The sequence below is a fragment of the Enterobacter asburiae genome (assembly GCF_024599655.1).
GTDB classification, from domain to species: Bacteria; Pseudomonadota; Gammaproteobacteria; order Enterobacterales; family Enterobacteriaceae; genus Enterobacter; species Enterobacter asburiae_D.
Genome location: NZ_CP102247.1, coordinates 3,831,540 through 3,946,882 on the forward strand (window position 1 = coordinate 3,831,540; position 115,343 = coordinate 3,946,882).

The following is a 115,343-nucleotide window of genomic DNA, read 5'->3' on the forward strand; positions in this document are numbered from 1 at the left end:
TCCGGTTCAACCTGAGACAGCAGTTCGCCTTCGTTCGGTTTTTCAGACGTCGATTTCACCGTTGCGCCAAAACCAATGCCGGAGCCGGTTTCAACACGGTGGGAGATAACTTTGTCCAGACCAGCAAACGCACCGCCACAGATGAACAGGATCTTGGAGGTATCAACCTGCAGGAACTCCTGCTGCGGATGTTTACGACCACCCTGTGGCGGAACGGCGGCAACCGTACCTTCAATCAGCTTCAGCAGTGCCTGCTGTACGCCTTCACCCGATACGTCACGGGTGATGGACGGGTTGTCTGATTTACGGGAGATCTTGTCGATCTCATCGATGTAAACAATCCCGCGCTGGGCTTTCTGTACGTCGTAATCGCACTTCTGCAGCAGTTTCTGGATGATGTTTTCGACGTCCTCACCCACATAACCGGCCTCGGTCAGGGTGGTGGCATCCGCCATCGTGAACGGAACATCAAGCAGGCGCGCCAGGGTTTCAGCCAGTAGCGTTTTACCGGAACCGGTTGGGCCGATCAGCAGAATGTTACTTTTACCCAGTTCTACGCCATTGCTGGTGTCGCCGTTACGCAGACGTTTGTAGTGGTTATAGACCGCTACCGCCAGCACTTTCTTGGCCTGCTCCTGTCCGATGACGTAGTCGTCAAGGTGATGACGAATTTCATGCGGCGTTGGCAGCGCGCTGCGCTCACGGTGCGGTGCGACTTCTTTAATCTCTTCGCGAATGATGTCGTTACATAAATCGACACATTCGTCGCAGATATACACGGACGGCCCGGCAATCAGTTTACGCACTTCATGCTGGCTTTTGCCGCAAAAAGAGCAGTACAGCAGTTTGCCCGAACCATCTTTGCGTTTATCTGTCATGAGTCCAAACCTCTTTTTAAGTTCTTTGTGCCGCACATGACGACGCAAATGCCATTCTAAGACGCAAGCTGCAATCAGCAGCGTGCCGCCCTACCTTAGTATAGCGGCACACTCGCGTCGCGGGCATCAATTACGATGGGTCAACACGGAGTCGACTAAGCCGTACTCAACTGCCTCTGGAGCAGAGAGGAAGCGATCGCGCTCGGTATCGCGCTCGATCTGCTCGAGTGGTTGACCCGTATGCTGCGCCATAAGTTCATTCATGCGCGCTTTTACTTTCAGAATTTCGCGGGCGTGGATTTCGATATCCGTCGCCTGCCCCTGGTAACCGCCCAGCGGCTGGTGAATCATCACGCGGGAATTTGGCAAGCAGAAACGCTTACCTTTCGCCCCTGCTGTTAACAGGAACGCGCCCATCGATGCAGCCTGACCCATACAGATAGTGCTTACATCAGGCTTGATGAATTGCATGGTGTCATAAATAGACATTCCTGCTGTAATCACGCCACCCGGGGAGTTGATGTACAGGTAAATGTCTTTTTCCGGGTTTTCCGCTTCCAGAAACAGCATCTGCGCCACGATCAGGTTAGCCATGTGGTCTTCCACCTGGCCGGTCAGAAAGATAACGCGTTCCTTGAGCAGACGGGAATAGATATCAAAAGAACGCTCACCACGTGAGGTCTGTTCAATAACCATTGGCACCAGAGCCATATGGGGTGCAAAGTTATCTCGTTCGCCACTGTATGACATTTCCGTCTCCTGGATCAAAATTGAAAACACCTGCTGTACTGATTGTAACCTTACGGACGGATTATCAGCCAGTCTCATTCATCGTGATTACGTACTTATGGGGTTCACAGTGCCCTATTTCAAGCATAACAACCTTTTGTTGTTACGCTAACACCGAAAGGGCGTTTTAGCACTCTTCCTGGGCTATCGCTGCGATAAAAAAAACCCGCTGCCGCAAGGCAACGGGTTTTCTGTTCAAACTTTAAACCTTTGGGGCGAAATTACGCCTGCTGGTTCATCAGTTCGTTGAAAGAGGTCGCTTTTTCGGTCACTTTCGCTTTCGCCAGTACCGCTTCAACAGCCTGCTCTTCCAGGGCAACGTTGCGCATGTTGTCCATCAGCTCTTTGTTCTTACCGTAGAACTCAACAACTTCTGATGGATCTTCATATGCAGAAGCCATCTCTTCGATCAGGCCCTTAACACGCTCTTCGTCAGCTTTCAGCTCGTGGGTACGAATCACTTCGCCCAGCAGCAGGCCAACAACAACGCGGCGTTTCGCTTGCTCTTCGAACAGCTCGCGTGGCAGTTCCATCGCTTGCTGCTGGTTGCCACCGAAACGCTGTGCAGCCTGACGGCGCAGAACGTCGATTTCGCTGTCGATCAGGGCAGCTGGAACGTCGATTTCGTTGGCTTTCACCAGACCTTCGATCGCCTGAGATTTCACACGGTTACGCACCGCGCCGTTCAGTTCGCGTTCCATGTTCTTACGCACTTCGGTACGCAGACCCGCTACGGAACCATCTTCCACGCCGAAACGCTTGATGAATTCTTCAGTCAGTTCTGGCAGTTCGCGCTCTTCAACTTTCTTCAGGTTGATAGCGAACTTCGCTGCTTTCCCTTTCAGGTTTTCAGCGTGGTACTCTTCCGGGAAGGTCACGTCGATGGTGAACTCTTCGCCAGCCTTGTGGCCTTTGATACCGTCTTCGAAGCCTGGGATCATACGACCCTGGCCCATCGCCAGTACGAAGTCAGACGCTTTACCGCCTTCGAACTCTTCGCCGTCTACAGAACCGGTGAAGTCGATGGTGACACGGTCTTCAGCGTCAACAGCGCCTTCTTTCTCTTTCCAGTTCGCCTGCTGCTTGCGCAGGGTATCCAGCATGCCGTCAACGTCTTCGTCAGTCACGGAAACAACTGGTTTTTCAACTTCGATAGATTCCAGACCTTTCAGCTCAACTTCCGGGTACACTTCGAAATCTACGGAGTAGGTGAAGTCTTCGCCCAGTTTGTATTCGCCTGGAACGTAGTTCGGCGCGCCGGCCGGATTGATTTTTTCTTTGATGATCGCATCAATAAAGTTACGGCTCATCAGTTCACCCAGCACATCCTGACGCACGGAAGCGCCATAACGCTGAGCAACAACATTCATTGGTACTTTGCCCTTGCGGAAGCCGTCAATACGTACTTTTTTTGCTACGTTGACCAGCTCGCTTTTCACAGCAGTTTCGATGCTGTCAGCAGCGATAGTAATCGTTACACGGCGGCCAAGGCCTTGAGTGGTTTCAACTGAAACTTGCATCTTGTTACCTCAAAAAAATCACAGTGCTCGGTCAACTCTGAATCTGTCTGTTATACCGGGATGCTCTCTTAGTGCAGATTCACATTCCCTGTCGCCAGAATCATCCCGAAGACATTCAATAAGACGCGGCATTATAGCGGCATCACTTAGGTGAGTCGAGAACGGTTGGGGCATGTTGCTGCGGCTTTTTTCACACTTTAAGGCTATTTTTAGCCTTAAAATCGCACCATCCGCTCAAAACTCAGACAAAACAAAACGGCCCGGAGGCCGTTTTGAGGAAATCTGTAAGCAACATACTGGAAAAGCTCCAGCCGTTGCAAATCCGATTTATCAGGCGATAGTGCCTGCACCGCGACAGGGCGGCGATGCGAAAACCGTATCCTGCAAGCCTTCCCATTCCTTAATGGTATAGGTATGCAGTGCCAGCGCATGCACGGTCGTGGAGAGCTCTTCCGTCAAGGTGCTGTAGATCAAGCGGTGTCGATTCAGGAAACGTTCTCCCGTGAAGCGATCGCTAACCAGAACCACTTTAAAGTGGCTTTCAGAACCTGCCGGTACGTTATGACGATAGCTTTCGTCGACGACTTCGAGGAACACAGGGTTGAACGCTGCCCTTAATTTATCTTCTATATGCTCACGTATCATCATGAAATTACTCCTCCGACAACGCCAGGATGTCACCCATCCCTTTAAATGTTAGCCGCTTTTACCGTTTCCATTACACCTTGACAACAAATATTTAGCTTTCGTCTGATTTTCTCATTCAAACGAATGAAGTTCACTGTGAGGCTCATACGTTTTGTCATACACGGATTGGGAAAAACGGTGAACTGGTCAGTTTTCGGACAAGGCGATGAATTTACATGCGTTGACCACTTCCCCTCGCCGTTGGCGATGTTATGATGGCGGCAATTTTTCTCTTTATATGCTTACGATTCGTTGAGAACCCGAAAATGTTAAAAAAACTCTTCTTTCCGTTGGTAGCCCTTTTTATGCTGGCAGGCTGTGCTACTCCGCCTACCACTATTGATGTCTCACCAAAAATCACCCTCCCTCAGCAGGACCCAAGCCTGATGGGCGTCACCGTGAGCATTAACGGTGCCGATCAGCGTCAGGACCAGGCGCTGGCAAAAGTGACCCGAGACAACCAGCAGGTTACCCTCACCGCGTCCCGCGACCTGCGCTTCCTGCTCCAGGAAGTGCTGGAGAAACAGATGACCGCTCGCGGCTACATGATTGGCCCAAGCGGCGCGGTCGATCTGCAGATCATCGTGAACAACCTGTACGCTGACGTGTCTCAGGGCAACGTGCGCTACAACATCGCGACCAAAGCGGATATCGCCATCATTGCCACCGCGAAGAATGGCAACAAGATGACCAAAAACTACCGCGCCAGCTACTCTGTTGAAGGTGCGTTCCAGGCCTCCAACCAGAACATTGCTAACGCCGTGAACAGCGTGCTGACCGACACCATCGCCGATATGGCGCAGGACACCAGCATTCACGACTTCATCAAGCAGAACGCGCGTTAATCCCGCTCGCTGACCCGGTGTATCACCGGGTCAGTTTTATAAGAACATGTCCAGCCATTACTTACGCATTTTCCAGCAACCGAAATCAGCTATCCTGCTGATCCTCGGCTTCGCCTCGGGTTTACCCCTCGCACTCACTTCCGGCACGCTTCAGGCATGGATGACGGTTGAGAACATCGATCTTAAAACGATTGGTTTCTTCTCGCTTGTGGGCCAGGCCTATGTCTTTAAGTTCCTGTGGTCCCCGGTCATGGATCGCTATACGCCGCCTTTCCTCGGGCGTCGACGCGGCTGGTTAGTGATGACGCAGATCCTGCTACTGCTGGCCATTGCGGCGATGGGTTTTCTTGAACCTACCACGCAGCTTCGCTGGATGGCGGCGCTTGCGGTAGTGATTGCCTTCTGCTCCGCCTCTCAGGATATCGTGTTCGATGCCTGGAAGACGGACGTGCTACCTGCGGAAGAGCGCGGCGCCGGTGCGGCAATCAGCGTGCTGGGCTATCGCCTCGGGATGCTGGTCTCCGGCGGGCTGGCGCTGTGGCTCGCCGACCGTTACCTCGGCTGGCAGGGCATGTACTGGCTGATGGCCGCCCTGCTGATCCCCTGCATTATCGCGACGCTGTTCGCGCCCGAACCGAGTGACGTCATCCCGGTTCCCCGCTCGCTTGAGCAGGCCGTCGCCGAACCGCTTCGCGACTTCTTTGGCCGCAACAACGCCTGGCTGATCCTGTTGCTTATCGTCCTTTATAAGCTGGGCGATGCCTTTGCCATGAGCCTGACCACCACCTTCCTGATCCGGGGCGTCGGTTTTGACGCGGGTGAAGTCGGCGTGGTGAATAAAACGCTGGGGCTGTTTGCGACCATCGTCGGCGCACTTTATGGCGGCGTACTGATGCAGCGCCTGACGCTGTTTCGCGCGCTGCTGATTTTTGGCATCCTTCAGGGCGCCTCTAACGCAGGCTACTGGCTGCTGTCGATTACCGACAAACATACGATCAGCATGGCCTCGGCGGTGTTCTTCGAAAACCTCTGCGGCGGTATGGGCACAGCGGCGTTTGTTGCCCTGCTGATGACCCTGTGCAACAAGTCGTTTTCCGCTACCCAGTTCGCGCTGCTCTCGGCGCTCTCCGCCGTTGGCCGGGTGTACGTTGGACCGATTGCCGGCTGGTTCGTGGAAGCCCACGGCTGGCCAACATTTTATCTCTTCTCGGTCGTGGCTGCCGTGCCGGGAATTTTATTGCTGCTGGTCTGCCGTCAGACGCTGGAATATACCCAGCGGACAGAACACTTTATGCCGCGCATCGAATATCACCGCGCCTACCGGTTTGCGTTACGTCTGTTAATGGTGGGCTGCGCGGCTCTCGCACTCTGGCTGGTGGTGCTCATTATTAATGCCATCACGTCACTGGCACTCCCCTTCGAAGCCCTTCTGCTGGATGCAGGCGCCCTGCTGGCTATCGCCGGGATCCTGACCGGGGGTCTGCTCGATTTCATGGCGTTGCGTAAAACGCAGATGACCTGAAGAAAAATGCGAAAGGTTATTTCCCGTTGTAATCACTAAGCGAAATTATAACGGCGAAATAGCCACCAGCCGCTAAAAAAAATATTTGTTGTTTTGTGCGGGATAGGATTTGGAAATTATTGGCTCCCATTCCAAAACGCTATTTTTCATTAAACGATTCAGCATGCGAGAGTTTGATTTTTCGTTTTTTAGATGTCTTTTTATTGATAATTAATTGTTAATTTTTTGTTTATTTTCAACAATGGTTATACCAATTGTCCCTTTTAGGGTATGCTTGGGGGTCCTTTCGTTATAAAGCCCACGCCATGCGGCTTCGGTCATAAAAACCGACATAATTTGCAACACTTGTGACATGTGCGGCAGAACCCAGTAACACCTTCCTGACACAGGCCTAATGATGTTTACAGTAATGTAACCTTCCCGTAAAATGCCCGCACACTTTAAACGCCACCAGACTCCGTGGAATTGAGGTCGTTAAATGAGACTCGGGAAATACAATAAAAGTTTGGGATGGTTGTCATTATTCGCGGGCACTGTATTACTCAGTGGCTGCGATTCTGCACTACTAGACCCCAAAGGACAGATTGGACTGGAACAACGTTCACTGATATTGACGGCTTTTGGCCTGATGTTGATTGTGGTTATTCCTGCCATTTTGATGGCTGTTGGTTTCGCCTGGAAGTACCGTGCGAGCAATAAAGATGCGAAGTATAGCCCTAACTGGTCACACTCCAATAAAGTGGAAGCTGTGGTCTGGACGGTACCTATTCTGATCATCCTGTTCCTTGCCGTACTGACCTGGAAAACCACTCACGCACTTGAGCCAAGCAAACCGCTGGTTCACGATGAGAAACCTATTACCATTGAAGTGGTCTCCATGGACTGGAAATGGTTCTTCATCTATCCAGAGCAGGGTATTGCTACCGTGAATGAAATCGCCTTCCCGGCGAACACTCCGGTTCAGTTCAAAGTGACCTCCAACTCCGTAATGAACTCCTTCTTCATCCCACGTCTGGGTAGCCAGATTTACGCGATGGCCGGTATGCAGACTAACCTGCACCTGATCGCGAATGAAGCAGGCACCTATGATGGTATCTCCGCCAGCTATAGCGGCCCGGGCTTCTCAGGTATGAAGTTCAAAGCTATTGCGACGCCGGACCGTGCCGCTTTCGACCAGTGGGTTGAAAAAGCGAAGCAGTCTCCAAACACCATGTCTGACATGGCGGCGTTCGAAAAAGTGGCTGCACCTAGCGAATACAACAAGGTGGAGTACTTCTCTAATGTGAAACCAGATTTGTTCAAAGACGTTATTGGCAAATTTATGGATCACGGCAAGAGCATGGACATGACCCAGCCTGAAGGCGAGCACAGCGCGCACGAAGGTATGGAAGGCATGGACATGAGCCACGCGGAAACCGCTCACTAAGGGGCCGAGGAAGAAAATGTTCGGAAAATTGACACTGGATGCAGTGCCCTACCATGAACCGATTATCGTGGTTACGGTGGCTGCAATTATCATTGGTGGCGCGGCCTTACTGGCCCTGATCACTTACTTCGGTAAGTGGAGCTACCTGTGGAACGAGTGGCTGACTTCGGTTGACCACAAAAAACTCGGTATCATGTACTGCATCGTCGGTATCGTCATGTTAATTCGTGGCTTTGCGGATGCGATCATGATGCGTAGCCAGCAGGCACTCGCTTCTGCGGGTGAAGCCGGCTTCCTGCCACCGCACCACTACGACCAGATCTTTACCGCCCACGGCGTTATCATGATCTTCTTCGTGGCGATGCCGCTGGTTATCGGTCTGATGAACGTTGTCGTTCCGCTGCAAATCGGCGCGCGCGACGTGGCGTTCCCGTTCCTGAACAACCTGAGCTTCTGGTTCACGGTTGTCGGCGTTATCCTGGTTAACCTGTCACTGGGTGTGGGCGAATTCGCGCAGACCGGCTGGCTGGCGTACCCGCCGCTGTCAGGAATTGAGTACAGTCCGGGCGTTGGCGTCGACTACTGGATTTGGGCGCTTCAGCTCTCCGGTGTCGGTACTACCCTGACCGGTATCAACTTCTTCGTGACCATTATCAAGATGCGTGCCCCTGGCATGACCATGTTCAAGATGCCGGTATTTACCTGGGCATCTCTGTGCGCCAACATCCTGATTATTGCCTCCTTCCCAATTCTGACCGTCACCATCGCGCTGCTGACCCTGGACCGCTACCTGGGCACCCATTTCTTCACGAATGATATGGGTGGCAACATGATGATGTACATCAACCTGATTTGGGCCTGGGGTCACCCGGAAGTGTACATTCTGGTTCTGCCTGTGTTCGGTGTGTTCTCCGAAATCGCGGCAACCTTCTCGCGTAAACGTCTGTTTGGTTACACCTCTCTGGTGTGGGCAACCGTGTGTATTACCGTTCTGTCGTTCATCGTTTGGCTGCACCACTTCTTCACCATGGGTGCGGGCGCGAACGTAAACGCCTTCTTCGGTATCACCACCATGATTATCGCCATCCCTACCGGGGTTAAGATCTTCAACTGGCTGTTCACCATGTACCAGGGCCGTATCGTGTTCCACTCAGCGATGCTGTGGACCATCGGCTTCATCGTGACCTTCTCCGTAGGTGGGATGACCGGCGTACTGCTGGCGGTACCAGGTGCTGACTTCGTTCTGCACAACAGCCTGTTCCTGATTGCGCACTTCCATAACGTTATCATCGGTGGCGTGGTCTTCGGCTGCTTCGCTGGCGTAACCTACTGGTGGCCAAAAGCGTTCGGCTTCACGCTGAACGAAAAATGGGGTAAACGCGCGTTCTGGTTCTGGATCATCGGCTTCTTCGTCGCATTTATGCCGCTGTACGTGCTGGGCTTCATGGGTATGACCCGTCGTCTGAGCCAGCAGATCGATCCGCAGTTCCACCCAATGCTGATGGTTGCAGCGGGCGGCGCCGTGCTGATTGCCTGTGGTATCGCGTCTCAGCTGATTCAGTTCTACGTGTCTATTCGCGACCGCGACCAGAACCGTGACCTGACCGGTGACCCGTGGGGTGGCCGTACGCTGGAGTGGGCAACCTCTTCTCCACCTCCTTTCTATAACTTTGCCATCGTGCCGCAGGTTCATGAGCGCGACGCATTCTGGGAAATGAAAGAGAAAGGTGAAGCGTACAAGCAACCAGCTCATTACGAAGAGATCCACATGCCGAAAAACAGCGGTGCGGGCATTGTCATTGCCGCCTTCGCAACGGTATTTGGTTTCGCAATGATCTGGCACATCTGGTGGATGGCGATTGTTGGCTTCGCCGGCATCGTAATCAGCTGGATTGTGAAGAGCTTTGACGAGGACGTGGACTACTACGTACCAGTCCGTGAAGTTGAGAAGCTGGAAAATCAGCATTTCGACGAGATTTCTAAAGCGGGGCTGAAAAATGGCAACTGATACTCTGGCGCACTCAACTGCCCACGCGCATGAACATGCGCACCACGATACAGGACCGACCAAAGTCTTCGGTTTCTGGATCTACCTGATGAGCGACTGCATTCTGTTCTGCTGTCTGTTCGCGACCTATGCCGTTCTGGTGAACGGCACGGCGGGTGGCCCGGCTGGCAAGGATATCTTTGAACTGCCGTTCGTTCTGGTTGAAACCGCACTGCTGTTATTCAGCTCCATCACCTACGGCATGGCGGCTATCGCCATGTACAAAAACAACAAGAGCCAGGTTGTTTCCTGGCTGGCGTTGACCTGGCTGTTTGGTGCTGGATTTATCGGGATGGAAATCTATGAATTCCATCACCTGATTCTGGAAGGTTTCGGTCCAGATCGCAGTGGCTTCCTGTCAGCGTTCTTCGCGCTGGTGGGTACCCACGGTCTGCACGTCACCTCTGGTCTGATCTGGATGGCGGTACTGATGTTCCAGGTATCCCGTCGCGGCCTGACCAGCACTAACCGTACCCGTATCATGTGCCTGAGCCTGTTCTGGCACTTCCTGGACGTGGTGTGGATCTGTGTGTTCTCTGTTGTATATCTGATGGGGGCGATGTAATGAGTCATTCAAACGATCATGGCGCTTCCCACGGTAGCGTAAAAACCTACATGACAGGTTTCATCCTGTCGATCATCCTGACGGTGATCCCGTTCTGGATGGTGATGAGCGGTTCTGCGTCTAAGCCGGTTATTCTGGGTGCAATCCTGGTAACCGCGGTGATTCAGATTCTGGTGCATCTGGTTTGCTTCCTGCACATGAACACCAAGTCCGATGAAGGCTGGAATATGACCGCCTTTATCTTTACCGTGATTATCATCGCTATCCTGGTAGTCGGTTCCATCTGGATTATGTGGAACCTCAACTACAACATGATGGTTCACTAAGAGCGGCGAGTATGTTTAAGCAATACCTGCAAGTAACGAAACCAGGCATCATCTTTGGCAACCTGATCTCCGTGATCGGAGGGTTCCTGCTGGCCTCTAAGGGCAGCATTGATTACACCCTCTTTATCTACACGCTGGTCGGTGTGTCACTGGTTGTTGCGTCCGGTTGTGTATTTAACAACTACATCGACATGGATATCGACAAGAAGATGGAAAGGACCAAAAATCGGGTGCTGGTGAAAGGCCTGATCGCCCCTTCCGTCTCGCTGGTGTACGCCACCTTGCTGGGTATTGCTGGCTTTATGCTGCTGTGGTTTGGTGCTAACCCGCTGGCCTGCTGGCTGGGGGTGATGGGGTTCGTGGTGTATGTGGGCGTCTACAGCCTGTATATGAAACGCCACTCCGTCTACGGCACGCTGATTGGTTCTCTCTCCGGCGCTGCGCCGCCGGTGATTGGCTACTGCGCGGTCACGAACGAGTTCGACAGCGGTGCGCTGATCCTGCTGGCTATCTTTAGCCTGTGGCAGATGCCGCACTCTTATGCCATCGCGATTTTCCGCTTTAAGGATTATCAGGCAGCGAACATCCCGGTTCTGCCGGTCGTGAAGGGCATTTCGGTTGCCAAGAACCACATCACGCTGTACATCATCGCCTTTGCTGTGGCAACGCTGATGCTCTCTCTGGGTGGTTACGCCGGATACAAATATCTGGCGGTAGCCGCTGCGGTGAGCGTCTGGTGGCTCGGTATGGCGCTGCGCGGTTACAAAGTGGAAGATGACAAAGTCTGGGCGCGCAAACTGTTTGTGTTCTCGATTGTGGCCATCACCTCGCTGTCCGTGATGATGTCCGTGGACTTTATGGTGCCAGATTCACACAACCTGCTGACTTACGTCTGGTAAGCGTGCTGAATTGAAAAAGCCAGGTTAATCACCTGGCTTTTTTTTTGCCCGGCGGCGCTACGCTTGCACGGGCCTACGGGATCGGTAGGTCGGGTAAGGCATCGCCGCCACCCGACGCGGTTTTGCACGATGGTAATATCTCTTAAACAAACACCTATTTACCGCAATTAACACCCCGCCTAAACTAGTGCCTGCTTTTGAACTGAGGTGGTAATGAACGATTATAAAATGACGCCGGGCGAGCTACGCGCGACCTGGGGCTTAGGGACTGTCTTCTCGCTACGGATGCTTGGCATGTTTATGGTCCTGCCTGTTCTGACCACGTACGGTATGGCGCTGCAGGGGGCCAGCGAGGCGCTGATTGGACTCGCGATCGGCATCTACGGCCTGGCGCAGGCGGTATTCCAGATCCCGTTTGGCCTGCTCTCTGACCGGGTGGGTCGAAAGCCGCTGATCGTCGGCGGGCTGCTGGTCTTTGTGCTCGGAAGCGTGATTGCCGCCCTCTCCCACTCCATCTGGGGGATTATTCTCGGTCGCGCTCTGCAGGGCTCCGGCGCGATTGCCGCCGCGGTGATGGCTCTGCTGTCAGACTTAACCCGCGAGCAGAACCGCACCAAAGCGATGGCGTTCATCGGCGTGAGCTTTGGCGTGACGTTTGCGATTGCGATGGTGCTGGGCCCCATCATTACCCACACATTGGGTCTGCACGCCCTGTTCTGGATGATTGCCGTGCTGGCGACCATCGGCATTGCCTTAACCCTGTGGGTCGTGCCGGACAGCAAGAACCACGTCCTGAACCGTGAGTCGGGGATGGTAAAAGGCTGCTTCAGCAAAGTGATTGTCGAGCCGCGCCTGCTGAAGCTGAATTTTGGCATTATGTGCCTGCATATCCTGCTGATGTCGACCTTTGTCGCCCTGCCCGGCCAGCTTGCCGCAGCGGGTTTCCCGGCGGCTGAGCACTGGAAAATCTATCTGGTCACGATGCTGATTTCGTTTGTCTCCGTCGTGCCGTTCATCATCTACGCCGAAGTGAAGCGCAAAATGAAGCGCGTCTTCGTGGGCTGCGTGGCGGTACTGCTGATTGCCGAAATTGTGCTCTGGGGTGCCGGACCGCACTTTTGGGAACTGATTGCTGGCGTACAGCTGTTCTTCCTGGCCTTTAACCTGATGGAAGCGCTGTTGCCGTCGCTGATCAGCAAAGAGTCCCCCGCCGGGTATAAAGGTACGGCGATGGGTATCTACTCCACCAGCCAGTTTCTCGGCGTGGCGATCGGCGGCTCGCTCGGCGGCTGGGTGGACGGCCTGTTTGATTCACAAACCGTATTTCTCGCCGGTGCGCTATTGGCGACAGTCTGGCTGCTGGTCGCCAGCACCATGAAAGAGCCGCGCTACGTCAGCAGCCTGCGGGTAGAAATCCCGGATGATGTGGAAATTAGCGATGCGCTGAAACAGCGTCTGGAAGCCAAAGAAGGCGTGACGGATGTGCTCATCGTCCCGGAAGAGCGCAGCGCTTACGTCAAAATAGACAGTAAAATGACCAACCGCTTCGAAGTCGAGCAGGCGCTCAAAGCGTGACAAAAAGCCCGGTTAAACCGGGCTTTTTATATTAATCGCGGAAGTTTTTAAACTGGAACGGTTGCCCCAGATCGCCGCCGCGCACCAGCGCCATTACGGACTGGAGGTCATCGCGGGACTTACCGGTCACGCGAATTTCTTCGCCCTGGATCTGCGCCTGCACCTTCAGCTTGCTGTCTTTAATAAGCTTAACGATCTTCTTCTGCACCGCGCTCTCGATGCCCTGCTTCAGCTTGGCTTCAACAAACCAGTTCTTACCGCTGTGGACGAACTCTTCCGGCACGTCCAGAGACGTCCCTTCGATGCCGCGCTTCAACAGCTTGGCGCGCAGAATGTCGAGCAGCTGATTCACCTGGAAATCAGACTCGCTCAGCACCTTAATGGTCTTATTTGCGTCGTTCAGCTCGAACGACGCCTCAACGCCACGAAAATCGAAACGTGACTCAACTTCGCGGGTTGCGTTCTCAACGCCGTTGCGAACTTCCTGGATATCAACTTCGGAAACAATATCGAAAGATGGCATCTTTTCTTCTCCCTTCACTTTTGTTGCGTTGCATAATACCCGCTACGAGGCATAACTCAACAGAAGCTTAGCTGTATAATTAAGCTGTAACACCTGGCGCAGTTACAGGTGAGGAGGAACAATGAAAATTACGGTGCTCGGATGCGGAGCGCTTGGTCAGCTGTGGCTGACCGCGCTGTGCAAGCACGGACATGAGGTTCAGGGCTGGCTGCGCGTGCCCCAGCCCTATTGCAGTGTAAACCTGATTGGTGAAGACGGAAGCATCTTTAACGAATCCCTCACCGCGAACGATCCTGACTTCCTGGCGCAAAGCGACCTTTTACTGGTGACGCTCAAAGCGTGGCAGGTCTCAGACGCGGTAAAAACGCTGGCCGCGCAGCTCCCCCCCACTTCGCCCATACTGCTGCTGCATAACGGCATGGGGACCCTTGATGAGCTGAAAAGCGTCCCGCAGCCCCTGCTGATGGCGACGACCACGCACGCTGCACGTCGCGACGGCAACATCATCGTGCATGTCGCCAGCGGCGTAACGCATATCGGCCCGGCCAGAACACAAGATGGCGACTACAGCTATCTGGCCGATGTGCTTCAAAAGGTGCTGCCGGACGTGGCCTGGCACAACAACATCCGCCCTCAGCTGTGGCGGAAGCTGGCGGTAAACTGCGTAATCAACCCGCTGACGGCACTGTGGAACTGCCCGAACGGGGAGCTGAAAAATCATCCGCAGGACGTTGCGATTTTGTGTGCGGAAGTCGCGGCGGTCGTTGAGCGGGAAGGCCTGCATACCTCGGCAGACGATTTGCGCTGCTACGTCGAGCAGGTCATTGAGAGCACGGCAGAAAATATCTCCTCAATGCTGCAGGACGTTCGGGCATTACGCCACACGGAGATCGACTACATCACCGGCTATCTGCTAAAACGCGCCCGCGCGCACGGCATCGCCGTGCCGGAAAACGCCCGTCTGTATGACCTGGTTAAACGTAAGGAGAGTGAATATGAGCGCGTCAGCCCTGATCTGCCTCGCCCCTGGTAGCGAAGAGATGGAAGCGGTCACCACCATTGATTTGATGGTGCGCGGCGGCATTAAGGTCACCACCGCCAGCGTCGCCAGCGACGGCAATCTGGAAATCACCTGTTCACGCGGGGTGAAAATCCTCGCGGATGCCCCCCTTGTTCAAGTGGCTGACGGCGATTACGACATCATCGTGCTGCCCGGCGGCTTAAAAGGCGCGGAATGTTTTCGCGACAGCCCGCTGCTGGTCGAGACCGTGCGTCAGTTCCATCTGTCCGGCCGCATCGTCGCAGCAATCTGTGCCGCCGCCGGCACGGTTCTGATTCCGCACGATATCTTCCCCATCGGCAACATGACCGGCTTCCCGGGGCTTAAGGATACAATCCCGGAAGAGCATTGGGTGGATAAACGCGTCGTCTGGGACCCGCGCGTCAACCTGCTGACCAGCCAGGGGCCCGGCACCGCGATCGATTTTGGCTTAAAGATTATTGACCTGCTGGTCGGGCGCGAGAAAGCGTACGAAGTGGCATCATCGCTGGTGATGCCGGCGGGGATTTATAATTACTATGAAGAGTAGTGGATAAAAAAAGCCGGGTGGCGCGAGGTAAAAGCAAAACGGCAACCTTTGGTTGCCGTTTTTTATGTTTGCGCCCTCTCCCTGTGGGAGAGGGTCGGGGTGAGGGCACCAGGCCGCACGCTACGGGCGATACACCTTCACATTCGCAAAGCCCTGCTCGCGCAGATACAGCGCCTGCAGGCGGCTCATCACCCCGCGCTCACACCAAAGCAGATAGGTTTTGCTCTTGTCGAGATCGCCAAATTTCGTGCTCAGCTTATAGAACGGCAGGGAAACCACCTCAACGCCTTCGACGTTCAGCGGGCTGGCATCCTGCTCATCAATCGAACGAATATCCACAATCACATCGCTGGCACCAAAACCGCTCACGGTTTCAACTTCAACGACTTCCTGCTCGGTCTGCTGGGCAATTTCGCGGATATCAATGTTGGAGGCTTCCTCCACCACTTTGTCCAGGATGGCAAAATCGAAGTTCTCTTCTTCCGCTTCGATCTTCGCCTTCACCGCTTTGACGGTCGGGCTTTTTGAGATCACGCCGCAGTATTCCGGCATGGTGCGGGCAAAATCTTCGGTGCCGATTTCGCGCGCCAGGTCGATGATGTGCTCTTTGTCGTGGGAGATCAGCGGACGCAGGATCAGCGTATCAGACACGTTGTCGATCAAACGCAGGTTGGTCAGCGTCTGGCTGGAGACCTGGCCCAGCGCTTCGCCGGTGACCAGCGCCTGCACGCCGTAGCGTTCCGCCACTTTGGACGCCGCGCGCACCATCATGCGCTTCAGCACCACGCCCATCTGGCCGTCGTCCACTTTCTCAAGGATTTCGCCGACCACAGGTTCGAAGTTGATCGCCACAAAACGCACGCGGTGGGAGCTGCCGAAGCGGTTCCACAGGTAATGCGCGACCTGACGAACGCCGATTTCGTGCGCCGCGCCGCCCAGGTTGAAGAAGCAGTAGTGCACACGGCAGCCGCGGCGCATCAGCATATAGCTGGAGACGCCGGAGTCGAAGCCGCCGGAGATCAGGGACAATACGTCTTCCTGGGTGCCAATCGGGAAGCCGCCGATACCTTCACAGCGCCCTTTCACCAGCAGCAGGCGATCGTTTTCGATCTCCAGGTTCACGGTCACGTCCGGGTTGGTCAGACGTACGCGCGCCGTCTCAACGTGCTGGTTCAAACCGCCGCCGACGTAACGTTCCACTTCAATGGAGCTGAACTCGTGCTTGCCGCGACGCTTCACGCGCACGCAGAAGGTTTTGCCTTCGATCTGATCGCGGTACTGGACCAGCGCTTTCTCGAAGATGTCGTGCATATCGCTGAACGGAACATCTTCCACCTCCAGGATATGGTGTATCCCCGGTATACGGGTCAGCGCGTCGCGAATATCCTGACGTTTGTTTTCGTCTTTCGCACGGACCTCAACGTGGTCCCAGTGGCGCACCACGGCGAGGGTTTCGTCGTAGTGCTTTAATACGTTACGAATGTTCCCGGTGAGAATTTTAATAAAGCGCAAACGCACAGATTGGCTTTTGATGGTGATTTCAGGGAACAATTTAATGATAAACTTCATGGCGGCAATGTTTCTTAGGCAAGCGTATTAAGGCTTGTAATGGAAAGAGTACAGCAGCCCACACCCGTGGCTGCATCCAGGCGCGCAAGTATACCACCATCGCGCCGCTCCTGTGCACATTGCGCGTTATTTGATAATTGCCCTGAGTCCGTTACCATGTCGGGGCTGAGAATATAAGAGTCAATTCACTATGCCGAAGAAGAACGACGCACCGGCCAGTTTCGAAACTGCGCTGAATGAACTGGAGCAAATCGTTACCCGTCTTGAGAGCGGCGATCTCCCGCTGGAAGAGGCGCTCAACGAATTCGAACGTGGCGTGCAGCTGGCGCGCCAGGGGCAGGTCAAACTGCAGCAGGCCGAGCAGCGCGTGCAGATCCTGCTTTCCGACAGCGAAGACGCGAAAACCACGCCTTTTACACCGGACGCCGAGTAAATGGATTTTTCCAACGAGCTTCAGGCGCGTGTCGTACGCGCCAACGACGCCCTGCGCCGTTTTATTGCGCCACAGCCTTTTCAGAACACTCCACTGGTTGAAGCCATGCACTATGGCGCACTCTTGGGTGGGAAGCGCCTGCGCCCGTTCCTGGTGTACGCCACGGGCAATATGTTTGGTATTAGCGATAACACGCTGGACGCCCCGGCAGCGGCCGTGGAGTGCATCCACGCCTACTCGCTGATCCACGACGATCTCCCTGCCATGGACGACGACGATTTGCGTCGGGGTCAACCCACCTGCCATATCAAGTTTGGCGAGGCGAATGCCATTCTGGCGGGTGATGCCCTGCAAACGCTGGCGTTCTCGATTCTGAGCGACGCGCCGATGGCGGAAGTGGCCGACCGCGACCGTCTGGCGATGATCTCCGAGCTGGCCATGGCCAGCGGCGTGGCCGGGATGTGCGGCGGACAGGCGCTGGATCTTGAAGCGGAAGGACGTCAGGTTAATCTGGAACAGCTGGAGCGTATTCATCGCCATAAAACAGGGGCGTTGATTCGTTCCGCCGTTCGCCTGGGCGCGCTGAGCGCGGGTGAACAAGGGCGCAAAGCCCTGCCAATTCTGGACAGATACGCAGAAAGTATCGGTCTGGCATTCCAGGTTCAGGATGACATTCTGGATGTGGTGGGCGATACTGCAACATTGGGTAAACGTCAGGGTGCGGACCAGCAGCTTGGCAAAAGTACCTACCCCGCCCTGCTGGGCCTTGAGCAAGCCCAACGTAAAGCCCGGGATCTGATTGACGATGCCCGCCAGTCGCTAAATGAACTGGCCGCGCAATCGCTGGATACCTCGGCACTGGAAGCGCTAGCGGACTACATAATCCAGCGTGATAAATAAACAATATATCTCGATGAGCCTTTGATGAGTTTTGATATTGCCAAATACCCGACACTGGCGTTAGTTGACTCCACCCAGGAGTTACGTCTGCTGCCGAAAGAGAGCCTGCCGAAGCTGTGCGACGAGCTGCGTCGCTACCTGCTCGACAGCGTTAGCCGCTCCAGCGGCCATTTCGCCTCCGGGCTTGGCACGGTTGAGCTGACCGTGGCGCTGCACTATGTCTATAACACGCCGTTCGATCAGCTCATCTGGGACGTGGGCCACCAGGCCTATCCGCACAAAATTCTGACCGGACGTCGCGATAAAATTGGCACCATTCGCCAGAAAGGCGGCCTGCACCCGTTCCCGTGGCGCGGTGAGAGCGAGTATGACGTGCTGAGCGTCGGCCACTCCTCTACCTCCATTTCGGCGGGCATCGGTATTGCCGTTGCCGCCGAAAAAGAGAACAAGCAGCGCCGCACCGTCTGCGTGATTGGCGACGGTGCCATTACCGCCGGTATGGCCTTCGAAGCCATGAACCACGCGGGCGACATCAAGCCGGACATGCTGGTTATCCTTAACGATAACGAAATGTCGATCTCCGAGAACGTCGGCGCGCTGAACAACCATCTGGCCCAGTTGCTCTCAGGCAAACTTTACTCCTCGCTGCGCGAAGGCGGCAAGAAAGTCTTCTCCGGCGTACCGCCGATTAAAGAGCTGCTCAAGCGTACCGAAGAACACATCAAAGGCATGGTCGTGCCGGGCACCCTGTTTGAAGAGCTGGGCTTTAACTATATTGGCCCGGTTGACGGCCATGACGTGCTGGGCCTGGTGACCACGCTCAAGAACATGCGCGACCTGAAAGGCCCGCAGTTCCTGCACATCATGACCAAAAAAGGACGTGGCTACGAACCGGCGGAAAAAGATCCGATCACCTTCCACGCGGTACCGAAATTTGATCCGTCCAGCGGCTGTCTGCCAAAAAGCAGCGGCGGCATGCCGAGCTATTCAAAAATCTTCGGCGACTGGCTGTGCGAAACCGCAGCGAAAGACAACAAGCTGATGGCGGTGACGCCTGCCATGCGTGAAGGCTCCGGCATGGTGGAGTTCTCCAGAAAATACCCTGACCAGTATTTTGATGTAGCCATTGCCGAGCAGCATGCTGTGACGTTTGCAGCGGGCCTGGCGATTGGCGGCTACAAGCCGGTTGTCGCTATCTACTCCACCTTCCTGCAGCGCGCCTACGATCAGGTGATCCACGACGTGGCGATTCAGAAGCTGCCGGTACTGTTTGCTATCGATCGTGCGGGCATCGTCGGTGCCGACGGCCAGACGCACCAGGGCGCGTTTGACCTGTCGTTCCTGCGCTGTATTCCGGATATGGTTGTCATGACGCCAAGCGACGAGAACGAATGTCGTCAGATGCTGTTTACCGGCTACCACTATCAGGATGGCCCAAGCGCCGTTCGCTACCCGCGCGGCAATGCGGTAGGCGTTGAGCTTCAGCCGCTGGAAAAACTGCCGATCGGTAAAGGTCTGGTGAAGCGCCGCGGTGAAAAAGTGGCGATCCTGAACTTCGGCACGCTGATGCCAGAGGCGGCGAAAGCGGCTGAAGCGCTGAATGCCACCCTGGTGGACATGCGCTTTGTGAAGCCGCTCGACGACGCTCTGATCCTGAGTATGGCTGAAACGCATGACGTGCTGGTCACGCTGGAAGAAAACGCCATCATGGGCGGCGCGGGCAGCGGCGTGAACGAGGTACTGATGGCAAATCGTAAAGCCGTGCCGGTGCTGAACCTCGGCCTGCCGGATCATTTCATTCCTCAGGGTACCCAGGATGAAGCCCGTGCGGCTATTGGCCTGGACGCCGCCGGTATCGAAGCCAAAATCCGCGCCTGGCTGGACTGACCCCTCCCCCTTTTCCGCTCCTGCTATGCTTAAACCTGGTGTTTAAACAGCAGGAGCGGAACCGTGCAATACACAACATTAGGAAAAACGGACCTTAAGGTTTCCCGACTTTGTCTGGGATGCATGACCTTTGGCGAGCCCGATCGGGGAAACCACGCCTGGACGCTGCCGGAAGAGAGCAGTCGTCCGATCATCAAACGCGCCATCGAGGGCGGCATTAACTTCTTTGACACCGCCAACAGTTACTCCGACGGCAGCAGCGAGGAGATTGTTGGCCGCGCCCTGCGCGATTTTGCCCGTCGTGATGACATCGTCGTCGCTACCAAGGTCTACTATCCGGTGGGCGACCTGGCTGAGGGCCTTTCGCGCGCGCAGATCCTGCGCTCCATTGATGACAGCCTCAGACGCCTGAACATGGATTACGTCGACCTGCTGCAAATTCACCGCTGGGATTACAACACGCCCATTGAAGAGACCCTTGAAGCGCTGAACGACGTGGTCAAAGCGGGGAAAGCACGCTACATCGGCGCATCGTCTATGCACGCGTCGCAGTTTGCCCAGGCGCTGGATCTCCAGGCGCAGCACGGCTGGGCGCGCTTTGTCACCATGCAGGATCACTACAATCTGATCTATCGTGAAGAAGAGCGCGAGATGCTGCCGCTGTGCCATCAGGAGGGCGTGGCGGTGATCCCGTGGAGCCCGCTGGCGCGCGGCCGCCTGACCCGCCCGTGGGGTGAAACCACGGCTCGCCTGGTATCGGATGAAGTGGGAAAAAATCTTTATTCCGGTACAGAAGCCAGCGATGCGCTGATTGCCGAACGTTTAGCCGGGATCGCTGACGATACCGGTGCAACCCGCGCCCAGGTGGCGCTGGCGTGGCTGCTGGGCAAGCGCGGGGTCGCGTCGCCGATTATTGGTACGTCGCGGGAAGAACAGCTGGATGAGCTGCTGAATGCGGTAGATATCACGCTGACGCCAGCGCAGGTTGCCGAGCTGGAGACGCCGTATCAGCAGCATCCGGTGGTGGGGTTTAAGTAAACAGTTGCCGGGTGGCGGCTTCGCCTTACCCGGCCTACGATCGCACCCTATTTGTAGGCCGGGTAAGCGCAGCGCCACCCGGCAATACAGAGCGCACAAACTCACGCGAAGTGATCGTACCCTTTCCAGTCCAGCGTAACGGGCGCACCGTCTTTCACAAACTTCAGCCCTTCGCTCTCCGGCATAATCTGACCGATGCAGGTAAATTTCGCGCCGAGATGCGCTAACGCCACGTCCAGCGTTCCACGGTTGAGCTCTGGCACCGTGAAGCACAGCTCGTAGTCTTCACCACCGGACAGCGCCCAGCGCAGGGCCTGCTCAGGCTCTACATGGCGAAGCAGTTGCTCAGACAGGGGGAACAGATCCAGGTCAACGCGCGCACCGACGCCGCTGGCCTTCAGGATATGGCCAAGATCGGAGATCAGCCCGTCAGAGAGATCGATAGCCGAGCTTGCCCGCTCGCGCAGCGCCTGGCCGTGCAAAATACGCGGTGTTGGCCGCAGATGGCGTTTCACCAAATACGCCGCATCATCAGCATCTACAACCGTTAAACGGTTCTGAAGGATCGCCAGCCCAGCCGCGCTGTCGCCCGGCGTACCGGTCACGTAGATCCAGTCGCCGGGTTTTGCGCCTGAGCGCTTCAGCGCGCGGCCAAGCGGTACGTAGCCGTGGATCGCCAGCGTCATCGACAGCGGCCCGGCAGTGGTATCACCGCCAATCAGCTGCATATCGTAATAATTCAGCTGCTCAAACAGCGCGTCGCTAAAGGCTTCCAGCCAGGTTTCATCCACCTCTGGCAGGGTCAGGGCCAGCGTCAGCCACGCGGGATCGGCGCCCATCGCAGCCAGATCGCTGACGTTCACCGCCAGCGCTTTATACGCCAGATCGGCAGGATCGATATCCGGTAAGAAATGACGTCCGCACACCAGGGTATCGGTGCTGATTGCCAGCGTCTGTTTTTCGGGAATATTGAGAAGTGCACAGTCATCGCCAATGCCGGTTTCAACATCAAGACGAGAGGTTCTGACACGGTCGAAATAACGGGCAATCAGGGAGAATTCGCCGCATGCCATACGTTATGCCTCAGCAAATAAAAGAAAAAACCGGAGCCGCACTGCCCGTCAGGCAATGCAGGACTCCGGTTTGCGGATCACTTTTTGTGGGGACGGATCGCAGGTGCTGCTTTATCAAGTACGCCGTTTACAAACTTGTGGCTGTCTTCAGCGCCGAAGGTTTTCGCCAGTTCGATCGCTTCGTTGATGGCCACTTTGTACGGCACATCATCACGTTTAGACAGCTCAAACAGCGCAATACGCAACACTGCTTTTTCTACCTGACCCAGCTCTTCGAGCAGACGGGACAGGTAAGGCTTCATCAGACCATCGAGATACGCGCTATTAGTCGCCACTCCCGACAGCAGTTCACGGAAGTACAGAACGTCAACGTCTTTCACGTCCTGTTCTGACAGGAACTGGTATTCAACATCAGCGATGTCGTTCTGGGACAACTGCCAGGAGTAAAGTGCCTGGACGGCACATTCACGGGCGCGGCGACGAGCAGCAGGTTTCACGGAATTCCCCTTACAAAAAAATCAGGCCTTGATGGCTTTCAATACATTGATCATTTCAAGCGCGGTCAGTGCAGCTTCTGCACCTTTGTTACCGGCTTTGGTGCCAGCACGTTCGATGGCTTGTTCAATACTTTCGGTAGTCAGCACGCCGAACGCGACAGGGATTTCAGCATCCTGCGCAACGTGTGCCAGACCGTTGCTTGCACCGCCCGCAACGTATTCGAAGTGCGCAGTGCCGCCACGAATAACGGTACCCAGCGCAATCACCGCGTCGTATTTACCGGTTTTCGCCAGCGCGCCTGCCGCCAGTGGCAGTTCGTAAGCGCCTGGAACCCAAACAACGGTAATGTTGTCATCTTTAACCTGACCGATACGTTTAAGGGCGTCAATCGCACCTTCCAGCAGGCTGTCGTTGATGAAGTTGTTGAAACGCGCAATGGTGATGGCGACGCGAGCGTCCGGGGTAGCTACAGCAGCTTCAATAATGTTCATACTCTTCCTTTACGGGTTCATTTGGCCCCGCAGGGGGGCGGATTTTATCATAATACTTTGCGCACTGCTTCCCTATTTCAGGAGCAATTACGCTGTCGTTAAGTGGAGGCAGACATCCGGACCCACCGGACGAATCTCGCTGAATTTGAGTTGTGGTGCGTCGACCAGTTTTTCAAGGCCAGGCAGCACAAACAGGCCGCGCGCATCGTGCCCTAACAGTTTAGGCGCAACGTAAACAATCAGTTCATCCACCAGCCCGGCCTGTAAGAGCGCACCGGCGAGCGTTGGCCCGGCTTCGACCCAGATGCTGTTCACCTGCTGCTTGCCGAGCAGCATCATCAGCACCACCAGATCCAGATGACCGTTATGCTCCGGCACCATAATGCTGCGCACGCCTTCCGGCCATTCACGCGTATCTTCTTTGGTGCGGGCAATCCAGGTTTCACCGGGCTGCTGGACGATGCGGTGCTCCGGCGTCACCCGGTTGTGGCTATCAATGACAATACGCAGCGGCTGACGCAGGTTTTCCTGCGGGTAAAGCGCCTGGGTATCGGCATTCAATTCGTCCCAGCGCACGGTCATGGCCGGGTCGTCAGCCAGAACGGTTTCACTGCTGGTGAGGATAGCATGGCTTTGCGCGCGCAGACGTTGCACATCGCGCCTTGCCTGCGGCGAGGTTACCCACTGGCTTTCGCCGTTTGCCATCGCCGTACGACCGTCCAGCGAGGCACCCAGCTTGAGCTGAATATACGGGAACCCCGTGCGCATGCGCTTCAGAAAGCCTTTGTTGATCGCTTCCGCGTCCTGCATCATCAGCCCATGGCTGACGTCAATGCCTTCCTGCTGCAGGCGGTACAGACCGCGTCCGGCCACCTGCGGATTCGGGTCCTGCATCGACGCGACCACGCGTGAAACGCCTGCTGCAATCAGCGCTTCGCAGCACGGCGGCGTCCGCCCGTGATGGCTGCAGGGCTCCAGCGTGACGTAGGCTGTGGCACCGCACGCCTTCTCACCGGCCATGCGCAGCGCATGAACCTCGGCATGCGGCTCGCCGGCACGATAGTGAAACCCCTCCCCCACGATCTCGCCATCTTTAACAATAACGCACCCGACGTTCGGGTTGGGATGGGTGGTAAAACGACCGCGCTGCGCCAGCTTCATGGCTCTCGCCATGTAAATCTCATCCTGCATGAGCTTAATCCTGTAAGCGGGCGATCTCTTCGCCAAACTCTTTGATGTCTTCGAAACTGCGGTAGACCGAGGCGAAGCGGATATAGGCGACCTTATCGAGCTTTTTCAGCTGCTCCATCACCAGGTTGCCGATCATTTTGCTCGGCACTTCACGCTCGCCCAAACCACGAAGGTAAGATTTTATGTGGTTTAACGCCATCTCAACGTCGTCCGCACTGACGGGACGTTTCTCGAGGGCCTTCAGCATCCCGCTGCGGAGTTTCTCTTCGTTAAACGGCTCGCGCACGTCGTTACTTTTTACCACGCGCGGCATTACCAGCTCTGCAACCTCAAAGGTCGTGAAACGCTCGTTGCACACCAGACACTGCCGACGACGGCGTACGGATGACCCTTCGCCCACAAGACGAGAGTCGATGACTTTGGTATCCACAGCGGAGCAGAATGGGCAATGCATACGGTATCCCTGTTATCCGGTTAACTGATTTTCATTTTACCCTGATCTGGCCTGACAACAAAGGAAGAGCTTTTTGAGACAAAGGATCTATGTCTGACACGACGATGCTGGCTACCATTAGGACGATCCGTTATTTCAAGGAAATAAACGCAATGACAAGACGTTACCTGAAAATTTTGCTGGTGGGGAGCCTCTTCACCCTTAGCGCCTGTGCACAGCAAACCGAAGTCCGTCAGATGAAACAGAGCGTGAATACGCTCAATACGGCGATGGACAAACTGAACAAAGAAACGGTGAAGATCACCCAGCAAAACGCGCTGAATGCCAAATCCAGCAGCGGGGTTTATCTCCTGCCGGGAGCGAATACGCCTGCGCGGCTCAATAGCCAGATTGGCACGTTAAAGATGTCTCTGGTGAACGTGGCGGCGAATGCAGATGGTACTCGCGCAACATTACGCATTCAGGGCGAGTCCAACGATCCGCTGCCAGCCTTCAGCGGCACCGTCGAATGGGGACAGATCCAGGGCACCACGGAGAGCTATCAGGAGGTGAATGTTAACAGTCAGCTGTTCACCGCACCGGCCAGCGTGCTGGCTCCAAGCGATGTTGACATTCCGCTGCAGCTTAACGGACTCACTCCGGAGCAGTTAGGTTTTATCCGAATTCACGATATCCAGCCCGCCGCGCAGTAACCCCCCTTTTAGCGGAGTGCAATGTCACTCCGCTAACATTTACATTTCGTATGGATTGGCAACATAAATGATTGCCGCTACAATCCCGGCCGTTTAAAGTACGCAAACGTGAACGCAATCGATTACGCATGTGAGAGATATGTGAAACAACACATATTTTTGTGAGCAAGGATTCCTATAATAGGCTCCGCAGAAACACGAAATATTTTGATACGCAAATCGCGCATTTTTCACTCCCGGAAGGGAATTTCAATCAGTGGCATGATTATGAAAAAAACATTACTCGCAGCTGGCGCTGTACTGGCACTCTCCTCTTCTTTCACTGTTAACGCAGCGGAAAACGATAAACCACAATACCTCTCCGACTGGTGGCACCAGAGCGTTAACGTGGTCGGCAGCTACCACACCCGTTTCGGACCTCAGATCCGCAACGATACCTACCTGGAGTACGAAGCATTCGCCAAGAAAGACTGGTTTGATTTCTATGGCTATATGGATGCCCCGGTCTTCTTTGGTGGTAACTCTCAGGCAAAAGGTATCTGGAACCACGGTTCTCCTCTGTTCATGGAGATCGAGCCGCGCTTCTCCATCGACAAGCTGACCGGTACCGACCTGAGCTTCGGTCCGTTCAAAGAGTGGTACTTCGCGAACAACTATATCTACGACATGGGCCGCAACGAGTCCGGTCGTCAGAGCACCTGGTATATGGGTCTGGGTACGGACATCGACACTGGCCTGCCAATGAGCCTGTCCATGAACGTCTATGCTAAATACCAGTGGCAGAACTATGGTGCCGAAAACCAGAATGAGTGGGATGGCTATCGTTTCAAAGTGAAATACTTTGTGCCAATCACTCAGCTGTGGGGCGGTAACCTGAGCTACATCGGCTTCACCAACTTCGACTGGGGTTCAGATCTGGGCGATAAGAGCGGTTACGCTGAAAACGGCATCAAGCAGCGCACCAACAATTCCATCGCTTCCAGCCACATTCTGGCGTTGAACTACGATCACTGGCACTACTCTGTCGTGGCACGTTACTGGCACAACGGCGGCCAGTGGAACGACGACGCGAAACTGGTGTGGATGAACGAAAACGTCCGCTCTACTGGCTGGGGTGGTTACCTGGTTGTGGGTTATAACTTCTAACCTTGTGGTTGATGCCGGGTGGCGGCTACGCCTTACCCGGCCTACAAAACCTGTAGGCCCGTGCAAGCGCAGCGAGGCCGGGCAAAAAAGTCAGCTCAAGAGCTGGCTTTTTACTGCTTAACCTTCCGCAAAAAATCTGCCAGAGACCTGTCCGCACTCTCGCTAAACCGCCTCTCCGTCTGCACAATATTGAGGCACCGGTCGAGCCGGAAACAGCGATAGTCATCACGCCGTTCGCACCACGCCGCCAGCAGCCAGCGCTCCCCCCAAAAGAACAGCCCCAGCGGCTGAACCTCACGCTTTGAGAGTTGCCCGGCTTCATCACGGTAATGCAGCGCCAGTACTCGCTGGGCGGAAATCGCCTGATGGATCCTGTCAAAATCGCTGCGGGAGTGGCTTTGCATGCAAAAATCCGGGGCGTAGATCCGCGTCTGCTCCGCCTTTCGACGACTCTCCTCGGGCAGGATAGCCAGCACCTTCTCCTGAGCCGACTCCAGCTCGCGCGATAGCGATTCCCCTCCCCAGGTTTTGAGCAGGCGAATCGCGACGATCAGCGCCTCTGACTCCTTATTTGTCAGCATCAGCGGCGGCAGGTCAAAACCCGACATTAGCCGATATCCGCTCCCCGCCTCACCTTCCACCGGCACGCCGGAAAGCGACAGGTCGCGGATATCGCGGTAGACCGTGCGCTCGGACACGCCAAGCCGGTCCGCCAGATGCGCTGCCGTTGTCAGACGCCTGCCCCGCAGGATCTGCACAATCTGAAACAAACGGTCAGCGCGTCGGGTCATATCTTATTCCGCTCTCAGGCAGGTTGATGGAGGCCGACGCGGTTACCCTCGCTGTCGGTAAACAATGCGATCGTGCCAATGCCATGCGGCAGTTCCAGCGGGCCAAACACGCACTCGCCGCCCGCAGAGGCGATGCGATCGAGCGTGGCCGCCAGATTGTCAGTATGCAGGTAAATAATAGCGCCCTGCAAAGACGGTGTAACGCCGTCAAATTTTGCCAGCGCCCCGCCGGTATACGGATCCTCATGCGGGAAAACGGCCAGCTCCGCGCAGTCCATTTTCTCGCGACGCAGCGCGAGCTGCATCACTGGCTCATAAAATTTGATAGCGCGATCCATATCCGCGACCGGAATTTCAAACCAGTTAATGACGCTTTTCATACATCCTCCTGACTGTTGTTTGGGTTCAGAAGGAGTCTACGACAGGGCTCCTGACAGCATACTGTCAGGAGTGTTTGTCAGGAGCAGATAAAAAAAATCCCGGTCAACCGACCGGGATTTCGATAACGCGCTAAACGTCGCCTTACGGCAGAATGGACGGCTGATCCGCCCCTTCTTTCTCGACTTTCTGCTGGAGCAGGTGCTCGCGCTTCATGCCGAGTTTCAGTGCCAGTGCGGACGCGACGTAGATAGAAGACGCCGTACCGATGGTGACACCAATCAGCATGGTCAGCGAGAAGCCTTCCAGTACCGGGCCACCGAAGAGATAGAGCATCAGGATAACCATTAAGGTCGTTCCGGATGTGATCAATGTACGGTGCAGCGTCTGGGTCAACGACACGTTAAAGATTTCATACGGCGTACCGCGACGGATCTTACGGAAGTTTTCACGAATACGGTCAGATACCACGATACTGTCGTTCAGTGAGTAACCGATAACGGACATCAGGGATGCCACAATCGTCAGGTCAATCTCAATGTGGAACAGCGACAGTACGCCCATGGTGATCACCACGTCGTGCGCAAGAGCGATAACCACACCTGCCGCCAGGCGCCACTCGAAGCGGAAGCCAACGTAGATCAGGATGGAGATCAGCGCCACCATCAGCGCCATCGCACCGGTTTGCGCCAGATCCGCGCCCACACTCGGGCCGACGAACTCAATACGCTTCACCGCCGCATTCTGGCTGGTCGATTCGTTGATGACGTTCAGAACCTTGCTACCCAGCTCCTGGCTGCCGTTGGCATCGTGTACCGGAGGCATACGCACCATGATGTCGCGGCTGCTGCCGAAGTTTTGCAGCAGCGGCTCTTCAAAGCCCGCTTTCTGCAGCGATTCGCGCATCTGGTCCATATCGATCGGTTTTTCCAGGGAGATTTCAATTACCGTACCACCGGTAAAATCGAGACCCCAGTTAAAGCCTTTCACGCCCATAATGACGATGGACAGAATCAGCAGAAAACCTGAAATGCCGAAGGCCCAGTAGTCCCAGCGCATAAAGTCCCAGACTTTACGGCCGTGGTTTAATTGTTCAACAGTATATTCCTGTGCCACAACGCACTCCTCAGATAGACAGCTTTTTGACGCGCTTGCCGCCGTACAGCAGGTTCACGATGGCACGGGTGCCGACAATAGCGGTAAACATCGACGTTGCAACACCGATACCGGTTGTAATCGCAAAGCCTTTGATCGCGCCAGTACCCACTGCATACAGGATAAGAACCTTAATCAGTGTTGTTACGTTCGCATCGAAGATGGAGCTGAACGCTCCTTTGTAGCCTTCTTCAATCGCCTGTTGCACAGAGCGACCGTTGCTCAACTCTTCTTTGATACGTTCGTTTATCAGTACGTTGGCGTCGACCGCCACCGCAAGAGTCAGAACGATACCCGCAATACCCGGCATGGTCAGCGTCGCGCCCGGCAGCAGGGACATGATGCCGATGATCAGCACCAGGTTAGCCAGCAGAGCGGACGTCGCAATCAGACCAAACTTCTTATAGAAGAAGATCATGAAGAGGATGGAGACAACCAGACCGGCCAGACACGCTTCCAGACCCTGCTGGATGTTTTGCATACCCAGAGTAGGACCAATGGTACGTTCTTCAACAATCTGAATTGGCGCAATCAGCGCACCGGCACGCAGCAGCAGAGAGAGCTGACGCGCTTCGTTCGGGTTGTTAATACCGGTAATACGGAAGCTGTTACCCAGACGAGACTGGATATTGGCGATGTTAATCACCTCTTCCTCTTTCACCAGTACCGCACGACCGTTTGCATCTTTCTTACCGCTGTCTTTGTACTCCACGAACAGGGTCGCCATCGGTTTGCCGATGTTGTCCTTGGTGAAGTTAGACATAATGTTACCACCCGCGCTATCGAGCGAGATGTTAACCTGCGGCTGGTTGTATTCGTCCTGGCTGGAAGTGGAGTCGGTGATATGGTCACCGGTCAGGATCACACGTTTGTACAGCACAACCGGCTGACCTTCGCGGGTCTGTTTCACTTCGGAGTCACCCGGAATACGGCCTGCGGCAGCAGCGGACTGATCGACATTAGAGTTAACCAGACGGAATTCCAGAGTCGCGGTTGCACCCAGAATCTCTTTCGCACGTGCGGTATCCTGGATACCCGGCAGTTCTACCACGATACGGTCAGCACCCTGACGCTGTACCAGCGGCTCAGCCACGCCCAGCTGGTTTACACGGTTACGCAGAATGTTGATGTTCTGCTGAACGGCGTATTCACGCGCTTCGCTCAGACGTGCATCCGTCATTACCGCACGCAGCTGGTTGCTGCCCTGAGAGGTAATCACCAGATCGCGGTGACGCTGAGACAGGTAAGTTACAGCCTGGTCGCGTGCCGCGCTGTCGCGGAACGTGATGCTCAAGCCGTAGTTATCTTCTTTACGCACGGTGGTATAGGCGATGCCTTTCTCACGCAGATCGCTGCGCAGGCTGTCGATATTCTGTTCCTGCAGCTTGCCGAGCGCGGTATCCATATCCACTTCCATCAGGAAGTGAACGCCGCCACGCAGGTCAAGACCCAGTTTCATTGGCTCTGCATTCAGAGCAGCCAGCCAACGCGGAGTTGCAGGAGCAAGGTTAAGCGCCACGACGTATTTATCACCCAGCACGCCCATCAGCGCTTCGCGAGCGCGGAGCTGCGTGTCGGTGGTGTCGAAGCGAGCAAGAATAGCGCCCTCTTCCAGTGCCACAGACTTAGCGGTAATTTTTTCTTCTTGTAACGTTTTCTGGACCTGGATCAGCGTTTGCTCACTGGCGGCGACACCGCGCGCGCCAGTGATTTGAACGGCCGGATCCTCACCATACAGGTTGGGAAGCGCGTACAGCAGGCCGACGATAATCACGACGACCAGCATGATGTACTTCCACAAAGGATAACGGTTTAACACGGCAGTTCCCTTTGGGAAAAGTTGGGATTACAGCGCCTTCATGGTGCCTTTCGGCAGAACGGCAGCTACGAAGTCACGTTTGATAACCACTTCAGTGGTGTCATTCAGGGCGATAGCAATGTAGCCGTTTTCAGCCACTTTGGTTACGCGACCCACCAGACCACCGTTAGTCAGCACTTCATCGCCTTTCGCGATGGAGTTCATCAGGTTTTTGTGCTCTTTGGTGCGCTTCTGCTGTGGACGCAGAATCATGAAGTAGAAGATCAGACCGAACACAACCAGCATCAGAATCAGAGACATCGGGCTGCCCTGCGCTGGAGCACCTGTTGCCGCTACCGCATCAGAAATAAAAAAGCTCATTCAAATTCCCTCATTATTAAAATTAATCAACGTTCAAAGGTGGGACATCCCGGCCCTGACGTTGGTAGAAATCGGTCACGAAGCTCTCTAATTTACCCTCTTCGATAGCCTTACGTAAACCAGCCATTAAGCGCTGATAATAACGAAGATTATGAATGGTATTGAGACGCGCGCCCAAAATCTCGTTGCAACGATCGAGATGATGCAGATACGCGCGAGAATAATTGCGACAGGTATAGCAATCGCACTCGGAATCGAGCGGGCTGGTGTCACTCTTATGCTTCGCGTTACGGATTTTCACCACGCCATCGGTAACGAACAAATGGCCGTTACGCGCGTTGCGGGTTGGCATGACGCAGTCGAACATATCAATGCCGCGGCGTACGCCTTCAACCAGATCTTCTGGTTTACCCACGCCCATCAGGTATCGTGGTTTATCCGCAGGGATTTGCGGGCAAACATGCTCCAGAATGCGGTGCATGTCTTCCTTCGGCTCACCCACAGCCAAACCGCCGACAGCGTAGCCATCAAAACCTATCTCTACCAGACCTTTAACAGAGATATCGCGTAAATCTTCGTAAACGCTGCCCTGGATAATGCCGAACAGCGCATTTTTGTTCTGCAGGGAGTCAAAACGGTCACGGCTACGCTTCGCCCAGCGCAGGGACATCTCCATAGAGCGTTTTGCGTAGTCCCAGTCCGCCGGGTACGGCGTACATTCGTCGAAGATCATCACGATGTCAGAGCCGAGGTCGTACTGGATCTCCATCGATTTTTCGGGATCGAGGAAAATCGGATCGCCGTTGATCGGGTTACGGAAGTGTACGCCCTGCTCGGTGATCTTGCGGATATCGCCCAGGCTGAAGACCTGGAAGCCGCCGGAGTCGGTCAGGATGGGGCCTTTCCACTGCATGAAATCGTGCAGGTCACCGTGGAGCTTCATGATCTCCTGACCCGGACGCAGCCACAGGTGGAAGGTGTTGCCGAGGATAATCTGTGCGCCAGTGGCTTCGACTTCTTCCGGCGTCATCCCTTTTACGGTGCCGTACGTGCCCACAGGCATAAACGCGGGGGTTTCCACCACGCCGCGATCAAACACCAGGCGACCGCGACGCGCGCGACCGTCGGTGGTATCGAGTTCAAATTTCATTTTTTCTCCGACGTCAGAAAAACAGTCCAACGTTGTAAAACGGTGCCGCGGACTTATTCCCCGACACGCTCATTCAAAGCCAGCGGATTGTACGTGATAAACATCGCGTCCCCGTAGCTAAAAAAGCGATATTTTTGTTCTACCGCAGACTTGTAGGCGTTCATCGTATGCTGATAACCGGCAAACGCGGAAACCAGCATAATCAGCGTTGATTCAGGCAGATGGAAGTTGGTCACCAGCGCGTCAATCACTTTGTACTGATAGCCCGGGTAGATAAAGATCTGCGTATCGCCAAAGAACGGCTCGATAAGATCGTTTTTCGCCGCCTGCGCGGCGCTCTCGAGTGAGCGCACGGACGTCGTACCGACCGCCACGACGCGGCTACCGCGCGCTTTCGCCGCCAGTACCGCGTCCACCACATCCTGAGGCACTTCAGCATACTCAGAGTGCATGATGTGATCTTCAATGCTGTCCACGCGCACCGGCTGGAAGGTCCCCGCGCCGACGTGCAGCGTCACGAACGCCATCTCCACGCCCTTCGCACGCAGTTTTTCCAGCAGCGGCTCATCAAAATGCAGGCCCGCGGTCGGCGCAGCGACGGCGCCAGGCTTCTGGCTGTAGACGGTCTGATACAGCTCGCGGTCGGCCTCTTCGTCCGGACGCTCAATATACGGGGGCAGCGGCATGTGGCCGATGGCGTTCAGGATATCGAGCACCGTGCGCTCGTCGTCGAACGCCACCTCAAACAGCGCGTCGTGGCGCGCGGTCATGGTCGCTTTGATGCTCTCGTCATCGCCCAGCAGCAGTTCAGCGCCCGGCTTCGGCGCCTTAGAAGCGCGAATATGTGCCAGAATACGTTTATCATCGAGCATACGTTCGACCAGCACTTCAATCTTGCCGCCGCTGGCTTTACGACCGAACAGGCGCGCCGGGATCACGCGGGTATTGTTAAAGACCAGCAGATCGCCAGGGTTGAGCTTGTCGAGCAAATCGGTGAAAGTACCGTGCGTCAGCTCGCCCGTTGGCCCATCCAGTGACAGTAAGCGACAGCTGCTGCGCTCAGGCATGGGATAGTGAGCAATCAGGGATTCAGGTAGTTCAAAGGAGAAATCGGCGACGCGCATGACGTATACTCGTGACTTAAAAACAGGCGGCATAGTCTAGTGCTCACACCCTTTTGCTGCAACAACTAGCCGCCCCGGACAAATAAAACGCATGAATTTTCTCGCTCACCTGCATCTCGCTCACCTCGCTGACAGCTCCCTGTCCGGCAATTTGCTGGCCGATTTCGTACGCGGCAACCCCGCTGAGGACTATTCCCCTGAGGTTGTCGACGGCATTTTCATGCACCGCCGCATCGACGTGCTGACGGATAAGCTGCCGGAAGTGACGGAAGCCAAAGCGTGGTTTCGCCCTGAAACGCGCCGCGTTGCGCCGATCACGCTCGACGTGATGTGGGACCACTTTCTGTCGCGCCACTGGGAACAGCTGTCGCCGGAGATGCCCTTGCCGGATTTTGTGCGCTATGCCCGCCAGCAGGTGTCGATCATTCTGCCCGACTCGCCGCCGCGCTTTGTGAACCTGAATAACTATCTGTGGTCAGAACGCTGGCTGGAGCGCTATCGCGAGATGGACTTCATCCAGAACGTGTTGAACGGGATGGCAAGCCGTCGCCCGCGGCTGGATGCGCTGCGCGACTCCTGGTATGACCTGGATGAACATTACGACGCGCTGGAGGCCCGATTCTGGCAATTCTATCCACGCATGATGGCGCAGGCGAAAAACAAACAGCTGTAACAGAATTCGCATTGATAGGTAAAAGCTGGCGGAACGATTGTCACCACCTCTTTGTCTTATCCCTGAACACTCTCTATACTGGCTCGCGTTGCGTTCCAAATAACCTTAGTATCTACAGGAGAATCATATGGTTCTGGTAACTCGTCCGGCTCCGGATTTTACAGCTGCAGCAGTTCTGGGCAACGGTGAAATCGTTGAAAACTTCAACTTCAAACAGCACACCAACGGTAAAGCGACCGTTCTGTTCTTCTGGCCAATGGACTTCACTTTCGTTTGCCCGTCTGAGCTGATCGCATTCGACAAACGTTATGAAGAATTCCAGAAGCGTGGCGTAGAAGTTGTTGGCGTCTCCTTCGACTCTGAATTTGTACACAACGCATGGCGTAACACCCCTGTCGACAAAGGCGGCATCGGTGCGGTGAAATACGCAATGGTTGCGGACATCAAACGCGAAATCCAGCAGGCTTACGGTATCGAACATCCGGACGCTGGCGTTGCGCTGCGTGGTTCCTTCCTGATCGACGCAAACGGCATCGTTCGTCACCAGGTTGTGAACGATCTGCCGCTGGGTCGTAACATCGACGAAATGCTGCGCATGGTCGACGCGCTGCAGTTCCACGAAGAGCACGGCGAAGTGTGCCCGGCTCAGTGGGAAAAAGGTAAAGAAGGCATGAACGCGTCTCCAGACGGCGTGGCGAAATACCTGTCTGAGAACGTATCCAGCCTGTAATCGGCACGGTTTACGAAAAAGGCCCGCTTATGCGGGCCTTTTTTTATGCCTTACGCTGCGTCTCTCGCCAGATGCGCCAGGCCATGCCCGCCAGCAGAATCACGCCCGCAATCAGCACGCCCCATACCAGCAGCGTGTTCATCCTGCTCTCCCGCTCGGCCGCAGAGGTAGCGGTCAGACGCCCCTCGCCGCCTAATGCGACATTATCCAGAATGTCGGCCTGAGGCAGGTTTGCCACATCATAGGTCTTGCGCAGGTCGGCCGGGATCAGCATGCCTGGCTCCACGCTGGCAGGCTTTGCGGCGCCGTTGCCCCAGGCGAGCACGTACGGCGCTTTCCCCTGCGCGTTGAACACCAGATCGTAGCGGTCGCGATGTCCCGTGACGCTCGGCAGGTATTCTGGCAGACGCGCATTCAGCGTCGTGATTTTCACTGCCTGCACCAGGCCGCCGTTAAGCGAAACCGGTGGCGACGTTTTACCCTCAAGACGGTAAAGAACCTCTTTCTTCAGGGGATGCCATGCGTCTTTTTCCGTACTCCGCCACGCTATCTCCACGGGGAGGACGCCATCGCCATTCAGTGAGAGGCTGACAGCACTCAGCGGCTGCGGGCGCGCCCAGTGCCACTGCGCTTCGCTTGCCGATAGCTGCTCCCCTTCCCCCTCAAGATCGACCGCTTCCGGGGCCGCCTGGGCAGGTGCGCTGATGGCGTTTACGCCGGTCAAGGTTATCCCCTGGCTCTGCGCGTTCAGCACCACCATGAGATAACGATTCGCATCGGGAGATAAAACCGTATCGGTATCGATCCGATCGAGCTTAAGACGATCCTGGCCGCTGACGACATCCAGCAAGGGCATATCCTCACGCAGGGTATACCAGCGCTTAAGATCCTCACTGTAATAGACCGACGCCGTTCCCTGCCACGGCGTCTGAGGGGAATTCCAGAGCAGCTGCAGCTGGGATATGGCCATCTCCCCCGTCGCCTGCTCCGGCAGGGTCAGCAGATAATGTTGCCCGGCTGCGGCGGCTTTTTGCCCCTCCAGCACAATCTCAACGCCGTTTCGGGAACGAAGCAGGATCTTATCGCTATCACCGGATCCTTGCGAAGCCGCAAGCGGCGAGGCGTCCAGCGGGAAGAGGCGCAGCGCGGTGGATTGCGCTGGCACCTGCGGGCGCGTCGCGCTGACCAGGCTGAAGGGAACCGGCTCGCCCGACTGGTTAAAGACGCGGACATCATGCAGATCCGGCGACGTGCTTTGCTCATAGACGGCGAGCGGCAGCATCACCCGATACCACTGGGAAGGAACAGACGTATCGAGGGAAAGACCAAAAGCATAGTCCCGGGGCGATTCCGTTTGTCCCTCTTCGCAAAACGCCGGGCCGGAAAGCGCCAGCAGCGCGGTACAGGCTACCGCTTTCATCCATTTCATTTTTCATCTCCTGTTTTGGGCGGTAGCGGTGAGAAATACCCCACGATCAGAACCAGTATCGCCACGCCGATAAACGCCACTGCGCGGGACAAACCGCCTCCACCCGCGCTGTCCACCAGCATCAGTTTAACCATCACCACGCCCAGCAGCGCGGCACCGCAGAGCCACTCCTGCCGCGAAGCCCGACGGGTGGCATGGATCATGACCACCAGCGCGCTCAGCATCCAGAACAGGGCAAAGCTGGTCTGGATAAGCCGCGAATCCCACAGCGATGCCATATTCCAGGCCACGTCGCCGTACCAGGCCAGGGCGCGCATCAGCGCACCGTTCAGCCACCAGAAGCCAAACGCCATAATCGCGACGGCAGGCCACGGTCGGGCCTGCGAGAGCCACGCCGGGTAGTAGCGATCCACAGCCCGATAAAAGACGACCAGCCCCAGCAGCGCGAACGCCGCGCCTTCCTCAAGCGGGTTTACCAGCGGCAGCCAGGTCTGACGATAGACCACGCCGTCCTGGAAATTGGTCACCACCAGCAATACCAGCAGCGCCACGACCACGGGGATCGGTGCCAGGCAGGCGTAGAGCGCAGGCCACTCCCGGAACGGCCACCCGCGACGCCGTACGGCCGCAGAGAGCCCCATAATTACCCCGCCGCCTGCTGCCATCGCTAAACCGCTGCCCCAGGCCGCCATGCCCCACGGCAACGACCGGGCAAACCAGTAAAGCTCAGCGGCCAGCGCCAGCAAAATCATCCAGAACAGCGACAAATGCAGCCCCATCGCGATGCGCGGCAGGAGTCTTTCACCGTCGCGCCGAAGCAGCATCAGCGCGCCAGGAAGCGCAACGCACCAGGCCAGATTTGACCACCCGGCGGCAACGATCTGCTGGTGCCAGAGCTGATACCCCACCATCAGCAGCATAATCGGCCACAGCAGCCATTTGCTGGCATCCAGCTCCCGCCACGCCAGACGAGCAGCCACCTGCCGCCAGCCCCAGACCGATGCCGCCGTCAGCGCCAGCACGCCCGCCAGAATCGGTAATTCCTGCGTCAGCACCAGCCGCGATGCGCCCAATAGCGCCACGAGCCAGAACAGCAGACCACCGGCCAGCAGCGCCCGGCTGACCAGCAGGAAGAGAGTCCGCCACAGCCAGGCCGCAGCCAGCCAGCAAAGGCTGAGGATGGTGAAGATCAGCAGCAGGCTCAACGACGTAACGCCGTTTGTCTGCGCCCACAGCGCGCTGCCGAGCGCCAGCACCAGCAGCGCCGTCCCGCTATAGCTCATGCGACGCTGGTTCTGCTGCACGCCCAGCCAGAGGATACCCAGCCCTTCCAGCGCCCAGGCCATCGCCGTCCAGCGCGCCGACAGCGCCAGCGGAATGGAGAGCGTCGCGAACCCGCCGCCGATGGCCAGCGCCGCCAGGACCAGCGGTCGTCCGATGGAGGGATAGCGCCGCAGCGCAAGGAACGCGAGGGTAAGATAAAATGCGCCGTATCCCAGCGCGCTCAGGGCCGGGCCATATTCCCAGTGCCGGGTCATGCCGTACTGCATCCCGAAACCGATCAGCGGCGGGGCAAACAGCAGCACGCCGTCGATAATCTGCTTCCCTTTCTCCTGCGCCCGCAGCGACAGCGCCACGCTCAGCACGCCGAATATCAGCGTATTGGCAATCAGGAACAGCTGGCAGACCCAATAGTCTTCAGGCTGGTAGTCATTCAGCCCCCACAGGCCGCCCACGCCGAACGTAAACAGCAGCCCGAGCAGGTTCAGCTCGCGCCAGTGCTGCCAGATGCTGATAGCGAGAATGCCGATGGAAAGCAGGAGATAGAAAGAGAACAGCGCCACAAAGCTGCCGCCCCCGGTAGATAAGAGCAGCGGCGCAAGATACCCGCCGAGGCTTGCCAGCATGGCGAGGCTCAGCGCCTTCTGCAGCACCGCCAGCCCGACGCTTGCCGCGCATATCACCACCAGAAGCGCAAAAGCCAGCGTCATCGGCAGCATTTGCCAGAGCCGGAATGCGCCAAACACCGTCAGGTAGAGCACGCCGGTCGCCCCGCCCTGGAGGATTAGCGCATAGACACGCTGCCTGTGCCGCAGCCGCCACCCGACCGCCAGCAGAACGATGGCAAACAGCGCCGTTGCCACGAGGCGCAACTCAAGCGGGAACAGGGAATGTTCCACGGTATAACGCAGCAGGAATGAAAGACCGAGGAAGAGCAGCAGGATCCCAAGCTTCGCCAGCGGGTTACCCTGCATAAACCAGCGCACCAGCGACGTCAGTATGCCGCCAAAGGCAGAAGGCTGTTTTTCCGCAGGCACCGGGGCCGGAGCGGGATCTGCAACGGCAGCGGGCGTATCGGGGCGCCAGGGGTCGACAGGCGCGGGAGCGTCCTCAACCGCAGGCGCGGTCACAGCCACCGGCGCGGTGGTCTGCACCGGCTCCGGCGCGCTTTCAGGCACGCCGCGCTGCTCAAGCGCCTCAATGCGCTGGCGTAGCCGGGCGATCTCCTGTCGCGCCGCCGTACTTCGATTAAAGCCTATAACCGCAAGCACGGGTGCCACCACCAGCGCAAAAACCAGGAACAAACAGCCAAGGATGTAAAGCTCGTCCATGTTTCCACCTTCACCGTAAACGATCCGTTAAGATTGACACAAACAGTTGCATTTGCGCCATCTTAAAAGGTGGAAACATTAGCAGGTCTTAGCTGCCGGACCAGATCGTCGCGGAAACCGCAGGCAGCGCCAGCACGCCATCCTGTATCGTTGCCTTGCCCTCTTTATTCTTCCACATCGCCACCTTCAGCAGCGGTGAATCATCCAGCACCACTTCGCAGGCTTCGCCCCGGTTAATCGCCACCAGCACGCGCTGCTGGTTATAGACGCGAGCAAACACCACCACGTTATCGTGGGCGTACACCACCTGACAGCCGCCGTAGCGCAGGGCGAGACTCTGCTTACGCAGCTTCGCCAGCCGCTGATACAGGCTGAACAGCACCTTGTCCTGTTTCGCTGGCTCCCACGGGAAGGTTTTGCGGCAGAAAGGATCGTTGTTACCGTCCAGCCCCACTTCGTCGCCGTAATAAATGCACGGCACGCCCGGCCAGGTGAAGAGCCAGGTCACCGCGAGCGGCAGACGCGCCACATCCTTGCCGAGCAGGGATTTAAAGCGGGCGGTGTCGTGGCTATCGAGCTGGTTGAACATCCGCAGCTGCTGCTGATGAGACAGACCGGCGCGATAGTTCTCCATCCACGCCATGCAGGTTTCAGCGTCGATATGATTCGGATCGTAGGAGATATCGGTGTTAGCGAGGAATCCCCACAGCGGGAAGGTAAAGCCGCGATAGTTCATCGCCGCATCTTCCGCATCGTTCTGCAGCCACTGGCGCGCGTCGCCAAAGTGCTCGCCAAAGACGAACGCCTCCGGCTGAGCCGCTTTCGCCGAGCGCGCGATCCCGGCGACGTGCTGAAGGTTATTCCGCGCCCCGCCCGCTTCACCGAGCATATGCACCACGTCCAGACGCCAGCCGTCCATATTCCACGGCGCCTTCAGCCAGTGGCGCACGATGCTGTCTTCGCCGCCGTAGATTTCATTCACGAGCGTTGGCGACTGGAAATCCAGCTTCGGCAGGCTGGCATACCCCAGCCAGTCCAGCGCGCGGCCCTCCTCGTTAAAACTGTACCAGTCGCGCTGCGGCGAGTCCGGGTTATGACATGCCCCGCCCATCGACTGATTATGGCGGTCAAACCAGGCGTGCGAATCTCCGCTATGGTTGAACACGCCGTCCAGAATCAGGCGCATGCCTTCGTTTTGGGTGTTCTTGCGCAGGCGCAGCAGCGCCTCGTCACCGCCAAACTGCGCGTCAACGTGGCGATAATCTTCGGTATCGTATTTGTGCACGCTCGGGGCTTTAAATACGGGGTTGAGATAGAGCGCCGTCACGCCGAGCTTTTTCAGGTACGGCAGCTTTTCGCTGATGCCGTCGAGATCGCCGCCGTAAAACGTCGAGCCGCCAGCCTGCGCGGTTAACGGCTCGTCCCACGCTTTCAGGATAATGTCATGGCCCGCCGCATGGTGGTGATAAACCTTATCCTGCTGCGCGGTACGCTTTTCGCTGCGCGCAAAACGGTCCGGGAAAATCTGATAAAAGACCTGATCGTTAACCCACTGCGGGCCGTTATCCGGATAATCGACCGCAAACTGCTCCAGCCGTGCGGGCGGGAAACGGCTAAACCCCTGCGGGGTAAACCACAGCTGGCGGTTATTCCACAGCAGTTTGAAGCTATAACGGCGACGCGGCTGTCCGCTGTTCAGGTCGATATTCGCTCGCCACGCCGTGATCCCCGGCTGCGGCTGGCTGCGCAGCTTGTGCATTTTCAGCCCGGTCTCTTCGTTATCTATTTCGGCGCGGAGCGTCACGCGTTCAGGCTGATTTTCCCCCGCCAGCCAGAGCGTAATCACAAGGTTGTCTTTGTTTTGCTTAACAAATGGGGCAACCGGAAGGTGCCAGGCATTTAACATCACGAATCCCCTTTGATGAAATTGACGTCACCTTGCCACAGGGTGGTTAAGGATAGCTCACCATGACGTGATTTATTGGGGGAGGAGGACGGGGGAGGAGGTAATTATGCCTGCACGGACGGCCCCCTCTCCCTTGAGGGAGAGGGCTGGGGTGAGGGGGAACATACGGCTGTAGTGGTCATTCCGTTCACTTTATGTTTCTTGCTACTCTGTAATGACGTGACCGGTGAACGTGCCAGGGTGGCTCAATCGCCACCACCCTGGCGACCCGGGCTCCCGGCGGTAAATCGCCGCTTCGCGGTGCCCTCAGCTTATTCCTTCAGGCTATCGGGTCGGGCATGAGCCTGCATCCCTGCAGGCCACGCCCTCTCGGCGCATCCGTGCGCCTCGCCCCGGCCTTACGGAAACGCTTCGGCGATTTACAGCCGGACCAGGGCATCGCTGTAAGCCATTCATTTTCCGGAAACTACATGCATCGCTTCAGGTTAAAAAATTGCCCGGCAATCCCCTTCCATGGAACAGGAAATACAAATGTTACTGTGCTTCCGCCAACTGGCGGTCGCGGCGGCACTTAAACACCCAGCCGATCAGCAGCAGAACGATCCACGCACACCCAACGTACAGGGAAATGCGGGTATCCGGATGGTAGCCAATCAGCCCAATGATAAACACCAGGAAGATCAGCCCGACGACGGTCGTCGCAACGCCGCCCGGTACTTTAAACTTCAGCGCTTTCGCCTCTTCCGGCGACAGACGACGGCGGAAGGCAATCTGCGACAGCAGGATCATGATCCACACCCACACCGTCGCGAAGGTCGCCAGCGATGCAATCACCAGGAAGACGTTCTCCGGCATGATGTAGTTCAGGTAAACCGAGAACAGCAGCGCCACGGTCATGACCACGACGGTCACCCACGGCGTGCCGCGGCGTGAGGTTTTGGCGAACACCTTCGGCGCGCTGCCCTGCTCCGCCATGCCGTGGAGCATACGGCCCACGCCAAAGACGTCACTGTTGATCGCGGAAAGCGACGCGGTCAGCACCACAAAGTTAAGAATGCTGGCCGCAAAGGCAATGCCCATATGCTGGAAGGTCAGAACAAACGGGCTACCGTTGGTACCCACCTGATTCCACGGGTAGATGGACATGATCACGAACAGCGTACCCACGTAGAACACCAGAATACGCATCGGCACCGAGTTGATGGCGCGCGGAATGGACTTCTCTGGATCTTTCGCTTCCCCGGCGGTGATACCGATAATCTCGATGCCGCCGTAGGCAAACATCACCATCTGCAGCGACATCACCATCCCGAGCCAGCCGTTACTGAAGAAGCCCCCGTTGCTCCAGAGGTTATGGATGCCGGTCGGCTGCCCGCCGTTGCCAATTCCCCAGATGATAATGCCGAAACCGGCCACGATCATGATGATAATGGTGGCGACCTTGAAGAAGGAGAACCAGAACTCCAGCTCGCCAAACACCTTCACGCTCATCAGGTTGACGGCGCAGATGATCAGCACCACGCTCAGCACCCAAATCCAGTGCGGCACCGCCGGGAACCAGACGCCCATATAGATGCCAAACGCGGTCACGTCGGCAATCGCCACAATCAGGATTTCAAAGCAGTAGGTCCAGCCGGTGATAAACCCGGCCAGCGGGCCGAGGTTTTCCTGCGCGTAGCGGGAGAAGGAGCTGGCGGACGGGTTGTGAACCGACATTTCGCCGAGGGCGCGCATGATGATATACGCCGCCACGCCGCCGATAATGTACGCCAGCAGAACGCTGGGACCGGCCATTTTGATGGCATCTGCCGAGCCATAAAAAAGACCGGTGCCGATAGCAGAGCCCAGCGCCATAAAGCGGATGTGGCGCGTGCTCAATCCACGTTTAAGTTTGTTAGTGCTTTCCATTTAAATCTTGCCATTCAACACGAAAAAAACAAAAAACCACGGGGCCTTAAGCCCCGTGGTTAAACAGTTTGTTGCCGTTGATTAATGAGCGTTCGATGCGACCTGACGCCCTGCAGCACGGTCCCAGATAATGGCCAGAACCAGTGCAACAACGGTAGGCATCAGCCAGGCCAGCCCCTGCTCGGACAGCGGCAGACGCTGTGTCCATGCCGGCAGTATGTGCGCGAAAGCTGATGCTTTAATCCCGTCAAGGATACCAAAAATCAGGCTGATAAACATGGCTGGCGCAATAATTCGTGAAGAGTTGTTCCACCAAGGGCGAGTAAAGCTCAGCACCACCAGCACAATACACGGCGGGTAAATCGCCGTCAGCACCGGAATAGAGACCTGAATCAGGTGGCTCAGACCGAGGTTGGACACCGCCATAGAGAAGATGCCGAGGATAAACACCAGGGTGCGGTAAGAGAGCGGCAGATACTGCGCAAAGAACTCTGCGCAGGCGCAGGTCAGGCCAACCGCGGTGACCAGACAGGCCAGGAAGATGAGCGCCGCCAGCAGCATACTGCCCGCACCGCCGAAGGTGTGCTGAACGTAGGAGTGCAGGATAGCCGCACCGTTGGCGTTCTGATCGACCAGCATGGCGCTGTCGGAACCCAGACGGAACAGTGCCAGATACAGCAGCGTCAGCCCCACACCGGCCATCAGGCCAGCCCAGATGGTATAGCGGGTCAGCAGACGCGCTTCGGTCACACCGCGGGAACGCGCGGCGTTAACGATAACGATACCAAACACCATCGCGCCCAGCGTATCCATCGTCAGGTAGCCGTTCACAAAGCCGTTAGAGAACGCGGCATTTTTATAGGCGTCCATCGCGTCGCTAATCGGGCCTGCTGGCCAGACGATGGCCGCTACAGCCAGAACAATCAGCGCCACAATTTTCAGCGGAGCCAGGAAGTTACCCACGGTATCCAGCAGCTTGCCCGGATAGAGGGAAACCAGAATCACGATCGCGAAGTAGATCAGGCTGTAGATAAACAGCGGCATCGCACCGTCACCGGTCAGGGGAGCAATACCCACTTCGAAGGACACGGTTGCCGTACGCGGGGTCGCAAACAGCGGGCCAACGGCGAGATAGCAGACGGTTGCCAGCAGAACGCCCGCCACTTTGCCGATCGGGGTGCTGAGACTATCCACGCCGCCGCCGACTTTCGCCAGCGCGACGACGGTCAGAACCGGCAGACCCACGGCAGTAATCAGGAAACCAAACGCGGCGGTCCAGACGTGTTCACCCGCCTGAAGGCCAACCATTGGAGGGAAAATGATGTTGCCTGCGCCAACGAACAGCGCAAATGTCATAAAGCCCAGCGCGATGATGTCACGCGATTTTAAGTGATGGGTCATAAAACCTTACTGCCTGTGGATGTGGTGTTGAAAACATTGAGATTTTCGATTTCCCTGACGGGACGATACAGCCGAAAATTTGCTCAATTTCAGCGGGAAATGCTCCCGTCCTGGCGTGGAGAAGAATAGTTTTTCGATTTACCACGCAAATACAGTCGGTCTGACAGTATCTGGGGCGCAATTTAAACGCTTATAACGTTTAAAGGCAAGGTGGGATCGCAAAACCAGAACAATATGCCATCATGAAAATACAGGTTAGAATAATACGCTATTTATAAGAAAAACCCATGGCTAATCATGCGAACAAAAAACAGTCAGCCGTATATAATTCATCCGCGTTTCGCTTGACTGCAAAGCAAACGGGCCAGCAGACGCTGACCCGTGGAAAGGTAAAATGACACACCTGCCGTCAGGCGATCTTTTTGGCAATTAATCGTTCCGGGATCACGAAGCTGAAACGGGTTCCTTTACCCAGCGTACTCTGAATATCGAGACGGCTTTCATGGTGATTCACCGCGTGTTTAACAATCGCCAGCCCCAGGCCGCTTCCGCCTGTCTGCCGGGATCGCGCTTTATCCACACGGTAAAAGCGCTCAGTCAGGCGAGGAATATGCTCAGGCGCGAGCCCCGGCCCGTCGTCTTCCACGCTAAACTCCGCCCCCGTTGGGGCATGGTGCCAGCGCACCACGATATTCGTCCCCTCCGGCGTATGATTCACCGCGTTATACACCAGGTTGGAAATGGCGCTACGCAGTTCATCTTCGCTGCCCAGCACCTTCAGCGTATTGTCGACCTCAAAGGTCAGGTGATGCTTTTTGTGGCTTAACGTCTGCGCTTCACGCTCAACGACCCGCAGCATCATCGGGACATCAATGGTCTCATTTAGCGCAAGCGTTGGCGCCGCTTCAATCTTCGATAGCGTCAGCAGCTGCTTCACCAGCCCTTCCATCCGGTGCGTTTGCTCGCGCATGGTGTGCAGCGCTTTTTCACGCGGCGCGCCTTCAAGCGTTTGCTCCTGCATCATCTCCAGGTAGCCCTGAAGCACGGTCAACGGGGTACGCAGTTCGTGACTGACGTTGGCGAAGAAGTTGCGACGCGCCCCTTCCAGCTGGTGCATCTGGGTGACATCGCGCGCCACCATCAGCCACTGTTTATCGCTGTAGGGCATCACGCGGATTTCCAGATGGCGACCGTTATTGAGCTTCAGATTATGCGGGCGGGTAAAATCACGCGTTTTCAGATACTGCGTGAACTCGGGATAGCGCAGAAGGTTGAGGATATTCTGACCATTATCGTCGGGCCAGCGCAGGCCCAGCAGCTGTTGCGCAAGGCCGTTACACCAGAAGATTGTCCCTTCTTCGGTCGTTAGAATAACGGCATCCGGCAGCGACTCTGCACCGCTGCGAAAACGCTTAATCAGGCTTCCCAGCTCGCGGCGACGCTTTTTATTACGCATCTGCATCTGATGCAGACCGTACAGCAGCGGCTCCCAGCTGCCGCTTCCCGGCGGCGGCGTCATACTTCGGTCAACCCACAGCCACCACGAGAGGCGCAGCAGGTTCCAGAAATGCCAGATCAGCAGCCCGGTGACCGACGCCAGCAGAAACCACGGCAGGTGTCCAAGAAAGGCCCCCAGTAGGAAGGCCGGAATACAGCATAAGATCAGTTCAAAGACGAGCCTTTTCCATGACAGACGTTCCAGCACGCGTCACACTCCTGTCATTGTTCAGAAACGGGTAGAAAAACGATAACCCGTGCCGCGGACCGTCTGCACCATGCGATCGTGGCCGCTCAGTTCCAGTGCTTTTCGCAGGCGGCGAATATGTACGTCAACCGTCCGGTCTTCGACATACACGTTAGTTCCCCAGACGTTATTCAGCAACTGCTCGCGGCTGTACACGCGTTCCGGGTGGGTCATAAAGAAGTGCAGGAGTTTAAATTCGGTAGGCCCCATGTCGAGGGGATTTTCACCGGTCATCACGCGGTGTGAGGTGGGGTCAAGGCTCAGCCCCTGCATCTCAATTACCTCTTCCACCGCCATCGGCGAAATACGGCGCATCACGGCTTTAATGCGGGCAACCAGCTCTTTTGGGGAGAACGGTTTAGTAATGTAATCGTCCGCGCCGGTCTCCAGACCGCGAACGCGATCCTCTTCTTCTCCGCGCGCCGTGAGCATCACAACCGGGATGTCGCGGGTCAGCGCCTCGCGCTTCAGGTGTTTGATAAACTGCAGTCCGGAGCCGCCGGGCAACATCCAGTCCAGCAGAATCAGATCGGGCCAGGGTTCATTCAGCTGGTTCACTGCGCTGTCATAATCTTCCGCTTCAACCGGCTGGAAGCCGTTTTGCTCGAGCACGAAGCACACCATTTCACGAATTGGAGCTTCATCTTCTACGACCAGAATACGTCTCGCCATACTTTGCCCTGTCTTATCTTATTTAAGTTACAAGTTTGTAATTCGGCGCCATTATGCGTCAGATTTATGACAGATTTATGAAAAACAGTACCACGATAACGGGCAAACCGTTGTTTTATTACAGCGGTTATTTTCCCGTCTCTGAACGTTTATAATCCTGCTTTCTCTTTTTTGCCACGGATCAGCTATGCGCATACTTCACACCTCGGACTGGCATCTGGGTCAAAATTTTTACAGCAAAAGCCGTGCGGCTGAACATGAAGCCTTCCTGAACTGGCTGCTGGAAACGGCCCGAACGCAAGAGGTGGACGCGATTATTGTGGCGGGTGACATCTTTGATACCGGCTCGCCCCCCAGCTATGCGCGTGAACTGTATAACCGCTTCGTGGTGAATCTGCAGCAAACCGGCTGTCATCTGGTGATTGTCGCCGGCAACCATGATTCCGTCGCGACGCTGAATGAATCCCGCGACATCCTGGCATTTCTCAATACTACCGTCGTCGCCAGCGCCGGGCACGCCCCGCAGATCCTGAAAAAACACGACGGCACGCCGGGGGCGGTGCTGTGCCCCATTCCGTTTTTGCGTCCGCGCGATATTGTGCAAAGCCAGGCGGGACTTTCCGGCGGCGAAAAGCAACAGCATCTGTTACAGGCCATCACCGACTATTATCACCAGCAGCACGCCGATGCCTGCGCCCTGCGCGGCGACCAGCCGATTCCGGTGATTGCGACCGGACATCTCACCACCGTCGGGGCCAGTAAAAGTGACGCCGTACGTGACATCTATATCGGTACGCTGGACGCCTTTCCGGCGCAAAACTTCCCGCCAGCCGACTACATCGCGCTCGGGCACATACACCGGGCGCAGATCGTCGGCGGCAGCGAGCATATCCGCTACTGCGGCTCGCCTCTTTCGCTCAGCTTTGACGAAACGGGCAAGGCCAAATCCGTCCATCTGGTGAGCTTCTCCGGGGGCAAACTCCGCGCCGTAGAGACGCTGGAGGTGCCCGTCACCCAGCCGCTGGCGGTGCTTAAGGGCGATCTCGACGCCATTACCGCCCGGCTTGAGCAGTGGCGTGGCGCGGCGCTTAACCCGCCCGTCTGGCTGGATATCGAAATCACCACCGATGACTACCTGCACGATATGCAGCGTAAAATTCAGGCGCTGACGGAAGATTTGCCCGTCGAAGTCTTACTGGTACGCCGCAGCCGCGAGCAGCGCGAGAAAATTCTGTTAAGCGCTCAACGCGAAACGCTCAGTGAGCTGCGGGTTGAAGAGGTGTTTGAACGCAGGCTCTCGCAGGAGGAAATTGACGACGCGAAGCGCGCAAGACTCAGCGAACTGTTCAGCCATACACTGCATGCGCTCAATGATGAGGAAGAAAACGCATGAAAATTTTGAGCCTGCGCCTGAAAAATCTCAACTCCCTCAAGGGCGAGTGGAAAATTGACTTTACCGCGGAGCCGTTTGCCAGCAACGGTCTGTTTGCCATCACCGGCGCGACCGGGGCAGGTAAAACCACCCTGCTTGACGCCATCTGTCTGGCGCTTTATCACGAAACGCCGCGACTGCAGAAGGTTTCTCAGGCGCAAAACGACCTGATGACGCGCGACACCGCCGAGTGTCTGGCGGAAGTGGAATTTGAGGTAAAAGGCACCGCCTATCGCGCCTTCTGGAGCCAGAACCGCGCGCGCAACCAGCCGGACGGAAACCTGCAGGCGCCGCGCGTGGAGCTGGCGCGCTGCGAAGATGGCAAAATCCTGGCCGACAAAGTGACGGATAAACTGGAGCAAACCGCCGCGCTCACCGGGCTGGACTATGGCCGCTTTACCCGCTCAATGCTGCTCTCACAGGGGCAGTTTGCCGCCTTCCTTAATGCCAAACCGAGCGATCGCGCCGAGCTGCTGGAAGAGCTGACCGGCACCGAGATCTACGGACAGATTTCCGCCATGGTGTTTGAAAAACACAAAGCCGCCCGCAGCGTGCTTGAAAAGTGCGAGGCGCAGGCGGCGGGCGTCGTGCTGTTGAGCGAAGAGCAACAGCAGCAGTTACAGCAAAGTTTGCAGGCACTTACTGACGAAGAGAAAACCCTGCTGGTTCAGCAGCAAAGCCAGCAGAAAGATTTTCAGTGGCTTACGCGCCATGACGAGCTCGTGCTTGAGCAACAGCGCGTCACCGCGATGCAGCAGCAGGCGCAACAGGCGCTGACGAACGCTGCACCGGAGCTGGCAAAGCTCCAGCTTGCTCTGCCCGCCGCCCAGCTTCGACCGCTTTGGGCGTACCTGCAGGAGCAGACCGCGCGTCTGACGCAAACCCAACAGCGAATTATCGAAGTAAATACTCGCTTACAAGCCAAAACCTCACTGCGCGCGCGGATCCGTCATACCGCCCAGCGGAATCATCAGCAGCTTCAGACCGAACTGACGGCGCTGGCGCAGTGGCTGGCGGAGCACGAGCGCTTTCGCCTGCTGGGGCAGGAGATTGCCGGCTGGCGTGCCCAGCTCTCGCAGCTTAACCGCGATAAAACGCAGTTAGCCTCGCTTGCTGCGCGGATGAGCGAATTACGCAACAGGCTGGCCGAGATGCCGGAAAATGCGCTGACACTGACGGCGGATGAGGTCAGCGCGGCCATGGAGCAGCAGTCCCGGTCACGCACGCTGCGCCAGCGGCTAACGTCGCTGCATGCCCGCTATCAGCCGCTGCAAAAGCGCCTGCGCCAGAGCGGTGAAAGCGTGCAGAAGGCCCAGGCCGATCAAAATAAACTCAATGAAACGCTGACGCTGCGCCGCCAGCAGTACAAAGAGAAACACCAGCACTATCTGGACCTGAAGGCCCTGTGCGAACGTGAAGCGACGATTAAAGACCTGGAAAGCTATCGTTCCCGGCTTGAGGCAGGCAAACCCTGTCCACTGTGCGGCTCCAGCGAGCATCCCGCCGTTGCGCAATACCAGTCGCTTGAGCTGACGGATAACCAGCGCCGCCGTGATGCCCTGGAAAAAGAGGTCGCCGCCCTTAAAGAGGAAGGCCTGCTGGTGCTGGGACAAGTTAATGCCCTGACACAGCAGATCCAGCGCGAGTCAGACGAAGCGCAGACTCTCTCTCAGGAAGAGCAAGCGCTCACTAAAGAGTGGATGGAAGCCTGCACTTCCCTGAACATCGCGTTGAATATTCAGGAAGATATCACGCCATGGATGAACGAGCAGGAACAGTACGACCGCCAGCTTTATCAGCTCAGCCAGCGTCTGACCCTGCAAAACCAGTTGAACGAGCAGGAAGTGCAGGAGCGACAGTATCAGCAGCAGCTGACGGCCGCGCGCCAGGCGCTGGAACACACCCTGCTCTCGCTATCGCTTAACGTACCTGAAGACGGCAATGAAGCCGCCTGGCTGCACGCCCGCGAAGCGGAATTCGCGCAGTGGCAGGAGAAACAAACGCAGCACGGCGTGCTTCTGGAACGCATAAACGCTCTCAAGCCGCTGCTCGACACGCTTCCGGACACGCACGGCGAAGAGGCCGAACCGGCCATTCCGGACGGCTGGCGCGACGTGCACGACGAATGCGTGTCGCTACAGAGCCAGCTCACCGCGCAGGAGCAGCAGGAAAAGCTGGAGCAAGAGCGCCTGCAGCAGTCGCAGACGCAGTTCACCGCGGCGCTCACAGCGAGCTGTTTTGCCGATCGGGACGCGTTCCTTGCCGCGCTGCTGGATGACGACGCTATTCGCCGCCTCGAACAGCTGAAACAGTCGCTGGAAAGCCAGATACAGCAGGCCGCGGCCCTTTCCGGCCAGGCTAACCAGCAGCTGCAGGATCATCTGGCGCTGCGGCCGGAAGGGCTCGATGCCGATGCTCCTGCGCTACAAAGCCAGCTGCAGCTGCTGGCGCAGCGGCTTCGCGAGAACACTACGCATCAGGGCGAGATCCGCCAGCAGCTTAAGCAGGACAGCGATAACCGTCAGCACCAGCTGGCGTTGATGCAGCAAATTGAAGAGGCCGCGCGCCAGGCGGACGACTGGGGTTATCTGAACGCGCTGATTGGCTCCAGCACCGGCGACAAGTTCCGTAAGTTCGCGCAGGGGCTGACGCTGGACAATCTTGTCTGGCTTGCTAACCAGCAGCTTAACCGCCTGCACGGGCGCTATCTGCTGCAGCGTAAGGCCAGCGACGCGCTGGAGCTGGAAGTGGTCGATACGTGGCAGGCGGACGCGGTGCGCGATACCCGCACCCTCTCCGGCGGCGAGAGTTTCCTGGTCAGCCTGGCACTGGCGCTGGCCCTTTCCGACCTGGTGAGTCATAAGACGCGGATCGATTCCCTGTTCCTGGATGAAGGGTTCGGCACGCTCGACAGTGAAACGCTGGATACCGCGCTGGATGCGCTCGACGCGCTGAACGCCACCGGGAAAACCATCGGCGTGATCAGCCACGTTGAGGCGATGAAAGAGCGCATTCCGGTGCAGATCAAGGTGAAGAAGATCAACGGGCTGGGGTATAGCAGGCTGGACAGAGAATTTGCGGTGCAGTAAAGGTCCACTCCATCTGTAGGCCGGGTAAGGCGTAGCCGCCACCCGGCTTTTTTTTGCGGCTGCCTGAATTCGCCCGGTGGCGCTTCGCTTACCGGGCCTACGAATTTACCGGCCACAACCACGCCGCGCCGCGCACGCCGCTGGAGTCACCGTGGACGGCTTTGCGGATCGGGGTTTCACACTCGCCGCCGAACACCCACTGTTTCACCAGGTTCGGCACCGTGGCGTACAGCCGGTCAACGTTGCTCATGCCGCCGCCGAGCACAATCACGTCCGGATCGAGAATATTCACCACGTGCGCCAGGGATTTCGCCAGCCGCATTTCGTAGCGGCTAAGCGCCAGCTCGGCGACGGGATCCTGTTCTTCGACCAGACGCATGATTTCGTTGCCCTTGAGCGGCTGGCCGCTCAGACGGTGGTAGTCGGTCGCAAACCCGGTGCCGGAGATAAACGTCTCAATACAGCCTTGCTTTCCGCAGTAGCACGGCACCTCAGCGCGGTATTTAAGCTCATCTTCATCCATCCACGGCAGCGGGTTGTGTCCCCACTCGCCCGCGGTACCGTTGCCGCCGATATGGGCGCGCCCGCCGAACGCCACGCCCGCACCGCAGCCGGTACCGACGATCACGGCAAACACGGTCTGGGCACCGGCCGCCGCGCCGTCGATGGCCTCAGAGACCGCCAGACAGTTGGCGTCGTTGGCCAGACGCACTTCCCGGTTTAGACGCTGGCTCAAATCCTTATCAAACGGCTGACCGTTGAGCCAGGTGGAGTTAGCATTTTTAACCACTCCGGTATACGGCGAGATCGACCCCGGGATCCCCATCCCGACGCTGCCGGTTTGCCCTGTCGCCTGCTCGGCCATCTCAACCAGTCTGGCAATCGTCTCGATAGTCTGGTGATAATCATCGCGCGGCGTCGGCAGACGATGGCGAAACAGCTGCTCCCCCTGCTCGCTCAGTGCGATGACTTCTGTTTTGGTGCCGCCCAAATCGATCCCAATACGCACAAGACTCTCCTCATTATTTTGATTATCAACAGAGTAGAAGCACGCTTCCCGATTAGCAATGCAAGCGATGCGACAATTCGTTATCATGCCCGCTGATTTAACGACAAGGCCGTGGAAATTATCATGCTGTGGTTCAAAAATTTGATGGTTTACCGTCTCAGCCGCGACGTTTCGCTGCGTGCAGAAGAGATGGAAAAACAGTTAGCCGCTTATACCTTTTCCCCTTGCGGTAGCCAGGATATGGCGAAAACCGGTTGGGTTCCGCCAATGGGTTCACAAAGCGATGCACTGACCCACGCCAGCAGCACGGGTCAAATCATCGTCTGCGCCCGTAAAGAAGAGAAAATCCTGCCGACGCCGGTGGTTAAGCAGGCGCTCGAAGCGAAAATTTTCAAGCTGGAAGCCGAACAAGGCCGCAAGCTGAAAAAGACCGAAAAAGATTCGCTGAAAGACGAAGTGCTGCACTCCCTGCTGCCGCGCGCCTTCAGCCGCTTCAGCCAGACTATGATGTGGATCGACACCGTCAACGGGCTGATCATGGTGGACTGCGCCAGCGCCAAGAAAGCAGAAGATACGCTGGCCCTGCTGCGCAAAAGCATCGGCTCTTTACCGGTCGTTCCGCTGGCGCTTGAAACGCCGATCGAGCTGACGCTGACCGAATGGGTACGCAGCGGTGCTGCGGCACAGGGTTTCCAGATTCTTGATGAAGCCGAGCTGAAAGCCCTGCTGGAAGATGGCGGCGTGATCCGCGCGAAGAAGCAGGATCTGGTGAGCGACGAAATCGCCGTACACATCGAAGCGGGTAAAGTGGTCACTAAACTGGCGCTCGACTGGCAGCAGCGTATTCAGTTCGTGATGTGCGACGACGGATCCGTGAAGCGTCTGAAGTTCTGCGACGAGCTGCGCGATCAGAACGAAGATATCGACAGGGAAGATTACGCCCAGCGTTTTGACGCGGACTTCATCCTGATGACCGGCGAGCTGGCCGCGTTGATTCAGAATCTGGTGGAAGGTCTCGGCGGCGAAGCGCAGAGATAATTCCCCCTCACCCTGACCCTCTCCCCAAAGGGGAGAGGGAAAAAGATTATTTCAGGTAGCGGCACAGATAAGAGGTGGGTTCTGCCACCTGCAAATGAAATTCGCTGTGGCCAGGGACGTTGAAAACTTGCCCGGCAGCGTAAACTTTCCATTCCGTTTCACCCGGCAGTAAGACGTTCAGCGCCCCGCTGACGACCGTCATTTCTTCAGCTTCCGCCGTGCCGAAGGTGTATTCCCCTTCCGCCATTACGCCGACACTGGCGCGACCAGTGCTGCTGCTGGTAAAACCAATGGATTTCACTTTACCGGAAAAGTATTCGTTACTTTGAAGCATGAACTGGCCCTTATATTTATAGATAAAAATTCACTATAGGGGCCATGCTCATCACCTGTCACGCAAAATCATTACATGAGGAGTTCCGAGGCCAGGCGAGCCATCAGAACGTTGGATAACAGCACGGGCACATCCAGCGCTTTTTGCAGCAGGTCCCGATGATGCTGGTGGAAACCCAGGCAGTCCAGGATCAAGACGTCCGCCCCTCTCTCAAGCAGTTCCTTCCCGGCAGCAATGAGCTTGGCCTCACTGTCCCAGAACGGATTTGCCAGCGCGTACAAGGGCACTTTTTCCAACACCTGCCATTTTGCCTCCTGGTTATCCATGAGCTCCTCAATGGGAACAATCACACCCACCTGATGACCATCAACGATAGAGGCCACCAGCGGTGGAATGATCCGCATCGGCTCCAGCAAAATCGCATTACGCGCCGTAAGCCCCTTAATGGGTGCGGTACTCATCAGCAAAATAACGTCGTAACCTTGATTATCGAGCACTTCTATCACGCCCTGCAGCGAGCGCTCGATTTTCTGGCGCGAAACGTGCGCCAGTTTACCGTCACTTAATAACGTCGCCAGGGGATCCTCCCCCGCCTCGACAGCGTAGTCTTCCATGACCTCTTCCCGACTCATCTTCCCCAGCAGGCTGAGATGCGTTATCTGTTGTTCAGATACATGCTCGGTTAAGAGCGGTAACACTTCGCTTACAGGGACCACACCAATGGTGAGGATCGCCAACGTTGCCTTCATTTTTATCGCCTTCCATTACTCCAACATCGTGTACACAGGTACAGGCTCACTACGCTGCACAGTTCATTTTTTCAACAAAACAGCACATAGCGTAGCAGGTGATCCCGACATCGAAATGTAAAGATCGCCTGCCGATACCGGAGTTACTTGTAATAACTAAATATTAACTCCTGCTTAACTTTCCCGATGAGTAAAAAGTGTGATTCAGGCACGATATTGGAGCGTTTAGGAAAACATTCAGGTTTTATCGGGATCTTCGTAGCGCCGTTTCGCGTCCAGCGCTTCCTGTTCAGTCTCGTGTTCACTGATCAGCGAGTCCGGTTTGGGGTGATCGGCACGCAGTTGATACCAGGTCACGGTATGGCCCGTATGGCCTTTTTCAACGGTAACAATGCGCGCTTCACGCGGATAGGGAGGTCTGGTTGGCATAGCTCATCCTTTTTTTATGTCTGAGCTATAAGTATAGACGCCGGTTAGCTGGCACAAGCCAAACGCAGGGCGGTAATAATCTGAATCACAACGTCTTCGGGAGACGCTGACGCATCCACCACGTGGTGAGCCGCCTCGCGGTATAACGCATCGCGTTCGGCCAGCACTTCACTCACTTCTTCGTTGAGCGGCCTGGAGGTCAGCGCGGGGCGCTGCCCCTCTTCCGGAAACGCTTCCAGACGCCCCACGAGAGCCGACACCGGCGCGCTGAGATAAATCACAATCCCCTTTTCGCGCATAAAGTGACGATTACACTCCGCCAGAACAATGCCACCCCCGGTCGCGATCACGGCAGACGGGGTAGTGACCGCTTTCAGCGCGGCGGTTTCGCGTGCGCGAAAGCTCTCCCATCCCTCTTGCTCAACGATCTCAGCGATGGTTTTTCCGGCCTCGGTTTGCAGCCAGTGGTCGGTATCAACAAACTGGCGATGACACACGCGTGCCAGCTCCAGGCCAACGGTGGTTTTCCCACAGCCGCGGGGGCCAACTAAAAAGATGGGTTGGGTCATGCCAGGTGTTCCCCTTGATGCCGAATGGCTGAAGAGTGTAAAGAAATAATTGCAGAAGATGTTGCGATTACTTTACTGCAAAGCGGTACGGGATGACAACCCTGTGGAGGCCACACTGTACCACAAATTGACAATAATTATCATTACGCTGTGCGGCGCTTCACTTCCAGCAGCCATTTATCCAGCTCGGCAGCAAACTGCTGGCGATCGCGCTGGGACAGGCTGTCCGGTCCACCGGTCTGCACGCCGCTGGCCCGCATCGTATCCATAAAATCGCGCATGGTGAGCTTTTCCCGAATGGTCGAAGGCGAATAACGTTCCCCGCGCGGATTGAGCGCCGCCGCCCCTTTCTCCAGCACTTCGGCGGCCAGCGGAATATCCGCCGTGATCACCAGATCCTCCGCGCTGCACAGGCGAACAATTTCGTTATCCGCCACGTCGAACCCGGCCGGCACGCGCAAAGAGCGGATGAACCGCGAAGGCGGTACGCGAATATTCTGGTTTGCCACCAGCGTCAGCGGCATCTGAACGCGCTCGGCGGCGCGAAACAAAATCTCTTTAATCACATTCGGACACGCGTCCGCATCAACCCAAATCGCCATATTGTCTCCCCATAATGACTCTGTCGACTATTGTCGCCTGCATTTCGTTGTTAAGCTATCAATCAGAGAAAACAACGCATAATGACGGAGAATCGTGATGGACAAGAAAATCGGGTTTATCGGCTGCGGTAACATGGGCAAAGCCATCCTGGGCGGTCTGATCGCCAGCGGGCAGGTGCTGCCGGGTCAGATTTGGGTCTATACCCCGTCACCGGACAAGGTCGCCGCGTTGCGCGATCAATACGGGATCAACGCAGCCGTTAGCGCACAGGAAGTGGCCCAGGTCGCCGATATCGTCTTTGGCGCCGTCAAGCCAAACATCATGATCAAAGTGCTGAGCGATATCACCTCCAGCCTGAATAAAGAGACGCTGGTCGTGTCGATTGCCGCGGGCGTCACGCTCGATCAGCTGGCGCGCGCGCTGGGTCACGATCGTAAAATCGTCCGCGCGATGCCCAACACTCCTTCGCTGGTCAACGCTGGCATGACCTCCGTCACGCCTAACGCGCTGGTGACGACGGAAGAAGTGGCCGATGTGCTGAACATTTTCCGCTGCTTCGGTGAAGCTGAAGTGATAGCCGAATCGATGATCCATCCGGTGGTTGGCGTGAGCGGCTCAGCCCCTGCCTATGTTTTCATGTTCTTAGAAGCGATGGCGGATGCCGCCGTGCTTGGCGGAATGCCGCGCGCGCAGGCGTATAAGTTCGCCGCGCAGGCCGTCATGGGCTCCGCCAAAATGGTGCTGGAAACCGGCAAACACCCGGGCGAGCTGAAGGATATGGTCTGCTCCCCAGGCGGTACCACCATCGAAGCGGTGCGGGTGCTGGAAGAGCGCGGGTTCCGCTCGGCGGTCATTGAAGCGATGGCAAAATGCATGGAAAAATCGGAGAAGCTGAGTAAATCCTGATCCTCTCGGTCGGGCGTCAGGCCGCCACTTCGGTGCGGCCGCGTCCGGCATTTTTCGCCTTATACAACGCCACGTCAGCCGCCTTCAGCCATTCCCGATAGTGTCCAAACTGCGGTCCCCAGGGGGCAACGCCGACGCTGATGCGCAGCGCTTCTTTTGGCGCGCACGGTAACGTCAGCTTTTCCAGCCGCTCATGCAGCCGCGACATCACGGCGATGGCGCTTTCCGCCGCCGTCTGCGACATGATCACCGCAAACTCATCCCCGCCAAACCGGCCGATCGCATCGCCTGACCGCACTGACCGCTGGAGCTGACGCGTAATCGCAACGATCGCCTCGTCGCCCACGTCGTGTCCCCAGGTGTCGTTGATGTTTTTAAAGTGGTCGATATCAATCAGCAGTATCGTGGCGGTGCTGTGGTCGCGCCGACAGTGCTCAAATTCATTTCGCAGCAGCATTTCCCAGTGTCGGCGGTTAAAGACCCCGGTCATGCCGTCGCGAGTGCTCATCATTTCCAGCCGCCGCTTGTGCTCCGCAAGCCTGACGGCGGTGCGGTGGCTGAGCCAGGCAAACAGCATGGGATAAAGCATGAGTACGGGCAGCGTTAAGCCCCACTCCACGGGGTCGGGGTTGAAGACGGCCACCTTCCCGACGAGCGGCAGGGTCACCAGCGCGGAGAGCAGCGTCAACAGGATCCCAGGGATGAACAGGCGACAGCCCCCGGAGCCCATCATATTCATCCCCACCATCATCACCAGCGCTGCCGTGGGTAACGCATTCATCCCCATCACGCCGATCCAGAGCCCGGCAATAATGGCATCGATTTTAAGATTAAAAATTTCCTGCTGATGAGGTGAAGCGGCACGGCAGGATAGCTGCCAGGCGAAATGGGGCCAGACGAACGCCCACCCCACCAGTAAAAGCCACCAGCCGCCGGGTAAAAAATGGGTGACCAGCATCCCTGCAATCGAAAAAAACATCGCCGCCAGCCCGACGGCGCGCGCCAGCCGAACTCGCCGGGCAAACTGAATGCCGGCGCGGTGAGGGTCATCCTGAGAAAGGGTTAAATTCCACTCTTCCCGAATGCGCTTTTTGTTGTAATACGTTTCATCATTCATCATTTTTGGGAATATTCTGAAACAATTTCCCAAATTATAGAGAGGGGGTCTGCGGGGAAAGTATGAAATTTCGGGTGAGCCGCCGAAGCCGCTCACCCGTTAGAACTACACTTTTTTCTTCAGGCAAGCACTCATGAACTTGCTGCGATCGTCCCCTTTCAGGGACTGCTCGGTCGCTTTCGCATTACACTCGCGCATTTTTTGCTGCTGTGGCGTCAGGCTTTTTTCAGCCGGTTTCGCGGCACCGTTTTTAAGGCAGTCGCTCATGTAGGTCTTGCGGGCATCTCCCTTCAGACTCTGAGACGTCGCCTGTTGATTACAGGTGGTCATACGCTGTTGTTGCGGCGTTAGCGTTTTCTCTTCCGCGTTCGCCGATGCGACCAGGAACAGGCCGGAGAGCAGAGTAACCAGTAATGTTGTTTTCATTGCACCATCCTTTTGTGAACATTCCCTGTAAGTCTGGTTCGTGACAGGAAAAAAACCACCCGGCAGATGTGATTTCCGCCGGGATTTTATCATTTAAGACCCAGCGCCACCTTCATGGTGTAGAACAGATCCGTTTGATCGGTCAGGCCTACCACGTTTGCCGCGTGCGGACCGTAGGCTGCAATGCGCAGCTGGGTGCCCGTATGCTCCATGGACTCTTCTTCAGAGTTTCCATAGCTCAGCACCATAACGGCACCATCTTTGGTATTCAGCGCCTGCGTCAGGCCAGGGGCTTTGGTATCTGGCGGAATGATCTGGCTGGCGTGCGCATGGTCCGCGGTGACGATCACCAGGGTATTGCCGTCTTTTTTCGCAAACTCAAGCGCCTTCTGCACCGCTTCGTCCAGATCGACGGTTTCGCCAATCTGACCGCACGGGTTCGCCGCATGATCCTGCTTATCGATCGACGCGCCTTCTACCTGCAGGAAGAACCCTTTTTCGCTCTTGCTCAGCAGAGAGATGGCTTTATCGGTCATCGCCGCCAGCGTCGGCACGCTGTCCGTGCGTTTCGGGTTCGGGGTGCAGGTCACGGCAGGTTTATCGATATTGCCGTGATAAGAGGCCTTTGGTCCTTCCCAGCGCACGGGCATGTTGCCTTCAGAGAATAACCCCAGCAGCGGTTTGTCCTGGTTCGCGTCGGTAATTGCTGCCAGCGAACTGGCGTCACTCACCAGCTGATAGCCGCGGGCCTGCGCCTGCTCGCGCAGCGTTTTGCCCTGCCACTCGCCCGCCGTCGCGGTTTCTGCGAAGGTTTTCGCGCCGCCGCCCAGGGTCACGTCAGGACGCGCGTTCAGCAGCTGTTCCGTAATCGACCCTTTGCCGCCTTTTTCCAGCGCGTTCGTTGGGCATTTTTCGCTGGTCACTGTCGGGCCGTAGCATTTACGCGAGGTCACGTGCGCCACCAGCGCCGCGGGCGTCGCATCCTGAAGTTCAGCGGTAGAGACGTTGCCGGTCGCCAGCCCCGCCGCTTTTGCCATCTCCAGAAGGGTTTGATGATCTTTTTCGTGAATATCCACACCCAGCGCGCCATTATAGGTTTTCACGCCGGTGGACCACGCCGTTGCAGAGGCCGCGGAGTCCGTTACGTAATCCGGTTTACCGGTTTTTTTATCCAGCGCGTAATGGGTATATTGTCCGGTCAGCGGCAATGCGTCGATGCCTTTAAAAAAGCCGCCCGCACCCTCGGCATAATTTCGCGCCGCCGTGATTTCGGAATCGCCCATTCCATCGCCAATCAGCAGAATAATATTTTTCGCCGGCTTATCATTCAGCGAAGCGCGAATAGCGGCAGTTTGATCTTCTGATAAACGGCGTGCGCCGCCAGGCTGGGTGATATCCCCTTTTGCCGCACGATTATCCAGCACGCTGGTTTGGGCAGTATCGGCATAAATGGCAGGGGTAATTAACAGGGGAAGTAATGCGATGAAAAGTGCGCTCTGTTTCAATTTATTTTCTCCATGTACAAATACATAAAAATAAAAACAGAGCGACTATAGGCATCCTGCATGACAATTCTATGACACGTCGTTACGTCCTATGACGGTTTAGCTGCGCGGATGCCTTAACAGCTTCTTTACGTACTGGTGGAGCATCTCGGCATCCTCAACCGGAACCTGTGATTCAGGCCTGACGCTGTCCAGCGCGCCTTCCACACTCTCAATCAACGCCTGTTGATCGGTTTTCGCCATTTGTCGCAGCAGCGCGGTGACCACAATTTCCAGCGCTTCGACCTGGGCGACCAGCTCTTTTGACTCTTCTTCCTTTTGTGCCAGCTTGACCAGCAATTCAGCAATGAGATTTTTCATCGTGCCAGTTCCTTTTTCAGTTTTGTCTGAAGTTAGCATTCTGAATCCATAATGCAAAGAGAAGAAATTTATTAGAGTATGCAAAAGTGACGCAGGAATGAAAATAAAGGGCCGTCGCGGTGAGCGAAACGTTTTTCTATAAAAAAACGCCGCATTTCGTTATATAAAAATGCGGCTACTATAATAATATATAATACATCAGTGAAACGATTATCTCGACGATTTCGCTTCCGCCATTTGTCTGCGGCGACGCAGCGCAATAGCCAGCTGGATAATATTGATTAAAACGACAATCGCCGTGGCCGCAAATACCCAACGAAAACCGGCCATCGCGGAAACGGATGCGCCAATAAGCGGACCGGCAACATTCCCCAGATACATAAATGACTGGTTATATCCAAAGATACGCCCCGTCACCTGGTCGCTGGAATATTTAACCAGCAGGGTCTGTACCGCGGGCAACATTGCGCCATCAGCAAACCCGAGCAGAAATCGCAATACGCCAAGCTGAAGCGGAGAGGTGACAAACGACATCGCGAAGAAGAGCACGACCGCAAAGATCAGCGTCGCCATCAGGATGCGCGCCGTGCCGATCCTGTCACCCAGTTTTCCCAGACGCGGTGCGGAAATCAGAGCGGATACGCCCGGCACGGCGGCAATCATGCCGCTCAGAAAAGCGATATTTGTACTTTCCGGCTCCATCGACTTGATAAACAGCGCCAGAATCGGACCGACCGAACCGTTACAGAGCTGGATAACCATAGTGGTCACAAACAGGCTGATCATCAGTCCCGGATAGGGCAACGAGGCGAAGACGGCCTTGCCGCTCAGGCGTTCAGATTTACTGATAACCGGGCGGCCCCCCTCTTTGATAAGAAAGAGCGTGACCAGAAAACTGATCACCAGCAGGATCGCGGTGATGATAAATACCGCGCGCAGCCCGACGTGGTCCGCCAGAAAGCCCCCCAACAGCGGACCGCCGATGACGCCGCTGATCTGCGCCGTGGAGAGCGTACTCAGCGCCCAGCCGCTACGCTCGCGCGGCACCTGAGAGGCGACCAGCGCCATGGCATTCGGAATGTACCCGGACGTCAGCCCCATCACCGCGCGCAGGAAAAACAGCTGCCAGACGTTGGTGGCGAAGGCCTGCAGCAGAATGGCAATCGCCATCCCGAGCGAGGCGCGCAGCAGCATCAGTTTTCGGCCTTTCCGATCCGCCAGGCTGCCCCACATCGGTGACACAATGGCGGAGACCAGAAACGTGACGCTGAACGTCAGGCCGGACCACATGGAGAGCGCTTCATGCGAAGTCACCCCCAGCTGCGAGACGTACAGCGGCAGGAACGGCAGGATCTGGCTGATGGCGAGCCCGGTAAAGAAGCAGCCGAACCAGACCGAGATGAGATTAACTTTCCAGGATTCCATAAAGAAATAGTCTTCATTTTTAGGCGAATTCGCCTACAGATTAGCAAGTTACGCGTTTTGACGTCGCACCAGAGATGCGGCCTGACTGACTTTGGTGTTTTATCTTCCCAGTCATCATATTTGTGAAATAAGTCACAATTCATCCATTTTCTGGCGGAATATTATGCTTCACCGACAGAGTCCGAAACCGCGCATTCCCAGATGAAAATGGTTGGCATGCGCCGCGTTATACTCCGGCCCGAGGCCGTTTCCGTAGTAGCCGCAGCTTGCCGCCAGCATTGCCTTCAGCCAGGGCTGCGTTGTTGCCGCCTTCCAGCCGTTCAGCACCGTGACGCGTTCCCCGTTCGCCAGCCGAAAAGCGGCGACATCCAGCGCCTCAGCCGTGGCATGTTCACTGCGTCGCGCGTCAGGGCGGTGGTAAATATTGCGGCAGGCAAAGCTGCCGAGGTGATCGATGCGCGCCAGGTCGCTGCCCGTATAGCGTTTTGTCAGCGGCCGGGCCTGCTGGCTGATAAACAGCGCAGAGCCGAGCGCCAGCGGACAGCTGGCAAGAAAGCTGCTGTTCAGGCCGACCGGGCCGAAGTCGCGCACGCGCACGACGTTGTTAAGCGGACACGCGCCGCCGCTGTCGGCCACCGACTGGGTGCGGATGAGATCTCTTTGGTTAGCCTGCGACAGCAGGCTCGCGCACGCCTCGGGAGTTAAGTGCCGAAGCTTATACTGGGTGATTCGGCCCGGCGGGTCGTCAAGCGTCAGCGGCATGAAAGGGTTGTAGTAGGACGGCAACCAGCGGTAACCCACCGTTGCAAAGGCCACAATGATGAAAACGGTCAGCAGCGTTTTTCCTTTCACTCTCCCCCCCTCAACATTCCCCAAAACATTATGGCAGAAGGCCGCGAAACCCGCCGGGCATCGTGGTATGTTATTGGCTTTTCGTCAGACTGGAAGAGAGTGAGATGGCTAAGCAGCGCGTAGGTATTGTCTTTGGGGGAAAATCAGCTGAGCACGAAGTGTCATTGCAATCGGCCAAGAATATCGTTGATGCGATCGATAAAAGCCGCTTCGACGTGGTGCTGCTGGGCATTGATAAACAGGGCCAGTGGCACGTTAACGATGCCAGCCAGTATCTGCTGAACGCTCACGATCCGGCACACATCGCCCTTAATCCTTCAGAAGTGAGCGTCGCCACCGTACCCGGCGTCGTGAAGGGGCAGCTCATCGACGCCGGCAACGCGCAGGCACTCGCCCAGATCGACGTTGTCTTCCCCATCGTTCACGGCACTCTGGGGGAAGATGGTTCCCTGCAGGGAATGCTGCGCATGGCCAACCTGCCGTTCGTCGGCTCGGACGTCCTCGGCTCTGCCGCGTGCATGGACAAAGACGTCACCAAACGCCTGCTGCGCGATGCCGGGCTGAACATTGCGCCATTCGTGACCCTCACCCGCGCCAACCGCGACAAGCACAGCTTCGCGCAAATTAGCGGAGATCTCGGTCTGCCGCTGTTTGTGAAGCCGGCAAATCAGGGCTCTTCCGTGGGCGTCAGCAAAGTCACCAGCGAAGCAGAGTTCACGCAGGCCGTCCGTCTGGCGTTTGAGTTCGACCATAAAGTGGTGGTTGAACAGGGTATTAAAGGCCGTGAAATTGAGTGCGCCGTGCTGGGCAACGATTTTCCACAGGCGAGCACCTGCGGCGAAGTGGTCTTAAACAGCGACTTCTACTCGTACGACACCAAATACATTGATGACAAAGGCGCGCAGGTTGTCGTTCCTGCGGATATCGATCCGGCGATTAACGATAAGATCCGGGCGATCGCCATTCGCGCTTATCAGGCGCTCGGCTGCTGCGGCATGGCGCGCGTGGATGTGTTCCTGACGCCGGAAAACGAGGTGGTAATCAATGAAATCAACACGCTGCCGGGGTTCACTAACATCAGCATGTATCCGAAACTGTGGAAGGCGAGCGGCCTGAGCTACCCGGAACTGATCACCCGCCTGATCGAACTGGCGCTGGAGCGTCACGCCGCCGACAGCGCGCTTAAAAGCTCCGTAAACGGTTAATCGGCGCGCTTCGCCGACTCCGCCTCATCCGCTGTCGTCTCTTCAGGACGACGGCGGATAATCAACCCCGCCAGCCAGAAACTTATCACCCAGGTCACCAGCCCGACGGCATACGTTTGCCACCCTTTTGCTTCAAACCCCAGCAGGCCCACGACACCGTTAAGAATAAAGATCAGCCCGATAGCAAAGGCGTAGTAGTGCCAGTCACGGCGTAGTTTGGACGTGAGCTTCATAACAACTCCGGCAGGAAAAAAAAGACATCCTCTCACAGTTTTTCGGCCAGGTCTGTGGCAGATACGGAAATTCTGAAACGCGACGCAATTTCACTTAAGTGATGAAATTGTGATGTGCTGCAGAAATCGACAATCCAGGAGGATTCCGGCGCGTAAATTACCACGATTCTGATATTGACAAATGCGATGACCTGTCAAACTCACCCTGTAAGAAGCGTATTAAAACAGAGTGATACCACGGGAGGTCAACATGGCTGACTTTACATTGTCGAAACCGATTTTTGGCGGCAAACCAAAAACCTCCACGGCGGGTAATATTGCTTATGCCCTGTTTGTCCTGTTCTGCTTCTGGGCCGGCTCACAGCTGCTCAATATGCTGGTCCATGCGCCAGGCGTTTATGAACACCTGATGCAGGTACAGGATAATGGACGTCCGCGAGTTGAGATTGGCTTTGGTGTCAGCACCCTGTTCGGCCTCATCCCCTTCCTCGCGGGATGTATGATTCTGGGCGTTGTGGCGTTAGTGTTGCGCTTTCGCCGTCGCCATTAAAGCCCCATACAGCGAGCCCGGCGATCGTCCACGCGTTTTGCGAACCATGCGGTGGTGAGGTTACGCGTGATCTTCGGGCTTTCCAGCTGGATCCCCGGCAGGATAGCCCTCGGTAACGTTTTCCCACTTTTCTGCTCTGCAAGCGCAAACACCTTCTTGTACAGATCCGTTTTCTCAAATGCCAGGCTGTCGCCTTTTTCAAGCTGACGACGAATGTCGCTGTTGCTCAAGCCAAGCGTGTTGGATAATTTCCGTACTGCCAGCTCGGTGCTTCCCGCCTCGCTGCTGCCGTAAGCGATGAGATCGCCGTCCAGCGCCAGCTTGACGCCGCTTGCGCGGCTGACCGCACTCTGGAATGCCGCGTTACGGCTGGCATACCAGCCCGCGTTAAAGTCGGCAAAGCGGTACAGCGGCTCATCATAGTTCGCCGGATAGTTCAGCAGATGATACGTGCCGAACCACAGCCCACCGCGCAGGGAGAAGACCTCCTGGCGCACGGTACCGTCGATTTTCCACGGGTAGCCGTCGGTATGCTTCTCCGCGAACGCAATGCTCACCTGCATCGGGCCACCGGTGTGTACCGGGTTCAGCGAGCCAAACAGCTTCTGCCCCATCGGGACCATACTGATGAAATCATCAAAGACGGCGCTAAGCTGTTTTTCGGTTTTCACCGCATCCAGTCGCTCGCTGTAGCTTTTGCCGTTAGGCGAGGTGATTTTAAGCGCGGTATGCACGAGGAACACCGGGATATGCATAGATTCCGCGCGGCGGTCGATCTCTTTCCAGGCAATTTTGTTCAGACCCGGCACCACCGGGTCTGACTGGTACATTGACTCCTGCTGCGCCACCGCCAGCACCGAGCAGATATTCTCCTCGGTCGGCGCGATCTTTTGGCTTTCAAAGGTTTTTGCCAGCGCATCTGCCCACGCGTTGCGATCCTTCACGCTGGCGGGCATTTTCTGCCGCACTACGCTCGCCACATCGACGGGCTTCTCCCCCTTTTTGAGCGGAGCGGCCCCTTTTTCGGCACAGCCTGCCAGCACAAGAGCGGCCAGCAAGGACAACGGTAACGCGCGCGGTACGGCAAAAGACATAGCAACTTCCTGTATTAGCTAAATGTGTTGGTGACTTCCTGCAGGTCACGATCGTCCAGCTCACGTTCAAAACTACGTAAACGTTTATAGATAGACATCAGTTCTACCAAGGTGGTCCAGGAGCTGATCAGGTACTGGAATGAACTTCTTACCTGATCGAACACGTTGGTAATTTGGGTCATCAACCCCAAGGTAATTGTCCCTGCGACAATTGACGGGAACAACAGGACTATTCCAAAAACAGTATCGGCCTGAAGATATAAAATGCGGGCTATGTTGAAATACATGTAGTGGAAGTAGAGCTTAAAATAGTTAAAACGGACGTTCTGAAATAACTCTTTTACCGTTGGTGGCGCAGCTCGTGATGGGTCATCCTCACCGTAAACAAGCTCTTTACGGTAAGCCGCTTCCACGCGCTGATTTTTAAATTGTAATCCCGGCAATTTGATCCCCACTACAGCAAGAAGCCCAGTCCCCATAAGAGACCAGACTAGTGCCGCAATAACCAAACCATAGGGTAAATGACCAACAATTGGAAGTTCAGGCACATGGGGTGAAAGTGCAATCAAAATCGGTAAAAAAGCGATAAGTTTCATCACAGCATTAAGCAAGCTGACCCCCATGTCCTCCAGCGTTGAGGCAAAACGCATGGTGTCTTCCTGTACACGCTGTGCTGCACCTTCGATGTGCCGCAGTCGTTGCCAATTTGCCATGTAATATTCGTTCATAGCAGTACGCCAACGGAAAACGTAATGGCTAACGAAGAAATTATTAAGCACTGCCACAGTTACTGCAATCATGGCTATGCCAGTAAAACTAACGAGACTGGCATAGAGTTCACCAATCGGAACCTTATTCGGGGCGCTTAGTGCTTTTTGGATCAGATCGTAGAAGGGTGCATACCATGCATTAATTGCAACGCTCACTTCGACCATGAACCAGGTAACAAAAATGATCAGTGCAGATCCTAAAATCGACCAAAACTGCCAACGATGCGGAGAATATTTAAACCAGAAGAGAGCGAACAGCCCCACACATACCGTGTAGTAGGCATAAAACACCACAAAGCTCAGCGACCAGAAGCGCGCCGCGCTAATCGGCACCTCGCCCGTTGCACCCGTGATGCGCGTCAGCCATGCGCCGCCGCCCGCCTGCCAGAAAATGACAGCGATGAGTGCCCAAATAAATGCCGACAGGAAAAAAGGCCCCGGCTTTGGGAAAAAAGACTTAAACATAATGCTTCCTTCTTGTTGTTATGGCTGTTGCTGTGCACAACACGTTACCACACGAAAAACGTGCCCGAGCCAGCCTCCCGGCCCGGGCAAAAAGGTCAGACCCGAGGGTTGATTATTAGTTCGCTTTCCAGTTTTCGAGAATTGTTTCGGTGCGTTTCACTGCAAGAGGATTCGCCGGCGCGATGAAGTTACGCCACACGTCGTTGTGGTGGTTAATCACGATCTGCGCATCTGCCGCCGGGCGATTGGCGGTAGTGTGGGCATCTTCCGCCACGGTGATGTGATAACCCCGGCTGACGCCGTTCTTAACCGTCGCATCGACGCAGTAATCGGTGGCGCAGCCGCAGATGACAAACTCGCGAATGCCCTGCTCACGCAGCAGCGCCTCAAGCACGGTGTTATAGAAGGCATCGCAGGCGGTTTTGGTCACGTAAAGCGCGTCAGCTGGCTGATGGAGTTCAGGCAGCAGCGCGAACCCTTCACTTCCCTCTTCCAGGCCCCCGTCCTCGGTGTGCTGAATAAAAATCACCTTGTCGGCTGCCTGCGTAAGCTGGTTGATCAGAGAGACACACTTTTCGTGCTGATGACGAGGGGTTTCAAATACCCCGTTCTGCATATCGACAACCATAACCACAAGCTTCTCAGACATACCGTTCTCCGTAAGATTGAGTGACACTGGTGCCTATCATAAGCCCGATGTCACAAAATGGGAGATGGCTCGTCAGTAAATTGTTCATATTTACCCATGGTTACGTTTTTCTCGCTATCGTTATGCAATTCGGGGCATTGCGCGGTTCCGATTAGTAGTATAAATACCCATTACTTTCCTCATTCACTTCATGGATGCTTTTCGTTGAAACGTTGTCTGCTCTCTTTTGCCGCGCTGTGTGCGGTGAGCTTTTCTACCGCCCAGGCAGCCCAACCGCTGACGGCACCCGTTTTAGCTTCAGATATTGCCGATCGCTACGCGAACCTGATCTATTACGGCAGCGGCGCGACCGGGATGGCGATGGTCGTCATCGACGGCAACCAGCGTGTGTTCCGCAGCTTTGGCGAAACGCGCCCAGGAAATAACGTTCACCCGCAGCTGGATTCCGTTATCCGCATCGCGTCCTTAACCAAGCTGATGACCAGCGAAATGCTGGTGAAACTGCTCGACCAGGGCGTAGTGAAACTCGACGACCCGCTCAGCAAATACGCGCCTCCGGGCGCCCGGGTTCCGACCTGGCAGGGAACACCGATCCGGCTTGTGAACCTTGCCACCCACACCAGCGCCCTGCCGCGCGAGCAGCCAGGCGGGGCGGCGCATCGTGACGTCTTTGTCTGGCCAACGCGCGACCAGCGCTGGAGCTACCTGAGTACCGCCACGCTGAAGGCGGCTCCGGGTACTCAGGCCTCTTATTCAAACCTGGCGTTTGACCTGCTGGCGGACGCCCTCTCAACGGCGGCTGGTAAACCCTACACGCAGCTGTTTGAAGAGCAGATAACCCGTCCGCTGGGTATGAAAGACACCACCTTTACCCCGTCTCCGGATCAGTGCCGTCGCCTGATGGTGGCGGAGAAAGGCGCCAGCCCCTGTAATAACACCCTCGCGGCCGTGGGCAGCGGCGGGGTCTATTCCACGCCTGGCGACATGATGCGCTGGATGCAGCAGTTCCTTTCCTCAGATTTCTACGCTCGCACCAGCCAGGCCGATCGTATGCAGACCCTGATTTATCAGCGTACTCAGCTGCATCGCGTCATCGGGATGGACGTGCCGGGTAAAGCCGATGCGCTCGGCATGGGGTGGGTCTATATGGCGCCAAAAAATGGCCGTCCGGGTATTATCCAGAAAACCGGCGGCGGCGGTGGATTCATCACCTATATGGCCATGATCCCGCAGTCAAACGTGGGGGCGTTTGTGGTGGTCACCCGCTCCCCGCATACGCGTTTCGTCAATATGAGTGACGGGATTAATAACCTGGTGGCAGAACTGAGCGCTAATAAAGCCCAGGTGCTCACCGCGTCAAACTGACATTAATATTCCGTGGGCAAGCAGTTGATATTAAAACGTTTGCCCCGAATCCCCCCCTCCCGCACTCTTGCATGACCTGACGCTAAACCGCCCACTTTAATAAACACCTCACGACGCTTTCGGGTACACTAGCCTTCTTTGTTCCACAAACATCAGGCATACCATGACCGATTTAATTGCACGTCCCCGCCGCCTGCGCAAGTCACCTGCACTGCGCGCTATGTTTGAAGAGACAACCCTGACCTTAAACGATCTGGTGTTGCCGATTTTTGTCGAAGAAGAGATCGATGACTACAAAGCCATCGAAGCCATGCCGGGCGTCATGCGCATTCCGGAGAAATATCTGGCGCGTGAGATTGAACGCATCGCCAACGCGGGGATCCGCTCGGTGATGACCTTCGGCATCTCACACCATACCGACGCCACCGGCAGCGACGCCTGGAAAGAAGATGGCCTCGTCGCCCGCATGTCCCGCATCTGCAAAGAGACCGTGCCGGAAATGGTCGTCATGTCCGATACCTGTTTCTGCGAATACACCTCTCACGGCCACTGCGGCGTGCTGTGCGATCACGGCGTGGATAACGATGCCACCCTGCTGAACCTTGGCAAGCAGGCTGTGGTCGCTGCCGCTGCCGGTGCGGACTTCATCGCGCCATCTGCGGCAATGGACGGACAGGTTCAGGCGATTCGTCAGGCGCTGGACGCGGCGGGCTTTACCGACACCGCCATCATGTCTTACTCCACCAAATTCGCCTCCTCCTTCTACGGCCCGTTCCGTGAAGCGGCGGGCACGGCGCTGAAAGGCGATCGTAAAACCTATCAGATGAACCCGCTTAACCGTCGAGAAGCGATTCGTGAATCCCTGCTTGATGAAGCCCAGGGCGCAGACTGCCTGATGGTGAAACCTGCTGGCGCGTACCTTGATATCCTGCGCGACATCCGCGAGCGCTCCGAGCTGCCGCTGGGCGCTTACCAGGTCAGCGGCGAGTACGCGATGATCAAATTCGCCGCAAAGGCGGGTGCCATCGATGAAGAGAAAGTGGTCCTCGAAAGCCTTGGCGCCATCAAACGCGCAGGCGCGGACCTGATCTTCAGCTACTTCGCGCTGGATCTGGCTGAGAAGAAAATTCTGCGTTAATCCGCTTTAGCGCCGGGTGGCGGCTTCGCCTTACCCGGCCTACTCTCTGCGCTAATCTTCACCAAACTGCAATACAACCGACATCTGCTCCTTCTACTGTCTTCGCAAGACGGCAGGAGGAGTAACCATGTTTAGCCTCGATAGCGTTCTCGACGATCTTTGGCCTCAGGCGAGGCCTGCACCCTGGCAAAAAAGTCTGTTAAAAAGACTGTTTTACGAAGACGAATTTCAGCAATTTGCCGCAGCTCACCGCCACCTGAAAGGACTGGATATGGTGGAGCAAGTTCTGGAACACCTTGATATTCTCTGCACCGTTTCCGCCCGCGAACTCGAACAAATCCCCGAATATGGCCCGCTGGTCATTATTGCCAACCACCCGACGGGTACGCTGGACGGCCTGGCGCTGATGTACGCCGTCTCCCGCGTGCGACGCGATGTGAAAGTCGTCACCAACCGGATGCTGACGCATCTGGAACCGCTCAGCTCACTGTTTATTCCGGTGGACAATATGGGCGGCAGGACGGCGAAATCATCGCTGGTGCAGATGGAACAGCATCTGCAAAACGCGGGCGTGCTGATCTTCTTCCCGGCCGGAGAAGTGTCCCGCCCCACGCGCAAAGGCATTCGCGACAAAAAGTGGCACTCTGGCTTTATCAAACTCGCCAGCAAGCTGCGCGCGCCGCTGCTGCCGGTGCATATTCAGGCGCATAACAGCCTGCTCTTCTATGCCAGCACGCTGGTCTCCCCGACGCTGTCGATGCTGCTGCTGATGCAGCAGATGTTTCGCCGCCGCCATAGCCAGCTGCCGATTAAAATCGGCCAGCAGATCGCCTGGCATCACTGGCATAGCGCCACCCTTTCGTCGCGTGAGATGGCCGAGCAGTGCCGTCAGCACGTGATGCGTCTTGGCAAGGGAGTGCCCGGCGTCTTTAAAACCCAGTGCGCCATTGCCCGTCCGGAAGACCGGGCCACCCTGAAACGCGCGCTGGTGCAGGCCGAATGTCTGGGCAATACCAGCGACGGTAAAACCATCTATCTTTGGCAGCGCAACGGGCAGGAAGACGCCCCGCTGCTGCGCGAGCTGGGCCGCCTGCGCGAGATTGCCTTTCGCGCGGTGGAGGAAGGGAGCGGTAAACGCCGGGATACCGACTGCTACGATGATGATTATCTGCACCTGATCCTGTGGGATGATGAGGATCTGGAGATCGTCGGCGCGTATCGCTTTATGCCGACCGCCAGCCAGGTAGAACGTCGCGGTCTGGAGGGGTTGTACAGCTATAGCCTGTTCCACTACGACGACAAAATGCAGGACGTGCTGGAGCACGGCATTGAGCTGGGGCGCAGCTTTATTCAACCGCGCTACTGGGGACGCCGCGGCCTGGATTATTTATGGTCCGGCATTGGGGCTTACCTGGCGCGTTATCCGCACTACCGCTACCTGTTTGGCCCGGTCTCGATCTCCGGCGGCTTACCGCCTGCCGCGCGGGATCTGCTGGTGGCATTTTACCGCCTGTGGTTCCCGGCGACGCATCCGCTGGCCGCGTCACGTCAGCCGTATCCCGCATCGCTGCCGGACGTGCTCGCGCAGTTTGGCGGCGTGGATTACGTGGACGACCTGACAAAGCTTAAATCCCTGCTCGGCAATCTTGGCTGCGGCATTCCGCCGCTCTACAAGCAGTATTCCGAGCTTTGTGAACCCGGCGGCGTGCAGTTTATTGATTTTGGCAGCGACCCGGCGTTCAACAACTGCGTCGACGGGCTGGTGCTGGTGGATTTGTGCTACCTGAAGGCGAACCGCTATCATCGGTATATTGAGGCGCATTTAATTCCCTCACCCCAGCCCTCTCCCTAAAAGGGAGAGGGTGAAAACCGCACCGGACAGTCCCCTCGCCCCTTTGGGGAGAGGGTTAGGGTGAGGGGATCAAGGCGCACGGTAAAACGGCTTATCCCCCAAAATCGTCGCCCGCTGCATAATCCGGCGCTGCGGAAGATAGTCCGCATTGGCATAGTGCTGCGTTACGCGGTTATCCCAGATCGCCAGGTCGTTCTCCTGCCAGCGCCAGCGAACCTGAAACTCCGGCTTGGTGATATGCGCGAACAGGAATCCCAGCAGCGCCTCGCTCTCTTTCTCGGACACGTCCACAATGCGCGTGGTGAACCCTTCGTTCACAAACAGCGCCTGCTTGCCCGTGACCGGATGGGTGCGCACCACCGGGTGCAGGAGCGGAGGATGCTTCGCCACAGCTTCCTGCCAGCGCTGATGCTCCTCTTCCGTTTTACGGTACTTGTATTCCTGGAATGATTTTTTGAAGTCGTGCTCCGCCCGCAGCCCGCTCAGCAGCGTCCGGAACGGTGCGGAGAGCGCCTCATACGCCGCAATCCCGCTGGTCCACAGCGTATCGCCGCCGGTTTCCGGCAGCAGCTTCGCCGCCAGAATCGCCCCGGCGGGCGGCGTCTCGATAAAGGTCACGTCGGTATGCCAGTTGTCGTTATCCGGCGGGTTATCGTTGTGGGTGTCCAGAACGATAATCTCCTCCACCCCTTCCGCATGCGGATAGACGGGGTGGATATGCAGATCGCCAAAGCGCAAGGCCAGCGCGCGCTGCTGCTGTGGGGTGATCGCCTGTTCGCGCAGGAACACCACCTGATGGCGCAGCACCGCGTGGTACAGCTGCTCGAACTGGTTATCGCTCAGCGGACGGGTCACATCCAGGCCCGACACCTGCGCGCCAATGTACGGCCCCAGCGGGGTAATGGTCAGACGTTCACTCATTGTATTTCTCCATGCCAGGGCGTCAGGCGGCGCTGTAACGCGCGCAGCCCCAGTTCTAATCCAAAGGCGATCGCGGCGATCACCGCGATCCCTGCCAGCACCACGTCAGTCGCCAGGAACTCTCCCGCCGACTGCACCATAAACCCAAGGCCGCGCGTGGCCGCAATCAGCTCTGCCGCCACCAGCGTGGACCAGCCTACGCCGAGGCCAATGCGCAGCCCGGTTAAGATCTCCGGCAGTGCGCCCGGTAAAATCACGAACAGCAGCACCTGGGTGCGGCTGGCTCCCAGCGACTGCGCCGCGCGGATCCGCACCTGCTGGGCGCTCTTCACGCCCGCCAGCGCCGACATGGCAACCGGGGCGAAAATCGCCAGATAAATCAGCAGGATTTTTGACGTTTCACCGATGCCGAACCAGATCACCATCAGCGGCAGATAGGCCAGCGGCGGCACCGGACGGTAAAGCTCAATCAGCGGGTCGAGGATGCCGCGCACCGTCGGGCTTAAGCCCATCGCGATCCCAACCGGAATACCGATAATCACCGCCGCCAGAAGCGCCACCAGAATACGCGCCAGACTTGCACCTAAATGCTGCCAGAGCGTGGCATCCATAAAGCCCTGCGGCCCGGCGATGGTAATGAGTTTGGCCAGCACCTGTCCCGGCGGCGGCAGAAACAGCGGGCTGACCCACTGCTGGGCAGCAACCGCCCACCACACCGCCAGCAGCACCAGCAGCGTACCGACGCTCAGCGTGATTTGGCGCGAGAAAGGCCAGCGCAGCGCCAGACGCGCGCGGCGCGTTTTTTCACTGAAGACGATGCTCATGAGAAGGCCTCCCGTTGTTCAAACACGCGGCTTAAGACGTATTCACGCTGTTCGATAAACAGCGGATCGGATTTGATGCTGCGCACGGGTTCTCCCGCGACGTAGCGGCGGGCGAAATCCAGCGGCAAACGCTCCAGCACGCGCCCCGGCCCCGGCGAGAGCAGCACCAGCTCCGTCGCCATAAACACCGCCTCTTCGATATCGTGGGTAATCAGCAGCACCTGCTTGCCCGTCTCATGCCACAGGCGCAGCAGTAGGGTTTGCATCTGCTCGCGGGTGAAGGCATCCAGCGCCCCGAACGGCTCGTCCAGCAGCAACAGCTGCGGATTCGCGGCCAGCGCGCGGGCAATACCTACGCGCTGTCGCTGGCCGCCGGAAAGCTGCCAGATAAAGCGTTTTTCCGCCCCTTCCAGACCCACTTTTTTCAGCATCGCCCGCGCCGTTTCCAGCCGCTGTTCGCGATTGACGCCCGCAAGCTGTAGCCCAAACGCCACGTTTTCCTGCACGTTACGCCAGGGAAGCAATCCTTCGTTCTGGAAGACCACGCCGCGCTCGGCGCCCGGGCCTTCCACCTTTTTGCCTTCCAGTTGAATGATGCCATGCTGATAAGGGACAAACCCGGCGATCAGATTCAGCAGCGTGGTTTTTCCGCACCCGGACGGGCCCAGCACCACCAGCAGTTCACCGCTGTCCAGCGTCAGGTTGATGTCCTCCAGCGCGGGCTTACCACCGTAATCGGCGTACAGGTTCGTAATATTCAGCATGGCGGACTCCTTATTTCACAAAACGATCGGTCACGTACTGGCTGTAATCCGCTGCCACCGCCGGCACTTTGCCCTGCTCTTTCAGGAAGGTGGCGGTATCCACAATCGCTTTGTTCACGGGGCCGGTCAGCTGCTGTACCTGCTGCGCGGGCGTCAGATAGGTATTGCCTTTCACCAGACCCGGCACGTCCGCTTCCGGCACGCCGCTCAGGCGGGAGAGTTTTTCCAGGTTGGCGGGCTGCTTCAGCCATTCATCCGGGTTAGAGATGTACGGCTGCTGGGCGTCAATCGCGCTTTTGGCGAAGGCTTTCACCACCTCAGGATGTTTCTCGGCAAAGTCTTTGCGCACGACCCACACGTCGAGGGTTGGCGCGCCCCACTGGCCCACTTTTTCAGAGTCGGTCAGCACGGTGCCGTCTTTTTCCAGTTCGTTCACTGCCGGTGCCCACACGTAGGCCCCGTCAATATCCCCGCGCTGCCAGGCGGCGATAATCGCCGGCGGCTGCAGGTTGATGATTTGTACCTGACCCGGCTTGATACCCCAGTGTTTCAGCGCCGCAAGCAGGCTGTAGTGGGTGGTGGAGATAAACGGCACGGCGATGCGTTTGCCGATCAGATCTTCCGGTTTGGTGATGTTCTTCTTCACCACCAGCGCTTCAGAGTTACCGAGCTGCGAGGCGAGCAGGAAAACCTCAATCGGCACCTGCTGGCTGGCCGCAACCGCCAGCGGGCTGGATCCGATATTGCCGATCTGCACGTCGCCGGAGGCTAACGCACGCACGACGGATGCCCCGCTGTCGAACTTGCGCCAGTCGACTTTCGCCCCGCTCTCTTTGGCAAAGGTGTTGTCCGCCTGCGCGACTTTCGCCGGTTCCGCAGAGGTTTGATACGCGACGGTGACGTCCACCGCCTGCGCCTGAAATGCCCACAGCGCCAGTGCGCCGAGAAGTGTGATTCGCGATGAAATTGCCATAGTGCCTGCTCCCCTTGTTGTTATGAGGGCAGTATTTCCGGCGCGGGAATTTTGATAAAGGAATAAAAATGAATCGCTCATAACGATTCGTTTTTAGATAAAAAGCGGGAAAGGATAGCGAATTTTGTGCGGTTCATTTTTTTCCCTCTCCCCGTGGGAGAGGGTCAGCGATCCGTAGGCCGGGTAAGGCGTAGCCGCCACCCGGCAAAGACCTCAGCGCTGAACCGTCAGCTCAGCAATGTCTTTAGGCGTGGTCCGACAGCATCCGCCAATCAGCTTAGCTCCGGCAGCCAGCCACTGCGGCAGATACCCCGCCAGCGTCTCGCACGCTTCCCCGTGGTGGTGCCAGGTTTTGGTTACCGCGTCATAATGCTCGCCCGAGTTCGGATAGACCACCAGCGGCAGGGACGTCAGGCTTTGCAGATGCTTCAGCGCCGCCGTGGTATTTTCCAGGGCGATGCAGTTAATGCCCAGCGCGACAATGTGCGGCGAGTTTTCCAGCACGCTGACCACCTCACGCAGCGGCGTACCGTCGCTCAGGTGCTCGCTGTCTCGTAAGGTGAACGAGAACCACGCCCGGGCACGGGGGTACTCGGCAAGAAGCGCCGCCAGTGCCTTAACCTCCACAAACGAGGGCAGCGTTTCGCAGGCCAGCAGGTCAGCGCCCGCATCCAGCAGCGCTTCCACGCGCGGACGGTGGAAGGTAATAAACTCCTCAGTGCTGCGCACGTAGTCGCCGCGATACTCTGAGCCATCCGCCAGATATGCGCCGTACGGCCCAACGGATCCCGCCACCAGCAGCGTGCCCGCATGCGGGTTTTCGGCCAGATACGCTTCGCGCGCCTTACGCGCCAGCTCAACGCTTTTGCCGATCAGCGCGCGGGACTGCGCTTCGTCCAGGCCGCGCGCCGCAAACCCCGCAGGCGTGGCCTGATAGCTGGCGGTGATCGCCACCTGCGCACCCGCGCGGTAGTAATCGAGATGCACTTCGCGAATAAGTTCCGGGTTTTCCATCAGTACTTTGGCAGACCAGAGGCTGTCTGCCAGGTTACAGCCGCGCGCTTCCAGCTCCGTCGCCATCGCGCCATCCAGCACCACAAACGGCTGCTTTTCAAGGATGGCGGTAAGCGGGTTATTCTGCGACATGTTCAGGCTCCTGCGATGTCATATTTCGGGTCAGGTAGTACGCACCATAACACAGGGCGACAAACGGAAGCCCGCAATAAAGGGCAATGCGCTGGCTTGGGTCAAACCACAGGCCGACACAGGCCACCACGCAGAGGATAAAACCGAGCACCGGCACCAACGGATACCACGGCGCACGGTACTGCAGCGCAGAGAGCGGCTGGCCGGACTGCAAATGGCGGCGGCGGAAAACGAAGTGCGACGCGCAGATGCTGATCCAGACCGCCACCACCGCAAAGCCAGAAATTGCCGAGAGCGCGACAAATACCGTGTCCGGCGCCACGACGCTTGAGAACAGCGCCAGCACGCCGCCGAGCATAGAGACCGAGAGCGCCGTCAGCGGCACGCCGTTTTTGTTCACGCGGGCAAAGCAGTGCGGCAGCGTTTTCTCATTCGACAGCGACCACAGCATGCGCCCGGAGGCATACAGACCCGAGTTCGCCGCCGAGAGGATCGCCGTCAGGATCACGAAGTTAACGATGTCTGCCGCGTAAGGAATACCGACCTTTTCAAACACCAGCACGAACGGGCTCTTTTCCACACCCGCCTGCTGCATCGGGATCAGCGCCGCCAGCACAAACACGGTACCGATAAAGAAGATAATGAGGCGCGCAATGGTGGTGCGGATAGCCACCGGAATCACCTTGTGTGGATTTTCGGTTTCCCCCGCCGCGATGCCGATAAGCTCGGTGCCGGAGAAGGCAAAGTTCACCGCCACCATGGTCATCAGGATCGGCAGGCCGCCGTGCGGGAACCAGCCTTCGGCGGTGATGTTGCTTAAGCCCGGCGCGGGTGAACCGTCCTGCATCGGGATAAAGCCAAAGACCGCCGCCCCGCCAAGGATAATAAAGGCGATGATGGTGATGACTTTCACCAGGGAGAACCAGAATTCGCCTTCAGCAAAGAAGCGCGTCGAGATGACGTTGAGGCCAAAAATTACCACGCAGAAGACCACGCACCAGGCCCAGACGGGCACCTGCGGGAACCAGTACTGCATACAGAATCCCGCGGCGGTGAAGCTCGATCCAAGCGCCACCGTCCAGGTGAGCCAGTAAAGCCACGCCACGGTGTAGCCCGTCGCCGGGCCAAGGTAGCGGGCGGCATAGACGTGGAACGCGCCGGTTTCCGGCATCGCCACGGAAAGCTCGCCCAGACACTGCATCACCAGCCACACCACCAGGGCACCTATCAGGTACGCCAGCAGCGTGCCCGCCGCCCCGGTCGTGGAAATGATGTATCCGGTATTGAAGAATAACCCTGTCCCAATCACGCCACCCAGCGAGAGCATAATCAGGTGGCGTGTTTTCATGGTGCGCTTAAGCTGCCCATTTTCTTGTTGTGTTTGCATATTACCTTCTATACGTATGGACATCTAAACATCCAAAGAAGGTGTGTTATACCGCGATTGTTAACAAAAAGCTAGATGACCAGACGCAGACGGGCGCGCCGCGCGCTGAGTCTGGGGTGGGTTGTGAGGATCACGTAGAGAATCGGACGCCAGGCCATAAGCACCTCCGCAAGCAGATACTTACAGCATGGTGCGGGAAGAGACGATCTTCGGTCAGTCGAAAGTGGTATCCGTGAAGAGCGGATTCATACCGCAACACTGCCTGCAGGACGGGTAAGGCGCAGCCGCTACCCGGCGCAAGGTTGGTAATTCTCACAATCAGTTCTATAGTCGACACAGTTTCTTAGTAACCAGGACTGACTGATGCGCTTTAACGGACTGACCAAAGGTTTCTTTATCTTTATTCTTGCCCTTGTGACCTGGGCCTTCTTCGACGTGCTGTCGCCCTACTTCTCCGCGATACTGTGGGCCGCAATTCTGACCGTCATCTTCAACCCGGTAAAAAACAGGCTGCGCGCCGCGCTGGGGGATCGCAACGGGCTTGCCTCGCTGTTGACCATTGGCATTATCTGCCTGATCGTCTTTATCCCGTTGATGGTGATCCTCTCCTCGCTCGCCATTGAACTGAACGTGGTGTACACGAAGCTCCAGGAGAACAACACCCAGTTCCCGGAAGTGGTGGCGAGCATCTTCAACCATCTGCCTGACTGGGCCAGCGGCTTCCTGGCGGATCACAACCTGACCAACGCGGCGCAGATCCAGAAAAAACTCTCCGACGTCGCCCTGCAGGGCGGGCAATATCTTGCCGGCAGCGCGTTTCTGATTGGCAAGGGAACGTTTGGCTTTGCGATTAGCTTCGGCATCATGCTTTATCTGCTGTTCTTCCTGCTGAAAGACGGCCCGTATCTGGTGCGCCAAATCCTCGACTCCCTGCCGCTGTCTGATTTCGCCAAGCAGCACCTGTTCGCCAAATTCGTCGGCGTGTCGCGTGCCACGGTAAAAGGTACGGCGGCGGTAGCGGTGGTTCAGGGCATCCTCGGCGGGATTGCGTTTGCGATTGCGGGTATTGACGGCAGCGTACTCTGGGGCGCGCTGATGGCCTTCCTCTCGCTGGTGCCCGCCATCGGCTCGGCGATTGTCTGGGTGCCCGCCGCCATCTTCCTGTTCGCCACCCATCAGCTGTGGCAGGGGCTGTTTATTGTCGGCTTCTTCGTGATTATCGTCGGGCTGGTGGACAACATTCTGCGTCCGCTGCTGGTAGGCAAAGACACCAAAATGCCGGACTACCTGATTCTGATCTCCACCCTCGGCGGCATGGAGCTGTATGGCATTAACGGTTTTGTGATTGGGCCGCTGATTGCCGCGCTGTTTATCGCCTGCTGGAACCTCTTCTCAGGGCGCGATCACGAGGGTAACGCCGAAGAGCTGGACCCCGACTTCATCGAAGAAGGAAAAAATCCTCCAGAATTGTGAGGATGTGACGATATAGACCACATCAGGCGGCGCTGTGCCGCCTTTTTTTTCGCCTTAAATCAAACGTTTTCTATAATTTGAAAGAACGCCATCCTACTCATGTCGTAAAAGGATCATCAGGTGCGAATCGCGACGATAACAAACTGGGCCTATGGTGCCACGGTCTGCCTGACCATCGCCTCCGGCATCATCATGCTGATGGCGTCCAGTGCTGATACCATCGAGCGCCAGGCCGTTGAACAACGGCAGAAATTTGATCAGCTCACGGAAGATATTGAAACCGATGCCTGGGCACAGTCCGATTTAGCGCGCCTCTACGTCATCAAAAAAGATCCGCAAACGTTAAAGGAATATAGCCAGTCAGAGAACAACCTGAAGAGCGTTGAACTCCGGCTTGAAAAACTGCGGGACAACGGCGCATCGGATGACGAGCTGTCCCTGCTGCGCGAAGGCATAAAAATCATTGATGAACTGCAGGACGAACAGCAGACGGCACTAACGAGCGCGGCGCAGGGAGAAGATGCGCAGGCCGTTGCCCTGCTCTACGGTGCGCCCTATGAGCAGGAGCTGGAGCGCGCGCAGAACCAGATCGATCATTTTCGCCAGATACTCGACAAGCGCGTCATCGCCTCCGTTCAGGACGCGACAAAAAAATCGAAAGCGCTGCGTACGGCCTCTGAGCTGATGGTCGGCCTGACCGCCCTGCTGTTCCTGTTTGTTCTCGGTTTTATATTAAAGCGCCGCGTGCTTCGCCCCGTGGTGCGCCTGAGCGACGTGGTACACCGCCTTGCGTCCCAGGATTACGCGGTTGAAACGCCTAATTTCAACCAGATTGATGAGATTGGCGATATGGCGCAGGCCATCCGCATCTTCCGTGAAAACGGCCTGGCGCGACAGCGTCTGGAAAGAGAGCGAGATGCCGACTGGGCCATCCGCGAGCTGCTGGCGCGCATGACCCAGCGGCTGCAGGGATGTGAGAACTTTAACGATGTGATTAACGTAGCGGAGCTGTTTGCCCCCAATATCGCGCCGGGGATCGCGGGCCGGCTCTACATTCTTGACCGCGATCCGTGGCAGATGCGCAGCGTCGCGCAGTGGCTTTCACCCATCGGTGAAGAGACGACGTTCCATCCGGACGAGTGCTGGGCCGTGCGCCGTGGGCAGAGCCACCCGCCGGTAAACGGTGAGCCGGATATTGCCTGCTACCATCTTCCGGCCTCCCAGGCGGAAAGTTCCCTGTGCGTGCCGCTTATCGCCCAGGGCGAGGCCATTGGCCTGCTCTCTTTCCAGAACATCACGGCGGACAACGCCCCTTCCCGCGCGTATCTGGAACTGATGGCCGAAGCGCTCGGGCTGGCGCTGGCCAACCAACGCCTGCGCGACGCGCTGCTGGAGAAAGCCTTGTTCGACCCGCTCACCGGCCTGCGTAATCGTCATCATCTGGAAGATACCCTGCAAACCCAAACGGCACAGGCGATGCGCACCGGCGAGCCGTTAAGCTGCATGATGATCGACATCGATCACTTCAAGAGCATCAATGACCGCTTCGGCCATGAAGCGGGCGATCAGGTGATTAAAAGTGTGGCGTCAATTGTTCAGCGGGCCGCGCATGACAACGGACTAGCATTCCGCTACGGGGGCGAGGAGTTTCTGGTCCTGCTTCCCGGTGCCGATGAACCAGAGGCGCACGCCTGCGCGCAGAAGATTTACAATGGCGTGCGTGAGCTGTCGCTTCGCTACGGGCTGACCGAGATTGGACCGGTGGATGTGTCGATTGGCATTGCCAGCTACCCGCAACATGCCCAGACTGACAACCTGCTGCGCGCCGCGGATGTGGCCTTGTACCGTGCGAAAGAACTGGGCCGCGCGCGGATTGTGAGTTTTGGGATGCTGGAGGCGGGTTAGCTATTATTTTCACGCCACTGCCTGACCATCTCATCGGTCACCTCATTTATATAACAAATGGGAGCATAGCCTCCCGCTTTACTCCATGCGCTGCGCCTTCCGCAGGCACTTCCGTTACGCGTACGATTAAAAGGGCATGCACAAACGCTGGGATAAGACGCGATCGATTCCGCGATGACGTTTTCTTTTACTTTTTCATTGGACAGTGCAGAATTTTTAGCCAGAGCATCACTTGCTGAAAACAGGCAGCATGCTGCAAAAAAGACCTTCGCAAAAGGTGTAACGCTCATTGTGGTAATCCGAAAAAAGGAATTTGCGTACAGAATAAAAGCTGTCGGTCTGCAATGTTCTGATCCTGAACAAACCCTTCTGGAAGGCGGCTCGCTTTTCCAGATCAGTTTTTCTCTTCCTAAACAACATACCTTGCTCGTTTTTCCCAAAAATGGATGTAAAACGAACATTTTTTAAGCGGAATAATGTTTATTCATGAGCCCAATGCATACTTCAAAAAACTGAATCCGCACCTGGCAATCAAACCTCTTGCCACCATGAAGCCTAACCATTTGATTCTATTGAAGTTTAAAAAGAAAATTATAAAAATCATTGCTACTCAACAAAATATATCAACTAGTGTGATATCTAAATTATAATTCTTATACTTCTGTTAAAAAGTGGAGGCCAAAATGCGATTAACCCTACTGCTGTTATGCTGTCTGGTACAAAGTGTAACCTGGGCTGGCGATCTGCCAAAACCAGTTGGTAAACCCATTTTAACGATTTACGGTAATATAGAAAATACGAATGAAAATGGAAAAGCAGTGTTTGATCTCGCCAGCCTTGAAAAACTGGGCATGGTGAGTTTCGAGACGACATCCCCCTGGTATAATGGACGCACTAAGTTTGAGGGTGTTCCCATGAACAAACTCATGGATTACGTAGGTGCGAAGGGTACTAACGTTAATGTTATTGCGCTCAATGATTATTCTACCGTGATCCCTCTCAGTGATTTCAAAAAATACAACGCCATACTTGCCTTAAAGGTCAATGGCGAATATATGCGCATCCGCGATAAAGGTCCATCATTCATTGTATACCCCTATGACAGTCTTCCTGAGTTGAATAATCAGATTTATTACTCGCGATCAGCATGGCAGGTTAGCAAAATGAAGATTGAGTAGCCGTTCAGGAGAACATAATGAACAGGATACTGGTTGGTATCATTTTTTCTCTTTTTATCACGACAGGATATATTGCATTTCTTGTTTACGATCGTCAGCAGGAATTGCAAAAACTGACTCAATACACTGAGTCCTGGTCCGTGGCACAACTGGTATCAGAGTATTACCGTTTTGAATCATGGCTTGGTCTGTACGCAACCGATACCGATGACGTTACGATAGACCAGGTCCGCATGCGTCTCGAAATTATGCTCAGCCAGGGCGATTTAATGAAGGGTGGCGATTTAGGTCGCTATATTAACAGCGATAAAACGCATCAGGAGCTCGCTTTACGCTTAGAGCAAATATTGACCTATCTGGACAGCCATCTTGAAAACATGAGCCACCCAGAGTTACAGGCATACCTGACAAATATGCATGCTCTCGATGCACCGCTGAGCCAGCTCTCTGCGACAGCATTAACAAAAGATATTAACACGGTTAACGAATCCAACCATAAAATACAGATCCTTTACTATATTTATTCCGCACTTTCATTACTTCTGGTGATATTAAGCTTTATTCTTGGTTTCTTAATGATCTACCAGAATAAAAACATTCTCAAAGCGCACATGCAGGTTAAAAGCCTTGCTGACGAGCTTCAGATATCAAAAGAAAAGCTGCAAATTCAGAACTCGAAGCTGGAGTATGATGTTTATCATGACTCCCTCACCGGCATGAAAAACCGTCTTTTCTTCTGGGACGATCTCAACAAAATTAATCTTCAGGCCGATAAAAACCACATCCCCGTCACGGTGATGTTATTTGATTTAGACCGCTTCAAAGAGGTCAACGATACCTATGGCCATGATGCCGGTGATTTACTGTTGAATCAGGTATCCAGACGACTCACCTCAATGAGCAGCGCCACAGATACGTTTTACCGTTTGGGCGGAGACGAGTTCGCCCTTCTGTCCAGTGGACTCACCGAAACAGCAGCCGTTTCGCGCGCCAAAGAAATCAGCGAACATATCAGCCAGCCCTATACGATTAATAACCAGCTGATAAAAATCGCCACCTGTGTGGGTATCGTGTTATCTGATAATGAGCGGCGCTCAGACTATCTTTATAAATTTGCCGATCTGGCGCTCTACGAAGCCAAAAAAGAGGGTTCACAGCAGATAAAAGTCTTCCGTCAGTGGATGCTGCAAAAGCTGCAGGAGAGCAGAACCCTGGAACATGATATGGCACTGGCGATCGATAACCATGAATTCGTTGTTTATTACCAGCCTATTGTCGATTCATTCAGCAATGAAATTTACGGCTATGAAGCGCTTATTCGCTGGTTACACCCGGTGAAGGGGATACTGTCACCTGATTACTTTATTTCTGTCGCTGAAAAAACGGGGATGATCAATCAGATCGGCAAAAATGTGCTTGAGCTTGCCTGCCGGGAAGCGGTTTCCTGGGCCGTTCCGGCAAGGATCTCTGTGAACGTCTCACCCGTTCAGCTGGGCACGAAATCATTTACGACGATGGTACAGTCCATCCTGAAGGAGACAGGACTTCCACCCAGCCGACTTGAATTAGAGGTTACGGAGTCTTCGCTCTTCAGTGACAGCAATACGCCGCTCACTATCCTCAAAAAGCTCAGAACGCTGGGTGTAAAAATCTCTATCGATGATTTCGGAACGGGTTATTCGTCGCTCTCACGGCTGAGTGAACTGAATTTTGATAAAATTAAAATCGATAAATCCTTTGTTAACCCGATATCCACGCAGGATGATGCCCTCAATATCGTTAAATTGATAACCGGCATGGCGAAGAGCCTCAATATGCGGGTCATTGCGGAAGGTGTTGAAACCGAAGCGCAGCTTGAACGTCTTCAGGCGCTTGGCTGCGATCTCGTGCAGGGATACCTGTTCGGAAAACCACAGGCTGAGATTGACAGGAAGATTAGATACGGTTGAAATGGTTGCGCGGCTTTTGCTGGCCCAAAACCCTTTAGGCGATTGATAATCAAGGTTAAACAATGAAAAAAACAGTCCCGGACTACACGCCTGTTGATTTATCTCGTTGGGCCAGGAAGGAGCATTTTGAGGTATTCCAGTCATTTGCCGAGTGTACAATTAACCAAACGGTTTTGATCGACATTACCGCGCTGCGAAAACATATCAAAGAGGTCGGATGGAAGTTTTACCCGACGATTATTTTCCTCCTCTCTAAAATCATGAACCGGCATCCGGAATTCCGTATGGCCATGAAGGACAATGAGCTTGTCATATGGAATGAAATCCATCCAAGCTATACCATTTTCCATCCTGAAACCGAGACGTTTTCGTCATTGTGGAGCCACTACGATGGCAATATTCAGCACTTCCAGAATACGTATGCGGAAGATACGGCCCGCTATGGTAATAGCCTTTCTTACTGGCCTAAGGAAGAGTCCCGGGAAAATGTCTTTTTCGTGTCGTCTATTCCGTGGGTTACGTTTACGAACTTTACGATGAACATTGCGCATATGAAGAACTTCTTTTCGCCTATGTTCACGTTTGGAAAATACTACGAGCAGGATGGAAAAGTGCTGCTGCCGCTCGCGGTGCAGGTGCATCACTCGGTGTGCGATGGTTTCCATGTGGCAAGGATGTTTAATGAGTTGCAGGAGATGTGTGATGGTTTGCCGCAGCTGTCGGAGGAACTTAATGGTTAATACGCCAGGAATGGTGAAAACTTCCTTTTATAGGGAGTGAGTAGTGAATTACTCACTTTGATGTGGTGGACAGGTAAAAATATAAAAGACCGGCTGTTGCCGGTCTTTTATTAGGTATGTCGTTTGGAACAATTTCACGCTTCAGGTTTAACGGAGGGAGATACATCGCTATGACGTCCAACTGTTCGACACCACTTCCGCCTGCTTCAAAATGAGCTCCACAGCGCCCGCGGTTTTATCCGGCGGATATTTGTATTTACGCAGCGTCTGGCGCACCAGAATACGCAGCCGCGCACGCACGCTTTCACGTACCTGCCAGTCTACGGTGGTGGATTTACGCAGTTGCCGCGTCACCTCAATAGCCAGCTTTCTGAGCGTTTCATCGCCCAGTTCACGCACCGCACTTTCGTTTTCCGCCAGCGCATCGTAGAAGGCGATTTCATCCGGGTTTAGGCCAAGCGCATCATCGCGTGCCATCGCTTCCTGGAACGCTTTCGCCATCTGGATCAGCTCTTCAATCACCTGTGCGGTTTCAATCGCCCGATTATTGTATTTGAGCAGCACGGCTTTTAGGCGGTCGGAGTATTTCTTCTGCTGCACCACGTTATTACCTGAACGTGCATGAATGCCGTCATTCAGAAGTTTTTCCAGCAATTCCACTGCCAGATTACGCTGCGGCATCTCCCGCACTTCCTCCAGGAATTCATCAGACAGCAAACCGATATTGGGTTTATCTAACCCGGCCAGGGCAAAAACATCCTCAACACCTGTAGCGACAACCGCGTTATCCAGGATCTTGCTCAAGAGTGAGTTTTTCTCTGACTGGCTAAATTTTGCCTTCGGATCAAGTTTGATAAGCCCCACTCTGACCGCCGAAAGGAACGCGAACTCCTCCTGTAAGGCTTCGGCTTCATCAAGGGTGTTACAGAGCGACCAGGCTTTACTCATCGCCAGTGAAACGTCGAGGTAGCGTTTTTTACCGTCATCCAGACCCAGAATGTAGTTCACTGCATCGCGTAAAAACGCTAATGGATCACGTGAAAAGCCTTCGTAGCTAAAGCCGGGTTTTCCTGCTGACGGCGCAAACATCCCATGAATGACGTCGATTTTTTCCAACAGAATGGCAAAGGCTTCGCGGGCATCCACCGTGGTCTGCCCTTTCCCTTTCGAATCCGTGTAGGTTTTTAGCGCCTGCTTCAGTTCGTTGGCAATACCGATGTAATCCACCACCAGCCCGCCAGGCTTATCGCGGAACACGCGGTTAACGCGCGCAATGGCCTGCATCAGGTTGTGACCGCGCATCGGCTTGTCGATATACATGGTGTGGCAGCACGGTGCATCAAACCCGGTCAGCCACATATCACGAACAATCACCAGCTTCAGCGGATCGTTCAAATCCTTAAAGCGAGCTTCAAGACGCTTTTTGGTCTGCTTGTTATAGATGTGCGGCTGGAGATGATCTTTATCAGATGCCGAGCCGGTCATGATGACTTTGATCGCGCCTTGTTCAACATCCGTGCTGTGCCAGTCCGGACGGATCTCTGTGATGGCGTTGTAGAGCTTCACGCAGATATCACGGCTCATAGCGACAATCATCGCTTTACCGTTCATGGCCGCATTACGCGTTTCAAAGTGCTGAACCAGATCGGCAGCAACCTGTTTGATGCGAGGCTCTGAACCTACCAGCTTTTCCAGACGGCTCCAGTCACCTTTAGTTTTCTCCTGCTGGCCCGTCTCTTCATCTTCCACCAGCTCATCCACCTGGTCAGAGAGCGTTTCCAGCTCCTCATGGTTCAGGTCGAGTTTTGCCAGACGGGATTCGTAATAAATCGGTACCGTCGCGCCGTCATCGACCGCATCCTGAATGTCGTAGATAGAGACGTAATCACCGAACACGGCACGGGTATCTTTATCTTCAGACGCAATCGGCGTGCCGGTAAAGCCCATAAACGAAGCGTTCGGCAGCGCGTCGCGCATGTGTTTGGCGTAACCGTATTTGTAGGCCCCGGTTTCGCGGTCCAGCGTGGCGCTCAGGCCATACTGGCTGCGGTGCGCTTCATCGGAAATCACCACGATATTGCTGCGCAGGTTGAGGGCCGGATGGCTCTGCTCGTTGTCCATCGGCGCAAACTTTTGCACGGTGGTAAAGATAATTCCGCCGGCTTCACGGGCATTGAGCAGCTCGCGCAGCTCATCGCGATCGTTAGCCTGTAAAGGCGTTTGCTTCAGCAGATCCTGTGCCTGGCAGAAGGTTGCGTAGAGCTGCCCGTCCAGATCGTTGCGGTCGGTCAACACTACAATGGTCGGGTTATTCATCTCCACCTGTTGCAGCAGCTTTCCGGCGTAGCAGCACATAGAGATACTTTTGCCGGAGCCCTGAGTATGCCACACCACACCTGCTTTTTTACTGCCGGGGGTAATATTACTGCGCAGCGGCAGATGTTTGCCGGTAGACGCCACAATCGTGGCCGCAACCGCTTCACGCACCGCGTGGAACTGGTGATAGGCGGCAATCTTCTTGATCAGTCGTTTGCCGTCAGACTCAAACAGAACAAAGTAGCGAATGTAATCGAGCAGAAGCGCACGGTTAAAGAAGCCCTTCACGACGGTTTGTAACTGCCAGTCAAACTGTGGCTTATCGTCTTCGTTAGCGACGGTTTTCCACGGCAGAAAGCGCTCCTCATCGGCAGTCAGCGAGCCGATACGGGCATTTTGCCCATCGCTCACCACCAGCGCTTCGTTGCAGATAAACAGGTCGCTGAGTTCGTTTTTATAGGTCTGCAGCTGGTTAAACGCAGCCCAGATATCGGCATTGGCATCAATCGGACTTTTCAGCTCAATCACCGCCACCGGCAGGCCGTTGATATAGCCAATGATATCCGGACGACGAACCTGTTTTATCCCCTGAATAGCCACCTGATTCACGACCATAAAGCGGTTATTGCCGGGATGGTTAAAATCCATCAGCAGCGCTTTATCGTGAACCGTCTTGTCATCACGTTTGTACTCAACGGGCACACCGTCGAGCAACAGGTGGTGGAATGCTTTGTTACTGACGACCAGATCCGGACTTTGGGCATGGGCGATACGCAGTATCACCTCTTCCAGCACGGAAACAGGGAGATGGGGGTTGATGGTTTGCAGTTGCTCCAGCATCACCGGCCGCAGAAACACATCATGAAATGAAGCACGCAGCGGATTGTCGCCATCCGGTGCGATATCTGGCCCGTGCAGCACTTCCCAGTCCTGTTCAGCAAACCATTTCAGGCATTGCTGCTCTAAATCGTCTTCGCTCAGCATTACTCTTCCTCTCCCTCGGTGATCATACCGGTCTGTTTCAGCTCAATCGCCAGTTCCAGCAGGCTCGGGCGGATCGCTTTTTCCAGACGGTTCATGCTATCCATCATCCAGTCGATAATGGCAGGCCAGACCTCTTTATTGCCGCCGTCAAACGCCTTTGAACAGACGATCTGGCAGCTTTTTCGCTCTGGCAGCAATCGCCAGTCGAGCGGCTCGCCAAACAGTGATTCAATGTGCGTTTTGCGTTCCTGAAGGCGTTCAAATAACCAGGTGTTTTCCAGCGCATCCCCGCGCGAAATATTGAGCTGCACGCGAGCGTCTTTCTGGGAAAAGATCAGCTCAAACGGCACGCCGCTGACCCCTGATCCGGCGGCCAGCCAGTGATCCGTTGAGGGTGCGCGGTTATTAAACAGTGAGCAGGGGCTGGTGCGGAATTTTTCCAGCGCCATCGTCCAGAACTCGCGGCGCAGATAGTGACGCTGCTGCAGTTCACTACTGCTGGAGGTGGACATCTCTTCCGCCTCTTTTTGCGCCATGCCGATCATGTACGACTCCGCTTCAGGGGTTGGGATCACCTGGCGGATATCGACAAACACGTCTTCACCAAAACGGTAGGGGGTCACTTTGAAGCACTGGGCGCGGATACCAAACTGCATCAGCCACAGTGCGGTATTGGTGACCTCTTTGCGGAAATTGGCCGCAACCATGATGACGCGCTGGGTGCCTTTGCGGTTGAGCACCCCTTCTTTCAGGCTTTCCCAGCCCATAAATTCGGCGATGACGTCTGCCGCCTGGCGGTTCTCGTTGGGATCGTACTGATCCAGATAGAGCTGGAAGATCTCCACCACACTCTCCTGACGCAGGTTGGCGCAGTAACCGGCATATTTTAGGGCCTGCCACACCACGTCACGCCCGGAGTCATCGAGCTTGTTTTCGATGATGACCAGATTGCCTTTTTTATCGAGCGCAAGCAGATCGAGGCGCTCTTTGGTGTCGTCAAAACCGGCAAACTCTTTCTGGATAATCAGCAGCTCATCGTCGTTGTCGCGGGTCAGCGCCTGGGGATTTTTTGCCAACCATTCCTGCAGGTGATAGCGCTCGGTAAAACCGAGGATGCTGAAAGATACTTCTTGCAGGGAGTGCAGGCTGTTGGTCGGCTTATCGACTTTATACATTTTCCGCCTCGCTTACCGCCCGCTCGGCTTCCGGCAGGGTGATTTCGCCGGAGAGGAGTTTGGGAAGGAGGGTATCTCGGAGCGACTCTAAGTACATATTTTGATTTAAATGAACGCCAATCTGCCCGTAGGTGCTGTTTAGAATTTCCTCTAACCTTTTCCATAGCGCCATTGTAGGAACAACGATGCCCAATCTCATTAAGTCTTTAGGATAAACATGAGGCTGGGCTGCACCTTGCTGCATATGTGTAATTTCTTCTTGCTTGATTTTGAGAAAAGTATAAAAACAATAAACAAAGTGTGTTTGGGTTTTATTTATATATGAACAGTCTGAAGCCCAAATATCGCAATGATATAAATTGACAAAACCAGCATTAGCTCCTGAAGCACTTATCGTTATTACAGGCCCAGTAACATTACACTTGCTATGGTAGTAAGCAGGAGCCAAACCGCCAGCAACGACAGGAACATCACCCTCTTCGATGGTTTTTTTAGTTATATTCTTTCCTTTCTTGGGTTCAAGTATTGAGCCCAAACTTGCTGACATCCACCCTTCAGGAACCGCTCCCAACTCACTCTCAAGCATCGCAGACGGAAACAGCTCTGCCGTGGCTTTTAACTCGGCATATTGTTCAGGTTGTTCACGCTCAAAAATCGCCAGCGCATCGGCATCTTTCCCGGAAATCGCCGTCATAGCGGCAAGCGTCGCGTCTTCCTGCGAACCGCCCGCTTCCAGCACCGCGATTTTGGCTTTTACCGGTTCAAAATCGACAAACCAGCTTTTGAACAGGGCTTGCGCCATTTGTTCGAGGGTTTGGTTCATTTGATTATTTTGAACAATTTTATCGTCAAGAACACCTAGTGCTTGGGCAATTTTTTTCTGCGTAACTAAGTCAGGAATAGGAAAATGAATTCGTTCCAATGTTTGTAAGTTAATGTTATCTTGAACACTACCATTGGCCTGAACTTTAATTTTAGCTTTAAGCAATCGAAACATGTACTCTATGAAATAAACATCACATTTTGTTTTATCTGCAATAAAGCCAATAACGCTGTCAGGAAAACATGCAGAAAATTGTAACACACCTGTTTCTGCAATATTAGCTGCAATAGTAATACACATAGTATCAACTGGCCACAAACGGCTTTGTTTTAACCCTTCGTTACTATAGGTTTGATTAAACGAATTTATTCTTCCGTTAGAGGCTTTCACGTCTCCTGTTTGAATAAATGGATATTTTCCTCCATATAAAAAATCTGCGTCCCGAGGTCTGTGTTTAGATTTACCTCTGTTAACTTCACCCAAGTCACTAAGCTTTACTAATTGCCATCCTTTAGGGACCGAAATATCAAAACTCATAACCCAGCCCCCCCAGATTTGCCTTAATCTGTGCTTCCAGCTTCGCACTCTCTTCCAGCTGCTCTTTCAGCTGCGCGGTCAGTCGTGCCATCTTCTCGGTAAAAGGTTCATCATCTTCATCCTGCTCGGCGGCACCAACGTAGCGCCCTGGGGTCAGCACAAAGTCGTTTTTCTGGATGTCTTCCAGCGTTGCCGAGAAGCAGAACCCGGCTTCGTCTTCGTACTCTTTATCCGTCTGCCATTTGTGGAAGGTGTCGGCAATTTTGGCGATATCCTCGCGGCTGAAATCACGCAACACGCGGTCTTTCATAAAGCCAATCTTACGGGCATCAATGAACAGGACTTCGCCTTTGCGGTGCGCTTTGCCGTTGCCGCCGGTTTTGTCTTTGGTCAGGAACCAGATACAGGCCGGGATTTGGGTGTTGGTAAAGAGTTGCCCTGGCAGCGCGACCATACACTCAACCAGATCGGCTTCGATCAGGTTGCGGCGGATCTCGCCTTCGTTGTTGGTGTTGGAACTCATCGAACCGTTGGCCAGCAGCAGCGCCATCGAACCTTTCGGGGCCAGGTGGTGGATCATGTGCTGCATCCACGCAAAGTTGGCGTTACCCTGCGGCGGAGTGCCGTATTTCCAGCGCACGTCGTTTTCAAGCTTCGCGCTCCACCACTCCTTCATGTTGAACGGCGGGTTAGCCATCACGAAGTCGGCGCGCAGATCCGGGTGCTGGTCGTCCAGCAGGGTATCGGCGTTTTTGCTGCCGAAGTTAAAGTCGATGCCACGGATTGCCATGTTCATCGCCGCCAGTTTCCAGGTGGTCGGGTTGGATTCCTGGCCGTAGACGGAGATTTTCTGTTTCTGCTCGGCGGCGTTGTACTGTTTTTCGCCCGCGTGCTCTTCAATAAAGCGGTCGCTGGATACGAAAAATCCACCTGAGCCCATCGCCGGGTCATATACACGGCCGTTGTAAGGCTGGAGCATTTCGACAATCAGGGTAACGATGCTTTTTGGCGTGTAATACTGGCCGCCTTGTTTGCCTTCCGCCAGCGCGAACTGACCGAGGAAATATTCGTAGACGTGGCCGAGAATATCTTTGCTCTTTAAGTTGAGCTTCTCGCCGTTATATTCCGGATTGCTGAAGTTGGCATCAGAGAAGGTATTAATCAGCCCGGTTAACACCTCGTTGCCCAACTGATACTGGCTGATGCGGTTCAAAATGCCTTTCAGCTTCGGGTTGGTTTTTTCGATTTCATCGAGCGCGTTATCCACCAACCAAGACACGGAACGCAACGTCACATCCTTTCCGGTGGTTTCATCTACCCACAGCACGGTGCCGGTTGGCAGCATGGCTTTGTTTTTCAGCGTGTCCCAGCGCGCAGCTTTCGGTACCCAGAAGATGTTCTTTTCGGTGTAGTAATCTTCCACCTCCAGTTCATCGGCAATCGCCTGTGCGTACTCTTCGTCGGACTCATAATCCTCCCGCGACATGGCGTAGATGTTGTCCGGGTTACCGACATCGCGGAACAGGGTGATGAGCTCCTGCTGACGGGCCTCAAAGGCATCGGACACATACTTCAGGAAGATGAGCCCCAGTACCACATGCTTGTAGTTGGCGGCATCCATATTGGCGCGCAGCTTGTCGGCGGCCTTCCAGAATTTATTATCCAGCTCGTTCAGGAACTGTTGTTCGGCGTTGTTCATGAAAATCCTCGAGGTCGATCGCAGCGAAAGCGCAAAAATGCCTTATCGCAAATTCAGTTTTGGAATGCAGTTCGCAAAATGATACCCGGAACGTTAATGATTACAAACGAAACAACGTAAAGAAATTTGCTTTTGATCGCTAAATAATAGGAAACTAAACCGCCATTCCATTAAATCTCCCTGCGTGTACCGCTCATCCCATGAACGGGTGGGGTTGTTTGCGGATCGCGGCGCGGCGATGGCTATCACAACAAAGAAATTTTGATTAAAGGTAATCAAATTGTTGTCGATGGTAATTTAAATGCTGATTAATATATTCAACGGGTAAAAATATGTCCTGGCTTAATTCATTTTTAGTGACGCTTACATCTGTGGAGCCCCATAATGTGCCCTTCACCGTAATCAGCATCGTGAGCCTGGCCGTTGCCTGCTTTATTTTCTTTTATTTATTCCGGGCCATTAACATTGTTAACAGCCTGAAAAAATACACCCAATCAATTAATAGCATTGAAAGCAATTCCCCAGAGGAACAGCTTGCCCATCTTCAAAATCTCTTTAAGCGCCCTGAACTCAAACACGCGTGGAATGAGTTTGAAGAGTCGTTACACCCGCAGAGTGAGCTGGAAGGTGGAGAAGAAAAAATCGTCCGCATTCGTGCCACGGCGCCAAGCTCGAGCTACTTCTCTGAGCAACAGTTAGTCGATATTCCACTCAATACTGAATTCTTCAAACACCTGCCCGGTATTCTGACCGGCGTGGGGATTATCGGTACGTTTTACGGCCTGATGATTGGCCTTAACCACTTCGACCCCAGTACTCCCGAGCAGGTGACCAGCAGCGTCAATAATTTGCTGCACGATGTGTTGTACGCATTCCTTGGCTCTGCCGTGGCTATTGCCGCCTCTATTTTCGTCACCTGGCTGGAAAAACTGTCCATCGCCAAGTGCTATAAGTATCTCGAAAAATTTACCGCCGCTATCGACAAGCTCTACGTTAGCGGTGTGGGCGAGGAATACCTCGCCTCGCTGGTGAAATCCAGCAACGAAAGCGCTACCCAGGCGCGCCACCTGAAAGAAAGCCTGGTCACCGATCTTCGCGATATGCTGCTGCATCTTGCCGAAAGCCAGAAAGTTGAAAATGAACGCCTCGCGAATACATTAAGCAACACCTACCGAGAATCTGGCGCACAGTTTGCTGATCAGGTGAGTGGTGCGATCGAGAATAGCCTGAAGTCACCGCTGGATAAAATTGCGGGTGCGGTTCAGACCGCCAGCGGCGATCAAAGCGGCATGGTGCAGAACATACTGCAGGATGTGCTGACCGCATTTATGGCGAAGCTCGATACCACCTTTGGCCAGCAGTTTACCAACCTTAACGAGATGATGGGACAAACCGTCGGGGCTATCCAGACGATGCAAAGCGGCTTCTCCGCTCTGCTGCAGGATATGCGTCAGGTCAGCGACGATTCCCGCCAGGGTAGCGCGCAGTTAATTGAACAACTCCTCTCTGAAATGAAATCGGGCCAGCAGGCCATACAGGCTGGCATGAATGACATGCTGACCAGTTTACAAGCCTCTGTTGCGAAAATTGGCGCTGAGGGTGAAGGTGCCGGTGAGCGCATGGCACGACAGCTTGAGAAAATGTTTGCCGATAGCGAAGCGCGGGAAAAAGCCCAGGCAGAACATATGTCCGCCTTTATTGAAGCCATTCAGAATTCAGTGCAGCAGGGACAAAGCGCAACCATGGAAAAAATGGCGACCTCAGTCGAAGCACTCGGGGAGCAGTTGGGCAGTCTGTTTGGCCAGATAGATAAGGGGCAGCAACAGATATCAGCGAACCAGCAGGCTAACCAGCAGTCTCTGCACGAACAGACGCAGCGTGTGATGAGTGAAGTAGACGATCAGATCAAACAGCTGATTGAAACCGTTGCTAGTCAGCATCAGGCAACCACCGAAACGCTGAACAAATTCGCAGAACAGACCAACCGACAGATTCAGGATATGCAAAGCGGCGCGGATAAAATGCGTGTTGCCGCCGAGCGTTTTGAACACGCAGGCGATAAGGTGTCGGAGGCGAATCACCTGACGGCTGATGTACTGAATAAAGCGCAATCGGCGGGTTCATCGCTCTCCCTTGCCACCAGTGAACTCACGTCAGTAGTGAGCGATTATCGTAACAATCGAGAAGCCGTCAGCAAATCCATTGCCATGCTCGAATTGCTCGCAGCAAATACCCAGTCAGAACAAACCACCCGTAGTCAGTTCATCACCGATCTTAAGCAGCACGCAGAGCGCTTACAGAGCTATAACCGTGAAGCGCAGACCTTTATGGAAAATGTCAGCGATGTGCTTGGGAAAGGCTTTGAAGACTTCTCAGAAGGTGTTTCACGCAGTCTCGACAAGACGCTGGGCAAACTGGACGTCGAAATGGCGAAAGCCTCTAATCTGCTTGCGGGCTCCGTCGAACAGATCGGTGAAAGCGTCAGCGAGCTTGATGATGTTCTGTCTCGCGTGCGTGCCTGAGGGGGTGACAGCTGATGTTTGGGAATGCATTTGGCGTTAAAAAGCGCCGCAGTGATGAAGCTGAGAAGCCCTTCTGGATTTCTTACGCCGATCTGATGACCGCTATGATGGTGTTATTTCTGGTGGTGATGGTCGCGTCGCTAAGCTCCGTTACACAACGCATTCAACGCGCGGAGCAAGGGGAAAAAGTCAGGGGGCAGGACATCGCCAGATTATGTGAGCGCCTGGAGCTGCATGCCCGCAGTGTAAACAAAACTATCGTGGTAGATTGCCACGATAACCGCATCAGCTTTGGTGAAGCTGGTCGTTTCGACCACAACCGTTTTTTCCTGAATGCTGAAGGGCAAAAAGCATTACAGGATGTCGTTCCGCTGGTGCTGGAGGCATCCGACAGTGACGAAGGCAAAAAGTGGTTTAAGCAAATCGTCATTGAAGGATTTACCGACACCGACGGTTCGTACCTTTACAACCTGCATCTCTCCCTGCAGCGCTCTGAGTGGGTGATGTGCAGTTTGCTCGATAGCCGCAGTCCTCTGCAAAAAAGCATTTCTGCAGAACAGCAGATCCAAATCCGTAAGCTTTTCCTTGCGGGGGGCGTCTCATTTAATAACGCGAAAGAGAGCAAAGAAGCCAGCCGCCGCGTCGAGTTGCGTATGCAGTTTTTCGGGCTGAAAGATAAGCATGATGCCGCAGACGAGGTGGATTTCCCGCCTGTTGTGAATAAAGAAGTTTGCCAGTTGGTAATGCCGCAATGACGCCCGCGTTGAGTTCTCTATCGCAGCGCATCGCAGCGAAGCTCTCTTCCAGCCAGCAGGAGGAGCATTATCTACGCAATGATTTCCACGCGCTGGCTTCTGCTGGCCGCGAGATGGAAAAGCGATTTGATAAAGCAGAGAAAATCCCCACCCCGCCGCATGAAATGCGGCTGGCGGCGCTGCGTCGTTTTCGTCTTGCAGAAGAACTGACCGAACGTGAGTGGCGAATGGTGTTTTATGGCCTCGCCGATGGTGACCCACAACATCCAGGCCAACCGGTATTACTCGAAGATGATGCGTTCTTCCCCAAAATAAACAGTGCAATAGAAAAAAGAATAGAAGCCAAAACGCTGAAACGTCGGGACTGGGCAGCACTCTGTTCAAGCTATTTTGCCTACAGGCATGAGTCTCCTGAAACGAACCCGCACTGGTGTGTGCTACGCGGGCATATTGCCAAAGGCTACTTCGTGGTGAAAGCGGCTATCCGCAGAGAAAAATCGTGGATGAAAACCATTGAGTTTTATCACGACATTTTTACGCCTAAGGCTGGCGGTGTGATATCCCAACAGTTGCTTTCCGGTGAAAGTAACTCTTTATCATCATTAGAAAAAATAGCGCAAATCCCCGATAGCAGCTGGTTGTGGAAACGTATTTTCACCGTATTGCTGGCGCAGCTTGATACTCTGGACGATCCTCATTTTCTGGAAAAAATCAGTTGGCTATTAGGACTGGCGGCGCAGTGGGTGCGTTTTCGTGATGACATTATGACGGCGACACTGACCCGCTATTACCATTCAACCTATCGCGATCAAGCGCATTCCGCCCTGAAACAGGCCGCCCTGGAATACTGGGATAACCCTCAGCTCAAGAGTCAGCAGAACAAGTGGCATCAGTATGTTTCTGAGCCTGTCGCTGCAATGGTGCGTGGCTGGTTAGCAAAACAGGACCTGATGCACTTCTTTGAACTGCTTCGCGGCAATGGCGATGTCGATCAGGCAAGGCTGCATTATTGGCTACGTTTCGCGAATCAGATGGGATTCACCCGTATCGTGATGGGGCCAGATGCCTGGCAAGATCGTGGAAGCGATTTTGTGAAATTCCGCGAGGAGAATCGTGGGAGGCTAAGCCATCTACGCGGTGGACGTAGTTTCGATAACGCTATGATCATGCAGATTAACGATTATATCTTCGTTGAATTCTCCGGGACGGGAAACGCGATGTATGCCTATCGCATCGGCGAAGCTCCATTTAATCCTGAGTCTGGAGCTCTGGAAATCAACGTTCACTTAAAAAGCCAGGGACGCTGTATTTTGAGACTACCACATGCTCCTCGAGCCGAAGGCTATAACAAAATCCGCATCACCGGCTGGATGCTGAAATATGACGATGAATTACGTCAGCTGGGTATCCGCTGGATGGCTGAAGAACCCGTCAAATTTATAGATAAAAAAGCGCCCTCACCCGCCTCGGTATCTGACATCAAAATCATCAATCCATTGCGGGATACAGCAATACAGCGCCTGGTTGAAAATACCTCATGCATCGTCAGTGATAACCGACAAAAAGGTGGCGTGCTGTCTGTCCAGCTCAAAGCATCTGACGATATAACAGAAAGAGAGTTGCTTCGACTCGGGTTCACCCCTGTAACTAAAGAACCGCATCGCTACTGGATTAAATAATGCTGAAACGTCTGTTAAGTAAACTGACGGGAAACCGTCAGCAGATAGAACGCCACCTGAAGAATCAGTATCAGGCTGAAGAAAACGGGCTCAGTTTTCCGCAATCGTTGGTTGATGACCCAGAGCTTTGGGCTCTGGCATCCTGGCTTGAGCAACTGGCTGAAGAAGACTATCTGATATCACTAACAGACCGATGGTTGTTGAGCTGGGAATCGCTGTACCGCCTGCTGGAAGATGAAGAACATGCCAGCAGCCTACCTTTGATTGGCGTGCCTGAGGTTTTGCCCCTACGTGCAAGTTTAAGTTCGCGAGGAGCCTTAAGCGATAATGATTTCTGCGTCTGGATTGCTGAATGGGCTACGTTTCCCATGCGTCAATCGATCCGTCTTAGCCGCACCGGGGCTATTTTTACTCATGAAAACCAGCTGCACCTGTTATCACGAGAAAACTGGGCGCTTTTGCAGGCAACCGAGCAGCTACGCATGCAGCAAACTCAGGCTCCCGGCGAAACAACTAACCAACTGGGATGGGCTGCAATTCGCAAATGCGCGAAACAGGCCGCTGCAAAATTTGATGATTATTTAGAAAAAACGCATGTCATCAAACCCACTTCATTGTCGTTACGCCTGCGTAAGGCGACAGTTGCTGATACTGCCGTTATCGAGATTGAACCCCACTTTGAGGACCAACCCGCTAACTGGCTTGGCAGTTTTGACAAAAACTTACAGGTCCACGATAGCTATCGTATTCCCGGAGAGAACGGTGAGCTCAGCCATGTCATCATCCCACCTGAAGTAAAAGAAGTCCTGAATTCAATACACTCAATTCCCGGTCGCCGGGTTGCCGGAAGTGAAGCGCTTTCCTTTGTTCGCAATCCCTATACTTTCCTGGGTGAAGATGCCGCCAGTGTTATTGCCCCCGAGGAACACGAACAGGCATTGTTTGATGCCCATATTTTCTTTCATCACTTCAGGCTTCAACCCCAGATCAATGATGAGAATAAGATAGAGAGTATTACGCTGGTGCTGGAGCCTGTCTCACCGTTGCCGCAACCGGAGGTGTCATTCCTGTTCTCGGCTCCATGGGAACTGGAAAAATTTGTTCAGGCCGTAGGGATAAGTGTTGCCGCACAAATGCCAGCAGGTTCCTGGCAGGGTTACGAGCTGGAACTGAGCCAATTCACTGAACAGCAATGGCATGATTGCCAGTCGCTGTTGTCGCGCTGGCAACAGGAAGTCGAAGGTAAAGAATTTAATGATGTTCTGGATCTTGGTAAATATGGCGATCGCGTCATTGGCATCGGTGAGTTTGAAAAAATATCCTCTCCCTGGCTGACCAAGGCGCAAAGTGAAAACTGGCTTCCTGATGGCATCGACTTCTCCGAATTTTCGGTAGAAACACTGGATGGTTGGCAACTTGATAACCTTCAGCATTTCAACGAGCTGCAGGAGAGAATTACCCAGGCAGAAGAAACTGGCGAAACGCATATTATCTCCCCCTGGAATGAGACTGAACTGCCACTGGATGCAGCTAAAACTTTCAGTAAGAACTGGGAAAAACAGCAAAATGCAGCACAAGAATCAGAGGGCAATGTTGTTGAAAAAGCGGCCCGGGCAGTGCTCAAAATTGAACAGAATATTGAAGAAGCTGTTTACATTAAAAAGCGCCGAGACTCACTTCTCAATGCACGTCATGCTGAACCTGAAATTCCACTGAGCCTGAAAGAGCATATCCAGCTCAAAGACCATCAGCGCGAAGGCGTGGCCTGGCTTCAGCAACTTTTCCTCTGTTCACCTCAGGAAACAGCAGGTTGCCTGCTAGCGGATGATATGGGTTTGGGGAAAACGCTGCAGATCCTGAGCTTCCTGGTTTGGTTCATTGAAAAATTCCCTGACGAGCCACCAAGCCTCATTGTTGCCCCCGTTTCGCTTTTGAATAACTGGGAGCGTGAACTCGACAATTTCTTCTACACCGCCGGAATTCCTGTGATGAAATTGTATGGTGACACCATTAAAGCGTTGAAATACCCGAAAGAGGCTATTCCTGATCATCTGCAGTCTCAGGGGATCAAAAATCTGCTCAAACCCGGCTGGCAGGGGGAGGCGAAAATCATTCTAACAACCTACGAAACGCTTCGCGATCAGGAGTTTTCACTGGCGCGCCAGCCATGGTCCATCATGGTCTGCGACGAGGCACAAAAAATAAAAAACCCGGCAGCATTAATCACTCATGCAGCCAATGCGATTCAAGCAAGATTCAAAGTGGCATGTACCGGCACGCCAGTGGAAAACACGCTTGTAGACCTGTGGAGCCTCTTTGATTTCGCTCAGCCGGGTCTGTTAGGCGCACTCAATGAATTTGGCAAACACTATGTTCGCCCTATCGAGAACGAAGCGGGTCGAGATACAGGGCGGCTTGAAAGTTTACGAGCTCTGATTGAACCCCAGACATTACGCCGAACTAAAGAAGAAGTCGCGCGTGATTTGCCGCAAAAAATCGAAGTTACCAGCTGTAAGCAGCTGCCGCTTTCTGGCCCACAAAAGCAATTGTATCTTTCTTCGATAGCGAACTGGCAACAACAGCAAGCACTGAGTGAGGGCATGCAGCAGGCAGGTGCGGGGATGTTAGGGTTATTACATCGCCTTAAACTCATTTGCGCGCACCCGGCAGTTGTTAACCCAGAGCCTCGATATCGGGAAGGGTCGCCAAAACTTAACTGGATGTTGAAAACACTGGACGAAATTAAGCACACCCGTAAAGACAAGGTGATTATCTTTACGGAGCTGCGCGATCTCCAGCGCGAGATACAGCATGCTGTTCAGCAACGATTCGGTTTCCGTCCGGTCATCATCAATGGTGATACCAGCACTAAAAGTCAGAGTCAAAATAGCCGTCAGCGATTGATTGATGATTTCCAGTCCCAACCTGGCTTTGGCGTGATTATTCTCTCCACCGTCGCGGTTGGCTTTGGAGTTAACGTTCAGAAAGCCAACCACGTTATTCATTTCACCCGCTGCTGGAATCCGGCAAAAGAAGATCAGGCAACTGACCGTGCTTACCGAATCGGCCAGACAAAGGATGTTTATGTGTATTATCCAACGGTAATGGACTCAGAAATCACCACGTTTGAAGAAACGTTAGACGAACTCCTTCAGCGTCGCCGGGCATTGGCCAGAGATATGCTGTGCTCTACACCGGATCTAAGCAGCGCTGATTTTGAGAACATTTTAAAAGGGACTTAACTGCTCAATTTTTTTGCACTAAAAAGATTCTTAGGTTTATTTCAAAGCCAAAACCTGTTGCTGAACACCTCCGCAAGATGTGTTGTAAATGCAGAGATAAAAAACGCCACAGCAGGTTGAATTAATCATTAACATTACGAAGATTGATTAATTGGTAACCACAATAGACCATCAGGATCAGTGTTAAACACTATAGCATGTGACATATTATACGAGCCAATATGGTAATGGTTTACCGTGGCGGTCAACGATACGCTCATTTATCAATTGACCATCTGACAGAACACACGAGCAAATTGACACGATTATTGGTCGCAATTTCTCAAATACGGCACAAGAAGAGAAAGTCGTATACTTTAATGTGAAGTAATTATCTGAAAAAGATGGTGCCGATAATAGGAGTCGAACCTACGACCTTCGCATTACGAATGCGCTGCTCTACCAACTGAGCTATATCGGCCCTGAGAGGCCGGTTACGAGTGTAACCACGGGGCAAAAGGTTAGATCTATCCGGGTGATGCGTCAATGCCCTTTTGAATCAAACGGCTACTTTTGCATCACCCGTGATTATTTACGCACGAATCGTATCGTCACCGAAGCCGATCCACTTGTACGTGGTCAGCGCTTCCAGCCCCATCGGACCGCGCGCGTGCAGTTTCTGCGTGCTGACCGCCACCTCAGCGCCGAGGCCGAACTGGCCGCCGTCGGTGAAGCGCGTGGAGGCATTCACATAGACCGCAGAGGAATCCACCTCGTTCACAAAGCGATCGGCATTGCGCAGGGTGCGCGTCAGGATCGCGTCAGAATGCTGCGTGCCGTGTTCACGAATGTGCGCAATCGCGTCGTCGAGATCGGTAACGATTTTCACGTTCAGATCCAGTGACAGGAACTCATCGTCGTACTGCTCCGCTTTTACTGGAACAACGTTAGCCGGGCCATCCTTCAGCAGTGCGAGCGCACTGGCGTCAGCATGCAGCGTCACGCCGCTCTCTGACATCTGTTTGCTCAGGGCTGGCAGGAAGGTGTTCGCAATATCCTGATGCACCAGCAGCGTTTCTACGGTGTTACAGGTGCTTGGACGCTGGGTTTTCGCGTTAACGATAATCTTCAGCGCCGGTTCAATCTCAGCGCTGTCGTCGACCACGATATGGCACACGCCGATACCGCCGGTGATCACCGGAATCGTCGACTGCTCGCGGCACAGCTTGTGCAGGCCCGCGCCGCCGCGTGGGATCAGCATGTCGATGTATTTGTCCATGCGCAGCATTTCGTTGACCAGCGCGCGGTCTGGGCTCTCGATAGCCTGTACGGCACCCGCCGGTAAGCCACACTCTTCCAGCGCCTGCTGAATGACTTTCACCGTCGCGGCGTTGGTGCGCCATGTCTCTTTCCCGCCGCGCAGAATAGCGGCGTTACCGGTTTTCAGGCACAGGGAGGCGACATCCACCGTCACGTTTGGACGAGCTTCATAAATGACGCCGATAACGCCGAGCGGCACGCGGCGGCGCTCCAGGCGTAAACCGCTGTCGAGCAGCCCGCCGTCGATGACCTGCCCTACCGGGTCAGCCAGATTGCAGACCTGACGCACATCGTCGGCGATGCCTTTCAGGCGTGCCGGATTCAGCGCCAGACGGTCGAGCATCGCTTCGCTCAAACCGTTTCGACGCGCTTCCAGTAAATCCTGCTCGTTGGCGAGCAAAATCTCCTGGGACTGTGATTCCAGATAATCAGCGATTTTTTCCAGCACGCGGTTTTTCTCGCGGCTGGAAAGGAGCGCCAGTTTGTAAGAGGCGGCCTTCGCGGCTGCGCCCATTTGTTCCAGCATGTTCTGGCTCCTTAACGAATAATCATGTCATCGCGATGCACGGCAACCGGACCATATTCATAGCCCAGAATGGCGTCGATCTGCTGCGAGTGGTGACCCGCGATGCGACGCAGGGCATCGCTGTTATAACGGCTTACGCCGTGGGCGATGTCGCGGCCTTCGAGGTTACGGATACGGATCACTTCACCACGGGAGAAGTTGCCTGTCACGCTTTTAATTCCTTTAGGAAGTAATGAACTTCCTCGTTCCAGAATCGCGGCGGTTGCCCCTTCATCGACGACGAGTTCGCCAGCAGGAGGCGCGCCAAATATCCAGCGCTTGCGGTTTTCCAGCGGAGATTCCTGGGCGTGGAAGCGGGTACCGACGGAGATGCCTTCCATCACGTCACCAATCACGCCTGGGCGGCTGCCCGCCGCAATGATGGTGTCGATACCGGCGCGGCATGCGACGTCAGCGGCCTGCAGCTTGGTCCCCATACCGCCCGTTCCGAGACCTGAAACGCTGTCACCGGCGATGGCGCGCAGCGCATCGTCGATACCGTGAACGTCGGTAATCAGCTCGGCTTCCGGATTGGAGCGCGGATCGGCGGTGAACAGCCCCTGCTGATCGGTCAGAAGGAGTAATTTATCGGCACCGGCCAGAATCGCGGCCAGCGCCGAGAGGTTATCGTTATCACCCACTTTGATTTCAGCGGTAGCAACGGCATCGTTCTCATTAATAACCGGAACAATATTGTTGTCCAGCAGCGCGCGCAGGGTATCTCGGGCGTTCAGGAAGCGCTCTCTGTCTTCCATATCCGCACGCGTCAGCAGCATCTGCCCGACGTGGATGCCATAGATGGAGAACAGTTGTTCCCAGAGTTGAATGAGTCGGCTTTGCCCCACGGCGGCCAGCAGCTGTTTGGAAGCGATCGTCGCGGGGAGTTCGGGGTAACCCAGGTGTTCACGCCCGGCGGCAATCGCCCCGGATGTCACAATCACAATGCGATGCCCTGCGGCATGTAGCTGAGCGCACTGACGTACAAGCTCAACAATGTGGGCGCGATTTAGGCGGCGCGATCCGCCTGTTAAAACACTGGTACCGAGTTTTACCACCAGCGTCTGGCTGTCACTCATGATTCTCTGCCGTTCAACGATAAGGGAAAGTAATGTCGAACGAACGTTTTAACAGGAGTCAGCCCCGTTGCCAACTGCCTTAGCACATCGCGAAACACTTTGTTGCGCGGGATCAGGAAGCCTAGCGGGAAAGTTTGACACTTTTATTACCGAAATAATAAATCACAGTTTTTTAAAATTATTCTTAGTTTGTCATAAAAGTTTCACTCCAGAACGATAAAACCCTTCCTGTTTTTTCACGGGACTTAAGCATGAGCTTATCGTCCAGCGAATTTTTTAGCGCGTTTATAAGACAGGATCGAAAATGAAAAAGAGCACTCTGGCATTAATGGTTATGGGCGTAGTGGCTTCTGCATCCGTTCACGCAGCTGAAGTTTATAATAAAGATGGTAATAAACTGGACGTGTACGGCAAAGTGAAAGCCATGCACTACATCAGTGATGATGCTACCAAAGATGGCGATCAGACTTACGTTCGTTTCGGTTTTAAAGGCGAAACTCAGATTAACGATCAGCTGACGGGCTATGGCCGTTGGGAATCTGAATTTGCAGGTAACAAAGCTGAGAGCGACTCCTCTCAGAAGACGCGTCTGGCGTTCGCTGGTCTGAAGCTGAAAAACTTTGGTTCACTGGATTACGGTCGTAACCTGGGTGCCCTGTATGACGTCGAAGCATGGACCGATATGTTCCCTGAATTCGGCGGCGACTCTTCCGCGCAGACCGATAACTTCATGACCAAGCGTGCTACTGGCCTTGCGACCTACCGCAACACCGACTTCTTCGGCGCGGTTGACGGTCTGGACATGACGCTGCAGTACCAAGGGAAAAACGAAAACCGTGACGCCAAGAAACAGAACGGTGACGGTTTTGGTACCTCTCTGACCTATGACTTCGGCGGCAGTGATTTCGCCGTCAGCGGCGCTTACACCAACTCTGACCGCACCAATGCTCAGAACCTGCTGGCGCGTGGCCAGGGTCAGAAAGCAGAAGCCTGGGCAACCGGTCTGAAATATGATGCAAACGATATTTATCTGGCCGCAATGTATTCTGAAACCCGCAATATGACGCCAATTTCCGGCGGGTTTGCAAATAAAGCGCAGAACTTTGAAGTTGTCGCACAATATCAGTTCGACTTTGGTCTGCGCCCGTCCCTGGGTTATGTCCAGTCTAAAGGCAAAGATATCGAAGGTATTGGTGACGAAGATCTGGTGAAATATATTGACGTTGGCGCGACCTATTACTTCAACAAAAATATGTCCACCTTTGTTGATTATAAAATCAACCAGATTGACGACAAAAATAAACTGGGCGTAAGCAGCGATGACATCGTTGCCGTGGGTATGACCTACCAGTTCTGATGATGCGGAATAAAAAAACCGGCTTGATGCCGGTTTTTTTTGTCGGGGATTAATGCGGTCTGGTGCCCTCACCCCGGCCCTCTCCCGCAGGGAGAGGGAGAAAACCATCAGTTTTTGTAGGCCGGGTAAGGCGAAGCCGCCACCCGGCGCTGTGACACAATCAGGCAGTCAGCTTCACCGCTTCGCTGGAAAAGTCATCCGCGGGTTCGAACTTGAGATCCAGAGTAGCCAGCAGCGCGCGAGCCTTATCGTGGAACTCTTTTAGCGTATATTCCAGGCGGTCAATCACTTCCTGATCTTTAATAGAGGTGGCCTGCCAGTTGCCGTCTTTATTAAACAGGCCAAACTGGTAGCTATACGTAAAACGTTTTTCCTCTGCTTCCATTTCCATCCACCAGCCCCAGAATTCACGTTTTTCGGGTGCAGGCTTCACGTTGACGCATACAGCCAGGCAGTCGAAAAAAAAGCGATTCTCTTCACACTGCTCTTCTCGAATATACGGGCCGAGAGCCATAAACTTCTTAATCAGTCTACTTTTCGGGTGTCCACTCGGTAACGTCATTGCGATCTCCTTTTGTGAAGCCACTGTTTTACCAAACCAGCGAAATTTAGCAATCTATTAACACAATCTCTGAGCGATCCAGCGCGTAATCTCTTTCAGCGCTTTGTCGAAATTCTGATAGACCGGGCTGAACGGCACTTCAAGCAATTTGCCATCCGCAGATGACGACGTGATTAAGCGCGACTCTTCTTCCGGACTGAACGGATCGTTTTTCCAGAATCCTGACAGCATCGGCGTTGGGCAGCGACGTCCCAGCAACCCTTGCGTTTTTAACGAGTAGCGATTGAGTTCAATACGCAGCGCTTCGTCTGATGCATCATGCATGCCAAGACGGCTGGCCAGCACATCAAGGTACATTTCAGGTACGCTCCCCTGACGTGCAGGATCGCTGAGCAGGGCGTGAACGACCGGACCAAGGCAGGCGACGGCTTTCAGACGAGACGATTCAAGGTAGGCCAGACGCACCGCGACGTTCGCGCCAAAACGGAAGCCGAATGCCGCCACGCGGGTGTGGTCAACCCACGGAATGTTCTCCAGCGCTTTTAGTGCATGCTGGTGCAGCAGGCTCGAATCCTGCGTCAGTTTCCATTTGGATGAGAAACCGATTGAGGGCATATCAAGCGTCAGCATCGCGATCCCTTTTGGTGCGAAATAGCGCTCAAAGAGGCTGTAATAATCGATTTGCAGGGAATCCAGCCCACCGCACATCAGTACGGTCGGGAACGGGCCGTCGCCTTCCGGCATATGCAGGAACCCGGTGACGGGTGCGCCACCTGGAATGCTGAACTCAAGCTCGCGCATTTGGCCCGGCAAACGCTGCGCCGCCTCTTCATAAGCACGGTTCGCCAGCGCCTGGGCCTGCTCCGCCAGCTCATCACCTTTCAGATGTGGATACGCGGCAATGGCGTAGAGATTGGCCGCATGCAGCCAGTGCTTGCCGCTGCGCGTGGCGTCCTCTTCCTGACTGGCTTTTTGCTGCCAGAGCATCGCCTGTTTCGACCACTCATAGATCCAGTTGCCGCCACGGTAGCCCACCACCGTATCGTAAAGCTCGCTGTCGGTCCGTTCAGATTCGCTCATCACGATACGTGCCTGCACATCAAGAATTTCACGGGGGTCAATACCGCGCCAGATCCACATCAGGCGGTTAATCATGCGATACCAGTGAGGCACGTTTTTGCCGTCTAACGCAGACTGGACGGCAGGCTGGGTCCCCGGATTAAAGCGACGCACCAGCGTCGACGTTTCAGGGTGTTTGAAACGGGGTTTGAAGAGAGTCTCGGTGAGATTCGCCTGCGTCATTGCGTTGCCTCCATGAATACGTCATATGAAGACTATTGTAACGCGTGGCAGGCCAAAAAGAACAACGCCCGACATAGCCGGGCGTGTAAAGTTACGTACTGGTATTAACGGCCTGAAATAGGCGGTACGAAGACCACGCCCATATCCCATGGCTGTTCAATCCAGGTATCCTGCGGGATATCAATCACGTAATCGTCAACCAGCGGGCGGCCAGCAGGTTTCGCGAAGATAGTGACGAAATGTGCTTTCGGATACATTTCGCGGATAGCGACCGCAGTACCGCCGGTATCTACCAGGTCATCAATAACGATGAAGCCTTCACCGTCGCCTTCCGCACGTTTCAGCACGGTCAGCTCACGCTGGTTGTCATGGTCATAGCTGGAGATGCAAACGGTATCGACATGACGAATACCCAGCTCACGTGCCAGCAGCGCCCCCGGTACCAGACCGCCACGGCTGACGGCAATAATGCCTTTCCACTGTTCGGAAGGCATCAGACGCGCAGCCAGTTTGCGTGCGTGAATCTGCAACATGTCCCAGGTGACGACGTATTTTTCGCTCATGTGAAGTGTCCCAGCCTGTTTTTATACGGCTTAAAAAGTGTTCGAGGGGGAAATAGGTTGCGCGAGATTATAGAGATCTGACGCACTAAAAACCAGTGTTTAGCGCCCTCTGCCTGAGTTTTTACATGCTTTATGCTACCAGCCAGCAGAGAAAGTGGTATTCTCAGTTTCATCTCGCAAGCCTGACTTGTGGTAACTATTAACCTGCTAACCCTGTGACCTGCAACCCTGTTTGCAGCGCCTCGACAAGGAGACTTATCGTGTCTGAACTGTCTCAATTATCTCCGCAGCCGCTGTGGGATATTTTTGCGAAAATCTGCTCCATTCCACACCCTTCCTACCATGAAGAACAGCTTGCCGAACATATTATGGGCTGGGCGAAGGAAAAAGGTCTGCATGCTGAACGTGACCAGGCTGGCAACATTCTGATCCGCAAATCGGCTACCGCAGGCATGGAAAACCGCAAACCGGTTGTGCTGCAGGCGCACCTGGACATGGTGCCACAGAAGAACAACGACACCGTTCACGACTTCACCAAAGACCCGATTCAACCGTACATCGACGGCGACTGGGTGAAAGCACGCGGCACCACGCTGGGCGCGGATAACGGCATCGGTATGGCCTCTGCGCTGGCCGTGCTGGCCGACGACAGCGTTGAGCACGGTCCGCTGGAAGTGCTGCTGACCATGACCGAAGAAGCGGGCATGGACGGCGCGTTCGGTCTGCAGGCGAACTGGCTGCAGGCGGACATCCTGATCAACACCGACTCTGAAGAAGAAGGCGAGATCTACATGGGCTGCGCGGGCGGGATTGATTTCATCTCTACCCTGCCGCTGTCGCGCGAAGCGATCCCTGCAGGCTTCCAGACCTTCAAGCTGACGCTGAAAGGGCTGAAAGGCGGCCACTCCGGCGGCGATATTCACCTGGGTCTGGGTAACGCCAACAAGCTGCTGGCGCGCTTCCTGGCAGGCCATGCGGCCGAGCTGGATCTGCGTCTGGTAGACTTCAACGGCGGTACCCTGCGCAACGCGATCCCGCGCGAAGCGTTCACTACCGTGGCAGTACCGGCGGCAAAAGCGGACGAGCTGAAAAAACTCTCCAGCGTATACCTGGATATTCTGAAAAACGAACTGTCGGCGAAAGAGAAAAACCTGACCGTGGTGCTGGAATCCGTATCCACGGATAAAGCCGCGCTGACCGCGCAGTCTCGTGACACCTTCGTTCAGCTGCTGAACGCGACGCCAAACGGCGTGATCCGCAACTCTGACGTGGCGAAAGGCGTGGTGGAAACCTCACTGAACGTGGGCGTGGTGACCATGAGCGACGACAGCGCGGAAATCATCTGCCTGATCCGTTCCCTGATCGACAGCGGTAAAGAGTACGTGGTGAGCATGCTGGAATCTCTGGGCACGCTGGCGGGCGCGAAAACGTCTGCAAAAGGCAGCTACCCGGGCTGGCAGCCGGATGCAAGTTCTCCGGTGATGGCGCTGGTGCGTGAAACCTATCAGCGTCTGTTCAACAGCACCCCGAACATCCAGGTGATCCACGCCGGTCTGGAATGTGGTCTGTTCAAGAAACCGTATCCGGATATGGATATGGTGTCCATCGGGCCAACCATTACCGGTCCGCACTCGCCGGATGAGCAGGTTCATATCGAAAGCGTCGGTCACTACTGGACGCTGCTGACTGAACTGCTGAAAGCGATCCCCGTTAAGTAATTAGCCGTTTGATGCCCGGTGGCGCTTCGCTTACCGGGCCTACGATTAAAGCACTCTACAGCCCTAATACCAGCTGTCGCTCTAACTGCGGATCCAGCAGCGTGACGTGCAATCCCACCAGCCTCACCCCTCGCCCGCCCCGGCGCTCTTCCCATGCCTTTTTCGCCGTCGCGATAAGATCGTCTTTATTCAGACGCGGCCAGACGTGTTCCTGAGTGGTCTGCTGGAAGTCGTTGAATTTTAATTTGATACCCTGACGGGCAATCAGCAGGTCAGGCTTCACCTTGCTTAAGCGTCGTTCCAGCTCAGGGTAAAGCTGTTCCGTGATAATGGTTTCGCATTCGGACCAGTCATGAATATCTTCAATGAGAGTGCGCTCAACGCCGACGGATTTACGTAGCCGTTCGCTGTTCACATCGCGATCGTCAATCCCCTGGCTGCGCTCCCACAGCACGCGGCCAAACTTCCCGAAGCGCTTAAGCAGCATGGCGAGATCGCTTCGCTGCACGTCTTCGCAGGTCCGTAACCCCATGCTTTCCAGCTTTGCGGCAGAAACTTTTCCTACTCCGGGGATTTTGCCGAGCGGCAGTGTTTTCAAAAACGCAGGCACCTCTTCCGGCGTGATGACGTACTGGCCGTTGGGCTTATTTAAATCGGAGGCAATTTTGGCGAGGAATTTAACGGGCGCGACGCCCGCAGACGCCGTCAGATTCAGCTCGTTGAAAATCGTCTGGCGGATCTCCTGAGCCATCAGCGTGGCGGAGCCGTGGCAGTGCACGCTGTCGGTGACATCCAGATAGGCTTCGTCCAGCGACAGCGGCTCTATCAGAGAGGTATAGCGGGAGAAGATTTCCCGAATATGAAGGGAAGCCTCTTTATAGGCTTCAAACCGGCCGGGCAGAAGCGTGAGATGAGGGCAAAGCTTTAAGGCCATCGCCGTCGGCATCGCGCTGCGCACGCCAAATTTGCGCGCAGGATAGTTGGCGGTGCTGATGACACCACGCTGAACGCGGCTGCCGCCAATGGCGATGGGAATATCCCGCAGCGCCGGGTTGTCACGCATCTCCACTGCGGCAAAAAAGCAGTCCATATCGACATGGATTATTTTGCGCATAGTAAGCCCTCACTCATCACTGGATAAGTATACAGTAAATAAATAAGGGTTGAGAAGTGTGCGTGGGAATTGTCGGGTGGCGGCTTCGCCTTACCCGACCTACACGACTAAATAATGCGCTGCTGCTCGCGGGCCATTCTTTTTTTCCGCGCATCGCACGGCTCCGGGCAGTCGCAGACCTTTTCCATCCCAATGGAGGAAATACCGCCGCAGCTGCCCTGAATGCTTTTCCGCTTAACGATCCAGCCTAACGACATGCCGAAGATGACAAGCACAAAAACCACAAAGGTTGCCAGAAACGTCAGCATCATCAGCCTCCAAAGTCATCGAGCATGATGTTCTCATCTTCAACACCGAGATCTTTTAGCATCTTAATCACGGCGGCGTTCATCATCGGCGGACCACACATATAGAACTCGCAGTCCTCGGGGGCCGGGTGCTGCTTGAGGTAGTTTTCATACAGCACGTTGTGGATGAACCCCGTATAGCCCGTCCAGTTATCTTCCGGCTGCGGATCGGAAAGCGCAACGTGGAAGCTAAAATTCGGGTTTTCACGCGCCAGCTGTTCAAACTCATCATCATAGAACATCTCGCGCAGCGAGCGCGCCCCGTACCAGAAGCTGATCTTACGCTGGCTCCCCAGCCGCTTGAGCTGGTCAAAGATGTGCGAGCGCATCGGGGCCATACCGGCACCGCCGCCGATAAAGACCATTTCCGCGTCGGTATCTTTCGCGAAGAACTCCCCGAACGGGCCGGAGATGGTCACCTTATCTCCCGGCTTCAGAGACCAGATGTATGACGACATCACGCCCGGCGGCGCGTCCGGCACATTCGGTGGCGGCGTGGCGATACGCACGTTGAGCATGATAATGCCCTTCTCTTCCGGGTAGTTGGCCATCGAGTAGGCGCGCAGCGTCGGCTCTTTTACCTCAGAGACAAAGCGGAAGAGATTGAATTTGTCCCAGTCGGCGCGGTATTCATCCGGCACGTCGAAGTCCGCATAGGCCACGGTATGCTCAGGACACTCAATCTGAATGTATCCCCCGGCGCGGAACGGAACATCTTCCCCTTCCGGCACTCGCAGCTTCAGCTCTTTAATAAAGGTGGCTTTGTTATCATTAGAGATAACCTCGCATTCCCATTTTTTAACGCCGAAGATCTCTTCCGGCAGCTCAATCTTCATGTTCTGGCGCACGGCAACCTGACAGGCCAGACGGCAGCCCTCTTTTGCCTCACGTTTCGTGATGTGCGCCAGCTCGGTGGGAAGGATATCGCCACCGCCCTCTTTTATCGTCACGCGGCACTGCCCGCAGGAGCCGCCGCCGCCGCAGGCCGAGGATACAAAAATGCCGTTACCGGATAGCGTGTTGAGCAGCTTGTCCCCCGCTGGCGTGCGGATCTGGTTCTGCGGGTCGTCGTTAATATCAATCACCACGTCGCCGGAATTCACCAGCTTCGCGCGTGCGGCCAGAATCAGCCCCGACAGCACCAGTACAATCAGCGTGAACATCACCACGCCAAGAATTATTTCCATCTGTTAGCCCTTATAGCTGCACACCGGAGAAGGACATAAAGCCCAGCGCCATCAGCCCGGTGGTGATAAAGGTGATCCCTAAGCCACGCAGACCCGCAGGCACGTTGGCATATTTCATTTTCTCGCGGATCCCCGCCATGGTGACAATCGCCAGCATCCAGCCGATACCGGAACCAAAACCGTACACCACGGATTCACTGAAGTTGTAATCACGCTGAACCATAAACGAGACGCCGCCAAAGATGGCGCAGTTCACCGCGATCAGCGGCAGGAAGATCCCCAGCGCGTTGTACAGCGACGGGAAATACTTATCGAGGATCATCTCGAGTATTTGCACCAGCGCCGCGATCACCCCGATAAAGGTAATGAAGTTCAGGAAGCTGAGATCAACCCCTTCCACCAGCGCGCCGTCCCGCAGCACAAAGTTGTACACCAGATTGTTAATCGGTACAGACAAGCCGAGCACCACGGTAACCGCCACGCCCAGGCCAAATGCCGTGGAGACCTTTTTAGACACGGCAAGGAACGTACACATGCCGAGGAAAAACGCGAGCGCCATGTTTTCAACAAACACCGCGCGCACAAACAAACTCAGGTAATGAGCCATCGTCGGTTACTCCTTTTCCTGCTGTTCTGGTCTCAACGTACGAATCAGCCAGATCAACAAACCGATAATGAAAAATGCGCTAGGGGCCAGCAGGAACAGGCCGTTTGGCAGATACCAGCCGCCGTTCTGCACCGTGTCCAGCACCGTAATGCCAAACAGCTTGCCGCTGCCAATCAGCTCTCGCAGGAACCCCACGGTCAGCAGGATCGCGCCGTAGCCCAGGCCGTTGCCGATACCGTCCATAAAGCTCGCCAGCGGCGGCATTTTCATGGCGTACGCTTCCGCACGCCCCATCACGATACAGTTGGTGATAATCAGCCCAACAAACACCGAGAGCTGTTTGGAGGTTTCATAGGCGAAGGCGCGCAGCAGCTGATCGACCACGATCACCAGCGAGGCGATGATCGCCATCTGCACGATGATCCTCACGCTGTTGGGAATGTGGTGGCGGATCATCGAGATAAACATGCTGGAGAACGCCGTGACCAGCGTTACCGCCAGCGTCATTACCACCGCCGTTTCCAGCTTGGTCGTCACCGCCAGGGCCGAACAGACGCCCAGCACCTGCAGCGTGATCGGGTTATTGGCGAGCAGTGGGCCAATGAGCACCTTTTTGACTTCTTTCAGTTCACCGGCATCAGCCATTGTTCAGCGCTCCTTCACGTACGTTTTTCAGGAAGGGACCAAAGCCCAGCTCGCCCATCCAGAAATCAAAACTGTGCTGCACGCCTTTTGAGGTGAGCGTGGCGCCGGAGAGCCCGTCTACGGCATAGTCGTCACCGGGACGTGCCGCCCCTTTCATCACCTTCAGCGCAGGCAGACCGTTATCGTCGAGCACTTTCTTGCCGACAAACTGTGCCCGCCAGTTAGGGTTCTCAACTTCGCCACCCAACCCCGGCGTTTCGCCCTGGTCGTAATACGTAATGCCTTTGACCGTGCGGCCATCCGTATCCAGTGCCACAAAGGCGTACATCATTGACCACAGTCCGTTACCGTAAACAGGCAGTACCATTTCCTGAATGCGTTTTTGGGGATCGCGAACCAGATAGATTTCGGCCAGGTTGCTGCGACGCTTAATCCCGGCGGGATCTTGCGATGCCTCCAGCGTCAAGCTCATCTGCGGATCTTTCAGCGCCAGCGCCTGGTTGAATGTTGCCGGGTCTTTATCCAGCAGTTCACCCGTTTTTAAATCCACCAGGCGCGCCGAAATACGTTCAGCAAAGACGGCCGAAACGTCGTCTGCGCTCATTCCTTCCTGCATCAGCCCGGCCACGGCCAGGATGTTGCGCTGTTTATCCAGCGCGCGTTGCTCCTGCTGCCGGGGTTTTAACCCCACGGCAGAACCAGCGACGACGATGGAACAGACCAGACAGAGCACCAGCACCACCAGCAGCGTTTTGCTGATGCTGTCGTTATTTTTAACCTCAGCCACGCGCCTTCCTCCGTTTGATATTGGCCCGCACCACCAGGTAATCGAAGAGCGGCGCAAACAGGTTGGCAAACAGAATGGCCAACATCATCCCTTCCGGATACGCCGGGTTGACCACGCGAATCAGGACGCACATCGCGCCAATGAGCACGCCATAGCTCCATTTACCTTTGTCAGTAAACGAGGCCGAGACGGGGTCCGTCGCCATGAACATCATGCCGAACGCGAAGCCACCCAGCACCAGATGCCAGTACCACGGCATCGAGAACATCGGGTTGGTGGTCGAACCGATAACGTTGAACAAGGTGGCGGTCAGCACCATGCCGATCATCACGCCCGCAACAATCCGCCAGGAGGCCACACGACCAAAAAGAATGATCGCACCGCCAAGCAAAATCATCAGCGTAGAGACTTCCCCAATGGAGCCCGGAATGTTGCCAATAAAGGCATCAAACCAGGTCACAGGCAGACCCGTCGCGTTGTTAACCAGCGTTTCGCCGCCGTGTGCCGCCCACTGTGAAAGCGGCGTCGCGCCGGAGAAACCGTCGGCTGCCGTCCACACCAGGTCCCCGGAGATCTGCGCCGGGTAAGCAAAGAACAGGAAGGCACGTCCCGCCAGCGCCGGGTTAAGGAAGTTCCGCCCGGTGCCGCCGAAGATCTCTTTGGCAATCACCACGCCGAAACTGATGCCAAGCGCCGCCTGCCAGAGCGGCAGCGTCGGGGGAACAATCAGGGCAAACAGAATAGAGGTCACGAAGAAGCCTTCGTTGATCTCATGTTTACGGATGATGGCAAACAGCACTTCCCAGAAGCCGCCCACGATAAAGACCGTGATGTAAATCGGCAGGAAGAAAACCGCGCCCAGCGTCATCATGCTCAGCCAGCCCGCGTCTGCGGCAAAGCTTACCCCTAGCGACTGCGCCAGACGGTAGTGCCAGTCAGACTGGATCACCTGCGCCAGCTGCTGGGCATCGTACATGTGGTGCAGCGCCGGAATGGTCTGCAAGCCAACGTTGTACATGCCCCAGAACATCGCCGGGAAGACCGCAAACCACACCAGGATCATCATGCGTTTCAGGTCGATGGCGTCGCGCACGTGCGCCGCCCCTTTCGTCACCAGCCCCGGCGTGTAGAAAATGGTCGCCGTTGCTTCATACAGCGGGTAGTATTTTTTGAGCTTCCCTTCGGTAAAGTGCGGCTCAATTTTTTCAAAGAGGTGTTTTAAGCCCATCGGTTATCCTTCCTGCTCAATGCGGGTTAACACCTCGCGCAATACCGGTCCATATTCGTATTTTCCCGCACAGACATAGGTACAGAGCGCCAGATCTTCTTCGTCAAGCTCAAGACAGCCCAGCGCCTGCGCGCCGTCGGTATCGCCAGCAAGGAGATCACGCAACAGCACGGTGGGTAGAATATCCAGCGGCATGACGCGCTCGTAGTTGCCAATCGGGACCATGGCGCGCTCGCCACCGTGCGTGCTGGTCGAGAAGCTAAACAGCTTATTACGCAGGAAATGGCCCAGCGTAGTCCGGGTGACGGAGTATTTTTCCGCACCGGGCAGAACCCAGCCGAACAGCTCTTTCTCACGTCCCTCCTGCACAATGCTCACCTGCAAATGGAAACGCCCAAGGTACGCGTGCGCATTA

Annotated in this window: 104 protein-coding genes and 1 tRNA gene (2 of these 105 cut by a window edge); 39 read left to right on the forward strand and 66 right to left on the reverse strand. The window is 55.3% G+C overall.

Annotation, left to right across the window (positions count from 1 at the left end):
* The 4 genes from clpX to bolA all read right to left on the reverse strand — a co-directional run.
* Nucleotides 1-878 carry the 5' portion of an ATP-dependent protease ATP-binding subunit ClpX gene (gene clpX / locus NQ230_RS18295; RefSeq protein WP_024906819.1) on the reverse strand. The gene continues 397 nt to the left of window position 1, outside the view, so 878 of the gene's 1,275 nt are visible here — the first part of the coding sequence; the start codon lies at nt 876-878; its stop codon lies off the left edge, out of view.
* A 126-nt stretch (nt 879-1,004) separates the two neighbouring features.
* Nucleotides 1,005-1,628, reverse strand: a complete 624-nt coding sequence (gene clpP / locus NQ230_RS18300) for an ATP-dependent Clp endopeptidase proteolytic subunit ClpP (RefSeq protein ID WP_010428105.1) — start codon at nt 1,626-1,628, stop codon at nt 1,005-1,007.
* 260 nt (nt 1,629-1,888) lie between these two features.
* Nucleotides 1,889-3,187, reverse strand: coding sequence for a trigger factor (gene tig / locus NQ230_RS18305; RefSeq protein ID WP_257258546.1), 1,299 nt, complete (start codon nt 3,185-3,187; stop codon nt 1,889-1,891).
* A 330-nt stretch (nt 3,188-3,517) separates the two neighbouring features.
* Nucleotides 3,518-3,835, reverse strand: coding sequence for a transcriptional regulator BolA (gene bolA, locus NQ230_RS18310; protein ID WP_021241655.1), 318 nt, complete (start codon nt 3,833-3,835; stop codon nt 3,518-3,520).
* Nucleotides 3,836-4,140: 305 nt separating this feature from the next.
* Here bolA and NQ230_RS18315 point away from each other — a divergent pair, with 305 nt between their 5' ends.
* The 8 genes from NQ230_RS18315 (at nt 4,141) to NQ230_RS18350 (ending at nt 13,079) form a co-directional block, all read left to right on the forward strand.
* Nucleotides 4,141-4,719 carry a lipoprotein gene (locus tag NQ230_RS18315; RefSeq protein ID WP_023310568.1) on the forward strand — a complete coding sequence of 193 codons (579 nt, stop codon included), beginning with the start codon at nt 4,141-4,143 and terminating at the stop codon, nt 4,717-4,719.
* Between the two features lie 46 nt (nt 4,720-4,765).
* Nucleotides 4,766-6,241, forward strand: a complete 1,476-nt coding sequence (gene ampG / locus NQ230_RS18320; RefSeq protein WP_257258548.1) for a muropeptide MFS transporter AmpG — start codon at nt 4,766-4,768, stop codon at nt 6,239-6,241.
* Nucleotides 6,242-6,719: 478 nt separating this feature from the next.
* Nucleotides 6,720-7,667 carry a cytochrome o ubiquinol oxidase subunit II gene (gene cyoA, locus NQ230_RS18325; RefSeq protein WP_014882770.1) on the forward strand — a complete coding sequence of 316 codons (948 nt, stop codon included), beginning with the start codon at nt 6,720-6,722 and terminating at the stop codon, nt 7,665-7,667.
* A gap of 16 nt (nt 7,668-7,683) precedes the next feature.
* The gene (cyoB, locus tag NQ230_RS18330; RefSeq protein WP_014168864.1) at nt 7,684-9,675 is read left to right on the forward strand and encodes a cytochrome o ubiquinol oxidase subunit I; all 1,992 of its coding nucleotides are present in this window, start codon (nt 7,684-7,686) and stop codon (nt 9,673-9,675) included.
* Nucleotides 9,665-10,279 (forward strand): cytochrome o ubiquinol oxidase subunit III, encoded by a 615-nt coding sequence (locus NQ230_RS18335; protein ID WP_023334703.1) that lies wholly within the window; start codon nt 9,665-9,667, stop codon nt 10,277-10,279. The genes cyoB and NQ230_RS18335 overlap by 11 nt, the downstream gene beginning before the upstream one ends.
* A complete protein-coding gene (locus tag NQ230_RS18340) occupies nt 10,279-10,605 on the forward strand; it encodes a cytochrome o ubiquinol oxidase subunit IV (protein WP_006176899.1) in 327 nt (108 codons plus the stop codon). The genes NQ230_RS18335 and NQ230_RS18340 overlap by 1 nt, the downstream gene beginning before the upstream one ends.
* Nucleotides 10,606-10,616: 11 nt before the next feature.
* Nucleotides 10,617-11,504, forward strand: a complete 888-nt coding sequence (cyoE, locus tag NQ230_RS18345; protein WP_013095848.1) for a heme o synthase — start codon at nt 10,617-10,619, stop codon at nt 11,502-11,504.
* Nucleotides 11,505-11,717: 213 nt separating this feature from the next.
* The gene (locus NQ230_RS18350; protein WP_121425594.1) at nt 11,718-13,079 is read left to right on the forward strand and encodes an MFS transporter; all 1,362 of its coding nucleotides are present in this window, start codon (nt 11,718-11,720) and stop codon (nt 13,077-13,079) included.
* A gap of 31 nt (nt 13,080-13,110) precedes the next feature.
* Here the strand turns inward: NQ230_RS18350 and NQ230_RS18355 are convergent, their stop codons facing one another.
* The gene (locus tag NQ230_RS18355; RefSeq protein WP_023334701.1) at nt 13,111-13,602 is read right to left on the reverse strand and encodes a YajQ family cyclic di-GMP-binding protein; all 492 of its coding nucleotides are present in this window, start codon (nt 13,600-13,602) and stop codon (nt 13,111-13,113) included.
* Nucleotides 13,603-13,723: 121 nt separating this feature from the next.
* Here NQ230_RS18355 and panE point away from each other — a divergent pair, with 121 nt between their 5' ends.
* Both panE and yajL read left to right on the forward strand, forming a co-directional pair.
* Complete coding sequence (gene panE, locus NQ230_RS18360; protein WP_058841173.1) at nt 13,724-14,635, forward strand: 2-dehydropantoate 2-reductase; 912 nt, start codon at nt 13,724-13,726, stop codon at nt 14,633-14,635.
* Complete coding sequence (gene yajL, locus NQ230_RS18365) at nt 14,598-15,191, forward strand: protein deglycase YajL (protein WP_032661534.1); 594 nt, start codon at nt 14,598-14,600, stop codon at nt 15,189-15,191. The genes panE and yajL overlap by 38 nt, the downstream gene beginning before the upstream one ends.
* Before the next feature lie 120 nt (nt 15,192-15,311).
* Here yajL and thiI read toward each other — a convergent pair whose 3' ends face one another.
* Nucleotides 15,312-16,760 (reverse strand): tRNA uracil 4-sulfurtransferase ThiI, encoded by a 1,449-nt coding sequence (gene thiI, locus NQ230_RS18370; RefSeq protein WP_257258552.1) that lies wholly within the window; start codon nt 16,758-16,760, stop codon nt 15,312-15,314.
* 190 nt (nt 16,761-16,950) lie between these two features.
* On the opposite strand from thiI, the gene xseB reads away from it, so the two are divergent.
* The 4 genes from xseB (at nt 16,951) to NQ230_RS18390 (ending at nt 21,018) form a co-directional block, all read left to right on the forward strand.
* Complete coding sequence (xseB, locus tag NQ230_RS18375) at nt 16,951-17,193, forward strand: exodeoxyribonuclease VII small subunit (protein ID WP_045328337.1); 243 nt, start codon at nt 16,951-16,953, stop codon at nt 17,191-17,193.
* Nucleotides 17,194-18,093: a (2E,6E)-farnesyl diphosphate synthase gene (gene ispA / locus NQ230_RS18380; protein WP_048978946.1), complete on the forward strand. Its 900-nt coding sequence runs from the start codon at nt 17,194-17,196 to the stop codon at nt 18,091-18,093.
* A 24-nt stretch (nt 18,094-18,117) separates the two neighbouring features.
* A complete protein-coding gene (gene dxs, locus NQ230_RS18385; RefSeq protein WP_121425597.1) occupies nt 18,118-19,980 on the forward strand; it encodes a 1-deoxy-D-xylulose-5-phosphate synthase in 1,863 nt (620 codons plus the stop codon).
* Between the two features lie 63 nt (nt 19,981-20,043).
* Entirely contained in the window at nt 20,044-21,018 is a 975-nt protein-coding gene (locus NQ230_RS18390; protein WP_257258555.1) for an aldo/keto reductase, read from the forward strand.
* A 101-nt stretch (nt 21,019-21,119) separates the two neighbouring features.
* On the opposite strand, the gene thiL is transcribed toward NQ230_RS18390, so the two are convergent.
* The 5 genes from thiL to nrdR all read right to left on the reverse strand — a co-directional run bounded on the left by thiL (nt 21,120) and on the right by nrdR (nt 24,725).
* Nucleotides 21,120-22,091: a thiamine-phosphate kinase gene (gene thiL / locus NQ230_RS18395; protein WP_257258556.1), complete on the reverse strand. Its 972-nt coding sequence runs from the start codon at nt 22,089-22,091 to the stop codon at nt 21,120-21,122.
* 77 nt (nt 22,092-22,168) lie between these two features.
* Nucleotides 22,169-22,588: a transcription antitermination factor NusB gene (nusB, locus tag NQ230_RS18400; protein WP_006809908.1), complete on the reverse strand. Its 420-nt coding sequence runs from the start codon at nt 22,586-22,588 to the stop codon at nt 22,169-22,171.
* A gap of 21 nt (nt 22,589-22,609) precedes the next feature.
* Nucleotides 22,610-23,080: a 6,7-dimethyl-8-ribityllumazine synthase gene (ribH, locus tag NQ230_RS18405; RefSeq protein ID WP_006176874.1), complete on the reverse strand. Its 471-nt coding sequence runs from the start codon at nt 23,078-23,080 to the stop codon at nt 22,610-22,612.
* A gap of 87 nt (nt 23,081-23,167) precedes the next feature.
* Nucleotides 23,168-24,271 (reverse strand): bifunctional diaminohydroxyphosphoribosylaminopyrimidine deaminase/5-amino-6-(5-phosphoribosylamino)uracil reductase RibD, encoded by a 1,104-nt coding sequence (gene ribD / locus NQ230_RS18410; protein ID WP_257258557.1) that lies wholly within the window; start codon nt 24,269-24,271, stop codon nt 23,168-23,170.
* Nucleotides 24,272-24,275: 4 nt separating this feature from the next.
* Nucleotides 24,276-24,725 carry a transcriptional regulator NrdR gene (gene nrdR, locus NQ230_RS18415; RefSeq protein ID WP_008503337.1) on the reverse strand — a complete coding sequence of 150 codons (450 nt, stop codon included), beginning with the start codon at nt 24,723-24,725 and terminating at the stop codon, nt 24,276-24,278.
* Between the two features lie 152 nt (nt 24,726-24,877).
* Here nrdR and NQ230_RS18420 point away from each other — a divergent pair, with 152 nt between their 5' ends.
* The gene (locus NQ230_RS18420; RefSeq protein WP_159513554.1) at nt 24,878-25,417 is read left to right on the forward strand and encodes a SadB/YajI family lipoprotein; all 540 of its coding nucleotides are present in this window, start codon (nt 24,878-24,880) and stop codon (nt 25,415-25,417) included.
* 267 nt (nt 25,418-25,684) lie between these two features.
* Nucleotides 25,685-26,563: a nucleoside-specific channel-forming protein Tsx gene (locus NQ230_RS18425; protein ID WP_121425666.1), complete on the forward strand. Its 879-nt coding sequence runs from the start codon at nt 25,685-25,687 to the stop codon at nt 26,561-26,563.
* Nucleotides 26,564-26,673: 110 nt separating this feature from the next.
* Here NQ230_RS18425 and NQ230_RS18430 read toward each other — a convergent pair whose 3' ends face one another.
* The 7 genes from NQ230_RS18430 to queA all read right to left on the reverse strand — a co-directional run bounded on the left by NQ230_RS18430 (nt 26,674) and on the right by queA (nt 33,340).
* Entirely contained in the window at nt 26,674-27,354 is a 681-nt protein-coding gene (locus NQ230_RS18430; protein ID WP_039263922.1) for a helix-turn-helix transcriptional regulator, read from the reverse strand.
* Nucleotides 27,355-27,368: 14 nt separating this feature from the next.
* The gene (locus NQ230_RS18435) at nt 27,369-27,734 is read right to left on the reverse strand and encodes a VOC family protein (RefSeq protein WP_033144761.1); all 366 of its coding nucleotides are present in this window, start codon (nt 27,732-27,734) and stop codon (nt 27,369-27,371) included.
* Between the two features lie 142 nt (nt 27,735-27,876).
* Nucleotides 27,877-28,848, reverse strand: coding sequence for a protein translocase subunit SecF (gene secF, locus NQ230_RS18440; protein ID WP_114977918.1), 972 nt, complete (start codon nt 28,846-28,848; stop codon nt 27,877-27,879).
* Nucleotides 28,849-28,858: 10 nt separating this feature from the next.
* Complete coding sequence (gene secD / locus NQ230_RS18445) at nt 28,859-30,706, reverse strand: protein translocase subunit SecD (protein WP_072250572.1); 1,848 nt, start codon at nt 30,704-30,706, stop codon at nt 28,859-28,861.
* A gap of 27 nt (nt 30,707-30,733) precedes the next feature.
* Nucleotides 30,734-31,066, reverse strand: a complete 333-nt coding sequence (gene yajC, locus NQ230_RS18450; protein ID WP_003859109.1) for a preprotein translocase subunit YajC — start codon at nt 31,064-31,066, stop codon at nt 30,734-30,736.
* A gap of 22 nt (nt 31,067-31,088) precedes the next feature.
* Nucleotides 31,089-32,216, reverse strand: a complete 1,128-nt coding sequence (gene tgt, locus NQ230_RS18455) for a tRNA guanosine(34) transglycosylase Tgt (RefSeq protein ID WP_003859110.1) — start codon at nt 32,214-32,216, stop codon at nt 31,089-31,091.
* Between the two features lie 53 nt (nt 32,217-32,269).
* Nucleotides 32,270-33,340 (reverse strand): tRNA preQ1(34) S-adenosylmethionine ribosyltransferase-isomerase QueA, encoded by a 1,071-nt coding sequence (queA, locus tag NQ230_RS18460; protein ID WP_032646148.1) that lies wholly within the window; start codon nt 33,338-33,340, stop codon nt 32,270-32,272.
* A 91-nt stretch (nt 33,341-33,431) separates the two neighbouring features.
* On the opposite strand from queA, the gene acpH reads away from it, so the two are divergent.
* Together acpH and NQ230_RS18470 are read left to right on the forward strand one after the other, a co-directional pair.
* Nucleotides 33,432-34,013, forward strand: a complete 582-nt coding sequence (acpH, locus tag NQ230_RS18465; protein ID WP_257258564.1) for an ACP phosphodiesterase — start codon at nt 33,432-33,434, stop codon at nt 34,011-34,013.
* A gap of 127 nt (nt 34,014-34,140) precedes the next feature.
* Nucleotides 34,141-34,743 (forward strand): peroxiredoxin, encoded by a 603-nt coding sequence (locus NQ230_RS18470; protein WP_014168840.1) that lies wholly within the window; start codon nt 34,141-34,143, stop codon nt 34,741-34,743.
* 43 nt (nt 34,744-34,786) lie between these two features.
* Here NQ230_RS18470 and NQ230_RS18475 read toward each other — a convergent pair whose 3' ends face one another.
* From NQ230_RS18475 to phoB, 7 genes are all read right to left on the reverse strand, one after another.
* A complete protein-coding gene (locus NQ230_RS18475; RefSeq protein WP_257258566.1) occupies nt 34,787-36,172 on the reverse strand; it encodes a DUF3999 domain-containing protein in 1,386 nt (461 codons plus the stop codon).
* A complete protein-coding gene (locus NQ230_RS18480) occupies nt 36,169-38,784 on the reverse strand; it encodes a DUF2339 domain-containing protein (protein ID WP_257258568.1) in 2,616 nt (871 codons plus the stop codon). Before NQ230_RS18480 ends, NQ230_RS18475 begins: the two co-directional genes overlap by 4 nt.
* Before the next feature lie 88 nt (nt 38,785-38,872).
* Entirely contained in the window at nt 38,873-40,690 is a 1,818-nt protein-coding gene (gene malZ / locus NQ230_RS18485; RefSeq protein WP_257258570.1) for a maltodextrin glucosidase, read from the reverse strand.
* Between the two features lie 534 nt (nt 40,691-41,224).
* Nucleotides 41,225-42,598 carry a proline-specific permease ProY gene (gene proY, locus NQ230_RS18490; RefSeq protein WP_159515602.1) on the reverse strand — a complete coding sequence of 458 codons (1,374 nt, stop codon included), beginning with the start codon at nt 42,596-42,598 and terminating at the stop codon, nt 41,225-41,227.
* 81 nt (nt 42,599-42,679) lie between these two features.
* Nucleotides 42,680-43,999 carry a branched-chain amino acid transporter carrier protein BrnQ gene (brnQ, locus tag NQ230_RS18495; protein WP_257258575.1) on the reverse strand — a complete coding sequence of 440 codons (1,320 nt, stop codon included), beginning with the start codon at nt 43,997-43,999 and terminating at the stop codon, nt 42,680-42,682.
* A gap of 409 nt (nt 44,000-44,408) precedes the next feature.
* On the reverse strand, nt 44,409-45,704 hold the full coding sequence (phoR, locus tag NQ230_RS18500) for a phosphate regulon sensor histidine kinase PhoR (protein WP_257258577.1): 1,296 nt from the start codon (nt 45,702-45,704) through the stop codon (nt 44,409-44,411).
* Nucleotides 45,705-45,725: 21 nt separating this feature from the next.
* A complete protein-coding gene (gene phoB / locus NQ230_RS18505; RefSeq protein WP_008503265.1) occupies nt 45,726-46,415 on the reverse strand; it encodes a phosphate response regulator transcription factor PhoB in 690 nt (229 codons plus the stop codon).
* A gap of 187 nt (nt 46,416-46,602) precedes the next feature.
* On the opposite strand from phoB, the gene sbcD reads away from it, so the two are divergent.
* Together sbcD and sbcC are read left to right on the forward strand one after the other, a co-directional pair.
* Nucleotides 46,603-47,808, forward strand: a complete 1,206-nt coding sequence (sbcD, locus tag NQ230_RS18510; RefSeq protein WP_257258579.1) for an exonuclease subunit SbcD — start codon at nt 46,603-46,605, stop codon at nt 47,806-47,808.
* Entirely contained in the window at nt 47,805-50,936 is a 3,132-nt protein-coding gene (gene sbcC, locus NQ230_RS18515; protein WP_257258581.1) for an exonuclease subunit SbcC, read from the forward strand. Before sbcD ends, sbcC begins: the two co-directional genes overlap by 4 nt.
* Nucleotides 50,937-51,033: 97 nt before the next feature.
* Here sbcC and mak read toward each other — a convergent pair whose 3' ends face one another.
* Nucleotides 51,034-51,945, reverse strand: a complete 912-nt coding sequence (mak, locus tag NQ230_RS18520) for a fructokinase (RefSeq protein WP_193941827.1) — start codon at nt 51,943-51,945, stop codon at nt 51,034-51,036.
* 123 nt (nt 51,946-52,068) lie between these two features.
* Between mak and rdgC the strand changes: the two genes are divergently transcribed.
* The gene (gene rdgC / locus NQ230_RS18525; RefSeq protein ID WP_023310540.1) at nt 52,069-52,983 is read left to right on the forward strand and encodes a recombination-associated protein RdgC; all 915 of its coding nucleotides are present in this window, start codon (nt 52,069-52,071) and stop codon (nt 52,981-52,983) included.
* 46 nt (nt 52,984-53,029) lie between these two features.
* On the opposite strand, the gene ppnP is transcribed toward rdgC, so the two are convergent.
* The 5 genes from ppnP to NQ230_RS18550 all read right to left on the reverse strand — a co-directional run bounded on the left by ppnP (nt 53,030) and on the right by NQ230_RS18550 (nt 55,666).
* On the reverse strand, nt 53,030-53,317 hold the full coding sequence (gene ppnP / locus NQ230_RS18530) for a pyrimidine/purine nucleoside phosphorylase (RefSeq protein WP_008503270.1): 288 nt from the start codon (nt 53,315-53,317) through the stop codon (nt 53,030-53,032).
* A gap of 71 nt (nt 53,318-53,388) precedes the next feature.
* On the reverse strand, nt 53,389-54,066 hold the full coding sequence (locus tag NQ230_RS18535) for an AroM family protein (RefSeq protein WP_023334676.1): 678 nt from the start codon (nt 54,064-54,066) through the stop codon (nt 53,389-53,391).
* A 237-nt stretch (nt 54,067-54,303) separates the two neighbouring features.
* On the reverse strand, nt 54,304-54,495 hold the full coding sequence (yaiA, locus tag NQ230_RS18540) for a protein YaiA (protein WP_032661588.1): 192 nt from the start codon (nt 54,493-54,495) through the stop codon (nt 54,304-54,306).
* 44 nt (nt 54,496-54,539) lie between these two features.
* Nucleotides 54,540-55,064 (reverse strand): shikimate kinase AroL, encoded by a 525-nt coding sequence (aroL, locus tag NQ230_RS18545; RefSeq protein WP_032639634.1) that lies wholly within the window; start codon nt 55,062-55,064, stop codon nt 54,540-54,542.
* A gap of 143 nt (nt 55,065-55,207) precedes the next feature.
* A complete protein-coding gene (locus tag NQ230_RS18550) occupies nt 55,208-55,666 on the reverse strand; it encodes a YaiI/YqxD family protein (RefSeq protein ID WP_010428006.1) in 459 nt (152 codons plus the stop codon).
* 97 nt (nt 55,667-55,763) lie between these two features.
* On the opposite strand from NQ230_RS18550, the gene proC reads away from it, so the two are divergent.
* Nucleotides 55,764-56,573 carry a pyrroline-5-carboxylate reductase gene (gene proC, locus NQ230_RS18555; protein WP_023334673.1) on the forward strand — a complete coding sequence of 270 codons (810 nt, stop codon included), beginning with the start codon at nt 55,764-55,766 and terminating at the stop codon, nt 56,571-56,573.
* Nucleotides 56,574-56,589: 16 nt separating this feature from the next.
* On the opposite strand, the gene adrA is transcribed toward proC, so the two are convergent.
* The 6 genes from adrA to NQ230_RS18585 all read right to left on the reverse strand — a co-directional run bounded on the left by adrA (nt 56,590) and on the right by NQ230_RS18585 (nt 62,258).
* Complete coding sequence (gene adrA, locus NQ230_RS18560) at nt 56,590-57,693, reverse strand: diguanylate cyclase AdrA (protein ID WP_159515596.1); 1,104 nt, start codon at nt 57,691-57,693, stop codon at nt 56,590-56,592.
* A 102-nt stretch (nt 57,694-57,795) separates the two neighbouring features.
* A complete protein-coding gene (gene psiF / locus NQ230_RS18565; RefSeq protein WP_023334671.1) occupies nt 57,796-58,116 on the reverse strand; it encodes a phosphate starvation-inducible protein PsiF in 321 nt (106 codons plus the stop codon).
* Between the two features lie 89 nt (nt 58,117-58,205).
* Nucleotides 58,206-59,621 (reverse strand): alkaline phosphatase, encoded by a 1,416-nt coding sequence (gene phoA, locus NQ230_RS18570; protein ID WP_257258586.1) that lies wholly within the window; start codon nt 59,619-59,621, stop codon nt 58,206-58,208.
* 99 nt (nt 59,622-59,720) lie between these two features.
* Nucleotides 59,721-59,981 carry an anti-adapter protein IraP gene (gene iraP / locus NQ230_RS18575; protein ID WP_024906786.1) on the reverse strand — a complete coding sequence of 87 codons (261 nt, stop codon included), beginning with the start codon at nt 59,979-59,981 and terminating at the stop codon, nt 59,721-59,723.
* A 210-nt stretch (nt 59,982-60,191) separates the two neighbouring features.
* A complete protein-coding gene (locus NQ230_RS18580) occupies nt 60,192-61,406 on the reverse strand; it encodes a multidrug efflux MFS transporter (RefSeq protein ID WP_159515594.1) in 1,215 nt (404 codons plus the stop codon).
* A gap of 168 nt (nt 61,407-61,574) precedes the next feature.
* Entirely contained in the window at nt 61,575-62,258 is a 684-nt protein-coding gene (locus NQ230_RS18585; RefSeq protein WP_257258587.1) for an extensin-like domain-containing protein, read from the reverse strand.
* Nucleotides 62,259-62,362: 104 nt separating this feature from the next.
* Between NQ230_RS18585 and ddlA the strand changes: the two genes are divergently transcribed.
* Entirely contained in the window at nt 62,363-63,463 is a 1,101-nt protein-coding gene (ddlA, locus tag NQ230_RS18590; RefSeq protein ID WP_121425614.1) for a D-alanine--D-alanine ligase, read from the forward strand.
* Here ddlA and NQ230_RS18595 read toward each other — a convergent pair.
* A complete protein-coding gene (locus tag NQ230_RS18595; RefSeq protein ID WP_023334666.1) occupies nt 63,460-63,696 on the reverse strand; it encodes a DUF2754 domain-containing protein in 237 nt (78 codons plus the stop codon). The genes ddlA and NQ230_RS18595 overlap by 4 nt on opposite strands.
* Nucleotides 63,697-63,946: 250 nt before the next feature.
* Between NQ230_RS18595 and NQ230_RS18600 the strand changes: the two genes are divergently transcribed.
* On the forward strand, nt 63,947-64,246 hold the full coding sequence (locus NQ230_RS18600) for a DUF2755 family protein (protein WP_021241681.1): 300 nt from the start codon (nt 63,947-63,949) through the stop codon (nt 64,244-64,246).
* Here NQ230_RS18600 and NQ230_RS18605 read toward each other — a convergent pair.
* The 3 genes from NQ230_RS18605 to NQ230_RS18615 form a co-directional block, all read right to left on the reverse strand.
* Entirely contained in the window at nt 64,243-65,340 is a 1,098-nt protein-coding gene (locus NQ230_RS18605; RefSeq protein ID WP_121425615.1) for a DUF1615 domain-containing protein, read from the reverse strand. The two genes, NQ230_RS18600 and NQ230_RS18605, sit on opposite strands and share 4 nt — an antisense overlap.
* A 14-nt stretch (nt 65,341-65,354) precedes the next feature.
* Nucleotides 65,355-66,575: a peptide antibiotic transporter SbmA gene (gene sbmA / locus NQ230_RS18610; protein WP_121425616.1), complete on the reverse strand. Its 1,221-nt coding sequence runs from the start codon at nt 66,573-66,575 to the stop codon at nt 65,355-65,357.
* 115 nt (nt 66,576-66,690) lie between these two features.
* The gene (locus NQ230_RS18615) at nt 66,691-67,224 is read right to left on the reverse strand and encodes an isochorismatase family protein (protein ID WP_257258590.1); all 534 of its coding nucleotides are present in this window, start codon (nt 67,222-67,224) and stop codon (nt 66,691-66,693) included.
* Between the two features lie 204 nt (nt 67,225-67,428).
* Between NQ230_RS18615 and ampH the strand changes: the two genes are divergently transcribed.
* The 3 genes from ampH to olsF all read left to right on the forward strand — a co-directional run bounded on the left by ampH (nt 67,429) and on the right by olsF (nt 71,579).
* Nucleotides 67,429-68,589: a D-alanyl-D-alanine-carboxypeptidase/endopeptidase AmpH gene (ampH, locus tag NQ230_RS18620; RefSeq protein ID WP_159515589.1), complete on the forward strand. Its 1,161-nt coding sequence runs from the start codon at nt 67,429-67,431 to the stop codon at nt 68,587-68,589.
* 163 nt (nt 68,590-68,752) lie between these two features.
* Nucleotides 68,753-69,727 carry a porphobilinogen synthase gene (hemB, locus tag NQ230_RS18625; RefSeq protein WP_159515586.1) on the forward strand — a complete coding sequence of 325 codons (975 nt, stop codon included), beginning with the start codon at nt 68,753-68,755 and terminating at the stop codon, nt 69,725-69,727.
* 127 nt (nt 69,728-69,854) lie between these two features.
* Nucleotides 69,855-71,579 carry a bifunctional ornithine lipid synthase OlsF gene (gene olsF, locus NQ230_RS18630; RefSeq protein ID WP_257258592.1) on the forward strand — a complete coding sequence of 575 codons (1,725 nt, stop codon included), beginning with the start codon at nt 69,855-69,857 and terminating at the stop codon, nt 71,577-71,579.
* A gap of 69 nt (nt 71,580-71,648) precedes the next feature.
* Here olsF and tauD read toward each other — a convergent pair whose 3' ends face one another.
* The 6 genes from tauD to mmuP all read right to left on the reverse strand — a co-directional run bounded on the left by tauD (nt 71,649) and on the right by mmuP (nt 77,594).
* A complete protein-coding gene (gene tauD / locus NQ230_RS18635) occupies nt 71,649-72,500 on the reverse strand; it encodes a taurine dioxygenase (RefSeq protein WP_032661615.1) in 852 nt (283 codons plus the stop codon).
* Nucleotides 72,497-73,324, reverse strand: a complete 828-nt coding sequence (tauC, locus tag NQ230_RS18640; protein WP_032661617.1) for a taurine ABC transporter permease TauC — start codon at nt 73,322-73,324, stop codon at nt 72,497-72,499. Before tauC ends, tauD begins: the two co-directional genes overlap by 4 nt.
* Nucleotides 73,321-74,088, reverse strand: a complete 768-nt coding sequence (gene tauB, locus NQ230_RS18645) for a taurine ABC transporter ATP-binding subunit (RefSeq protein ID WP_159515584.1) — start codon at nt 74,086-74,088, stop codon at nt 73,321-73,323. Before tauB ends, tauC begins: the two co-directional genes overlap by 4 nt.
* A gap of 10 nt (nt 74,089-74,098) precedes the next feature.
* Nucleotides 74,099-75,061, reverse strand: coding sequence for a taurine ABC transporter substrate-binding protein (gene tauA, locus NQ230_RS18650; protein ID WP_023293188.1), 963 nt, complete (start codon nt 75,059-75,061; stop codon nt 74,099-74,101).
* A 213-nt stretch (nt 75,062-75,274) separates the two neighbouring features.
* Nucleotides 75,275-76,207: a homocysteine S-methyltransferase gene (gene mmuM, locus NQ230_RS18655; protein WP_257258598.1), complete on the reverse strand. Its 933-nt coding sequence runs from the start codon at nt 76,205-76,207 to the stop codon at nt 75,275-75,277.
* On the reverse strand, nt 76,194-77,594 hold the full coding sequence (gene mmuP, locus NQ230_RS18660) for an S-methylmethionine permease (protein WP_213823147.1): 1,401 nt from the start codon (nt 77,592-77,594) through the stop codon (nt 76,194-76,196). The genes mmuM and mmuP overlap by 14 nt, the downstream gene beginning before the upstream one ends.
* Nucleotides 77,595-77,957: 363 nt before the next feature.
* Between mmuP and NQ230_RS18665 the strand changes: the two genes are divergently transcribed.
* Together NQ230_RS18665 and NQ230_RS18670 are read left to right on the forward strand one after the other, a co-directional pair.
* On the forward strand, nt 77,958-79,067 hold the full coding sequence (locus tag NQ230_RS18665; RefSeq protein WP_159515581.1) for an AI-2E family transporter: 1,110 nt from the start codon (nt 77,958-77,960) through the stop codon (nt 79,065-79,067).
* A gap of 120 nt (nt 79,068-79,187) precedes the next feature.
* On the forward strand, nt 79,188-80,972 hold the full coding sequence (locus tag NQ230_RS18670) for a diguanylate cyclase (RefSeq protein WP_257258602.1): 1,785 nt from the start codon (nt 79,188-79,190) through the stop codon (nt 80,970-80,972).
* On the opposite strand, the gene NQ230_RS18675 is transcribed toward NQ230_RS18670, so the two are convergent.
* Nucleotides 80,969-81,262 (reverse strand): hypothetical protein, encoded by a 294-nt coding sequence (locus NQ230_RS18675; protein ID WP_228057952.1) that lies wholly within the window; start codon nt 81,260-81,262, stop codon nt 80,969-80,971. The two genes, NQ230_RS18670 and NQ230_RS18675, sit on opposite strands and share 4 nt — an antisense overlap.
* On the opposite strand from NQ230_RS18675, the gene NQ230_RS18680 reads away from it, so the two are divergent.
* The 4 genes from NQ230_RS18680 to catA all read left to right on the forward strand — a co-directional run bounded on the left by NQ230_RS18680 (nt 81,147) and on the right by catA (nt 84,839).
* Nucleotides 81,147-81,440 (forward strand): hypothetical protein, encoded by a 294-nt coding sequence (locus NQ230_RS18680; RefSeq protein WP_213823146.1) that lies wholly within the window; start codon nt 81,147-81,149, stop codon nt 81,438-81,440. The two genes, NQ230_RS18675 and NQ230_RS18680, sit on opposite strands and share 116 nt — an antisense overlap.
* Nucleotides 81,441-81,655: 215 nt before the next feature.
* Nucleotides 81,656-82,150, forward strand: a complete 495-nt coding sequence (locus tag NQ230_RS18685) for a putative pterin-binding protein (RefSeq protein ID WP_121425627.1) — start codon at nt 81,656-81,658, stop codon at nt 82,148-82,150.
* Between the two features lie 17 nt (nt 82,151-82,167).
* Entirely contained in the window at nt 82,168-84,099 is a 1,932-nt protein-coding gene (locus tag NQ230_RS18690; protein WP_257258603.1) for a putative bifunctional diguanylate cyclase/phosphodiesterase, read from the forward strand.
* Between the two features lie 62 nt (nt 84,100-84,161).
* On the forward strand, nt 84,162-84,839 hold the full coding sequence (gene catA / locus NQ230_RS18695; RefSeq protein ID WP_257258605.1) for a type A chloramphenicol O-acetyltransferase: 678 nt from the start codon (nt 84,162-84,164) through the stop codon (nt 84,837-84,839).
* A gap of 168 nt (nt 84,840-85,007) precedes the next feature.
* Here the strand turns inward: catA and NQ230_RS18700 are convergent, their stop codons facing one another.
* From NQ230_RS18700 to NQ230_RS18715, 4 genes are read right to left on the reverse strand one after another with little or no spacing between them, the layout of a single operon-like run.
* Nucleotides 85,008-88,139 (reverse strand): type I restriction endonuclease subunit R, encoded by a 3,132-nt coding sequence (locus NQ230_RS18700; protein WP_257258606.1) that lies wholly within the window; start codon nt 88,137-88,139, stop codon nt 85,008-85,010.
* The gene (locus NQ230_RS18705; RefSeq protein WP_257258607.1) at nt 88,139-89,314 is read right to left on the reverse strand and encodes a DUF4268 domain-containing protein; all 1,176 of its coding nucleotides are present in this window, start codon (nt 89,312-89,314) and stop codon (nt 88,139-88,141) included. The genes NQ230_RS18700 and NQ230_RS18705 overlap by 1 nt, the downstream gene beginning before the upstream one ends.
* Nucleotides 89,307-90,674, reverse strand: a complete 1,368-nt coding sequence (locus tag NQ230_RS18710; protein ID WP_257258609.1) for a restriction endonuclease subunit S — start codon at nt 90,672-90,674, stop codon at nt 89,307-89,309. The genes NQ230_RS18705 and NQ230_RS18710 overlap by 8 nt, the downstream gene beginning before the upstream one ends.
* Complete coding sequence (locus NQ230_RS18715) at nt 90,664-92,373, reverse strand: class I SAM-dependent DNA methyltransferase (RefSeq protein ID WP_257258610.1); 1,710 nt, start codon at nt 92,371-92,373, stop codon at nt 90,664-90,666. The genes NQ230_RS18710 and NQ230_RS18715 overlap by 11 nt, the downstream gene beginning before the upstream one ends.
* 332 nt (nt 92,374-92,705) lie before the next feature.
* On the opposite strand from NQ230_RS18715, the gene zorA1 reads away from it, so the two are divergent.
* Genes zorA1 through zorD form a run of 4 tightly spaced genes read left to right on the forward strand, consistent with a single transcriptional unit; the run spans nt 92,706 to nt 100,571 of the window.
* A complete protein-coding gene (zorA1, locus tag NQ230_RS18720) occupies nt 92,706-94,895 on the forward strand; it encodes a type I Zorya anti-phage system protein ZorA1 (RefSeq protein ID WP_257258611.1) in 2,190 nt (729 codons plus the stop codon).
* Between the two features lie 14 nt (nt 94,896-94,909).
* Entirely contained in the window at nt 94,910-95,650 is a 741-nt protein-coding gene (gene zorB1, locus NQ230_RS18725) for a type I Zorya anti-phage system protein ZorB1 (protein ID WP_008501873.1), read from the forward strand.
* On the forward strand, nt 95,647-97,329 hold the full coding sequence (zorC, locus tag NQ230_RS18730; RefSeq protein WP_257258614.1) for a type I Zorya anti-phage system protein ZorC: 1,683 nt from the start codon (nt 95,647-95,649) through the stop codon (nt 97,327-97,329). Before zorB1 ends, zorC begins: the two co-directional genes overlap by 4 nt.
* Nucleotides 97,329-100,571, forward strand: a complete 3,243-nt coding sequence (gene zorD / locus NQ230_RS18735) for a type I Zorya anti-phage system protein ZorD (protein ID WP_257258616.1) — start codon at nt 97,329-97,331, stop codon at nt 100,569-100,571. The genes zorC and zorD overlap by 1 nt, the downstream gene beginning before the upstream one ends.
* Nucleotides 100,572-100,955: 384 nt before the next feature.
* On the opposite strand, the gene NQ230_RS18740 is transcribed toward zorD, so the two are convergent.
* The 3 genes from NQ230_RS18740 to proB form a co-directional block, all read right to left on the reverse strand.
* Nucleotides 100,956-101,031, reverse strand: a tRNA-Thr gene (locus NQ230_RS18740).
* A 111-nt stretch (nt 101,032-101,142) separates the two neighbouring features.
* A complete protein-coding gene (proA, locus tag NQ230_RS18745; RefSeq protein WP_257258619.1) occupies nt 101,143-102,396 on the reverse strand; it encodes a glutamate-5-semialdehyde dehydrogenase in 1,254 nt (417 codons plus the stop codon).
* 11 nt (nt 102,397-102,407) lie between these two features.
* Nucleotides 102,408-103,511, reverse strand: a complete 1,104-nt coding sequence (gene proB / locus NQ230_RS18750) for a glutamate 5-kinase (RefSeq protein ID WP_008501877.1) — start codon at nt 103,509-103,511, stop codon at nt 102,408-102,410.
* A gap of 304 nt (nt 103,512-103,815) precedes the next feature.
* Between proB and phoE the strand changes: the two genes are divergently transcribed.
* Nucleotides 103,816-104,868: a phosphoporin PhoE gene (phoE, locus tag NQ230_RS18755; protein WP_032646978.1), complete on the forward strand. Its 1,053-nt coding sequence runs from the start codon at nt 103,816-103,818 to the stop codon at nt 104,866-104,868.
* 160 nt (nt 104,869-105,028) lie between these two features.
* Here the strand turns inward: phoE and crl are convergent, their stop codons facing one another.
* From crl to gpt, 3 genes are all read right to left on the reverse strand, one after another.
* The gene (gene crl, locus NQ230_RS18760) at nt 105,029-105,430 is read right to left on the reverse strand and encodes a sigma factor-binding protein Crl (protein ID WP_023334619.1); all 402 of its coding nucleotides are present in this window, start codon (nt 105,428-105,430) and stop codon (nt 105,029-105,031) included.
* A 57-nt stretch (nt 105,431-105,487) separates the two neighbouring features.
* Nucleotides 105,488-106,732 (reverse strand): esterase FrsA, encoded by a 1,245-nt coding sequence (frsA, locus tag NQ230_RS18765; RefSeq protein WP_063145509.1) that lies wholly within the window; start codon nt 106,730-106,732, stop codon nt 105,488-105,490.
* 104 nt (nt 106,733-106,836) lie between these two features.
* Complete coding sequence (gpt, locus tag NQ230_RS18770; protein ID WP_010427903.1) at nt 106,837-107,295, reverse strand: xanthine phosphoribosyltransferase; 459 nt, start codon at nt 107,293-107,295, stop codon at nt 106,837-106,839.
* A 260-nt stretch (nt 107,296-107,555) separates the two neighbouring features.
* On the opposite strand from gpt, the gene pepD reads away from it, so the two are divergent.
* Nucleotides 107,556-109,013, forward strand: coding sequence for a cytosol nonspecific dipeptidase (gene pepD, locus NQ230_RS18775; protein WP_257258623.1), 1,458 nt, complete (start codon nt 107,556-107,558; stop codon nt 109,011-109,013).
* A gap of 55 nt (nt 109,014-109,068) precedes the next feature.
* On the opposite strand, the gene dinB is transcribed toward pepD, so the two are convergent.
* The 8 genes from dinB to NQ230_RS18815 all read right to left on the reverse strand — a co-directional run.
* Nucleotides 109,069-110,127 carry a DNA polymerase IV gene (gene dinB, locus NQ230_RS18780; protein ID WP_159515570.1) on the reverse strand — a complete coding sequence of 353 codons (1,059 nt, stop codon included), beginning with the start codon at nt 110,125-110,127 and terminating at the stop codon, nt 109,069-109,071.
* Nucleotides 110,128-110,234: 107 nt separating this feature from the next.
* Entirely contained in the window at nt 110,235-110,438 is a 204-nt protein-coding gene (gene nqrM / locus NQ230_RS18785) for a (Na+)-NQR maturation NqrM (protein ID WP_023615899.1), read from the reverse strand.
* Nucleotides 110,438-111,661, reverse strand: a complete 1,224-nt coding sequence (gene nqrF / locus NQ230_RS18790; protein WP_257258626.1) for an NADH:ubiquinone reductase (Na(+)-transporting) subunit F — start codon at nt 111,659-111,661, stop codon at nt 110,438-110,440. Before nqrF ends, nqrM begins: the two co-directional genes overlap by 1 nt.
* Before the next feature lie 10 nt (nt 111,662-111,671).
* Complete coding sequence (gene nqrE, locus NQ230_RS18795) at nt 111,672-112,268, reverse strand: NADH:ubiquinone reductase (Na(+)-transporting) subunit E (RefSeq protein WP_023334613.1); 597 nt, start codon at nt 112,266-112,268, stop codon at nt 111,672-111,674.
* Nucleotides 112,269-112,274: 6 nt separating this feature from the next.
* Entirely contained in the window at nt 112,275-112,913 is a 639-nt protein-coding gene (locus tag NQ230_RS18800) for an NADH:ubiquinone reductase (Na(+)-transporting) subunit D (RefSeq protein ID WP_213329965.1), read from the reverse strand.
* On the reverse strand, nt 112,906-113,700 hold the full coding sequence (locus NQ230_RS18805; protein WP_257258629.1) for a Na(+)-translocating NADH-quinone reductase subunit C: 795 nt from the start codon (nt 113,698-113,700) through the stop codon (nt 112,906-112,908). The genes NQ230_RS18800 and NQ230_RS18805 overlap by 8 nt, the downstream gene beginning before the upstream one ends.
* Complete coding sequence (locus NQ230_RS18810; protein WP_257258630.1) at nt 113,693-114,928, reverse strand: NADH:ubiquinone reductase (Na(+)-transporting) subunit B; 1,236 nt, start codon at nt 114,926-114,928, stop codon at nt 113,693-113,695. Before NQ230_RS18810 ends, NQ230_RS18805 begins: the two co-directional genes overlap by 8 nt.
* A 3-nt stretch (nt 114,929-114,931) precedes the next feature.
* On the reverse strand, nt 114,932-115,343 hold the final stretch of the coding sequence (locus NQ230_RS18815) for a Na(+)-translocating NADH-quinone reductase subunit A (RefSeq protein ID WP_257258631.1). It continues 932 nt past the right edge of the window; only the last 412 of its 1,344 coding nucleotides appear in the window; its start codon lies off the right edge, out of view; the stop codon is at nt 114,932-114,934.

What these genes read in the sequence shown, in the direction of transcription:
- tauD (WP_032661615.1), bottom strand. Translation starts at nt 72,500, where the DNA reads ATGAGTGAACGTCTGACCATTACCCCGCTGGGGCCGTACATTGGCGCG.
- cyoB (WP_014168864.1), top strand. Translation starts at nt 7,684, where the DNA reads ATGTTCGGAAAATTGACACTGGATGCAGTGCCCTACCATGAACCGATT.
- NQ230_RS18680 (WP_213823146.1), top strand. Translation starts at nt 81,147, where the DNA reads ATGACGTTTTCTTTTACTTTTTCATTGGACAGTGCAGAATTTTTAGCC.
- sbmA (WP_121425616.1), bottom strand. Translation starts at nt 66,575, where the DNA reads ATGTTTAAGTCTTTTTTCCCAAAGCCGGGGCCTTTTTTCCTGTCGGCA.
- frsA (WP_063145509.1), bottom strand. Translation starts at nt 106,732, where the DNA reads ATGACGCAGGCGAATCTCACCGAGACTCTCTTCAAACCCCGTTTCAAA.
- NQ230_RS18475 (WP_257258566.1), bottom strand. Translation starts at nt 36,172, where the DNA reads ATGAAATGGATGAAAGCGGTAGCCTGTACCGCGCTGCTGGCGCTTTCC.
- NQ230_RS18800 (WP_213329965.1), bottom strand. Translation starts at nt 112,913, where the DNA reads ATGGCTGATGCCGGTGAACTGAAAGAAGTCAAAAAGGTGCTCATTGGC.
- NQ230_RS18665 (WP_159515581.1), top strand. Translation starts at nt 77,958, where the DNA reads ATGCGCTTTAACGGACTGACCAAAGGTTTCTTTATCTTTATTCTTGCC.
- dinB (WP_159515570.1), bottom strand. Translation starts at nt 110,127, where the DNA reads ATGCGCAAAATAATCCATGTCGATATGGACTGCTTTTTTGCCGCAGTG.
- sbcD (WP_257258579.1), top strand. Translation starts at nt 46,603, where the DNA reads ATGCGCATACTTCACACCTCGGACTGGCATCTGGGTCAAAATTTTTAC.
- tgt (WP_003859110.1), bottom strand. Translation starts at nt 32,216, where the DNA reads ATGAAATTTGAACTCGATACCACCGACGGTCGCGCGCGTCGCGGTCGC.
- NQ230_RS18435 (WP_033144761.1), bottom strand. Translation starts at nt 27,734, where the DNA reads ATGAAAAGCGTCATTAACTGGTTTGAAATTCCGGTCGCGGATATGGAT.
- dxs (WP_121425597.1), top strand. Translation starts at nt 18,118, where the DNA reads ATGAGTTTTGATATTGCCAAATACCCGACACTGGCGTTAGTTGACTCC.
- NQ230_RS18600 (WP_021241681.1), top strand. Translation starts at nt 63,947, where the DNA reads ATGGCTGACTTTACATTGTCGAAACCGATTTTTGGCGGCAAACCAAAA.
- xseB (WP_045328337.1), top strand. Translation starts at nt 16,951, where the DNA reads ATGCCGAAGAAGAACGACGCACCGGCCAGTTTCGAAACTGCGCTGAAT.
- NQ230_RS18690 (WP_257258603.1), top strand. Translation starts at nt 82,168, where the DNA reads ATGAACAGGATACTGGTTGGTATCATTTTTTCTCTTTTTATCACGACA.
- tauC (WP_032661617.1), bottom strand. Translation starts at nt 73,324, where the DNA reads ATGAGCATCGTCTTCAGTGAAAAAACGCGCCGCGCGCGTCTGGCGCTG.
- ampG (WP_257258548.1), top strand. Translation starts at nt 4,766, where the DNA reads ATGTCCAGCCATTACTTACGCATTTTCCAGCAACCGAAATCAGCTATC.
- NQ230_RS18615 (WP_257258590.1), bottom strand. Translation starts at nt 67,224, where the DNA reads ATGTCTGAGAAGCTTGTGGTTATGGTTGTCGATATGCAGAACGGGGTA.
- NQ230_RS18710 (WP_257258609.1), bottom strand. Translation starts at nt 90,674, where the DNA reads ATGAGTTTTGATATTTCGGTCCCTAAAGGATGGCAATTAGTAAAGCTT.
- thiL (WP_257258556.1), bottom strand. Translation starts at nt 22,091, where the DNA reads ATGGCATGCGGCGAATTCTCCCTGATTGCCCGTTATTTCGACCGTGTC.
- NQ230_RS18420 (WP_159513554.1), top strand. Translation starts at nt 24,878, where the DNA reads ATGACAAGACGTTACCTGAAAATTTTGCTGGTGGGGAGCCTCTTCACC.
- yajL (WP_032661534.1), top strand. Translation starts at nt 14,598, where the DNA reads ATGAGCGCGTCAGCCCTGATCTGCCTCGCCCCTGGTAGCGAAGAGATG.
- tauA (WP_023293188.1), bottom strand. Translation starts at nt 75,061, where the DNA reads ATGGCAATTTCATCGCGAATCACACTTCTCGGCGCACTGGCGCTGTGG.
- crl (WP_023334619.1), bottom strand. Translation starts at nt 105,430, where the DNA reads ATGACGTTACCGAGTGGACACCCGAAAAGTAGACTGATTAAGAAGTTT.
- NQ230_RS18595 (WP_023334666.1), bottom strand. Translation starts at nt 63,696, where the DNA reads ATGAAGCTCACGTCCAAACTACGCCGTGACTGGCACTACTACGCCTTT.
- rdgC (WP_023310540.1), top strand. Translation starts at nt 52,069, where the DNA reads ATGCTGTGGTTCAAAAATTTGATGGTTTACCGTCTCAGCCGCGACGTT.
- adrA (WP_159515596.1), bottom strand. Translation starts at nt 57,693, where the DNA reads ATGATGAATGATGAAACGTATTACAACAAAAAGCGCATTCGGGAAGAG.
- aroL (WP_032639634.1), bottom strand. Translation starts at nt 55,064, where the DNA reads ATGACCCAACCCATCTTTTTAGTTGGCCCCCGCGGCTGTGGGAAAACC.
- NQ230_RS18700 (WP_257258606.1), bottom strand. Translation starts at nt 88,139, where the DNA reads ATGCTGAGCGAAGACGATTTAGAGCAGCAATGCCTGAAATGGTTTGCT.
- thiI (WP_257258552.1), bottom strand. Translation starts at nt 16,760, where the DNA reads ATGAAGTTTATCATTAAATTGTTCCCTGAAATCACCATCAAAAGCCAA.
- panE (WP_058841173.1), top strand. Translation starts at nt 13,724, where the DNA reads ATGAAAATTACGGTGCTCGGATGCGGAGCGCTTGGTCAGCTGTGGCTG.
- zorD (WP_257258616.1), top strand. Translation starts at nt 97,329, where the DNA reads ATGCTGAAACGTCTGTTAAGTAAACTGACGGGAAACCGTCAGCAGATA.
- cyoA (WP_014882770.1), top strand. Translation starts at nt 6,720, where the DNA reads ATGAGACTCGGGAAATACAATAAAAGTTTGGGATGGTTGTCATTATTC.
- NQ230_RS18685 (WP_121425627.1), top strand. Translation starts at nt 81,656, where the DNA reads ATGCGATTAACCCTACTGCTGTTATGCTGTCTGGTACAAAGTGTAACC.
- NQ230_RS18425 (WP_121425666.1), top strand. Translation starts at nt 25,685, where the DNA reads ATGAAAAAAACATTACTCGCAGCTGGCGCTGTACTGGCACTCTCCTCT.
- catA (WP_257258605.1), top strand. Translation starts at nt 84,162, where the DNA reads ATGAAAAAAACAGTCCCGGACTACACGCCTGTTGATTTATCTCGTTGG.
- yajC (WP_003859109.1), bottom strand. Translation starts at nt 31,066, where the DNA reads ATGAGCTTTTTTATTTCTGATGCGGTAGCGGCAACAGGTGCTCCAGCG.
- NQ230_RS18810 (WP_257258630.1), bottom strand. Translation starts at nt 114,928, where the DNA reads ATGGGCTTAAAACACCTCTTTGAAAAAATTGAGCCGCACTTTACCGAA.
- proB (WP_008501877.1), bottom strand. Translation starts at nt 103,511, where the DNA reads ATGAGTGACAGCCAGACGCTGGTGGTAAAACTCGGTACCAGTGTTTTA.
- cyoE (WP_013095848.1), top strand. Translation starts at nt 10,617, where the DNA reads ATGTTTAAGCAATACCTGCAAGTAACGAAACCAGGCATCATCTTTGGC.
- proA (WP_257258619.1), bottom strand. Translation starts at nt 102,396, where the DNA reads ATGCTGGAACAAATGGGCGCAGCCGCGAAGGCCGCCTCTTACAAACTG.
- ribH (WP_006176874.1), bottom strand. Translation starts at nt 23,080, where the DNA reads ATGAACATTATTGAAGCTGCTGTAGCTACCCCGGACGCTCGCGTCGCC.
- NQ230_RS18580 (WP_159515594.1), bottom strand. Translation starts at nt 61,406, where the DNA reads ATGGAATCCTGGAAAGTTAATCTCATCTCGGTCTGGTTCGGCTGCTTC.
- gpt (WP_010427903.1), bottom strand. Translation starts at nt 107,295, where the DNA reads ATGAGCGAAAAATACGTCGTCACCTGGGACATGTTGCAGATTCACGCA.
- NQ230_RS18355 (WP_023334701.1), bottom strand. Translation starts at nt 13,602, where the DNA reads ATGCCATCTTTCGATATTGTTTCCGAAGTTGATATCCAGGAAGTTCGC.
- NQ230_RS18605 (WP_121425615.1), bottom strand. Translation starts at nt 65,340, where the DNA reads ATGTCTTTTGCCGTACCGCGCGCGTTACCGTTGTCCTTGCTGGCCGCT.
- NQ230_RS18675 (WP_228057952.1), bottom strand. Translation starts at nt 81,262, where the DNA reads ATGAGCGTTACACCTTTTGCGAAGGTCTTTTTTGCAGCATGCTGCCTG.
- mmuP (WP_213823147.1), bottom strand. Translation starts at nt 77,594, where the DNA reads ATGCAAACACAACAAGAAAATGGGCAGCTTAAGCGCACCATGAAAACA.
- tig (WP_257258546.1), bottom strand. Translation starts at nt 3,187, where the DNA reads ATGCAAGTTTCAGTTGAAACCACTCAAGGCCTTGGCCGCCGTGTAACG.
- NQ230_RS18550 (WP_010428006.1), bottom strand. Translation starts at nt 55,666, where the DNA reads ATGGCGATTTGGGTTGATGCGGACGCGTGTCCGAATGTGATTAAAGAG.
- NQ230_RS18535 (WP_023334676.1), bottom strand. Translation starts at nt 54,066, where the DNA reads ATGAAGGCAACGTTGGCGATCCTCACCATTGGTGTGGTCCCTGTAAGC.
- zorA1 (WP_257258611.1), top strand. Translation starts at nt 92,706, where the DNA reads ATGTCCTGGCTTAATTCATTTTTAGTGACGCTTACATCTGTGGAGCCC.
- NQ230_RS18705 (WP_257258607.1), bottom strand. Translation starts at nt 89,314, where the DNA reads ATGTATAAAGTCGATAAGCCGACCAACAGCCTGCACTCCCTGCAAGAA.
- NQ230_RS18470 (WP_014168840.1), top strand. Translation starts at nt 34,141, where the DNA reads ATGGTTCTGGTAACTCGTCCGGCTCCGGATTTTACAGCTGCAGCAGTT.
- ispA (WP_048978946.1), top strand. Translation starts at nt 17,194, where the DNA reads ATGGATTTTTCCAACGAGCTTCAGGCGCGTGTCGTACGCGCCAACGAC.
- nqrE (WP_023334613.1), bottom strand. Translation starts at nt 112,268, where the DNA reads ATGGCTCATTACCTGAGTTTGTTTGTGCGCGCGGTGTTTGTTGAAAAC.
- nqrF (WP_257258626.1), bottom strand. Translation starts at nt 111,661, where the DNA reads ATGGAAATAATTCTTGGCGTGGTGATGTTCACGCTGATTGTACTGGTG.
- sbcC (WP_257258581.1), top strand. Translation starts at nt 47,805, where the DNA reads ATGAAAATTTTGAGCCTGCGCCTGAAAAATCTCAACTCCCTCAAGGGC.
- bolA (WP_021241655.1), bottom strand. Translation starts at nt 3,835, where the DNA reads ATGATGATACGTGAGCATATAGAAGATAAATTAAGGGCAGCGTTCAAC.
- yaiA (WP_032661588.1), bottom strand. Translation starts at nt 54,495, where the DNA reads ATGCCAACCAGACCTCCCTATCCGCGTGAAGCGCGCATTGTTACCGTT.
- NQ230_RS18315 (WP_023310568.1), top strand. Translation starts at nt 4,141, where the DNA reads ATGTTAAAAAAACTCTTCTTTCCGTTGGTAGCCCTTTTTATGCTGGCA.
- NQ230_RS18715 (WP_257258610.1), bottom strand. Translation starts at nt 92,373, where the DNA reads ATGAACAACGCCGAACAACAGTTCCTGAACGAGCTGGATAATAAATTC.
- mmuM (WP_257258598.1), bottom strand. Translation starts at nt 76,207, where the DNA reads ATGTCGCAGAATAACCCGCTTACCGCCATCCTTGAAAAGCAGCCGTTT.
- zorB1 (WP_008501873.1), top strand. Translation starts at nt 94,910, where the DNA reads ATGTTTGGGAATGCATTTGGCGTTAAAAAGCGCCGCAGTGATGAAGCT.
- phoE (WP_032646978.1), top strand. Translation starts at nt 103,816, where the DNA reads ATGAAAAAGAGCACTCTGGCATTAATGGTTATGGGCGTAGTGGCTTCT.
- proC (WP_023334673.1), top strand. Translation starts at nt 55,764, where the DNA reads ATGGACAAGAAAATCGGGTTTATCGGCTGCGGTAACATGGGCAAAGCC.
- malZ (WP_257258570.1), bottom strand. Translation starts at nt 40,690, where the DNA reads ATGTTAAATGCCTGGCACCTTCCGGTTGCCCCATTTGTTAAGCAAAAC.
- nqrM (WP_023615899.1), bottom strand. Translation starts at nt 110,438, where the DNA reads ATGATGCTGACGTTTCTGGCAACCTTTGTGGTTTTTGTGCTTGTCATC.
- tauB (WP_159515584.1), bottom strand. Translation starts at nt 74,088, where the DNA reads ATGCTGAATATTACGAACCTGTACGCCGATTACGGTGGTAAGCCCGCG.
- NQ230_RS18335 (WP_023334703.1), top strand. Translation starts at nt 9,665, where the DNA reads ATGGCAACTGATACTCTGGCGCACTCAACTGCCCACGCGCATGAACAT.
- iraP (WP_024906786.1), bottom strand. Translation starts at nt 59,981, where the DNA reads ATGAAAAATCTCATTGCTGAATTGCTGGTCAAGCTGGCACAAAAGGAA.
- brnQ (WP_257258575.1), bottom strand. Translation starts at nt 43,999, where the DNA reads ATGACCCATCACTTAAAATCGCGTGACATCATCGCGCTGGGCTTTATG.
- clpP (WP_010428105.1), bottom strand. Translation starts at nt 1,628, where the DNA reads ATGTCATACAGTGGCGAACGAGATAACTTTGCACCCCATATGGCTCTG.
- psiF (WP_023334671.1), bottom strand. Translation starts at nt 58,116, where the DNA reads ATGAAAACAACATTACTGGTTACTCTGCTCTCCGGCCTGTTCCTGGTC.
- phoB (WP_008503265.1), bottom strand. Translation starts at nt 46,415, where the DNA reads ATGGCGAGACGTATTCTGGTCGTAGAAGATGAAGCTCCAATTCGTGAA.
- ddlA (WP_121425614.1), top strand. Translation starts at nt 62,363, where the DNA reads ATGGCTAAGCAGCGCGTAGGTATTGTCTTTGGGGGAAAATCAGCTGAG.
- ribD (WP_257258557.1), bottom strand. Translation starts at nt 24,271, where the DNA reads ATGCAGGATGAGATTTACATGGCGAGAGCCATGAAGCTGGCGCAGCGC.
- NQ230_RS18340 (WP_006176899.1), top strand. Translation starts at nt 10,279, where the DNA reads ATGAGTCATTCAAACGATCATGGCGCTTCCCACGGTAGCGTAAAAACC.
- olsF (WP_257258592.1), top strand. Translation starts at nt 69,855, where the DNA reads ATGTTTAGCCTCGATAGCGTTCTCGACGATCTTTGGCCTCAGGCGAGG.
- hemB (WP_159515586.1), top strand. Translation starts at nt 68,753, where the DNA reads ATGACCGATTTAATTGCACGTCCCCGCCGCCTGCGCAAGTCACCTGCA.
- acpH (WP_257258564.1), top strand. Translation starts at nt 33,432, where the DNA reads ATGAATTTTCTCGCTCACCTGCATCTCGCTCACCTCGCTGACAGCTCC.
- NQ230_RS18350 (WP_121425594.1), top strand. Translation starts at nt 11,718, where the DNA reads ATGAACGATTATAAAATGACGCCGGGCGAGCTACGCGCGACCTGGGGC.
- NQ230_RS18430 (WP_039263922.1), bottom strand. Translation starts at nt 27,354, where the DNA reads ATGACCCGACGCGCTGACCGTTTGTTTCAGATTGTGCAGATCCTGCGG.
- zorC (WP_257258614.1), top strand. Translation starts at nt 95,647, where the DNA reads ATGACGCCCGCGTTGAGTTCTCTATCGCAGCGCATCGCAGCGAAGCTC.
- proY (WP_159515602.1), bottom strand. Translation starts at nt 42,598, where the DNA reads ATGGAAAGCACTAACAAACTTAAACGTGGATTGAGCACGCGCCACATC.
- queA (WP_032646148.1), bottom strand. Translation starts at nt 33,340, where the DNA reads ATGCGCGTCGCCGATTTCTCCTTTGAACTACCTGAATCCCTGATTGCT.
- ppnP (WP_008503270.1), bottom strand. Translation starts at nt 53,317, where the DNA reads ATGCTTCAAAGTAACGAATACTTTTCCGGTAAAGTGAAATCCATTGGT.
- NQ230_RS18480 (WP_257258568.1), bottom strand. Translation starts at nt 38,784, where the DNA reads ATGGACGAGCTTTACATCCTTGGCTGTTTGTTCCTGGTTTTTGCGCTG.
- nrdR (WP_008503337.1), bottom strand. Translation starts at nt 24,725, where the DNA reads ATGCATTGCCCATTCTGCTCCGCTGTGGATACCAAAGTCATCGACTCT.